The organism is Caulobacter sp. UC70_42 (assembly GCF_044056025.1).
Lineage (GTDB): Bacteria > Pseudomonadota > Alphaproteobacteria > Caulobacterales > Caulobacteraceae > Caulobacter.
The window spans coordinates 57,078-164,431 of the sequence record NZ_CP171994.1 but is presented as its reverse complement, the minus strand read 5'-3'; the positions used below and the strand labels follow the sequence as shown (position 1 = coordinate 164,431).

118 protein-coding genes and 11 pseudogenes (2 of these 129 cut by a window edge) are annotated in these 107,354 nt (G+C 68.7%); 65 read left to right on the top strand and 64 right to left on the bottom strand.

All coding sequences use genetic code 11. From position 1 onward, the window contains the following. The 4 genes from ACHMW8_RS01080 to ACHMW8_RS01065 form a co-directional block, all read left to right on the top strand. On the top strand, positions 1 to 377 hold the final stretch of the coding sequence (locus ACHMW8_RS01080; protein WP_062099725.1) for a cation diffusion facilitator family transporter. 514 nt of this gene lie to the left of the window's left edge; the window shows 377 of its 891 coding nt (coding positions 515-891); the start codon falls outside the window, past its left edge; it ends in the stop codon at positions 375 to 377. 73 nt (positions 378 to 450) lie between these two features. Next, positions 451 to 801: a DUF190 domain-containing protein gene (locus ACHMW8_RS01075; protein ID WP_062099724.1), complete on the top strand. Its 351-nt coding sequence runs from the start codon at positions 451 to 453 to the stop codon at positions 799 to 801. A 53-nt stretch (positions 802 to 854) separates the two neighbouring features. Continuing rightward, on the top strand, positions 855 to 1,031 hold the full coding sequence (locus ACHMW8_RS01070) for a hypothetical protein (RefSeq protein ID WP_156447825.1): 177 nt from the start codon (positions 855 to 857) through the stop codon (positions 1,029 to 1,031). Positions 1,032 to 1,104: 73 nt separating this feature from the next. Next, positions 1,105 to 2,154 (top strand): acyltransferase, encoded by a 1,050-nt coding sequence (locus ACHMW8_RS01065; protein ID WP_062099723.1) that lies wholly within the window; start codon positions 1,105 to 1,107, stop codon positions 2,152 to 2,154. A gap of 8 nt (positions 2,155 to 2,162) precedes the next feature. Here the strand turns inward: ACHMW8_RS01065 and ACHMW8_RS01060 are convergent, their stop codons facing one another. The 4 genes from ACHMW8_RS01060 to ACHMW8_RS01045 all read right to left on the bottom strand — a co-directional run bounded on the left by ACHMW8_RS01060 (position 2,163) and on the right by ACHMW8_RS01045 (position 4,187). After that, positions 2,163 to 2,600, bottom strand: coding sequence for a FimV family protein (locus ACHMW8_RS01060; RefSeq protein WP_062099722.1), 438 nt, complete (start codon positions 2,598 to 2,600; stop codon positions 2,163 to 2,165). A gap of 203 nt (positions 2,601 to 2,803) precedes the next feature. Continuing rightward, complete coding sequence (locus ACHMW8_RS01055) at positions 2,804 to 3,160, bottom strand: hypothetical protein (protein ID WP_395444504.1); 357 nt, start codon at positions 3,158 to 3,160, stop codon at positions 2,804 to 2,806. Between the two features lie 461 nt (positions 3,161 to 3,621). After that, the gene (locus ACHMW8_RS01050; protein WP_082749784.1) at positions 3,622 to 3,843 is read right to left on the bottom strand and encodes a GDCCVxC domain-containing (seleno)protein; all 222 of its coding nucleotides are present in this window, start codon (positions 3,841 to 3,843) and stop codon (positions 3,622 to 3,624) included. After that, a complete protein-coding gene (locus ACHMW8_RS01045) occupies positions 3,840 to 4,187 on the bottom strand; it encodes an MFS transporter permease (RefSeq protein ID WP_231737590.1) in 348 nt (115 codons plus the stop codon). Before ACHMW8_RS01045 ends, ACHMW8_RS01050 begins: the two co-directional genes overlap by 4 nt. Positions 4,188 to 4,336: 149 nt before the next feature. Between ACHMW8_RS01045 and ACHMW8_RS01040 the strand changes: the two genes are divergently transcribed. Further along, positions 4,337 to 4,789 (top strand): helix-turn-helix domain-containing protein, encoded by a 453-nt coding sequence (locus ACHMW8_RS01040; protein WP_062099719.1) that lies wholly within the window; start codon positions 4,337 to 4,339, stop codon positions 4,787 to 4,789. Between the two features lie 60 nt (positions 4,790 to 4,849). Here the strand turns inward: ACHMW8_RS01040 and ACHMW8_RS01035 are convergent, their stop codons facing one another. The 6 genes and pseudogenes from ACHMW8_RS01035 to ACHMW8_RS01010 form a co-directional block, all read right to left on the bottom strand. Continuing rightward, positions 4,850 to 5,236 (bottom strand): copper-binding protein, encoded by a 387-nt coding sequence (locus ACHMW8_RS01035; RefSeq protein WP_062099718.1) that lies wholly within the window; start codon positions 5,234 to 5,236, stop codon positions 4,850 to 4,852. A 12-nt stretch (positions 5,237 to 5,248) separates the two neighbouring features. Continuing rightward, positions 5,249 to 8,394 (bottom strand): annotated as a pseudogene (locus ACHMW8_RS01030) (efflux RND transporter permease subunit). After that, positions 8,391 to 9,905, bottom strand: coding sequence for an efflux RND transporter periplasmic adaptor subunit (locus tag ACHMW8_RS01025; protein ID WP_062099716.1), 1,515 nt, complete (start codon positions 9,903 to 9,905; stop codon positions 8,391 to 8,393). Before ACHMW8_RS01025 ends, ACHMW8_RS01030 begins: the two are co-directional and overlap by 4 nt. Further along, complete coding sequence (locus ACHMW8_RS01020; RefSeq protein WP_062099715.1) at positions 9,902 to 11,125, bottom strand: TolC family protein; 1,224 nt, start codon at positions 11,123 to 11,125, stop codon at positions 9,902 to 9,904. The genes ACHMW8_RS01025 and ACHMW8_RS01020 overlap by 4 nt, the downstream gene beginning before the upstream one ends. A gap of 124 nt (positions 11,126 to 11,249) precedes the next feature. After that, the gene (locus tag ACHMW8_RS01015) at positions 11,250 to 11,375 is read right to left on the bottom strand and encodes a hypothetical protein (RefSeq protein ID WP_255357039.1); all 126 of its coding nucleotides are present in this window, start codon (positions 11,373 to 11,375) and stop codon (positions 11,250 to 11,252) included. 115 nt (positions 11,376 to 11,490) lie between these two features. After that, the gene (locus tag ACHMW8_RS01010) at positions 11,491 to 11,853 is read right to left on the bottom strand and encodes a hypothetical protein (protein WP_062099714.1); all 363 of its coding nucleotides are present in this window, start codon (positions 11,851 to 11,853) and stop codon (positions 11,491 to 11,493) included. Between the two features lie 288 nt (positions 11,854 to 12,141). Between ACHMW8_RS01010 and ACHMW8_RS01005 the strand changes: the two genes are divergently transcribed. Then, entirely contained in the window at positions 12,142 to 12,621 is a 480-nt protein-coding gene (locus tag ACHMW8_RS01005; protein WP_062099713.1) for a DUF305 domain-containing protein, read from the top strand. Between the two features lie 35 nt (positions 12,622 to 12,656). Here the strand turns inward: ACHMW8_RS01005 and ACHMW8_RS01000 are convergent, their stop codons facing one another. Together ACHMW8_RS01000 and ACHMW8_RS00995 are read right to left on the bottom strand one after the other, a co-directional pair. Continuing rightward, complete coding sequence (locus ACHMW8_RS01000; RefSeq protein ID WP_062099712.1) at positions 12,657 to 13,295, bottom strand: isoprenylcysteine carboxylmethyltransferase family protein; 639 nt, start codon at positions 13,293 to 13,295, stop codon at positions 12,657 to 12,659. Further along, the gene (locus ACHMW8_RS00995; RefSeq protein ID WP_062099711.1) at positions 13,292 to 13,561 is read right to left on the bottom strand and encodes a DUF2933 domain-containing protein; all 270 of its coding nucleotides are present in this window, start codon (positions 13,559 to 13,561) and stop codon (positions 13,292 to 13,294) included. Before ACHMW8_RS00995 ends, ACHMW8_RS01000 begins: the two co-directional genes overlap by 4 nt. An 81-nt stretch (positions 13,562 to 13,642) precedes the next feature. Between ACHMW8_RS00995 and ACHMW8_RS00990 the strand changes: the two genes are divergently transcribed. The 4 genes from ACHMW8_RS00990 (at position 13,643) to ACHMW8_RS00975 (ending at position 18,421) form a co-directional block, all read left to right on the top strand. Further along, entirely contained in the window at positions 13,643 to 15,226 is a 1,584-nt protein-coding gene (locus ACHMW8_RS00990) for an MBL fold metallo-hydrolase RNA specificity domain-containing protein (protein ID WP_395444503.1), read from the top strand. Continuing rightward, on the top strand, positions 15,223 to 16,761 hold the full coding sequence (locus ACHMW8_RS00985) for a thymidine phosphorylase family protein (RefSeq protein WP_062099727.1): 1,539 nt from the start codon (positions 15,223 to 15,225) through the stop codon (positions 16,759 to 16,761). The genes ACHMW8_RS00990 and ACHMW8_RS00985 overlap by 4 nt, the downstream gene beginning before the upstream one ends. Next, positions 16,758 to 17,642, top strand: coding sequence for a ribose-phosphate pyrophosphokinase (locus ACHMW8_RS00980; RefSeq protein WP_062099709.1), 885 nt, complete (start codon positions 16,758 to 16,760; stop codon positions 17,640 to 17,642). The genes ACHMW8_RS00985 and ACHMW8_RS00980 overlap by 4 nt, the downstream gene beginning before the upstream one ends. A gap of 152 nt (positions 17,643 to 17,794) precedes the next feature. Next, the gene (locus ACHMW8_RS00975) at positions 17,795 to 18,421 is read left to right on the top strand and encodes a response regulator transcription factor (protein ID WP_062099708.1); all 627 of its coding nucleotides are present in this window, start codon (positions 17,795 to 17,797) and stop codon (positions 18,419 to 18,421) included. A 31-nt stretch (positions 18,422 to 18,452) separates the two neighbouring features. On the opposite strand, the pseudogene ACHMW8_RS00970 reads toward ACHMW8_RS00975, so the two are convergent. Then, positions 18,453 to 20,220: pseudogene (locus tag ACHMW8_RS00970) on the bottom strand (oleate hydratase). Between the two features lie 60 nt (positions 20,221 to 20,280). Beyond that, positions 20,281 to 22,571 (bottom strand): annotated as a pseudogene (locus tag ACHMW8_RS00965) (heavy metal translocating P-type ATPase). Positions 22,572 to 23,005: 434 nt separating this feature from the next. On the opposite strand from ACHMW8_RS00965, the gene ACHMW8_RS00960 reads away from it, so the two are divergent. The 4 genes from ACHMW8_RS00960 (at position 23,006) to ACHMW8_RS00945 (ending at position 25,685) form a co-directional block, all read left to right on the top strand. Next, the gene (locus tag ACHMW8_RS00960; RefSeq protein ID WP_395444502.1) at positions 23,006 to 24,331 is read left to right on the top strand and encodes a PAS domain S-box protein; all 1,326 of its coding nucleotides are present in this window, start codon (positions 23,006 to 23,008) and stop codon (positions 24,329 to 24,331) included. Between the two features lie 10 nt (positions 24,332 to 24,341). Continuing rightward, positions 24,342 to 24,542, top strand: coding sequence for an ATP-binding protein (locus ACHMW8_RS00955; RefSeq protein ID WP_395445859.1), 201 nt, complete (start codon positions 24,342 to 24,344; stop codon positions 24,540 to 24,542). After that, on the top strand, positions 24,532 to 25,155 hold the full coding sequence (locus tag ACHMW8_RS00950; RefSeq protein WP_066681842.1) for a response regulator transcription factor: 624 nt from the start codon (positions 24,532 to 24,534) through the stop codon (positions 25,153 to 25,155). Before ACHMW8_RS00955 ends, ACHMW8_RS00950 begins: the two co-directional genes overlap by 11 nt. A gap of 80 nt (positions 25,156 to 25,235) precedes the next feature. Next, the gene (locus ACHMW8_RS00945; RefSeq protein ID WP_062099703.1) at positions 25,236 to 25,685 is read left to right on the top strand and encodes a response regulator; all 450 of its coding nucleotides are present in this window, start codon (positions 25,236 to 25,238) and stop codon (positions 25,683 to 25,685) included. Here the strand turns inward: ACHMW8_RS00945 and ACHMW8_RS00940 are convergent. The 9 genes and pseudogenes from ACHMW8_RS00940 to ACHMW8_RS00900 form a co-directional block, all read right to left on the bottom strand. Then, complete coding sequence (locus tag ACHMW8_RS00940) at positions 25,679 to 26,116, bottom strand: DUF411 domain-containing protein (protein ID WP_062099702.1); 438 nt, start codon at positions 26,114 to 26,116, stop codon at positions 25,679 to 25,681. The genes ACHMW8_RS00945 and ACHMW8_RS00940 overlap by 7 nt on opposite strands. Continuing rightward, positions 26,113 to 27,339, bottom strand: a complete 1,227-nt coding sequence (locus ACHMW8_RS00935) for an MFS transporter (protein WP_395444501.1) — start codon at positions 27,337 to 27,339, stop codon at positions 26,113 to 26,115. Before ACHMW8_RS00935 ends, ACHMW8_RS00940 begins: the two co-directional genes overlap by 4 nt. 95 nt (positions 27,340 to 27,434) lie before the next feature. After that, positions 27,435 to 28,220 (bottom strand): copper resistance protein B, encoded by a 786-nt coding sequence (locus ACHMW8_RS00930; protein WP_156449520.1) that lies wholly within the window; start codon positions 28,218 to 28,220, stop codon positions 27,435 to 27,437. Positions 28,221 to 28,399: 179 nt separating this feature from the next. Further along, positions 28,400 to 30,087, bottom strand: a pseudogene (locus ACHMW8_RS00925) (copper resistance system multicopper oxidase). A 28-nt stretch (positions 30,088 to 30,115) separates the two neighbouring features. Then, positions 30,116 to 31,141 carry an alcohol dehydrogenase AdhP gene (adhP, locus tag ACHMW8_RS00920; RefSeq protein WP_062100020.1) on the bottom strand — a complete coding sequence of 342 codons (1,026 nt, stop codon included), beginning with the start codon at positions 31,139 to 31,141 and terminating at the stop codon, positions 30,116 to 30,118. A gap of 22 nt (positions 31,142 to 31,163) precedes the next feature. Then, positions 31,164 to 32,684, bottom strand: coding sequence for an aldehyde dehydrogenase family protein (locus ACHMW8_RS00915; RefSeq protein WP_062100021.1), 1,521 nt, complete (start codon positions 32,682 to 32,684; stop codon positions 31,164 to 31,166). A gap of 154 nt (positions 32,685 to 32,838) precedes the next feature. Beyond that, positions 32,839 to 33,198 (bottom strand): hypothetical protein, encoded by a 360-nt coding sequence (locus tag ACHMW8_RS00910; protein WP_062100022.1) that lies wholly within the window; start codon positions 33,196 to 33,198, stop codon positions 32,839 to 32,841. Between the two features lie 118 nt (positions 33,199 to 33,316). After that, complete coding sequence (locus ACHMW8_RS00905) at positions 33,317 to 33,763, bottom strand: four-helix bundle copper-binding protein (RefSeq protein ID WP_062100023.1); 447 nt, start codon at positions 33,761 to 33,763, stop codon at positions 33,317 to 33,319. A gap of 30 nt (positions 33,764 to 33,793) precedes the next feature. Further along, positions 33,794 to 34,195 carry a DUF1622 domain-containing protein gene (locus ACHMW8_RS00900; protein ID WP_062100024.1) on the bottom strand — a complete coding sequence of 134 codons (402 nt, stop codon included), beginning with the start codon at positions 34,193 to 34,195 and terminating at the stop codon, positions 33,794 to 33,796. 134 nt (positions 34,196 to 34,329) lie between these two features. On the opposite strand from ACHMW8_RS00900, the gene ACHMW8_RS00895 reads away from it, so the two are divergent. After that, the gene (locus ACHMW8_RS00895; RefSeq protein ID WP_395444500.1) at positions 34,330 to 34,920 is read left to right on the top strand and encodes a hypothetical protein; all 591 of its coding nucleotides are present in this window, start codon (positions 34,330 to 34,332) and stop codon (positions 34,918 to 34,920) included. Here the strand turns inward: ACHMW8_RS00895 and ACHMW8_RS00890 are convergent. The 6 genes from ACHMW8_RS00890 to ACHMW8_RS00865 form a co-directional block, all read right to left on the bottom strand. After that, entirely contained in the window at positions 34,896 to 35,618 is a 723-nt protein-coding gene (locus ACHMW8_RS00890) for a hypothetical protein (protein ID WP_062100026.1), read from the bottom strand. The genes ACHMW8_RS00895 and ACHMW8_RS00890 overlap by 25 nt on opposite strands. After that, on the bottom strand, positions 35,618 to 36,292 hold the full coding sequence (locus ACHMW8_RS00885) for a flavin reductase family protein (RefSeq protein ID WP_395444499.1): 675 nt from the start codon (positions 36,290 to 36,292) through the stop codon (positions 35,618 to 35,620). The genes ACHMW8_RS00890 and ACHMW8_RS00885 overlap by 1 nt, the downstream gene beginning before the upstream one ends. Then, a complete protein-coding gene (locus ACHMW8_RS00880) occupies positions 36,187 to 37,383 on the bottom strand; it encodes an FAD-binding oxidoreductase (protein ID WP_395444498.1) in 1,197 nt (398 codons plus the stop codon). The genes ACHMW8_RS00885 and ACHMW8_RS00880 overlap by 106 nt, the downstream gene beginning before the upstream one ends. A gap of 149 nt (positions 37,384 to 37,532) precedes the next feature. After that, entirely contained in the window at positions 37,533 to 37,913 is a 381-nt protein-coding gene (locus ACHMW8_RS00875; protein ID WP_066730188.1) for a hypothetical protein, read from the bottom strand. Positions 37,914 to 38,045: 132 nt separating this feature from the next. Next, the gene (locus ACHMW8_RS00870) at positions 38,046 to 38,495 is read right to left on the bottom strand and encodes a heavy metal-responsive transcriptional regulator (protein ID WP_062098120.1); all 450 of its coding nucleotides are present in this window, start codon (positions 38,493 to 38,495) and stop codon (positions 38,046 to 38,048) included. A gap of 116 nt (positions 38,496 to 38,611) precedes the next feature. Further along, on the bottom strand, positions 38,612 to 38,965 hold the full coding sequence (locus tag ACHMW8_RS00865; RefSeq protein WP_062098118.1) for a hypothetical protein: 354 nt from the start codon (positions 38,963 to 38,965) through the stop codon (positions 38,612 to 38,614). A gap of 454 nt (positions 38,966 to 39,419) precedes the next feature. On the opposite strand from ACHMW8_RS00865, the gene ACHMW8_RS00860 reads away from it, so the two are divergent. The 8 genes and pseudogenes from ACHMW8_RS00860 (at position 39,420) to ACHMW8_RS00825 (ending at position 45,209) form a co-directional block, all read left to right on the top strand. Beyond that, the gene (locus ACHMW8_RS00860; RefSeq protein ID WP_062098116.1) at positions 39,420 to 39,707 is read left to right on the top strand and encodes a hypothetical protein; all 288 of its coding nucleotides are present in this window, start codon (positions 39,420 to 39,422) and stop codon (positions 39,705 to 39,707) included. 1 nt (position 39,708) lies between these two features. Beyond that, entirely contained in the window at positions 39,709 to 40,149 is a 441-nt protein-coding gene (locus ACHMW8_RS00855) for a periplasmic heavy metal sensor (protein ID WP_062098114.1), read from the top strand. Then, positions 40,146 to 40,439: an RNA polymerase sigma factor gene (locus tag ACHMW8_RS00850; RefSeq protein ID WP_349290484.1), complete on the top strand. Its 294-nt coding sequence runs from the start codon at positions 40,146 to 40,148 to the stop codon at positions 40,437 to 40,439. Before ACHMW8_RS00855 ends, ACHMW8_RS00850 begins: the two co-directional genes overlap by 4 nt. Then, positions 40,400 to 40,717: a sigma-70 family RNA polymerase sigma factor gene (locus ACHMW8_RS00845; RefSeq protein ID WP_349290483.1), complete on the top strand. Its 318-nt coding sequence runs from the start codon at positions 40,400 to 40,402 to the stop codon at positions 40,715 to 40,717. The genes ACHMW8_RS00850 and ACHMW8_RS00845 overlap by 40 nt, the downstream gene beginning before the upstream one ends. A gap of 113 nt (positions 40,718 to 40,830) precedes the next feature. Continuing rightward, positions 40,831 to 42,673: pseudogene (locus ACHMW8_RS00840) on the top strand (copper resistance system multicopper oxidase). Continuing rightward, positions 42,670 to 43,710 carry a copper resistance protein B gene (locus ACHMW8_RS00835; RefSeq protein WP_062098110.1) on the top strand — a complete coding sequence of 347 codons (1,041 nt, stop codon included), beginning with the start codon at positions 42,670 to 42,672 and terminating at the stop codon, positions 43,708 to 43,710. Before ACHMW8_RS00840 ends, ACHMW8_RS00835 begins: the two are co-directional and overlap by 4 nt. 23 nt (positions 43,711 to 43,733) lie before the next feature. Then, positions 43,734 to 44,054: a copper-binding protein gene (locus ACHMW8_RS00830; RefSeq protein ID WP_099538410.1), complete on the top strand. Its 321-nt coding sequence runs from the start codon at positions 43,734 to 43,736 to the stop codon at positions 44,052 to 44,054. Between the two features lie 144 nt (positions 44,055 to 44,198). Then, positions 44,199 to 45,209 (top strand): acyltransferase, encoded by a 1,011-nt coding sequence (locus ACHMW8_RS00825; protein ID WP_197425290.1) that lies wholly within the window; start codon positions 44,199 to 44,201, stop codon positions 45,207 to 45,209. A 9-nt stretch (positions 45,210 to 45,218) separates the two neighbouring features. On the opposite strand, the gene copD is transcribed toward ACHMW8_RS00825, so the two are convergent. From copD to ACHMW8_RS00810, 3 genes are all read right to left on the bottom strand, one after another. Further along, positions 45,219 to 46,145, bottom strand: coding sequence for a copper homeostasis membrane protein CopD (gene copD, locus ACHMW8_RS00820; protein ID WP_062098101.1), 927 nt, complete (start codon positions 46,143 to 46,145; stop codon positions 45,219 to 45,221). Positions 46,146 to 46,148: 3 nt separating this feature from the next. Next, positions 46,149 to 46,511 (bottom strand): copper homeostasis periplasmic binding protein CopC, encoded by a 363-nt coding sequence (copC, locus tag ACHMW8_RS00815; protein ID WP_062098099.1) that lies wholly within the window; start codon positions 46,509 to 46,511, stop codon positions 46,149 to 46,151. 63 nt (positions 46,512 to 46,574) lie between these two features. Beyond that, complete coding sequence (locus ACHMW8_RS00810; RefSeq protein WP_062098096.1) at positions 46,575 to 46,844, bottom strand: DUF2933 domain-containing protein; 270 nt, start codon at positions 46,842 to 46,844, stop codon at positions 46,575 to 46,577. A gap of 122 nt (positions 46,845 to 46,966) precedes the next feature. On the opposite strand from ACHMW8_RS00810, the gene ACHMW8_RS00805 reads away from it, so the two are divergent. From ACHMW8_RS00805 to ACHMW8_RS00795, 3 genes are all read left to right on the top strand, one after another. After that, on the top strand, positions 46,967 to 47,248 hold the full coding sequence (locus ACHMW8_RS00805; RefSeq protein ID WP_062098094.1) for a hypothetical protein: 282 nt from the start codon (positions 46,967 to 46,969) through the stop codon (positions 47,246 to 47,248). A 45-nt stretch (positions 47,249 to 47,293) separates the two neighbouring features. Continuing rightward, positions 47,294 to 47,764 carry an SRPBCC family protein gene (locus ACHMW8_RS00800; protein WP_231732076.1) on the top strand — a complete coding sequence of 157 codons (471 nt, stop codon included), beginning with the start codon at positions 47,294 to 47,296 and terminating at the stop codon, positions 47,762 to 47,764. 285 nt (positions 47,765 to 48,049) lie between these two features. Then, a complete protein-coding gene (locus ACHMW8_RS00795; RefSeq protein ID WP_062098090.1) occupies positions 48,050 to 48,271 on the top strand; it encodes a hypothetical protein in 222 nt (73 codons plus the stop codon). Here ACHMW8_RS00795 and ACHMW8_RS00790 read toward each other — a convergent pair. From ACHMW8_RS00790 to ACHMW8_RS00780, 3 genes are all read right to left on the bottom strand, one after another. Continuing rightward, the gene (locus ACHMW8_RS00790; protein ID WP_066685881.1) at positions 48,268 to 49,554 is read right to left on the bottom strand and encodes a hypothetical protein; all 1,287 of its coding nucleotides are present in this window, start codon (positions 49,552 to 49,554) and stop codon (positions 48,268 to 48,270) included. The genes ACHMW8_RS00795 and ACHMW8_RS00790 overlap by 4 nt on opposite strands. Then, a complete protein-coding gene (locus ACHMW8_RS00785) occupies positions 49,544 to 49,831 on the bottom strand; it encodes a hypothetical protein (protein ID WP_137803584.1) in 288 nt (95 codons plus the stop codon). The genes ACHMW8_RS00790 and ACHMW8_RS00785 overlap by 11 nt, the downstream gene beginning before the upstream one ends. 394 nt (positions 49,832 to 50,225) lie before the next feature. Beyond that, entirely contained in the window at positions 50,226 to 50,477 is a 252-nt protein-coding gene (locus tag ACHMW8_RS00780; protein WP_066685884.1) for an AlpA family transcriptional regulator, read from the bottom strand. 235 nt (positions 50,478 to 50,712) lie between these two features. Between ACHMW8_RS00780 and ACHMW8_RS00775 the strand changes: the two genes are divergently transcribed. Continuing rightward, on the top strand, positions 50,713 to 51,024 hold the full coding sequence (locus ACHMW8_RS00775; RefSeq protein ID WP_231732078.1) for an AlpA family transcriptional regulator: 312 nt from the start codon (positions 50,713 to 50,715) through the stop codon (positions 51,022 to 51,024). Between the two features lie 8 nt (positions 51,025 to 51,032). On the opposite strand, the gene ACHMW8_RS00770 is transcribed toward ACHMW8_RS00775, so the two are convergent. After that, positions 51,033 to 51,311, bottom strand: a complete 279-nt coding sequence (locus ACHMW8_RS00770) for a DNA -binding domain-containing protein (protein WP_066685885.1) — start codon at positions 51,309 to 51,311, stop codon at positions 51,033 to 51,035. Positions 51,312 to 51,385: 74 nt separating this feature from the next. Between ACHMW8_RS00770 and ACHMW8_RS00765 the strand changes: the two are divergent. Together ACHMW8_RS00765 and ACHMW8_RS00760 are read left to right on the top strand one after the other, a co-directional pair. Beyond that, positions 51,386 to 52,393, top strand: a pseudogene (locus ACHMW8_RS00765) (DUF2285 domain-containing protein). Between the two features lie 137 nt (positions 52,394 to 52,530). Further along, a complete protein-coding gene (locus ACHMW8_RS00760) occupies positions 52,531 to 52,920 on the top strand; it encodes a transcriptional regulator domain-containing protein (protein WP_365874468.1) in 390 nt (129 codons plus the stop codon). Here the strand turns inward: ACHMW8_RS00760 and ACHMW8_RS00755 are convergent. Continuing rightward, positions 52,814 to 53,293, bottom strand: coding sequence for an XRE family transcriptional regulator (locus ACHMW8_RS00755; protein WP_395444497.1), 480 nt, complete (start codon positions 53,291 to 53,293; stop codon positions 52,814 to 52,816). The genes ACHMW8_RS00760 and ACHMW8_RS00755 overlap by 107 nt on opposite strands. A 348-nt stretch (positions 53,294 to 53,641) precedes the next feature. Between ACHMW8_RS00755 and ACHMW8_RS00750 the strand changes: the two are divergent. From ACHMW8_RS00750 to ACHMW8_RS00730, 5 genes and pseudogenes are all read left to right on the top strand, one after another. Continuing rightward, positions 53,642 to 54,302, top strand: a pseudogene (locus ACHMW8_RS00750) (GntR family transcriptional regulator). Positions 54,303 to 54,369: 67 nt separating this feature from the next. Continuing rightward, the gene (locus ACHMW8_RS00745; RefSeq protein WP_082769428.1) at positions 54,370 to 54,489 is read left to right on the top strand and encodes a hypothetical protein; all 120 of its coding nucleotides are present in this window, start codon (positions 54,370 to 54,372) and stop codon (positions 54,487 to 54,489) included. Between the two features lie 115 nt (positions 54,490 to 54,604). After that, positions 54,605 to 54,724, top strand: coding sequence for a hypothetical protein (locus ACHMW8_RS00740; RefSeq protein ID WP_137803582.1), 120 nt, complete (start codon positions 54,605 to 54,607; stop codon positions 54,722 to 54,724). A gap of 62 nt (positions 54,725 to 54,786) precedes the next feature. After that, complete coding sequence (locus ACHMW8_RS00735) at positions 54,787 to 55,440, top strand: lasso peptide biosynthesis B2 protein (RefSeq protein WP_171012842.1); 654 nt, start codon at positions 54,787 to 54,789, stop codon at positions 55,438 to 55,440. After that, the gene (locus ACHMW8_RS00730; RefSeq protein WP_066685995.1) at positions 55,437 to 57,194 is read left to right on the top strand and encodes a lasso peptide isopeptide bond-forming cyclase; all 1,758 of its coding nucleotides are present in this window, start codon (positions 55,437 to 55,439) and stop codon (positions 57,192 to 57,194) included. Before ACHMW8_RS00735 ends, ACHMW8_RS00730 begins: the two co-directional genes overlap by 4 nt. Here the strand turns inward: ACHMW8_RS00730 and ACHMW8_RS00725 are convergent. The 4 genes and pseudogenes from ACHMW8_RS00725 to ACHMW8_RS00710 all read right to left on the bottom strand — a co-directional run bounded on the left by ACHMW8_RS00725 (position 57,181) and on the right by ACHMW8_RS00710 (position 64,532). After that, complete coding sequence (locus ACHMW8_RS00725; RefSeq protein WP_099538413.1) at positions 57,181 to 59,670, bottom strand: prolyl oligopeptidase family serine peptidase; 2,490 nt, start codon at positions 59,668 to 59,670, stop codon at positions 57,181 to 57,183. The genes ACHMW8_RS00730 and ACHMW8_RS00725 overlap by 14 nt on opposite strands. A gap of 48 nt (positions 59,671 to 59,718) precedes the next feature. Further along, positions 59,719 to 62,808, bottom strand: a pseudogene (locus tag ACHMW8_RS00720) (TonB-dependent receptor). Between the two features lie 122 nt (positions 62,809 to 62,930). Further along, positions 62,931 to 63,992 carry a FecR family protein gene (locus ACHMW8_RS00715; protein ID WP_066686001.1) on the bottom strand — a complete coding sequence of 354 codons (1,062 nt, stop codon included), beginning with the start codon at positions 63,990 to 63,992 and terminating at the stop codon, positions 62,931 to 62,933. 12 nt (positions 63,993 to 64,004) lie between these two features. After that, positions 64,005 to 64,532: an RNA polymerase sigma factor gene (locus ACHMW8_RS00710; protein WP_082769633.1), complete on the bottom strand. Its 528-nt coding sequence runs from the start codon at positions 64,530 to 64,532 to the stop codon at positions 64,005 to 64,007. 131 nt (positions 64,533 to 64,663) lie between these two features. Between ACHMW8_RS00710 and ACHMW8_RS00705 the strand changes: the two genes are divergently transcribed. The 6 genes from ACHMW8_RS00705 (at position 64,664) to ACHMW8_RS00680 (ending at position 69,054) form a co-directional block, all read left to right on the top strand. Further along, a complete protein-coding gene (locus ACHMW8_RS00705; protein ID WP_082769634.1) occupies positions 64,664 to 64,873 on the top strand; it encodes a helix-turn-helix domain-containing protein in 210 nt (69 codons plus the stop codon). Between the two features lie 77 nt (positions 64,874 to 64,950). Continuing rightward, entirely contained in the window at positions 64,951 to 65,181 is a 231-nt protein-coding gene (locus ACHMW8_RS00700; RefSeq protein WP_066686015.1) for a helix-turn-helix domain-containing protein, read from the top strand. Positions 65,182 to 65,479: 298 nt separating this feature from the next. Continuing rightward, on the top strand, positions 65,480 to 66,046 hold the full coding sequence (locus tag ACHMW8_RS00695; protein WP_066686005.1) for a hypothetical protein: 567 nt from the start codon (positions 65,480 to 65,482) through the stop codon (positions 66,044 to 66,046). Then, positions 66,043 to 67,419 (top strand): 7-cyano-7-deazaguanine synthase, encoded by a 1,377-nt coding sequence (locus ACHMW8_RS00690; RefSeq protein WP_066686007.1) that lies wholly within the window; start codon positions 66,043 to 66,045, stop codon positions 67,417 to 67,419. Before ACHMW8_RS00695 ends, ACHMW8_RS00690 begins: the two co-directional genes overlap by 4 nt. Further along, entirely contained in the window at positions 67,416 to 68,585 is a 1,170-nt protein-coding gene (locus ACHMW8_RS00685; protein WP_066686011.1) for an XRE family transcriptional regulator, read from the top strand. The genes ACHMW8_RS00690 and ACHMW8_RS00685 overlap by 4 nt, the downstream gene beginning before the upstream one ends. Positions 68,586 to 68,592: 7 nt before the next feature. Beyond that, positions 68,593 to 69,054 carry a hypothetical protein gene (locus ACHMW8_RS00680; protein WP_395444496.1) on the top strand — a complete coding sequence of 154 codons (462 nt, stop codon included), beginning with the start codon at positions 68,593 to 68,595 and terminating at the stop codon, positions 69,052 to 69,054. 177 nt (positions 69,055 to 69,231) lie between these two features. On the opposite strand, the gene ACHMW8_RS00675 is transcribed toward ACHMW8_RS00680, so the two are convergent. The 11 genes from ACHMW8_RS00675 to ACHMW8_RS00625 form a co-directional block, all read right to left on the bottom strand. Beyond that, a complete protein-coding gene (locus ACHMW8_RS00675) occupies positions 69,232 to 69,813 on the bottom strand; it encodes an alpha-ketoglutarate-dependent dioxygenase AlkB (RefSeq protein WP_171012841.1) in 582 nt (193 codons plus the stop codon). A 5-nt stretch (positions 69,814 to 69,818) separates the two neighbouring features. Continuing rightward, positions 69,819 to 70,205 (bottom strand): hypothetical protein, encoded by a 387-nt coding sequence (locus tag ACHMW8_RS00670; protein WP_099538416.1) that lies wholly within the window; start codon positions 70,203 to 70,205, stop codon positions 69,819 to 69,821. Further along, positions 70,198 to 70,491, bottom strand: a complete 294-nt coding sequence (locus ACHMW8_RS00665; RefSeq protein WP_099538417.1) for a hypothetical protein — start codon at positions 70,489 to 70,491, stop codon at positions 70,198 to 70,200. Before ACHMW8_RS00665 ends, ACHMW8_RS00670 begins: the two co-directional genes overlap by 8 nt. Before the next feature lie 3 nt (positions 70,492 to 70,494). Beyond that, positions 70,495 to 70,815 (bottom strand): hypothetical protein, encoded by a 321-nt coding sequence (locus ACHMW8_RS00660; RefSeq protein ID WP_099538418.1) that lies wholly within the window; start codon positions 70,813 to 70,815, stop codon positions 70,495 to 70,497. A 99-nt stretch (positions 70,816 to 70,914) separates the two neighbouring features. Next, entirely contained in the window at positions 70,915 to 71,310 is a 396-nt protein-coding gene (locus tag ACHMW8_RS00655; RefSeq protein ID WP_099538419.1) for a thermonuclease family protein, read from the bottom strand. 8 nt (positions 71,311 to 71,318) lie between these two features. Continuing rightward, positions 71,319 to 71,951: a hypothetical protein gene (locus ACHMW8_RS00650; RefSeq protein ID WP_395444495.1), complete on the bottom strand. Its 633-nt coding sequence runs from the start codon at positions 71,949 to 71,951 to the stop codon at positions 71,319 to 71,321. Then, positions 71,858 to 72,172 carry an HNH endonuclease gene (locus ACHMW8_RS00645; RefSeq protein ID WP_395445858.1) on the bottom strand — a complete coding sequence of 105 codons (315 nt, stop codon included), beginning with the start codon at positions 72,170 to 72,172 and terminating at the stop codon, positions 71,858 to 71,860. Before ACHMW8_RS00645 ends, ACHMW8_RS00650 begins: the two co-directional genes overlap by 94 nt. Before the next feature lie 55 nt (positions 72,173 to 72,227). Beyond that, a complete protein-coding gene (locus tag ACHMW8_RS00640; RefSeq protein ID WP_395444494.1) occupies positions 72,228 to 72,398 on the bottom strand; it encodes a hypothetical protein in 171 nt (56 codons plus the stop codon). Positions 72,399 to 72,426: 28 nt separating this feature from the next. Further along, positions 72,427 to 72,606, bottom strand: a complete 180-nt coding sequence (locus ACHMW8_RS00635; protein WP_395444493.1) for a hypothetical protein — start codon at positions 72,604 to 72,606, stop codon at positions 72,427 to 72,429. 125 nt (positions 72,607 to 72,731) lie between these two features. Then, on the bottom strand, positions 72,732 to 73,106 hold the full coding sequence (locus tag ACHMW8_RS00630; protein ID WP_201723079.1) for a hypothetical protein: 375 nt from the start codon (positions 73,104 to 73,106) through the stop codon (positions 72,732 to 72,734). A 74-nt stretch (positions 73,107 to 73,180) separates the two neighbouring features. Further along, a complete protein-coding gene (locus ACHMW8_RS00625) occupies positions 73,181 to 73,990 on the bottom strand; it encodes a hypothetical protein (protein ID WP_099538422.1) in 810 nt (269 codons plus the stop codon). Positions 73,991 to 74,088: 98 nt separating this feature from the next. On the opposite strand from ACHMW8_RS00625, the gene ACHMW8_RS00620 reads away from it, so the two are divergent. From ACHMW8_RS00620 to ACHMW8_RS00610, 3 genes are all read left to right on the top strand, one after another. Next, the gene (locus ACHMW8_RS00620; protein WP_137803669.1) at positions 74,089 to 74,325 is read left to right on the top strand and encodes a hypothetical protein; all 237 of its coding nucleotides are present in this window, start codon (positions 74,089 to 74,091) and stop codon (positions 74,323 to 74,325) included. 254 nt (positions 74,326 to 74,579) lie between these two features. Beyond that, positions 74,580 to 75,566, top strand: a complete 987-nt coding sequence (locus tag ACHMW8_RS00615) for an ArdC family protein (RefSeq protein WP_099538424.1) — start codon at positions 74,580 to 74,582, stop codon at positions 75,564 to 75,566. Positions 75,567 to 75,703: 137 nt separating this feature from the next. After that, positions 75,704 to 77,752 carry a ParB/RepB/Spo0J family partition protein gene (locus tag ACHMW8_RS00610; RefSeq protein WP_395444492.1) on the top strand — a complete coding sequence of 683 codons (2,049 nt, stop codon included), beginning with the start codon at positions 75,704 to 75,706 and terminating at the stop codon, positions 77,750 to 77,752. Here ACHMW8_RS00610 and ACHMW8_RS00605 read toward each other — a convergent pair. Continuing rightward, positions 77,749 to 77,988, bottom strand: a complete 240-nt coding sequence (locus ACHMW8_RS00605; RefSeq protein ID WP_099538426.1) for a hypothetical protein — start codon at positions 77,986 to 77,988, stop codon at positions 77,749 to 77,751. The two genes, ACHMW8_RS00610 and ACHMW8_RS00605, sit on opposite strands and share 4 nt — an antisense overlap. Positions 77,989 to 78,286: 298 nt before the next feature. On the opposite strand from ACHMW8_RS00605, the gene ACHMW8_RS00600 reads away from it, so the two are divergent. The 4 genes from ACHMW8_RS00600 to ACHMW8_RS00585 all read left to right on the top strand — a co-directional run bounded on the left by ACHMW8_RS00600 (position 78,287) and on the right by ACHMW8_RS00585 (position 80,147). Beyond that, positions 78,287 to 78,613, top strand: coding sequence for a DUF736 family protein (locus ACHMW8_RS00600; RefSeq protein WP_099538427.1), 327 nt, complete (start codon positions 78,287 to 78,289; stop codon positions 78,611 to 78,613). 181 nt (positions 78,614 to 78,794) lie between these two features. After that, positions 78,795 to 79,046, top strand: coding sequence for a helix-turn-helix domain-containing protein (locus ACHMW8_RS00595; RefSeq protein ID WP_201723080.1), 252 nt, complete (start codon positions 78,795 to 78,797; stop codon positions 79,044 to 79,046). Beyond that, positions 79,039 to 79,560: a S26 family signal peptidase gene (locus tag ACHMW8_RS00590; protein ID WP_099538428.1), complete on the top strand. Its 522-nt coding sequence runs from the start codon at positions 79,039 to 79,041 to the stop codon at positions 79,558 to 79,560. The genes ACHMW8_RS00595 and ACHMW8_RS00590 overlap by 8 nt, the downstream gene beginning before the upstream one ends. Then, complete coding sequence (locus tag ACHMW8_RS00585) at positions 79,548 to 80,147, top strand: lytic transglycosylase domain-containing protein (protein WP_099538429.1); 600 nt, start codon at positions 79,548 to 79,550, stop codon at positions 80,145 to 80,147. Before ACHMW8_RS00590 ends, ACHMW8_RS00585 begins: the two co-directional genes overlap by 13 nt. Before the next feature lie 63 nt (positions 80,148 to 80,210). Here ACHMW8_RS00585 and tnpC read toward each other — a convergent pair whose 3' ends face one another. The 3 genes from tnpC to tnpA all read right to left on the bottom strand — a co-directional run bounded on the left by tnpC (position 80,211) and on the right by tnpA (position 83,026). Then, positions 80,211 to 81,737, bottom strand: a complete 1,527-nt coding sequence (gene tnpC, locus ACHMW8_RS00580; protein WP_062095310.1) for an IS66 family transposase — start codon at positions 81,735 to 81,737, stop codon at positions 80,211 to 80,213. Positions 81,738 to 81,809: 72 nt separating this feature from the next. Continuing rightward, positions 81,810 to 82,163: an IS66 family insertion sequence element accessory protein TnpB gene (tnpB, locus tag ACHMW8_RS00575; RefSeq protein ID WP_062095312.1), complete on the bottom strand. Its 354-nt coding sequence runs from the start codon at positions 82,161 to 82,163 to the stop codon at positions 81,810 to 81,812. Beyond that, positions 82,160 to 83,026, bottom strand: coding sequence for an IS66 family insertion sequence element accessory protein TnpA (gene tnpA / locus ACHMW8_RS00570; RefSeq protein WP_062095314.1), 867 nt, complete (start codon positions 83,024 to 83,026; stop codon positions 82,160 to 82,162). The genes tnpB and tnpA overlap by 4 nt, the downstream gene beginning before the upstream one ends. 302 nt (positions 83,027 to 83,328) lie before the next feature. Between tnpA and rlxS the strand changes: the two genes are divergently transcribed. The 3 genes from rlxS (at position 83,329) to ACHMW8_RS00555 (ending at position 88,004) form a co-directional block, all read left to right on the top strand. Beyond that, the gene (gene rlxS / locus ACHMW8_RS00565) at positions 83,329 to 85,320 is read left to right on the top strand and encodes a relaxase/mobilization nuclease RlxS (protein ID WP_062093397.1); all 1,992 of its coding nucleotides are present in this window, start codon (positions 83,329 to 83,331) and stop codon (positions 85,318 to 85,320) included. 378 nt (positions 85,321 to 85,698) lie between these two features. After that, positions 85,699 to 86,643 (top strand): hypothetical protein, encoded by a 945-nt coding sequence (locus ACHMW8_RS00560; RefSeq protein WP_395444491.1) that lies wholly within the window; start codon positions 85,699 to 85,701, stop codon positions 86,641 to 86,643. Between the two features lie 230 nt (positions 86,644 to 86,873). Next, a complete protein-coding gene (locus ACHMW8_RS00555; RefSeq protein ID WP_291843199.1) occupies positions 86,874 to 88,004 on the top strand; it encodes a reverse transcriptase family protein in 1,131 nt (376 codons plus the stop codon). Between the two features lie 44 nt (positions 88,005 to 88,048). On the opposite strand, the gene ACHMW8_RS00550 is transcribed toward ACHMW8_RS00555, so the two are convergent. Both ACHMW8_RS00550 and ACHMW8_RS00545 read right to left on the bottom strand, forming a co-directional pair. Next, positions 88,049 to 89,080 (bottom strand): nucleotidyl transferase AbiEii/AbiGii toxin family protein, encoded by a 1,032-nt coding sequence (locus ACHMW8_RS00550; protein ID WP_062093394.1) that lies wholly within the window; start codon positions 89,078 to 89,080, stop codon positions 88,049 to 88,051. Continuing rightward, positions 89,073 to 89,444 carry a DUF6088 family protein gene (locus tag ACHMW8_RS00545; protein ID WP_395444490.1) on the bottom strand — a complete coding sequence of 124 codons (372 nt, stop codon included), beginning with the start codon at positions 89,442 to 89,444 and terminating at the stop codon, positions 89,073 to 89,075. Before ACHMW8_RS00545 ends, ACHMW8_RS00550 begins: the two co-directional genes overlap by 8 nt. Between ACHMW8_RS00545 and ACHMW8_RS00540 the strand changes: the two genes are divergently transcribed. From ACHMW8_RS00540 to ACHMW8_RS00475, 14 genes and pseudogenes are all read left to right on the top strand, one after another. Next, entirely contained in the window at positions 89,422 to 89,784 is a 363-nt protein-coding gene (locus ACHMW8_RS00540; RefSeq protein WP_395444489.1) for a hypothetical protein, read from the top strand. The two genes, ACHMW8_RS00545 and ACHMW8_RS00540, sit on opposite strands and share 23 nt — an antisense overlap. A gap of 96 nt (positions 89,785 to 89,880) precedes the next feature. Further along, positions 89,881 to 91,920: a conjugal transfer protein TraG gene (locus ACHMW8_RS00535; protein ID WP_062093392.1), complete on the top strand. Its 2,040-nt coding sequence runs from the start codon at positions 89,881 to 89,883 to the stop codon at positions 91,918 to 91,920. Between the two features lie 10 nt (positions 91,921 to 91,930). Next, entirely contained in the window at positions 91,931 to 92,329 is a 399-nt protein-coding gene (locus ACHMW8_RS00530; RefSeq protein WP_082749283.1) for a CopG family transcriptional regulator, read from the top strand. A gap of 38 nt (positions 92,330 to 92,367) precedes the next feature. Continuing rightward, positions 92,368 to 93,330 (top strand): P-type conjugative transfer ATPase TrbB, encoded by a 963-nt coding sequence (gene trbB / locus ACHMW8_RS00525; protein WP_062093398.1) that lies wholly within the window; start codon positions 92,368 to 92,370, stop codon positions 93,328 to 93,330. Then, positions 93,330 to 93,678, top strand: a pseudogene (locus tag ACHMW8_RS00520) (TrbC/VirB2 family protein). The gene trbB and the pseudogene ACHMW8_RS00520 overlap by 1 nt, the downstream one beginning before the upstream one ends. Next, positions 93,675 to 93,959 (top strand): VirB3 family type IV secretion system protein, encoded by a 285-nt coding sequence (locus ACHMW8_RS00515; protein ID WP_062093390.1) that lies wholly within the window; start codon positions 93,675 to 93,677, stop codon positions 93,957 to 93,959. Before ACHMW8_RS00520 ends, ACHMW8_RS00515 begins: the two are co-directional and overlap by 4 nt. After that, on the top strand, positions 93,953 to 96,394 hold the full coding sequence (trbE, locus tag ACHMW8_RS00510; RefSeq protein ID WP_137803607.1) for a conjugal transfer protein TrbE: 2,442 nt from the start codon (positions 93,953 to 93,955) through the stop codon (positions 96,392 to 96,394). The genes ACHMW8_RS00515 and trbE overlap by 7 nt, the downstream gene beginning before the upstream one ends. Positions 96,395 to 96,766: 372 nt before the next feature. After that, a complete protein-coding gene (locus ACHMW8_RS00505; protein WP_395444488.1) occupies positions 96,767 to 97,162 on the top strand; it encodes a hypothetical protein in 396 nt (131 codons plus the stop codon). Between the two features lie 58 nt (positions 97,163 to 97,220). After that, positions 97,221 to 98,558: a P-type conjugative transfer protein TrbL gene (gene trbL / locus ACHMW8_RS00500; protein WP_395445857.1), complete on the top strand. Its 1,338-nt coding sequence runs from the start codon at positions 97,221 to 97,223 to the stop codon at positions 98,556 to 98,558. 3 nt (positions 98,559 to 98,561) lie between these two features. Next, positions 98,562 to 99,335, top strand: coding sequence for a conjugal transfer protein TrbF (trbF, locus tag ACHMW8_RS00495; protein WP_062093989.1), 774 nt, complete (start codon positions 98,562 to 98,564; stop codon positions 99,333 to 99,335). Then, complete coding sequence (gene trbG, locus ACHMW8_RS00490; protein ID WP_062093988.1) at positions 99,332 to 100,315, top strand: P-type conjugative transfer protein TrbG; 984 nt, start codon at positions 99,332 to 99,334, stop codon at positions 100,313 to 100,315. The genes trbF and trbG overlap by 4 nt, the downstream gene beginning before the upstream one ends. Continuing rightward, on the top strand, positions 100,312 to 101,568 hold the full coding sequence (locus ACHMW8_RS00485) for a TrbI/VirB10 family protein (protein WP_062093987.1): 1,257 nt from the start codon (positions 100,312 to 100,314) through the stop codon (positions 101,566 to 101,568). The genes trbG and ACHMW8_RS00485 overlap by 4 nt, the downstream gene beginning before the upstream one ends. Positions 101,569 to 101,579: 11 nt before the next feature. Next, entirely contained in the window at positions 101,580 to 101,858 is a 279-nt protein-coding gene (locus ACHMW8_RS00480; protein WP_062093986.1) for a DUF2274 domain-containing protein, read from the top strand. Then, positions 101,855 to 102,235, top strand: coding sequence for a DUF736 family protein (locus ACHMW8_RS00475; RefSeq protein WP_062093985.1), 381 nt, complete (start codon positions 101,855 to 101,857; stop codon positions 102,233 to 102,235). The genes ACHMW8_RS00480 and ACHMW8_RS00475 overlap by 4 nt, the downstream gene beginning before the upstream one ends. Here ACHMW8_RS00475 and ACHMW8_RS00470 read toward each other — a convergent pair. The 6 genes and pseudogenes from ACHMW8_RS00470 to sfsA form a co-directional block, all read right to left on the bottom strand. Then, positions 102,218 to 103,459, bottom strand: coding sequence for a site-specific integrase (locus tag ACHMW8_RS00470; RefSeq protein WP_062093984.1), 1,242 nt, complete (start codon positions 103,457 to 103,459; stop codon positions 102,218 to 102,220). The genes ACHMW8_RS00475 and ACHMW8_RS00470 overlap by 18 nt on opposite strands. A gap of 146 nt (positions 103,460 to 103,605) precedes the next feature. Then, complete coding sequence (locus ACHMW8_RS00465; protein ID WP_395444487.1) at positions 103,606 to 104,250, bottom strand: RadC family protein; 645 nt, start codon at positions 104,248 to 104,250, stop codon at positions 103,606 to 103,608. 11 nt (positions 104,251 to 104,261) lie between these two features. Next, a complete protein-coding gene (locus tag ACHMW8_RS00460; protein ID WP_395444486.1) occupies positions 104,262 to 104,528 on the bottom strand; it encodes a hypothetical protein in 267 nt (88 codons plus the stop codon). A gap of 63 nt (positions 104,529 to 104,591) precedes the next feature. Continuing rightward, positions 104,592 to 105,420: pseudogene (map, locus tag ACHMW8_RS00455) on the bottom strand (type I methionyl aminopeptidase). Positions 105,421 to 105,534: 114 nt separating this feature from the next. Further along, positions 105,535 to 105,924, bottom strand: a complete 390-nt coding sequence (locus tag ACHMW8_RS00450) for a hypothetical protein (protein WP_125155755.1) — start codon at positions 105,922 to 105,924, stop codon at positions 105,535 to 105,537. Positions 105,925 to 105,981: 57 nt separating this feature from the next. Further along, entirely contained in the window at positions 105,982 to 106,701 is a 720-nt protein-coding gene (gene sfsA, locus ACHMW8_RS00445; protein WP_395444485.1) for a DNA/RNA nuclease SfsA, read from the bottom strand. 52 nt (positions 106,702 to 106,753) lie between these two features. Between sfsA and ACHMW8_RS00440 the strand changes: the two are divergent. Then, a pseudogene (locus ACHMW8_RS00440) lies at positions 106,754 to 107,354 on the top strand (competence/damage-inducible protein A) (it continues 180 nt past the right edge of the window).

The window sequence follows — 107,354 nt, the reverse complement described above, 5'->3', positions numbered from 1 at the left end:
TCAAGTTCACGGGATGGCGCTTCGTCGACCCGATCGTCGCCATCGGCATCGGCCTCTGGGTGCTGCCGCGCACCTGGATCCTGCTGAAGGACACCTCCCGCATCCTGCTGGAAGGCGCCCCTCCGGGCATGGCCTTGGCCGGCGTGCGCAAGGCCATCACCGAGATGCTCGGCGTCGCCAGCGTCCATGAGCTGCACCTGTGGACCACCGGCGCCGACCAGGCCGTCTGCACCGTCCATGTCGTGCTGGCCGACGGGGCAGTGGGTGAGGATGTCCGCAAGGCCATCGCTGCGCGGCTGGAGACCGACTTCGACCTGCATCACGTCACGATCCAGACCGAGGTCGTGGAGTGCGCGGAGGAAGATCGGCACGCCTAGGCGGCCGGCTGAATGAGCGTAAGGCGCGTCCGCGTTCCGGGGCGCGCCAGGATTTTAGAGAGTGAGGTGACCCGTGGCCCAAGACGACCTGCACATCCTGAGGATCTATCTCGACGCCGAGGCGACCTTGAACGGCGTGGCCTATGACGCGGTGCTGATCGAGCGCGCCCGCGCCATGGACATCGCTGGCGCGGCGGTGCTGCGCATCGAGGAGGCCTTCGGCGAGGCGGTGCTGCATGGCGCCAAGGCCCGCGACCTGGCGCCTGAACAGCACCTGATCGTCGAGATGGTCGATACCCGGTCCAAGCTCGACGCTTTGGCCGCGACGCTCGAAGTGGCGGCCGATGTCGGTCTGGCGACCCTGGGCAAGGTCCAGGTCGTCGCCTATAGCGGCCACCGTCATCACAGCGCGCCGCCCGCCTGAGGCCGCGATCAAGCTAGCCCCGACCCGCAAGGGTCTATGTTGAGGAGCCGAAGATGACCGATCCAAAATCCCCGCTCAAGCCAGATCCCCAGCCCGCGCCGCCATCCGATCGTTCGCCCCCCGAAGAGGGCGGCATGATCGACGAGGGCGGCGTCTATCGCGGCAATGTCGAAGGCGTCGAAAGTGAAACCGAGACCCGCCGCGACGGCGGGATGATCGGCGAAGGCTAGGGCGCGCGGCACCAGGAGCGCCACCCGCGTTCGGGGACGCTCGGGTGCCATCCCGTCGCCGTCGGGGGACGACATGTATCCAGCTGACCTCAAATCCTTGACGGGCTTGCGCATCGTCGCGGCCGGATGGGTGCTCGTTTATCACTTCCGAAACCGGCTCGGCCTCGACCTCGAGCAGGTCGGCATGATCGACAAGGGCTACCTTGGGGTGGACCTGTTCTTCATCCTGTCGGGCTTCATCCTGTCCCACGTCTATGTGCGCGCCTGGGCGGAAGGTCGCTTCCCCTACAGCTCGTTTCTCTGGGCGCGCCTGGCGCGGCTCTATCCGGTCCACCTTCTGACTCTCGGCGCGACCATCATGCTGTGGGGGCTGGGGCGCTGGGCCGGCGCCCGGTTCGAGGCCGCGGCCTTCGATCCGGCCGCCATCCCCCAACATCTACTACTGGTCCACGCCTGGTGGGCGACGCCGACCGTGCAGTGGAATTTTCCCTCCTGGTCGATCTCGGCCGAGTGGTTCGCCTACCTGACTTTCCCCGCCTTCGCCCTGGCGTCGTTGACCCTGCGCCGACGTCCGATCGTGGCGGTCGTCCTGGCGGCAACCCTGTTCTTTTCGCTCGACGCCATCGTTCAGGCCTACGGCGGATCGCTGACCAGGCTGACCGCGCACGGCGGCGTGCTGCGGATCATCCCGTCCTTCGCCATGGGCGTGGCGCTCCATAGGCTCGGTTCGACCCGCGCGCCGCCCACGCTGGTGGCGCACACGGGCATGGGCGTCGCCGTGGTCTGGATCGTCGTGGCCGCGACGCTGGGCCTGGCCGATCGCTGGACCTGGCTGGGTCTGGCGGCGCTCATCTACTGCACCGCCGAGACGGCGAAGGCCGGGCGGGGCGGCGTCCTGGCCGGCGCCGCTGATGGTCTATCTGGGCGAGGTCTCCTACGCCGTCTACATGACCCACCTACCGGTCGACATCGCCTATTTCGAGCTGCTCGATCGCTTCGTGCGGCCGGTCGGCGGCTGGGCGTGGGTGGCCTGGGGCGGTGTCCTGGTCTTCTGCATGTTCGTCTCCGTTGCGGTCTATCATGGCGTGGAGCGTCCCGCGCGCGGCTGGCTACGCCGCCATGATCCGTTCGTCAGGCGGCCCGAGCCCCATCAGCCGGCCTGACGAGCGCGCCGTCCTTCTCGGTCCCGTCAAACAGGACGACGAACTCGCTGACCGTGGAGCCGCGGGTGATCGACACGTGCGCCACGAACGTTAGGGGCTCGCGGACCTTGGCGGTCGACTCCAGCCGACCGTTCCGTCGGTCGAAAACGAACCTCAGTCCAAGGCCGTCGGCGCGCAGCGTGGCGACGACGACTTGGTCGGCTTGGAGGCTTCCCAGGAGCGGGGTTACGCGGAAGTTCCAGGCCGCCCGGCGGCGAATGATCTCCAGCCGAATGGCCCCATTGTCGAGATAGATGCAATGGGGGTCTCCGCCATCGCCGTCGTGGTAGAGCGCCAGCACCCCCTCGAACCGGTGCATCCAGACCAAGATCAGTACCGCGACTAGGGCGATGAAAACCAACAGCACGGCGGCGGTCAGGGCTCAGGGGTGGGCGGCGGCATAGAGCGTCAGATCGTGGATCGGGGTCACGAGGCGTTGCTTCCGGCTAGTGACGGGTAGGACAGGAGGGGGCCGGCGCGCACCGACGCGCAGAGCCGCGGCATGCGGCCGATAGATTTCTGAGACATGGAATTCCTCGAACACGGAGGGCGCGGCCGTGGCCGCGCGGTCTAGGCGATGGATTCGAGATCGGGTTTGGGCGGACGGTCTTGCGGGTTGCTGGTCAGGCCCGTGCTGCGGTCGTTCGTCAGGTGGAACCGGACGACCATGGCGAGCGAGACCGTGGGTTCGATCGCATGGGCGGTCGACCCGAAGAGGGAGGGGCCATCGGCATGGTGCTGATGGGCGCCCGAGGCGGGCGATTCTGAGGTCTGGAGATCGGTCGGCGTCGACGGCGCCGAGACGCGATCGTCTGTCCTACCGACGGGGCGCTCCGGGTCCTCAGCGATCGTGGAGGGCGCGGCCCCGAAGAGGTCGGCGTCAAGATGGGTCCGGTCGACCGGCATCAGCAGGGCGAGCACCGCCATTAGCAGGGCGGCCATGGCCACCACCACCTGACGAAGCTGCCCTAACACGCCAACCCCCACGGTCCCCCGCTAGCTGCAATGCCGACACTCTTGCGCTTTCGGCCGATATCTTCAACGCTGCAGGCCGGTTGCGAGTGTGTTCAGCTATCCGTTTCGGACAGCGGTCCGGGCTGCCCGCGGGCTGAGGCCGTCTTTGACCCACTGCTTCACATAGTGGCTCCCGATATGGGCATTGGTCGGACCTGATGTCGATCCCAGCTTTCGGCCAGGGCGGGATACGCGAGACGTCCGGCACGTTCAGGAACGAGCGATTTAGGCTCCATCCCGCCGCCTGAGGCTGCCGCACCGCCCCGGCCCGATGACCCTTGAAGGTGTCGAGGGCTAAGTACTCTAGGCGGCGGCCCACTGGAGGTCAATTTCATCTAAAGCCGGCTAGATCGAGGTGAGGCGGGCTGTAGTACTCACCCGCAACACGCGCTGCAATTTTTCTGAATCGGTGGGCACGGAACGTCGCCGTAGGAGCAGTAGACGCAGCAGTCGCCCGGCTTGGGCTTCAGCACCGCGCCACAGCCTCGGCAGTCGTAGAAATACTGACAGGCGTCGGTAGGCATGGTCTCGGTGGCCTTGTGGCCGCATTGCGGACAGGTCAGGGTCGACTGAGGTTTGATCTGGACATCGCTCATCGGCGCGCATTCCGGATCAGGCCCAGGGCCCAAGGTTCGATGATCGGCTGCCAGAGCATGGCAAGGACGACGAGAAGGGTGGCCGCGCCCAACAGACCCACCTCCAGCCGCGAGGGGGCAGCGCAGGCGTTGTCGATCCGACACCTCCGCGCCCGTCGCCAGGTCAGGGCCCAGCCCGCGCCGATGGCGCCCAGCGCCAGAAGGGTGAGCCAAGCGCGCTGACCCGCGATCCAGCCAAGACCGCCCAAGCCCAGGCCCGCCAGCGCCAGGGACATCGGCAAAATGCAGCAAGCCGCCCAGGCCAGCACCGCACTGGCCGCCGCTGTCAGCGCGGTCCAGCTCAAGGCCGCCTCCGTCATGCGCCGGGGCGTTCCGTCGCCCGGTGTCCCAAGCCCGCGTCTTGTCATCACGCCATCACCTGCTGTTGCGATCCGCGCCAAGATGCCATCTGTAGCGACTACAGAACTCAAGCCCTAATCGAAGACCGCGAACCATGGCTGGCCAGGCAATTCAGATCGGCGAACTTGCTCGTCGTACTGGCTGCAACATCGAGACGATCCGCTACTACGAGCGGATCGGCTTGATTTCCGCGCCCCTGCGCCGAGGACGCTACCGGACCTATGAGACCCGGGACGTCGAGCAGCTGAGCTTCGTGCGTAGAGCGCGGGAGCTGGGGTTCAAGTTGGATGAAGTCCGCGCCTTGCTGACCTTGGCGACCGATGAAGCCGCCGCCTGCGCCGAAGTTCGCGATCTGGCGGCGGCCCACCTTCATGACGTGCGTGCCCGGATCGCCGACCTTCGGCGGATGGAACGGGTCTTGGCGGACGCTGTGAAAGCGTGCGAGGCCGGGCAAGATCCAGGATGCCCGCTGATCCAGACGCTTGGCGCGAAGGCCGGCGGCGCGGGGCAAGACACGATCTCCGCCGCGCCATGGGCGAGACCCTGACCTTGGCGGGTGACAGGATCGGCGGACGCGAACATCGATCCGCGCCCGCCGGCCAAGCCGCTATCGCTTGCTGATCGCGGTCACCTCGCCCGCGCCGTCATGGAGCTTCAGGTCGAAGGCGACATGATCGCCGATCGCGACGCCGTCCAGCAGGGCCGGCGCAATCTTGAAGCCCATGGTCATGGCCGGCCAGCCGGCCTGGGGGATGGCTTCGTGGTCGAGGGTGATCGTGCCGGCGGCCTTGTCGATCGCCTTCACGACGCCGACGCCCTTGGCCATCTTGTCGGCCGGAGCCATGTCCATGCCGGCCATCGCGTTGCTCGCTGGAGCAGGAGTGGCGGCGGGAGCTGGAGCGGCGGGCGTCGCGGGCGCTTCGGCCTTGCGGCCGCAGGCGGCCAGGCTGGTCGTCGCTAGCAGGGCGGCCAGGGTCAGGGACAGGGTCTTCATCGGGTTAATCTCCTAGGCTGAAGTGGAAGCAGAAGCGGGGGGGCGGGCCTGGCGGCGGCGCAGCAGCAGGTAGCCGGCCGGGATCACGAACATCGACAGCAGCGGCGCGGTGAGCATGCCGCCGATCATCGGGGCGGCGATGCGGCTCATCACTTCGGAACCCGCGCCATGACCCCAGAGGATCGGCGCCAGACCCGCCAGGATCACGGCCACGGTCATGGCCTTGGGCCGCACCCGCAGCAGGGCGCCTTCTCGTACGGCGGCCTCGACCTGGTCGGGCGTGGGGTTGGGACCCAGGGCGTCCATGGCGTGCTTGAGATAGATCAGCATCACCACCCCGAACTCGGCCGAGACCCCGGCCAGGGCGATGAACCCGACGCCGGTGGCCACCGACTGATGGAAGCCTGCCAGGTACAGCGTCCAAATCCCGCCGGTCAGGGCGAACGGCAAGGTAGCCATAATCAGCCCCGCTTCGTCGAAGCGACGGAAGATCACGTAGAGCAGCACGAAGATGATCAGCAGGGTGGCCGGCACGACGATCTTCAGCCGGTCGGCGGCCCGCTGCAGATATCGAACTGCCCCGAGTAGGAGACGCTGACGCCGGGCGAGAGCCGCACCTTCTGGGTCACTGCTTGGCGCAGGTCGCCGACGACCGAAGCCAGGTCACGGCCTCGAACGTCGACATAGACCCAGGTCGTGGGTCGGCCGTTCTCGCTCTTGAGCATCGGCGGCCCGTCGGCGATCTGGACCTGCGCCACCGTGCCCAGGGTGATCTGGGCGCCGCCGGGCGTCAGCACCGGCAGGGCCCGCAGGCCTTCCAGGCTATCCCTCAGTTCACGCGGATAGCGGACACTGATCGGATAGCGCGCCAGGCCCTCGACCGTCTGGCCGATGGTCTCGCCGCCGATCGCGCCGGAGACGATCGATTGGACGTCATCGATGTTGAGCCCGAACCGCGCGGCGGCGGCCCGGTCGATGCGGACGTCGACATAACGCCCGCCGGTCAGCCGCTCGGCCAAGGCCGAACTGACCCCGGGAACGCTCTTGGCCACGCCCTCGACTTCGCGCGCGATGCGGTCGAGTTCCGCCAGGTTGGCCCCCGACACCTTGACCCCGATCGGGCTCTTGATGCCGGTGGCCAGCATGTCGATACGGTTGCGGATCGGCGGCACCCAGACATTGGTGAGGCCCGGGACGCGTACGCGCTGGTCGAGCTCGGCGACCAACTTGTCGGGCGTCATGCCCAGCCGCCACTGGTCGCGCGGCTTGAAGCGGATGGTGGTCTCGAACATCTCCAGCGGGGCCGGATCGGTGGCGCTCTCGGCGCGGCCGGCCTTGCCGAACACGCTGTCGACCTCCGGTACGGTCTTAATCATCCGGTCGGTCTGCTGGAGGAGCTGTCCGGCCTTGGCGGCCGACAGGCCCGGCAGGGCCGAGGGCATATAGAGCAGGTCGCCTTCGTCCATGTTGGGCATGAACTCCCCGCCCAGATGGGCCAGCGGCCAAGCGGTGGTGGCAAAGGCCAGAAGCGCGACCACAAGCGTCGTCCTGGGGCGATGCATCACCCGGTCCAGCAGCGGGCGATAAGCCGCCGTCAGCACGCGGTTGATCGGATTGGACGCCTCGTCGGGGATACGGCCCCGGATCAAATAGCCCATCAGCACCGGGATCAAGGTCACCGACAGGACGGCCGCCGCCGCCATGGCGTAGGTCTTGGTGAAGGCCAGGGGGCGGAAGAGCCGGCCTTCCTGCGCTTGTAGTGTGAAGACCGGGATGAACGACAGGGTGATGATCAACAGGCTGAAGAACAGCGCCGGACCGACCTCGGCGGCGGCCTCGGTGATCACCTTCCAGCGGGTCTCGCCAGCCAGGGTCTCACCCGGATGCTCGTGGGCCCATCGCTCCAGCTTCTTGTGGGCGTTCTCGATCATCACCACGGCCGCGTCGACCATGGCTCCTATGGCGATGGCGATGCCACCCAGCGACATGATGTTGGCGTCGACGCCCTGGCTCTTCATGACCAGAAAGGCGGCCAGGACGCCCAGCGGCAGCGAGATGATCGCCACCAGGGCCGAACGCAGGTGGCCCAGGAACAGGGCGCAGACCAGGGCGACGACCAGGAATTCCTCCAGGAGCTTGCCGGTCAGGTTATGGACGGCGCGGTCGATCAGGCCCGAGCGGTCGTAGGTGGTGACCACCTCGACGCCGGGCGGCAGGCTCTTCTTCAGCTCGGTCAGCTTGGCCTTCACCGCCGCGATCGTGGTGCGGGCGTTTTCGCCGGAGCGCAAGATCACCACCCCACCGGCCACCTCGCCTTGACCGTTGAGTTCGGCGATGCCGCGTCGCATCTCCGGGCCGACCTGGATCGTGGCCACGTCCCCGAGACGCACGGGGATCCCGCCGGCCGCCGTCCTGAACGGCACGGCCTGGAAGTCCTCAATCGTCTTCAGATAGCCGGTGGCGCGGACCATGTACTCGGCCTCGCCCAGCTCCAGCACCGAACCGCCGGTCTCGGCGTTGGCGCCCTTCAGCGCGGCGACGACCTGTTGGTGCGTGACCCCGAAGCTGGCCAGCTTCTGCGGATCGAGCACGACCTGATACTCGCGCACCATGCCGCCGATCGCCGAGACCTCGGCTACGCCCGGCAGGGCCTTCAGCTCATAGCGCAGGAACCAGTCCTGCAACGAGCGCAGCTGGCTGAGGTCGTGGCCGCCGGTCTTGTCGACCAAGGCGTACTCATAGACCCAGCCGACCCCTGTGGCGTCGGGACCTAGGGCTGGGCGGGCGCTTTCGGGCAGGCGCGACTGAACCTGGTTGAGATATTCCAAGACCCGCGATCGGGCCCAGTAGAGGTCGGTCTTGTCGTCGAAGATCACGTAGACGAAGCTGTCGCCGAAGAACGAATAGCCGCGCACGGTCTTGGCTCCGGGCACCGACAGCATGGTGGTGGCCAAGGGATAGGTGACTTGGTTTTCGACCAGTTGCGGGGCTTGGCCCGGATAGCTGGTGCGGATGATCACCTGGGTGTCGGAGAGGTCGGGCAAGGCGTCGATCGAGGTCGAGCGCACGGCCAGGCCGCCGGCCACGATCAGCGCCAGGGCGCCCAGCAGCACGAAGAAGCGGTTGGCGACCGACCAGCGGATCAGGGCGGCGATCATGCACCACCGCCGATCTTGGCGATGCGCCGGACGGTGGGATCGGCCGGCGGCGGATCGAAGGCGAAGCTGACCTGGTCGCCGACCTTCAAGCCCTTCAGCAGCATCGGGTCGGCGCGGAAAGTCATGGTCATGGCCGGCCAGCCGATCGCTGGCACGGGACCGTGGGACAGGGTGACGCCGTCCTTCGTCACCTGCTCGACGCGGCCGACAGCTTCGGCCAGCGCGGGCTTGGCCGGCGTCATAGGCTTGGCCATGCTCATGTCGCTCGGCGACGCTGGAGGTCCTGACGCCGGAAGTGGCTGGACCTGCAAGCCGGCCAGGCTGGCTTCGGAGTCGATTAGGAACTGACCCGAGGCGATGATCCGCTGCCCCGAAGACAGTCCCGCCAGGACCTCCGTCCGGCCTCCAGCCTCGCGCCCGGTCCGAACCTCGACGGCCTGGTAGCGGCCGCCGTCCGAGGCCCGCATCACGACGTTGCGCGCGCCGGTGCGGATCACCGCCTCGGATGGGACCAGCAAGGTGGTGCGGGTCGTCGCGTCGAAGGCGACGGTGGCGAACATGCCGGGCTTGAGGCGGCCGTCGCGGTTGGGCAGTTCGATCCGCGCCTGCAAGGTGCGGCTGTCGCCTTGAGCCTGCGGGAGCACGGCCTGGACCGTCCCGCGCAAGGTCTCGCCCGGATAGGCCGCCAGGGTGACGCCGACGCCCTGGCCAGGACGCAGCTGGCCGGCCTGCGCCTCAGGCACGGCGGCCGTGACCCAGACCTTCGAGAGGCCGTTGATCTCGGCCAGGGTCTGGCCCAAGGCCACGGTCATGCCCGCCCGCACGTCGAGCTTGGAGATCACCCCGCCCAAGGGCGCGGTGACGGTGATCGTCGTGCGTGGCCGACCGTCGCGGTCGAGACCGGCGACGACGCCGTCGGGCATACCCAAGAGGCGCAGGCGCTGGCGGGCGGCGGCGGTCAGGGCCGCGTCGCCGGTGCGCCGGACGGCGAGGTATTCGGCCTGGGCGCCGCCCCATTCGGGAACCAGCAGGTCGGCCAGCGGCGCACCGGCGGCGATCACGTCGCCGGGCGCGCGGCCGTAGACCCGCTGCACGAACCCGCCGCTGCGGGCCTGGACCACGGCGACGTCGCGTTGGTTAAAGTCGACGATCCCGGTGGCGGTCAAGCCGCTGGAAAGCGCGCCTTCCTCCACGGTCGCCAGCCGGAAGCCCAGGTTCTGTGCGGCCGACGGATCGATGCGCACGCCCGCCGCCGAACCGCCTGCCTCGGCTTCGCCGGCGTATTTGGGCACCAGCTGCATGTCCATGAACGGCGACTTGCCCGGCTTGTCGAAGTGCTGGGCCGGGACCATCGGGTCGTACCAGTAAAGGACCTTGCGGTCGTCGGCCGAGGGTTGCGACATCGCCGGCTTGGCGGTCAGGCGGGCCAGGCCGTAGCCACCGGCTCCAGCCAGGACGACCAGGGCGGCGGCGCCCGCGAGCAGCGCCTTCATCGAGGGGGACGGGGTCATTGGTCGTTTCCGTAGGTCAGGGTCAGGCGGGCGGCGTCGAGGGCAACGGCGGCCTCGCGATCGAGGGTGGTGAGCTGGGCGTCGGCCAGGCCAGAGAACGCGGTCAGCACATCGGGCAGACCGGCCGTGCCGGCGCCATAGGCGGCGGTCTCCAGCTGAGCCTTTTGCTTGGCCAGCGGCAGCAGCGTGTCGCGGGCCCGCAGCCATTGCTCGTGGTGCATGACGTGGTCGGCGAGATCGGCTTCGAGCTGAGCGGCCAGCGCCCGGTGCGTGTCCTCACGCTCGGCGTCTGCGCGGCCGGCGCTGGCGGCGCGCGCCGCGATCATCGGGTCCTGGCGGCTCTTGCCCCACAGCGGCAGGCTGATGCTGACCCCGGCCGAGACCATGTCGCCGAACATCGGGTCGCGGCGCTGATAGGCCACCTCCCAACTCCAGTCGGGGCGCTTGTCGGCCTTGGCCAGGGCGACATCGGCCTGGGCCTGAAGGGCGGCGGCGTCTTTCGCCAGCACGGCGGGATTGCGATCGATCGCCGCCCTGAGACTGGCAGGGGCAAGGTCGAGATCGGGCCCCTGGCCAACGGCCTGTGGATCGGCGTCGCCCGTCCAGCGGGCCAGCATGGCGCGGGCGCGCCCCAGTTCGGAGACAGCTTCGCTGCGGCGGTCTTCCAGGGCGGCGCGCATCTGGGCCGCCTCCAGCGCCTGGGCCGGCCTTGATCGTCCCGAGGCGACGCCGGACGGCGCGGCGTCCCACAGCGGGGCCAGCTGGGCGACCACCCCATCGAGCGCAGCGAGTTTGCGCTGGGCATAGAGCAGTTGGATCCAGGCGAGCGCCGTGGCGACACGGACCTGGCGGGCCTCGACCGCGCCCTCGGCGCCCGCCGCGACGATGTCGGCCTCGGCGCGGCCGATCCGCGCGTGGCGCTTTGCGGCGCTGGGCATGTCCTGGCTGAAGCCGACCCGGCCCATGGTCATCTCGTCGGTGCCGAACCGACCGGCCGGCGGACCCGAGACTGGGAAGTTGTCGAGGCCGACGGCGAGCTTGGGATCGGGCAGGGCGCCGGCCGCCTTGGCCGAGGCCTTGGCGGCCTCGACCTGCAGGGCCGCGGCGCGCAGCGCCGGCGCATTGGCCGCGGCCGCGTCGAGGCTCTGGGCGTAGGTCAGGGGCGCGGCGTGGGCGACGCTCGCCAAGCTCAGCCCGGCCAGAAGGGGGAGAATACGCATGGAGACGAAAATCCTGGAGGAAGCCGTGAGGGGCCAGCGCCCCGGCGAAGCGTTTGCAGCCGCTTCGCCGGGGCCGGACGGGACGGGCGAAGACAGGGGATCGGCCCCACCCGTCCCGGCCGAGCTAGCGAGCCAGGCAGGCCGGTTGGGCGGCCCGCAAATAGCCGCAGGCGCGTGGCGTGGCGGCCGAGACGGTCGTCGCGGAAGCTAGGCCGGAGACGAGCGCCAGCGCGGGAAGGCGGGGAGACATGAAGGTCATCCTTGAAGATCGAAAAGCCAGCCGGCGAAAGCGCGGGCGATCACGCGCGCCCGGCAGGACCGGGGCGTGAAACCAGCGATGGCGGGGATCGGCCCTCGGGCCGGTCCTAGGCGATCGTTCGGGGGGGCGGATCTTCGGGGATGAGGCGGTGGGTGCGGCCGCTGGTGTTGGACCAGCGGGTCTCGACGCGATAGCCGACGGCGATCGGGGTCTCCGAGCCCGGGCAGGGGGCCGCAACGGACAGGGCGCAACTGATCGCGCAGGCCTTGGCGCAATCCTTGGCCGACATGGTCTTGCCGTGATCGCAGCAGGGCTCGGCCTGGGCCACGTCGTCGCCGGCGGGGGCCATGGCGATCATGCTCATCGCGTCCATGCCGGCCATGTCGCAATCAGCCCGCGCGGCGTTGACCGCCAGCGGACTGAACGCGAGGGCCACGGCGGCCAGGAAAGCGAGCGCATGCCTTAGCATCGGGCGAGCTTAGCGCGGTCACACGGCCTCGTCATGTCCGGACAATCCCCGAATGCGATTTGCCGCGACGCGCGCGGACTGGCGACGGCTTGGAGGCGGGGCCTGAAAGCCGCCATCTGGTCCAATACGCAGCGGCCTGGACCATCCCTCGACCTTTGGCGCGGTCGCGGTGAATATTTTCAGAGGCGGAACGGGGGCGCCGTTCGCCGGTTGTGGGAGCATCGCAACCCGCTGGAAAACCTCGCCCCGGCGCGTGGTTGCGCCGGGCTCCAGGAGCGGAAAACAGTCATGGCCGAGCACCACGCGCCCAAAGACCATCAACACCACAGGCCCTACCTGCGCCTGGCCGCCATGACCGTGCTGTCGTTCCTGGCCATGTATGTCCTGATGTACGCCATGGTCGACAGGGCCGCGAACATCCATCCAAGCTTCAACCAGGCCTACATGGCCGGCCTGATGACCGCGCCGATGGTCATGCTCGAACTCGTGCTCATGGGCATGATGTATCCGCGCAAGGGCCTCAACCGCGGCTTGGTCGCGTCCAGCCTCGTCATCGGGGTCTTGTGCTTTGCGGCCATTCGCCAGCAGTGGCTGGTCGGCGACCGCGAGTTCCTGCGCTCGATGATCCCGCATCACGCTGGCGCGATCCTGATGTGCGGACGCGCGCCGGTGAAGGATCCTGAGATCCGCAGCCTTTGCGCCACGATCATCAAGGGCCAGCAGCAGGAGATCGACCAGATGAGCGCCATGCTCGCGCCCCTTCGCTGAGCATCGCCCGGTCGCCCCCGCGGCGATGGCGGGGGTCAACGCAACGGCCAGCGGGGGATGAAGGCGGGAACCCGCGCCCTGTAGTCGCGATAGGCGTCGCCGAACTGCGCCAGCGCCGCCTGCTCCTCGTGACGGGCCAGGCGGACGTACATCACCACCAGCACGGGGAACATCGCCAGCGTCAACAGCGTGGGCCACTGCAGCAGGAAGCCTAGCATCACCAGGATGAAGCCGGCGTACTGGGGATGGCGCACCCTGGCGTAGACCCCCGTGGTGGCCAGCTCCCGGTGGCGCTGACGGGCGTGCAGCGCCACCCAGCCGACCGAGATCAGCCAGAACCCGGTCCCGATCAGCACGAAGCTGGCGATATGGAACGGTCCGAAGTGGGGATTGACCCGCCAGCCGAACATCATCTCCAGCAGGTGGCCGGCGTCGTGGCTCCACCAGTCGACACTGGGAAAACGCGACTGCAGCCATCCCGAGAGCAGGAAGATGGTCAGGGGGAAGCCGTACATCTCGGCGAACAGGGCGACGATAAAGGCGCTGAACGCGCCGAAGCTGCGCCAGTCGCGGCCGGTCGCGGGCTTGAAGAAGCTGAACGCGAACAGGATGAAGACGGCGGCGTTGACCAAAGCCAGTCCCCAGAGGCCGTAGCCGTAACCGGGATGGGTCATCGCCGCTGCCTCTCGACCGGTTCGTTGGGATTGGCCGGCGCGTCCGCCGGGATGCGGCCGGGCGCGTCCTCTCGCCCGTGCTGATGGGCGCCATGGCCATGGTGCATGAACAGGTGCATCAGCGGACAGGCCAGTAGGAGCAGATAGGGCAAGACGCCGAGCACATGCGCGGCGTGCTCGGTGGTCAGGAAGAAGCCGGCGATCAGCAGGAACCCGACCAGGACGATCGTTCCGCGCCGACGCAGCTTTTGGTGTTGAACATCCATGGATCGCTCACTTCAGGCCTTGACGCCCTATCATAGGCCCGCGACCCGGGCGCCAAGTATAGGTAGAGGCCGCAGCGGCGGGTGGGGGCGGCGCCGCGGGTCCCCGGAGGCAGGCGGCGATGTCTGCGGCCTTTGCGTATTGGCCCGCGGCGACCGAGCCTGAAAGGCTGCGCGGCGAGCATCATCACCAGAGGCAAGCCGCCCATGCACAGGAACAGGAAGAAGCAACGGCTCCACGGCAATTTCGGAACGGCCGCCCTTGAACGCGAAGCGCGCATCGACCTTGCCGAGCGGCCGGCCGGCGGCCTTGCCGTGGCCTTCCTCGGCGCGTCGGGCACGGTGACGGGCTCGCGCTACCTGCTGGACGACGGCCAGACCCGGATCGTGGTCGATTCCGGTCTGTTCCAGGGGGCCAAGGACCTGCGCCGCCTCAACTGGGCGCCGCTTGCGCCCGAGGTGGCCGACGTCGAGCAGGTGCTGCTCACCCACGCCCATCTCGACCATTCGGGCGCCCTGCCACGCATGGCCCGCCTGGGATGGGATGGGACCGTCCTCAGCACGCCGGCCACGGCGGCCCTTTGCCAACTGCTGCTCGCCGACAGCGGGCGCATCCAGGAGAAGGACGCGGAGTTCGCCAACCGCCACGGCTTCTCGCGCCACGATCCGGCGCTGCCGCTCTACACGGAGGCCGACGCGCGCCTGGCCCTGCGGCTGTTCGAGACCATCGGGTTTGGCGAATGGCGCTCGCTCGCCGACGGGATCAGGACGCGCTACCATCGCGCCGGCCACATCCTCGGCGCGGCGTCGATCGAGATCGACTGGAAGGGCCGGTCGGTTCTCTTCTCGGGCGATATCGGGCGCTATGACGACGCGGTGATCAAGGACCCCGAACCGCCGGCGCGGGCCGACTACGTCATCGTCGAATCCACCTATGGCGACCGCCGCCATGACCGCGTGGATCCGTCGCGGGCGCTGGGAGACCATATCGAACGGTGCATCCGACGCGGGGGAACCGTGGTGATCCCCGCCTTCGCGGTCGGTCGCGTCCAATCGCTGCTCTATCATCTGTCCCGTCTGCGCGCGGACGGCCGGCTGCGTGATGCGCCGATCTATCTGGACAGCCCGATGGCGATCGACGCCAGCGGGCTGATGTGTGATTTCATGGACGAACACAGGCTGAGCCGCGCGGCATGCGAAGCCGCGTGCGGCGTCGCGCACTATGTGCGCGAAGTCGAGGAATCCAAGGCGCTGACCGCGGACGCCACCCCCAAGGTGATCATCTCGGCCAGCGGCATGGCGACCGGTGGCCGCGTCGTGCACCATCTCAAGCGGTTCGCCCCGGATGAGCGCAACCTCATCCTGTTCTCCGGCTTCCAGGCGGCCGGCACGCGCGGCGCTGCGCTCGTCTCGGGGGCCCGGACGATCAAGATCCACGGCGAACACGTCCCCGTCCACGCCGAGGTGGCGAACCTGACCATGCTGTCGGCCCACGCCGACAGCGACGAGCTGATGCGGTGGCTGGGCGCCATGCAGGCGGCGCCGCGGCATGTCTATGTCACCCATGGCGAGCCGGCCGGCGCGCAGGTCCTGGCCAAGCGCATCGGCGAGGAACACGGCTGGCCTTGCACCGTCCCGACCCTCGGCAGCTGGGGGCGGCTGGCGTGAGCGTCCCAAGGCACGAGCAGGCCGACGCGAGGCCGGCGTCGGCCACGCTGCGCGCGCGTCGCATGGGGCTCACCGCGGCTGGCGGCGACATGATCGCGGTGATGCGGCACGACTGCCCGGTCTGCCGGTCCGAGGGCCTGGGGTCGCGCGCCCAGGTCGTCCTGCGCGCCGGCGGCCGCGAGGCGGTGGTGTCCTTGTTGCACAGCTCGGGCGACACGCCAGACCCCGGCGAGATCGGCCTTTCCGAGACCGCATGGGCCCGGCTCGGGGTCAAGGCGGGCGACCGCGTGGAGGTCGCCCACGCTCCGCCGTTGGCCTCGCTGCGGGCGGTGCGCCGCCGGATCTATGGAGAGCGCCTGAGCCAGGCGGCCTTTTCGGCGATCGTCGCGGATATCGCCGAGCATCGCTATAGCGACGTCCACCTCTCGGCGTTCGTCACCGCCTGTTCGGCGGCGCCGCTCGATCAGGCCGAGACGATCGGACTGACCAAGGCCATGGTCGAGGTCGGCGAGCAGTTGAGCTGGCCTGGGCCGATCGTCGTCGACAAGCACAGCGTCGGCGGCTTGCCGGGCAACCGCACCACGCCGATCATCGTCTCGATCATGGCGGCCGAAGGCCTGGTCATGCCCAAGACCTCCTCGCGCGCGATCACCTCACCGGCCGGCACCGCCGACACCATGGAGGTTCTGGCGCCCGTCGACCTCGACATCGCCGCGATCCGCCGGGTGGTGGCGCGCGAGGGGGGCTGCATCGCCTGGGGCGGGGCGGTTCGGTTGAGCCCGGCCGACGACGTGATCATTGGCGTCGAGCGGGCGCTCGACATCGACGCGGTCGGCCAGCTGGTGGCCTCGGTGCTGTCCAAGAAGATCGCCGCCGGCGCGACCCACCTGGTGATCGACGTTCCTGTGGGACCGACCGCCAAGGTGCGGAGCCTGGAGGCCGCGCGGGATCTCGAGGCGGCGCTCACCTCGGTGGCCGCCGCCTTCGGCCTGCGCACGCGGGTGATGTATGGCCCTGGGGCTGAGCCGATCGGACGCGGCATCGGGCCGGCGCTGGAGGCGCTGGACATACTGGCCGTGCTTCAAGGCGAGCCCGGCGTCGAGGATCTCGCCCATAGGGCCTGTGAACTGGCCGGGGGATTGTTCGAGCTGGCGGGCGTGGCGGCCCCTGGCGCTGGCCTCGCGCGCGCGCGGCAAAGCCTCGAGAGCGGCCGCGCCTGGGCCAAGTTCAAGCGCATCTGCCAGGCCCAAGGCGGCATGCGCTCGCCGCCGGTCGCCCGCTTCCAGCGAGACCTGACCGCGCCCTCCAGCGGCCGGATCGCCAGCATCGACAACCGCAAACTCGCGACCGTCGCCAAGCTCGCGGGCGCGCCGATGGCCAAGGCGGCCGGGGTGGCGGTCCACGCCCGGCTCGGCCAGTCGATCGTCGCGGGGTCGCCCTTGTGCACCCTTCACGCCGAGAGCCCCGGCGAACTGGACTATGCGGCCGCCTTCGCCTTGAGCGACGGGGCGATCTTCGCGATCGCGGCGCCATGACGCCGCCGATCGTCTTCGCCTTGGACGGCGGCGAGCGCCTGGCCCAAGCCCTTGGCCCAGCGCTCGGCGCGGAGGCAGGGGTCCTGCTGCAGCGCCAGTTTCCAGATGGCGAGACCTACCTTCGGATCGACAGCGACGTCACCGAGCGCGATGTCATCCTGGTCTGCGGCCTCGAGCGTCCGGACGCGAAATTGCCGCCGCTGCTCTTCGCGGCGGACACGCTGCGCGAGCTTGGCGCGCGCGGGGTGGGCCTGATCGCGCCCTATCTGGCCTACATGCGCCAGGACACCCGTTTCCATCCGGGCGAGGCGGTCACGTCGCGTATTTTCGCGGCGGTGCTCTCGCGCCACCTCGACTGGCTGGTGACCGTCGATCCCCACCTGCACCGCCATCACGCCCTGGCGGAGATCTACCGAATCCCCAGCCAGCTCGTTCACGCCGCGCCGCTCATGGCGTCGTGGATCAGGCGGAACGTCGCCCGACCGGTGATCGTCGGGCCCGATCTGGAGAGCGAGCAGTGGGTGGCGCAGGTGGCGGCCGGCGCCGACGCGCCGTTCCTGGTCTGCCAAAAGCAGCGGTCCGGGGATCGTGAGGTCGACATCTCGATCCCCAACGCCGGCGCCTTCCTGGGCCGCCAAGCCGTGCTCGTCGACGACATCGCCTCGTCGGGCCGCACGCTCGCCGTCGCGGCCCGCCAGCTCAAGGCCCTGGGTTTTGCGCCGCCGGACTGCGTCGTGGTGCATGCGCTGTTCGCCGGCGACGCCGCCCAGGTCCTGGGCGAACACGTCGCGCGCATCGTCAGCACCAACACGGTCGCCCATGCGTCGAACGCCATCGACATGACGCCGGCGATCGCCCAGGCCGTGCGCGCCCTGCTGTGAACGGCGTTCGCCAATCCTCGGCCAGCCGCCGGGAGGCGAACGGCGAAGCCTCTTGACCCTGGACCCCGGTCCAACCCGCACAAGGCGTCCGCGAAGCGGCGCCGCATTCGCCACTGCAGCCTGGCGCCCGCTCAGTTCGCCTGAGGAGGCCCATGGGGGACAAGCGTGTCGTTCATATCGTCGACGACGAGGAGACGATCCAGCGGTCGGTCGGCTTCATGCTCCGCGCCACGGGCTTCAGCGTCGAGACCTATCCGTCGGGGACGGCGTTTGTGGCCGTCGCGACGCAGGCCAAGATCGGCTGCGTCATCCTGGACATGCAGATGCCGGGCCTGGGCGGGCTTGAGGTTCAGGTCGCCCTGGCCGATATCGGCGTCGACATGCCGGTCGTCGTGCTGACCGGCAATGGCGATGTCGCCCTGGCGGTCCGGGCGATGCGGGCCGGGGCCGTCGACTTCCTGGCCAAGCCTGTTGAAAAGGCCATGCTGCTCGAAGCGCTCCATCGCGGCTTCGCGCGCATCGACCGGGCCGATGGCCGGGCGGCCGAGGAAGCCGAGGCGCAGGGCCGCGTCGAGGCTCTGTCGCCGCGCGAGCGGGATGTCCTCGAAGGTCTCGCCCAGGGGCGCGCGAACAAGGCCATCGCCTATGATCTCGGGATCTCCTCGCGCACGGTCGAGGTCTGTCGCGCGAGCCTGGCACGCAAGCTCGGCGTCCAGACCTTGGCCCAGACCCTGCGGATCGCCTTCGCGGCGGGGATGGGACGGCCGCCGCGAGCCTAGACGCTCGCCGCGGCGGCCGCCCCGGCGATCGCTAGTCCGCGATCAGATGAAACCGCTCGACCAGCTTGGCGATCTCGGTGCCTTCCAGCGTCTTCAGCAGCAGCTTGCGCAGGATGGCGGGGCCGGGGATCTCGATGCCCTCGCCATCCCGCAGCGGCGCGACGGCGGCGAGCAGAGTGCGAATGTCATAGGTCGAGTTGAACACTTCGGGCACGCCGCGCTCGACATCGAGCAGCGTGTAGACCGCCTCCATCGGCGTGCGGACCGAATACTCCGTGGTGAAGATGCAGTCGCGCTGCTTGGACTCGGCGAACTGGCCGATGAAGGCGAAATTGACGGCCCCCGCCGGGACCACGTCCGGCCGGTCTCCGGCCTGGCGGGGCATGAAGAAGGCGGTGATATAGGGCATCATCACCGGCACGGTCCTGGCGCCGCTCGCCGCGAGATCGGCGATATCCTCGAACCGGGACGCCGAGGTGATAGAGCCATTCCTGGGTGATCTCCTCGCCAGTGCAGGCCTGCATCGGCTTTTTCACATAGTCGCCGGGCCGATCGACGAACAGGGCGTAGAACCAGGCCACGAGCTGGTCCTTCGGCTGCTTCTTGAAATGGGGCTGGCGGCTGACCGTCCAACTCAGCAGCCAGCTCGAATCCTTGGCCGTGACGATGCCGGCGGTGACCACCTTGCCGCTGAACGGATCGCGCTTGGCGATCTTGCGGATGTACTGCGGAATACGCGCGTCGAGCGTGGTGATGGTCGCCGACGCCCATTTGGTCTGCGCAATATGGGCCCCGAACACGTCGGGACGTCCGAAGGCCGGGTCCTTGGCCGCGATGCGCCGCCACAGGTCCCAGGCGGGCGCCGGGCCTTGATTCAGCTTGGCCGGGGTCTGATGGTCGCCGCTGTCGGAATTTTCGGTCAGCGACCCGATGGTGATGAACACCAGATCGTCGGGGCCAAGATCGACGCCGCCCTCGGCGCCCTTCTCGATCCAGCCGATCCGCGTCGCCTGCTTGCGTTCGGCGTCGATCGCGAAATCGATGTCGGTGACCTGAACGCCGTAGCGGAACCGGACGCCCTGATCCTGCAGCCACTTGACCAGCGGCAGGACCATCGACTCGTACTGATTGTACCGGTTGAACTTGAGCGACGAGAAGTCGGCGAGCTGGCCGATGTGGTGGATGAAGCGGTGGAGATAGAGTTTCATCTCCAGGGCCGAATGCCACTCCTCGAACGCGAACATCGTACGCCAGAACAGCCAGAAATTGCTCTTCAGGAAATCGGGGCCGAACACCTCGTTGATCCGCTTGTTCTCCATCTCTTCGCGGGTCGCCAGGAAGACGGAGAGGAGCTCTCGTTGGGCCTTGTCGTTCAGCGTCAGCAGCGCCTTGTCGGGCACATCCTGCCCGCGGCTCTGCGTGACCCGCTGCAGCGAGACGTTCGGATCGTCCTTGTTGAGCCGGTAGAATTCGTCGAGGACGCTGGCGTCTTCGATCTCGAGCGAGGGGATCGAGCGGTAGAGATCCCAGAGGCACTCGAAATGCGCCTCCATCTCGCGCCCGCCGCGGATGACGAACCCCTTTTCCGCCACGTCCAGGCCATCAAGGGCGCCGCCGGGAAGCTCCAACTCCTCGAGAAGCGTGATGCGCTCGCCCGCGACGCCGCCGTCCCTGATGAGGAAGGCCGCGCCCGCCAGGCCGGCGAGGCCCGCGCCGACGAACCAGGCCGTCGCCCTGTCGGCCCGCTCCGGCTTGCGGGGACGGACGAACGCTTCATAATTTCCGCGGCTGTAATGCATTGGCGGGCTCCTAGGGGCGGCGAGCGGTTTGGGCGGCGGCTTCGGGACGAGCGCGCATGCTCATATCTTCTGCCGATTGAGCCGCAGCGCGTTGGTGACCACGCTGACCGAGGACAGCGCCATCGCCGCGGCCGCGATGATCGGCGAGAGCAGGATGCCAAACAGCGGATAGAGCACGCCGGCCGCCACGGGCACGCCCGCGACGTTGTAGATGAAGGCGAAGACCAGGTTCTGGCGGATGTTGGACATGGTCGCCTGGCTCAGCCGCCGCGCCTTGACGATGCCGTTGAGGTCGCCCTTGAGGAGGGTGACGCCCGCGCTCTCGATCGCCACATCGGTCCCCGAGCCCATGGCGATGCCGACATCGGCCGCGGCGAGGGCCGGCGCGTCGTTGACGCCGTCTCCGGCCATGGCGACCACGCGCCCCTCGCGCTTGAGACGCGCGACGACGGCGCTCTTCTGGTCGGGCAGGACCTCGGCTTCCACTTCCTCGATGCCCAGACGCCGCGCGACCGCCTCGGCCGTGGTGCGGTTGTCGCCCGTCAGCATCACCACCCGGATGCCTTCGGCCTTGAGGGCGGCCAAGGCTTCGGGCGTGGTCGCCTTGACGGGGTCGGCGATGGCGAAGGCGCCGCCGACCCGGCCGTCGACGCCGATGAAGATCGCCGTGGCCCCGTCGCGGCGAAGAGCGTCGGCCTGCTCCGCCAGGGCCTCGGTCGCGACGCCCTCGTCGGCCAGGAACCGGGCGTTGCCGAGCACGATGCGGCGGCCCTCGACGGTTCCCAGCGCGCGCGCGCCCGGTCGGGGAATCGAAATCGCTGACCTCGGCGACCGCGACGCCGCGCGCCTTGGCCGCTTCGACGATGGCCAGCGCCAGCGGATGTTCGGACGCCCGTTCGACGGACGCGGCCAGCCGCAGCAGTTCGACCTCGTCAAACCCCGCCGCGGGCACGACCTGCGTGACCGCCGGGCGGCCCTCCGTCAGCGTGCCGGTCTTGTCGACGACCAGCGTGTCGACCTTCTCCATATGCTCGAGCGCTTCGGCGTTCTTGATCAGGACGCCGACGCCCGCGCCCCGGCCGACGCCGACCATGATCGACATCGGCGTGGCGAGCCCCAGCGCGCAGGGACAGGCGATGATCAGGACGGCGACGGCGGCCACGAGTCCGTAGGCGAAGCGCGGCTCGGGCCCCCAGACGCTCCAGGCGATGAAGGCCAGGACCGCCACGCCGATGACGACCGGGACGAACCAGCCGGAGACCTGGTCGGCCATGCGCTGGATCGGCGCGCGCGAACGCTGGGCCTCGGCGACCATCTGGACGATGCGGGCGAGCATGGTGTCGCGACCGACCTTGTCGGCGACGATGACCAGCGCGCCGGTCTGGTTGAGCGTGCCGCCGATCACCTTGTCGTCCTTGGCCTTCGTGACCGGCATGGACTCGCCGGTGACCATCGACTCGTCCAGCGAGGAACGGCCGTCCTCGACCACCCCGTCGACCGGGACCTTTTCGCCGGGCCGCACGCGCAGACGATCGCCGACCGTCACCAGATCGAGGCTGACCTCCGCCTCCGACCCGTCCGCCGCGATGCGGCGCGCGGTCTTGGGCGCCAGATTGAGCAGCGCCTTGATCGCGCCCGATGTGCGCTCGCGCGCCCGCAGTTCGAGCACCTGGCCCAGCAGCACCAGCACGGTGATCACCGCCGCGGCCTCGAAATAGACCGCCACCACGCCGTCGGTGTTCTGGAACGCGGGTGGGAAGACCTGGGGCGCGAGCGTGGCGACGACGCTATAGATCCAGGCCACGCCCGTCCCCATGGCGATCAGCGTGAACATGTTGAGGTTGCGGGTCTTCAGCGAGGCCCAGCCACGCTCGAAGAACGGCCAACCGGCCCGATAGGACCACCGGGGTAGCCAGGGCGAACTGGACCCATATCGAAACCGGCATCGGGATGATGTGATGCAACGCGGGGAATAGATGGCCGCCCATCTCGAGGATCAGCACCGGGATGCTGAGAGCCAGACCGACCCAGAAGCGGCGGGTCATGTCGATCAGCTCATGGCTGGGACCGGCGTCGGCGGTCACCGTCGCCGGTTCGAGCGCCATGCCGCAGATGGGACAGGCTCCGGGATGGTCCTGGCGGATCTCCGGATGCATGGGGCAGGTCCAGATGACGCCTTCGGGCGCGGCCGACGCGGCCGACGCGGCCGGCGCGCCGAGATAGCGGTCGGGATCGGCGATGAATTTGGCCCGGCAGCCCGCGCTGCAGAAGTGGTGCGGCTTGCCGGCGTGCTCGGCATGGTGCGCGGTCTTGGCCGGGTCCACGCTCATGCCGCAGACCGGGTCCTTCACTTGGTCGGCCGCCGGGCGCCATGCGCCGTGGGCTTGGTCTCGTTCATCCGCGCGTTCCTTTCGCCAGCAGTCCTTGTAGGGTCTGAGATCGTGCCGGGGTCAATACGTACTCTCCTCAGACCCGCGGCTGGAGAGGGCAACAGGCCGCGAGGCGTTCGACAAGCCGCGCGGGCGCCAAGCAACGGCGCGGCCGCACTTTGCGCTGAAATTCTGAGGGGACCGGCCGGCCCGCGCGTAAACGCGATAGGACCCCGCGGATACAAGCGAGACCGTGACCCATGGATGCACTATCGGACCCGCGCGCGTGGGGGCTGAAGGCTGGCGCGCGGCGTTGTCGGGCGGCCTGCCGGTCCGGCCCCGCGGGGTGTCGCCAAGCTCGCGCTCGCGCCGCATCGCCGCGCCTGCGCGCCGCGGATCTGGCCTGAGCCGGCGGCATGCGCGACCAGGATCAAGGCCCCGAGGCGGGCGTGGCCGCCGTCGAGCAGCTTGCGCGGCTGTTTCTGCGCCAGGCCGGCGGCTATGTACTGACGCTGCTTGCCGCCTCGGGACGGGTCCTGAGCTACAATATCGGCGGCGAACGGATCGAATGCTGGTCAGCCGATCACGTCGTCGGCCAGCAGCACGATGTCTTCTATCCGCCCGATGAGATCCACGCCGGGCGTCCCCGGGCGGATCTCGCCGCGGCCTTGCGCGACGGCGTGCTGGAGCGCGAGGCCTGGCGGGTCTGCGAAAACGGCGCTGAATACCTCGCCCGCCTGACCGTCACGCCGCTGTTCGACGCGGGCGCGCATCGCGGCTTCGCCTGCATCGCCCGCGACATCACCGACGAGGCCGCGGTGCGCGCCTCCATCGAAACGCGCGAGCAGCATTTGCAATCGATCCTGGCGACGGTGCCGGACGCGATGATCATCATCGACGAGGCCGGCGCCATCACCTCGTTCAGCGCGGCGGCCGAGCGCCTGTTCGGCTATCGCGAGGCCGAGCTGATCGGCCGCAATGTCGCGTGTCTGATGCCCGAGCCGGGCCATGGCCGGCACGACGCGTACATCAACCACTACCTGCAGACCGGCGAGCGCAGGATCATCGGCGTCGGCCGCGTCGTGGTGGGGCTGCGACGTGACGGGTCGACCTTCCCGATGGAGCTTTCGGTCGGCGAGGCGGGCGAGAACGGCCAGCGGCTGTTCACCGGCTTCATTCGCGATCTGACCGCCAAGGAGCAGGACGAACTGAAGCTGAAGGCGCTTCAGGCCGAGCTGGTTCATGTCTCCCGGCTGAGCGCCATGGGCACCATGGCCTCGACCCTGGCGCATGAACTCAACCAGCCTCTGGCGGCCGTCTCGCTCTATCTGGAGACGATCCGCGACATGCTGGAAGCCGAGCAGGGGGAACCCTTCGCCACCTTTCGCCGGGTCATGGACGAGGCCGCGCAGGAGACCCTGCGCGCTGGCCATATCGTGCGCCGCCTGCGCGACTTCGTGGCGCGCGGCGAGGTCGAGAAGAGCCTGCACGACCTGGCGCAGGTGATCGGCGACGCCGGCCAGCTGGCGCTCGTGGGCGCGCGCGAGCGGGGGGTGCGCAGCTTCTTCGATTTCGATCCGGCGGCCACGCCCGTCCTCGTCGATCGGGTGCAGATTCAACAGGTCCTGGTCAACCTTATGCGCAACGCCATCGAGGCGATGGCGGACACCCCGATCCGCGACCTGAGAATCGCCACGCGCCTGCGCGGCGACGGCCTGATCGAGGTCACCGTTCGAGGATAGCGGGCCGGGCATCGCCGAGGACATCGGCGAGCAGCTCTTCACGGCGTTCGTCTCGACCAAGGCCGACGGCATGGGTCTGGGGCTCTCGATCTGCCGGACCATCATCGAAGCGCACGGCGGGCGGATCTGGGTCGAGGCGCCTGAGCGTGGCGGCGCCCGGTTCCATTTCACCTTGATCCACGCGGGGGCGGAGGAGGATTATGGGGGATAGGCGGATCATACACCTCGTCGACGACGAAGAGGCGATCCGGCGCGCGGCCGGGTTTGCGTTGAAGGCGGTCGGCCTTGGCGTTGAGACCTACGCCTCGGGTGTCGAATTTCTGGCCCGGGCCCGGCCCACGACCCAGGGCTGCGTCATTCTCGACGTGCGCATGCCGGCGATGGACGGCCTGGAGGTGCAGACCGCCATGGCCGAGCGCGGCATCCAGATGCCGGTCATCGTGCTGACGGGTCATGGCGATGTGTCGGTCGCGGTGCAGGCGATGAAGGCCGGCGCCGTGGATTTCCTCGAAAAGCCCTTCGAGAAGGCCGCTCTTCTCCATGCGGTCGAGCGAGCATTCGCGCGTATCGACGACGCCGACGTCCGCGCGATCGAGGCGTCGGACGCGCAGGTTCGCATCGCCAGCCTCACCCCTCGTGAGCGCGAGGTGCTGGAGGGCTTGGCCCAAGGCCATCCCAACAAGACCATCGCCTATGACCTTGGATGCTCGTCACGCACCGTGGAGGTGCATCGCGCCAGCCTGATGACCAAGCTGGACGTGCGCAACCTGTCCGAGGCGCTTAGGATCGCCTTCGCCGCCGGGATGGGCCGCAAACCCAAGTGACTGCGACGTTTACGTAGCGACCCGGAGGCGGCGGACATGCGACGGTCACCAGGCTTTCAACCGGATGCCTTCATCGCGCGATGTTATCGGTCAGTTCCTCGCCGCGCGATCGCCGCTATACGGTCCTCGTCTCCGACGATGATCCTGGCGTGCGACGCGGCCTCCTCCTCATGCTTCGAGCCCGCGGCTACACGGTGAGCGGCTACACCACGGGGAGCGCCCTTCTGGCTGATCCGCGCGCTAGGGAAGCCGATTGCGTGATCCTCGACTACCGGATGCCCGACATCGACGGCCTGACGCTCCTGGATCATCTCCGGCGCCAGGGCTGGCGCGGCGGCGCCATCCTGATCTCCGGCTTCTACGACGAGGATCTCGAGCAACGCGCGCGCGCGGCCGGCTTCGATCAGGTGATCCCCAAGCCGGTGATCGGCCGGGCGGTGCTCGAAGCCTTGCGTCAGGCAGTCGGGGATGTCGCGCGACGCGCATTGACCCGACGCCAGCCCATGGCCCTGACCGTTGGAGGTCAGTAGCGGGCGAAAACCCGCGCGCCGGCCGGCCCGAAGGCCACGACATCGTAGTGTTGCCGCGCCCCGCTCGGCGCCGCCATGCCCTCCGAGCCGATCGGCATGCCGCCGACGGCGAGCCCCTTCACGCCAGCCGGCCGGGCGGCCAGGAGACGCTTCACCTCGGCGACCGGCACATGACCTTCGATAACGAAACCGTCGATGATCGCGGTGTGGCAGGAGGAAAGCGCCGGCGGCAGGCCGGATTGGCGCTGCAGGCGCACGCGGGCGACCTGATCCCTGACGATGACCTTTCTGTCCAGTTTCGCACGGACGGCCTGGGCCCAGGCCTCGCAGCAACCACATCCAGGGTCGCGATAGAGCAGGATGTCGCCAGCCGCCAGCGCGGCGCTGGGCAAGGCGAGCAACAGCAGAACGGCGGCGAGGCGGATTTTCATGGGCGGACTCCTTGGCGTGAAGCTGGGCGCGTGGCGGACGCGGCTCTCGGACGTGGCGGCGCTGTCACGCCCTTTCCCCGGCTGGATGGACCGGTGTCGCCGTCCGGCGCCATATCGCCGGCAGAAGCGCGAGCAGACCGAGCGACAGCCAGCCGATCGCTTCGACGACGGCCGCTTGCCGATGGGGTGACACGACGGCGAGCGACATGGGCGCCAGCGCCTGGCCGAGGCTCGCGGCTGTATGCTGCAGCCCAAGCATGACTCCAGAGGGCCGCATGGGGCCGCTGATCCAGAAGCTCGTGACCAGCCGAAGACTGGCTGAGCTCCAGCCGGCGACGGCGATGAGACCGGCCATTTCGACCACGGTCGTTCCAAACCGAAAGAGAAACAGCGACAGGGCTAGAAGCGCGAGCGTGAGGCAGGCCAGGCGTTCGAGGCGCGGTCACCAGCCAGGTGACGCGGGTGTGGAAAAGCTGAGCCGCCAACATCGCCAGCCCGCAGAGACTGAGCATCCCGGCGATCGCCTCGCGGCTCAGCGCGCCCTCGGAGCGGGTCACGAGCAGACTGACATGCATGGCGGCGAGTCCGCCGCCGCCGACGATGGTGACAAGCAGGAGGACAAGCGTGACGACGCGCGGCGGGGCTTGCAGGCGACGTCCCTCGGGACGGGCGGCACAGCGGGCCGGCAAGCGCACAATGCCGGTCGTCAGCGCCAGCGCCAGCACGGCGATGACGAGCGCGAGCACCAACAGCGGCGTGCGGGGAAAGAGCGACGCGGACGCTTCGGCGAGCAGGGGGCCGAACAGGTCGCCAAGAAACATGAAGGCCGTCAGCCAGGTGAAACGCCTCGCCTGCTCGTCCCGGCCACCGGGTGCGAAGTTCGTTGACAGCAGCGCCAGCGGGATGATGGCGGCCGCGGACAGCCCAGCCAGCAAGCGAAGTCCATACAGCATGGGGAGCGGGACCGCCCCGACCGGCGCGGTCGCCAGCGCGAGGACGACCAGGGCCGTGCGCAGAATGATCCGGTAGTCGATGCGGTCGGCGAGCCATCCCCAGAGCGGCGCGAAGACGAGCGCCGCCAGCGGGTGGGCCGCCGTCAAACTCGCGACATGGACATCGTGGATGCGCAGCGCCAAGTCGGCCTGGCCTCCGTCGACGAGGGTCGGGAGAAAGGCGAGGACGGCGGTCTGGCCCGCAGACGCCGCCGCGACCGCGAGAAGCAACAGGATCGACGCAGCCGTCTGGCTCCGGCCAGGGCTATCGTCCGCCGCAGAACACGTCAGGCCGTCTTCCGGTCGCCAAGGCGCCGCGCAGCGCCTCACCACCATGATCGCAAGCCGACAACCACCCGATGCTCGGCCGGGCGCTGGCGATCGGCACGTCGGAAGTCGGCGGTGTCGTCCAGCGCCCGCTCCCAGACGAAGCCGACATAGGGCGCGAATTTCCGCGAGACCTCGTAGCGCAGCCGAGCGCTCAGCTCGACGTTGCTGAAGCCGCCGCCGAGCTCACGGTCGGTCGAGCGCTTGGAATAGAGGTTGGTTTCGACCTGCGGGGTCAGGATGAGGCGATTGGTGAAGCGGACCTCGTAGGCGCCCTTGGCGCGAGCGCCGAGGCGGCCGTCGTCGCCGACGTAGCCGGTCAGCTGGACATCGAACCAGTAGGGCGCCAGGCCCTCGACGCCGGCGGCGAGCCAAGTGGTCGCCCCCTTGCCGAGATCCTGACGAACGCCCAGCAACGTGCCCCAGAACGGGCTCTTGCTGCGCCACCACAGCGCCTCGACGCTGCTCTCCGGATCGAGGCGATCCTTGGAGTTCTTGAGGCCCTGGCTGCGCAGCCAGAGCTTGCTGTCGTCCTGGCCCTGGGTGACGAGGACGGTCCAGCCGACGCCCTGCCCCTCGTTGCCGCTGGCGAACTCCAGTTCGTCAACGAGAACCTTGGGGATCGACAGCTTGTCGGCCATCTCGTAGCCCGGCAGCGTCGAATTGCGATAGCCGTCCGCATAGTCGTCGGAGTTGCGGGCGTCCGGCGGAGCCTTGCCGCCCTGCATCCGTCCCATGTCCATGGTCATGCCGCCGGCGGGCGTCCCCGCGCCGGACATATCCATGCCGGACATATCCATGCCCGCGTGATCCGCAGGCGCCGCGGGGGAGGCCGTTGGGGCCGGGCTCGGCGGCGGTGGCGCGGCGTGCTGATGGGGGGCGTCCTGGGCGATTGCGGGCGCGGCCACGGCCGAAACGCTCAGAGCCAAGGCGAGCAGAGACGCTCGCGAGAGGGCCAGACGGGTCATGCGACGACCACCTCCCGGAACATGCCGGCCGCCATGTGGTAGAGCAGATGACAGTGGAAGGCCCATCGCCCCATGGCGTCGGCGGTGACGCGAAAGCTGATCCGCTGGGCGGGCTGGACCACCACGGTATGCTTGCGGACCTGGAACGCGCCGTCCGGGCCTTCGACATCGCTCCACATGCCGTGGAGGTGCATCGGGTGGGCCATCATCGTGTCGTTGACGAGAACGATGCGCAGCCGCGCGTTCGGCTTGAAGTGGAGCGGACGGGAATCGTTCAGCTTGATCCCGTCCAGCGTCCAGATGAAGCGCTCCATGTTGCCGGTGAGGTGCAACTCGATCTCACGCTCCGGCTCGCGAGGATCCGGATCGCCGCCGGGCGTGCGAAGGTCGGCCAGGGTCAGCACCCGCCAGGACCGCTCGCGCAGGCCCGCGCCGGGATCGTCGAGATTGGTGCGCGGATAGTCGACGCGCATGTCGGTGTTGGCGCCGTACTCGGTGCGCGCGTGACGCGCCTTCGGGGGCGTGTCCGCCATGCCGTGGCCGGCGTGTTCGCCGCCCATGGCGGCCATGGCGCCCATCATGTCGACCGGATCGAGCCAGGTCCGCGCATCGAGCGCCGGCGTCGGCGCCGTCATGCCGGGCGCTGGGGCGATGACGCCGCGGGCGAAACCCGTCCGGTCGATCGATTGGGCGAAGATCGTTCGGGCGCCCTCGGGCATGACGAACTCGACATCGTAGGTTTCGCCCGGTCCGATCCGGAACTCCTCGACCGTCACCGGCTCCACCGGCTGGCCATCGGTCGAGACGACGGTCAGCGGGACCCCAGGAAGGCGCACGTCGAAGAAGGTCGCCGTCCCGCCCCCACGAACCGGAGGCGAACTCGCTCGCCGGGGGCGGCGATCGCCGTCCAATTCCCGGCCGGCGGCGTTCCGTTCATCAGGTAGGTGTAGGTGGCGGCGGAAACGTCGCTGTAGTCGGTCGGGTTCATCCGCGACCGGTTCCACATCCGCCGCCGCGCGAGGGCCTCGCCGAACCCCAGCTTGCCCACATCCTTGAGGAAGTCTCCGGCGGTCGGCTGCGCGAAATTGTAGTAGCTGCTCAGCTTCTTGAGGTTCGTGAAGATCTGCAGCGGCGGTTCGTCCGACCAGTCGCTCAGCAGGATGGCGTAGTCCCGATCGGGCCCAGGTCCGGTCGGCGCGCGCGGCTCGACGATGATCGCGCCATAAAGCCCGGTTTGCTCGGCCAAGGTGTGCGCGTGATACCAGTAGGTGCCCGCCTGACGCAGCTCGAAGCGATAGGTGAAGGTCTCGCCGGGCGCGATCCCGGGAAAGCTGATGCCTGGTACGCCGTCCATCTCGGCGGGCAGGATGACCCCGTGCCAGTGGATGCTGGACATCTCCTTGAGGCGGTTGCGGACGCGCAGGGTGACGGTGTCGCCCTCGCGCAATCGCAGCACGGGGGCGGGCACGGCGCCGTTCACCGCCGTGGCGATCCGACGCTTGCCGGTGAAGTTGACCGGCAGTTCGGCGATCTCGAGATCGAATTCGGTCCCGCGCAATTCGGCGGTCGCGGCGGCGGCGGGGCCCGCCAGCAGCGCCGGCGAAACTCCGGCCACCGCCCCGCTGACCGCCAGGCCCTGGACGAAGCGGCGCCGTGTGGCCGGCAAGGTAGGACTGTCGAACATGGTTTGCTCGCGGTTCGTCGCGGGGGGATTAGGCGAGGTCGAGGACGATGCGGCCCTCGATGTCGCCGTGGTGCATGCGCGCGAAGACGTCGTTGATCTTCTCGAGCGGTTCGGTGTGGACAGTCGCGTGAACCTTGCCCTCGCCGGCGAAGGCCAGCGCCTCCATCAGGTCGAGCCGGGTGCCGACGATCGAGCCGCGGACGGTGACGCCGTTGAGCACGGTGTCGAAGATCGACAGCGGAAAATCGCCGGGCGGCAGGCCATTGAGGGCCACCGTGCCGCCGCGCCGGACCATGCCGAGCGCCTGCTGGAAGGCCTTGGGCGAGACGGCGGTGACGAGGACGCCCTGCGCGCCGCCGATCGCCGCCTTGATCGCGGCGGCGGGATCCTGCTCTCGGGCGTTGACGGTCACGGCCGCGCCAAGGCGTGTCGCCAGATCGAGCTTGCGGTCGTCGATGTCGACCGCCGCCACGTTGAGCCCCATCGCCTTGGCGTACTGCACGGCCATGTGACCCAGGCCGCCGATGCCGGAGACCACGACCCACTCGCCCGGCTTGGCCTCGGTCGCCTTCAGTCCCTTGTAGACGGTAACGCCCGCGCACAGGATCGGCGCGATGTCGATAAAGCCGACATTGTCCGGCAGGTGGCCGACATAGTTGGGGTCGGCGAGGACGTATTCGGCGAAGCTGCCGTTGACCGAATAGCCGGTGTTCTGCTGGCTCTCGCACAGGGTCTCCCATCCCCCCAGGCAATGCACGCAATGGCCGCAGGCGGTGTAGAGCCACGGCACGCCGACCCGGTCGCCCTCCTTGACGTGGGTGACGCCCGACCCGACAGCGGCGACGTGACCGACGCCTTCATGGCCAGGAATGAAGGGCGGGTTCGGCTTCACCGGCCAATCGCCCTCGGCGGCGTGCAGGTCGGTGTGACAGACGCCGGTGGCGGCGATCTTCACCAGGATCTGTCCGGGACCGACCGTGGGGATCGGCGCTTCCTCGATCACCAGCGGCGCGCCGAATTGGCGGACGACAGCCGCCTTCATGGTCTTGGCCATGGCTGTGCTCCTTTGCGAGGGATCAGAAGAGACCAAGGCCGTGCTCGTCGTAGGAGACGAGCAGGTTCTTGGTCTGCTGGTAGTGATCGAGCATCGCCTTGTGGGTCTCGCGTCCGAACCCCGAGGCCTTGTAGCCGCCGAAGGCGGCGTGGGCCGGATACTGGTGATAGCAGTTGGTCCAGACCCGTCCGGCCTCGATGGCGCGGCCGAGGCGATAGGCGGTGTTGCCGCTGCGGCTCCAGACGCCGGCGCCCAGACCATAGGGGGTGTCGTTGGCGATCGCGATCGCCTCGTCGAGGGTCTTGAAGGTCGTCACCGACAACACTGGGCCGAAGATCTCCTCCTGGAAGATTCGCATGCTGTTGTCGCCGACGAAGACGGTCGGCTGCACGAAATAGCCCCCGTCGAGTTCGCCTCCGGGCAGCGCCCGCGCGCCGCCGATCAGGCATTGCGCGCCCTCGTTCTTGCCGATCTCGATATAGCCGAGGATCTTGCGCAGCTGGTCTTCGGACGCCTGGGCGCCCAGCTGGGTCGCGGGGTCGAGCGGATCGCCCTGACGGATCGCCGCCACGCGGGCCACGGCCCGCTCCATGAACCGGTCGAAGATCGATTCATGGATCAGGGCGCGCGAGGGACAGGTGCAGACCTCGCCCTTGTTGAAGGCGAAGAGCGTGAACCCTTCCAGCGCCTTGTCGAAGAAGGCGTCCTCCTCATCAAGGACGTCGGCCATGAAGATGTTGGGCGACTTGCCCCCGAGCTCCATCGTCTGCGGGATCAGGTGATCGGCCGCGGCGTGCATGATCGCCTTGCCCGTGACCGTCTCGCCGGTGAACGAGACCTTGGCGATCCGCGGGTTGGCGGCGATCGCCTGGCCGACGGTTCGGCCGGGCCCGGTCACGACGTTGAGCACGCCCGGCGGCAGGATGTCGGCGGTGAGTTCGGCGAGCATCATCAGCGTCAGGGGCGTCTGGGACGCTGGCTTGATGACCGTGCAGTTGCCGGCGGCCAGCGCGGGCGCGATCTTCCAGGCCGCCATCAGCAGGGGGAAGTTCCAGGGAATGATCTGGCCGACCACGCCAAGCGGCTCGCGGAAATGGTAGGCGATGGTGTCGGCGTCGATCGTCGAGATCGCGCCTTCCTCGGCCCGGATGCATCCAGCGAAATAGCGGAAGTGATCGACCGCGAGCGGCACGTCGGCGCCGCGCGTCTCGCGGATCGGCTTGCCGTTGTCGAGCGTCTCGGCGAGCGCCAGCAGGTCGAGGTTCTGCTCCAGGCGATCGGCGACCCGGCTCAGCAGCCGGGACCGCTCGGCCGGCGACAACCGCGCCCAGCCGGCCTTGGCGCGATGGGCGGCGTCGAGCGCCAGTTCCACGTCGGCCGGACCCGACAGGGCGAACTCGGCGATCCGGTCGCCATTGATCGGGCTGTGGTCGGCGAAGTACTCGCCCGTGGTCGGGGCCGACCAGGCGCCGCCGATGAAGTTGTCGTAGCGCGCCTTGAACAAGGGCGCGGCGCGCATCGTCTCGATGGCCTTGTGGAACATCGCTTGGCTCCCTGCTGGTGACGACGAGCCTAGTGGCGGGCGCGGCCGAGGATATCCGTAGATGTCACATCGCCTGGCGGCGCCCGGACGTGAAAGAACCTGCCGGGCGTGCTCGCCCGGCAGGTTCTTCGGCGCGTCGCGGCTTGAGCGGGCGTTACATGTCCTTCATGGGCATGGCGGGATCCTTGGCGTCCTTGGGAGCCATGGGTTTGCCTTTCGGGGCCATCGGCTTGTCCATGCAGCAGCCCTTCATGGGCTTCTTGGCGGCGGGATCCTTGGGCGGCGTGGCCGGCATGTTCGCCATCCCCTGTTGATGGTCCTTCATCATCTGGTCGTGCATCTGCTGGCCGCCATGGTCCATGCCCTGCATGTGGGCGTGGTCCGGCGGGGTCTGGGCGGAGGCGGCCGGCGCGGGCTGGGTCTGGGCCTTGGGCGCGGGGCCGTCGGCGAATGCGGCGGTCCCCATGGCCAGAAGGCCGACAGCGCCGGCCACGACTGCGATCTTGCGCATCATTTCTGATCTCCAACTTATGACGTTCGCGTCCGATGGCGTCGTCTGCATCTCTAACGGCGCGACGCTTGCAATGCCCGCAATTGGCGGCCGCGTGTATACGTAAGGTCCGAAGGCGCGGTCAGCGCGACATCTGTCGGCAGCCCGCGGCGCACACCCTGCACGTCTCGGCGCACTGGGCCATCGGGGCGTCGGCGCGGGGTTTCGAACAGGCCGCCGCGCACAGGTCGCAGGCTTCGGCGCAGGCGCGGCAGAGCACCGGGTGCAGGGCCGAGCCGCGGAGCATGGAGTTGGCGGTCGCCTGGCACAGCTCGGCGCAGTCGGTGAGCATGGCGATCAGGTCGGGGGCGGCGAGCGCGCCGCCTTGACCGAGGGCGTATGCGGCGGTCTCAAGGCACCGGCGATGGGAAGCCAGGCAGTGATCGATGCAGTCGCTCATCGACATCGCCATGCCGGGCATGGCGTCCATGCCCTTCATGTCGTGGGCCTGGGCGGCCGCCGCGGCGGGCTGGGCGGCGCCGGCCGCCAACAGGGCGGCTCCCGTGAGCAGGTCTCGTCGTTGCAGCATGTCAATCTCCCGGCGGGTGGGCGGGTCTGGTCAGACCCGCGGTGAGGAAGGTTCGCGGCCCGTGGCCCTGGCCATGCGCGTGTCCTCCCAGGGCCAGTGGCCGTTGATCTCGACGCCGAGCGAGATGCTAAGGAAGGTGCGCACGAAGACCAGACCGGCCAGGACGATGAGATCGTCCAAGGTCGGGTTGATGACGAGCGACTTGACGATGTCGCCGGCGACCAGGAATTCGAGGCCAAGAAGGATGCTTCGGCCGAGGGCGGACCGGAACGCGCCATAGGCCTTGGCCCGGTCGCCCGATCGGGCCCGCAGGGCGAACAGGATCGTCGCCAGCGCCGCGCCGCTGAGGATGGTCAGCGTGCCCGCCAGCTCGAGGATGATCACCGCGAGCCTGAAGAAGGCGCTGAGCCAGCCGGACTCAATGGTGATCATACCAGCCTCGGCGGCGGATGTTGTTGAAGCTGTCGGTGGTGTGACAGGCGTAGCATTGTTCGACGCGCGCCTTGGAGCCGGCGGCGCGCTGGGAGACCATGCTGAAGTGCTCCATGAAATGACTGGGCGGCGCGGTGTGGCACTCCGAGCATTGCGTCGAGCTGACCGACGGATGCCGGAAGTTGGGAACCTTCCAACTGCTGGTCGCGTGGCAGCTGGCGCAGTCCTGGCCGAAAGAGTCCCAGATGCGGATCGCGGACGGAATGGCAGCTTGCGCAATTGAGCGCGGCTTCGGGCGGCAAGGCGTGCGGATTGGGTGGCGAAACAGCCGGCCCTCGCCACACCGCCGGATCGAGCAACGCCTGATGGTCCATCTTCACGATGGCGCGCGCGCCTTCGTGCTCGACGTGGCAAGCCGTGCACTCCTTGGCCTGGGCATGGAACTGGGTCGACTGTTTGTTTCCGAAATCGGTGCTCGCGTGGCAGGCGACGCAGGTCTTGCTCTCCACGCCCTTGAGAGGCGTGTGGCAACTGGCGCACTGCGCGCCGAAGGCTTGGTGGGCCGGCGACAGGGGGCCTGGCGCGACAAGCTGAGCCACCGGTCCGGCGCCGGGCGGCGCGCTTGTCTGCATCATCGCCGCGACGCCCAGCAGCGCCAGGCCGGCGGCGACAAAGATCCAGTAGAGGAGGCGGTCCCGCATCATAGCCAGCGCAGCCCGAAATAGATGGCCGCGGCGATGTGCAAAAGCAGCACCAGGTAGACCAGCGCCCCCAGGACAGCGTGCAGCCACCGCCAACGCGACAACAGCCGGTTGGTCGCACCCTCCGCGCGGATGGCGAACTCGGTGTCGGCCAAGGCCGCGGCCAGGGCCTCGGCCCCATCGGGCGGCGGCGCCGGCGGTTCGCCGGCGACGAAGAACAGCCGCTTCCAGCGGGAAAGCGCAACGGCCGCCGCCGTCGGCGCCGGGGGCGCCGGCAGGTGGAGATACGCCGCTTGCAGGGACGCCAGCTCGGAGCGGCGGCCGCGCAGGGCCCGCGCCGTCTGCGCCAGCAGGTAGCGGCCGACGAAGCCGCTGAGGACCGTCAGCAGCACAAGGCCGGTCAGCGTTAGGCCGACGGGGCTGCCGAACTTGTGGGCGGCATGAACCAACCCCAGGATCGGAGCCAGCACGCCCGCATACACATGCAGGGCCAGCAGCGTCGGCTTGCTGACGAACCGGCCTGTCCACCGTTCCGCCGCCTTGACGTGCTTGACCACCACATAGGGCAGGGTCAGCAGCATGAGGACGGCGGCGACGACGCCGATGACGCCGCCGACCAGGCTGCCGGGAAAGCGCGGCGCGACGTGCAGGACGTAGCCCAGCGGAAAGAGCAGCAGGAAGGCCACAAGCAGGCCGACGGCCATGTCGCCGCGCTCGCGCATCAGGCCTCCACCACGAGCGGCTGGCCCGTGCTCTTGGCCTGGCAGGCCAGGATGTAGCCCTTGGCCTTGTCGGCGGGATCCAGGCCGGTCTCCACCGCCATGGTGACCTCGCCCGAAATCAGCCGGGTGACGCAGACGCCGCATTCACCCGAGCGGCAGGCATAGGGGATTTCCACCCCCGCGCCCTCCGCGGCTTCCAGGACGGTCTGGCCGGCGGGGAGCGGGGCCGACACGCCCGCCACGGAAAAGGTGATGGTGGCCGCGGCGACCGCCGGCGTGGGGGGCGCGACGACGCTCGGGGATGACGGCGCGGGGGGCGGCGCCTTGACCTCGAGCTCGGCCGCGTCGGCGGGCAGCGACGCGGGCCCGAAGGCTTCGGTGTGAAGTTGAGCGTCCGGGACGCCCAGAGCGGCCAGCTCCCGGCGCATCGCGGCCATCATGCCCGGCGGCCCGCACATGTGAATGCGGCGGCGGGCGATGTCTGGGACCGCGTCGAGCAGCATCTGGCGGGTGAGCGGGCCTTGCGGCCCCAGCCAGACCGTGCCGGCCGAGCGTCGCATGGCCGCCATCACGTGCAGATTGGAGAACCGCCGCTCGAGCCGCTCGAGCTCCTCGCGGAAGACGAATTCGTCGGTCGAACGGGCGCGTACAGGAAGAAGATCTCGCCCGACCAAGCCGTGTCGGTCAGGTAGCGCAGGACCGACATCATGGGGGTGATGCCGACCCCGCCGGCGATCAGCACGATGCTGTCGGCGTCGGTTCCGGTGAAGGTGAACGCGCCGAAGGGGCCCGTCGTCTTCAGCAGGTCGCCGACGGCGACCTTGTCGTGCAGAAAGCACGACACGACGCCCTGCTCCTCGCGCTTGACCGTTAGCTCGACATAGGCGCGCTGCGTCGGCGAGGAGGCGATGGTGTAGGATCGCCGCGAGGGCTTGCCATCCACCGGCTCCACCTCGACCTGGAGAAACTGGCCGGGCAGAAAATCGAAGGGCAGCCGATCGGCGGCCGGGTCGGCCAGCCGGAAGGTCTGAATCGTCGGCGTCTCCCGCACGATCTGGACCACCCGCAACGGGCCAGACCAGCTCCTGGGCTTGCGCAGCGACGCCCCGGCGGGCGGCGCGGCGTTGCTCGGCGTGAGCGTTTCAGCGCCCGGCTCAACGGCCGCCGCCTGGCGTGGCGAGGCCGTCGCGGTCGCCGGGGCGGGCGCGGGGGCCGTCGACCCGCCGGCGTCGACGATCTTGCGGACCCGCCGCAGGCGCGCGACCTGCAGGCCCAGCAGCATCGCGCTGACCGTCGCCAGGACGAACATCAGCATGAAATGGGGCGGCGAGACGCCGAGCCACCGGATCGGCGCCGCGTGCGGCGGCGCGCCCAGGCTCATCTGATCCCGAAACCAGCTGATTGCCGCCGGCTGCGGGGACGCGCCGCGGTCGAGGGCGGCGAGCGCGGCCGATCCGCTCGCGAAGAGGTCGCTTGCTTCACGCAGGCGCCGCGCCGCGCTCGCCCGGGCGGCCGGATCTTCGGACCGCGCGGCGGCGGAGGCCTCGGCGGCCATGGCCAGTCCGCGCTCCACGCGCGCTTGGGCCTCGCCCATCAACCGGTTGCGCCCCTCGGCGCTGAGCGACGGGGCGGCGAGCAGTTGTGAGACGAAGGGCGTGCGCCGGGCGCCATGCTCGCCTTCGCCCTCCATCATCTCGTCCATCATTCCGCTCATGCCGGCTGCCGCGGGGCTCGGCGCGGCGCCCATGACGCCGGCGTCCGCCATCGCGCCGCCTTGCGCGCCCGGATGGTGGGCCGCGTGCTCGTCGCCTTCCTGGGCGATGGCCGCCGTCGAAAGCAGAAGGCAGGCGGCGGCCAGACCCAAGCTCCATCCCTGTCGGCTGGTCGTCCCGCGCATCGGGCTTGCCCTCGTCTTCACATGTCCTTCATCGGAGCCGATGGGCTCATCGGCGCGGCGTCGGGTTGGGGCGTCGTCCCCGTGGCCGCGCCGCCCTGGCGCATGGCGTGGTGATCCATCTCCTGACGATGATGGCGTTCCATCGTCGCCGCGTCGTGATCGGCGTCATGTTGCCCGGCGGCGTTGTTCGAAGGCGCCGTCGAGCCGCCGACGCCGGGATCCGGATCGGCGGCGCTGGGGACCGGGGCCGCGGCGGGCGACGGGGCCGGGGCCTGGACCGAGGCCGCGGGCGGCGGGGGCTCAGCGCCCTTGTCGCCGCAGGCGGTGAGGGCGAGCGCCGCGGCGCCGATCACAAGCGCCTGGATGGGCGCGCGAAGTGTGTGGCGGATGTCGATCATGGCAAGTTCCTCCCTGGAGATCATGGGCTCGACACCGATGGCCTTCGCCGCGGACGGGCGCGCCAGGGGCGAGCGGTGGAGCCGGCGAGGTCGCCGGCCAAGGATTGACGTGTCGCCGCGCGCCCGGGCGGGTCAGAGCGCCTCCCGCGGTGCGTCGCCGCGGGCGTCCGACCGCCGGACCCGTCTTTCGGCGAGGAAGGCCAGGATCGGACAGTCCGAGGCCGCCACGTCCATCGGGCAATCGTCGGCCAGCGCGCTGAGCACGTCACGGATATCCGACAGCCGCTGAATGCGGCGTTCGGCGTCGCGGATCTTCTCGCGGGTGATCTCCAGCACCGCCGACGCCTTGGCGGTGTCGGAGGCTTGAAGCGCGAGCAGGTCGGCGGTTTCGGCGAGCGTGAAGCCGAGCTCCTGCGCGGCCCGGATGAAATGGAGCCGCAGGAGGTCGGCGTCCTCATAGACACGGTAGCCGGCGCCGGTCCTGCCCGGATCGCGCAGCAGGCCGGTGCGCTCGTAGTACCGGATCGTATCGCGCCGCACGCCGGCGGCTGCGGCGAACGCGCCGATCTTGAAGGTCGTCATGATACTCGTCGCCTCGCTCGTTGGACGAAAGCCCAAGGTCAGCGGAGGGGCGCGCGCGCCGGTCGCTCCGGCGAGACGGCGTGGGCCATCCCGCCGCTGGCGAACCGATCGCCCGCTCAGTTCTTGCGCAGCTCGACGATGTCGTGCTTGGCCGGCGTACCGTCGGCGACCGTGACATGGGCGAAGTGGTCGTCGAAGACGTGGTCGATCTTCACGTGCCCGACGAGGTCGCGCCGATAGGACGGCGGGGCCTTGTTGGGCCCCGGCAGCTGCTTGACGCGGTAGACTTCCAGGGTCTGGCCGACCTCGGCGCCGTCCGCCTTGCCGATGCAGATCACGGTGCCGTTGCTGTCGTTCGCGACGATCGAGCCCTTCATGAAGAAGGTGTGGCCGCTCCCTTGCGCCAGAACCGGCGTTGCAACGAGCATCGCGATGCCGGCCAAGCCGGCGATGACGGACGTCTTGATCATCTTTGACTCCTTAGATGAATAGGTTTGAAGATGAGTAGATGCGCCGCCGTTTGATCTTCGACGGGAAGAAGTTGTTCTTCGAGTCCAGGACTAGGGTCCTACGTCCCGGGTCGGAATACGTAGATTCCGAAGCGCAGGTTTTGGCCCTCGTCTCGCGCGACGGGGCGCCAGGCCGCGGCGGCGATCGCGCCGCTCCGAACCTCGGCCGTCCTGGGCGCGGGCGCGTCCCCCCGGGGGGCGATCGCCATGCGGGGCCGGGGCGTGCGTGGCTTTCACCCGCACCCGAGCGTCGCCAGCGGCCCAACACCTGTGGATCCGTGCGGACGTTTTCAGCATATGGTTTTTCTCCGCGTCGTGCGCCGGACGCACGGCCGGCCCGGGGGCGCGTCGCGCCTGAGGTGAGGGGTTGGACCGCGGGCCGCGTATGTAGGCGTGCAGAGTCAGGGGATCGACGATGAGCGACCAGCTCGACGAACTTTTCGAGGCGTTGCGGGGCCAGCCGCACGCCCAGCTGCCCGGCCTGGAAGGCCAGGTGTGGGCCAGGATCGACAGCTGGCGCGACGGCCGGCGCGCGGCGAACGCGCTCGTGCCGCTGCGCGCGGCCTCGGTGGTGGCGGCCCTGGGCCTGGGCATGGTCGGCGGCAGTCTCGCGGCCAACGCCGCCGCGCGCGCCCCCTCCGAGATCTCGGCGTTTTCGGTCGACGCGCACCTGGCGCCGTCGACCCTGCTCGGCGGGCGCTGACATGCGCCGGATCTCGCGCGGGGCGGCCCTGACCGTCGTCCTGGCGCTGCTGGCCGGGATCGCCGGCGGCTGGCTCGGCTCGGGCCGGTTCTTGCCGATGCATCACGCCCAGTCGCTGCACGAGATGGTTCACCACGAGCTGAAGCTCAGCCCGGATCAGGATCGCCGGCTCGAGGCGCTCGAACAGGATTTCGCCGTGCGTCGCCGCGCCCGGGAGGCCGAGCTGCGCGCGGCCAACGCCCAACTGGCCGCCGCCATCCAGGCGCGCCACGAATACGGGCCCGAGGTCGAGGCCGCGGTCGAGCGTTTCCATGTCGCCATGGGGGCGCTGCAGCTGGAGACGGTCCAGCACGTCCTGGCGATGCGTAAGGTGCTGACCCCCGAGCAGGCGGCCAAATTCGACCGCCGCGTCAGCGAGGCGCTCACGAACGAGACGCCGTGACCGCCGGCCTTGGCGAGGACGAGGACGGCGCGCTGGCCAGGCGCGCGGCGCGCGGCGACGAGCGCGCCTTCAGCACGCTGATGCGGCGTCACAAGGGCGCCTTGCACGCCTTCGCCCGGCGCCATGTCGGCGACTCCGAAGCCGCCCACGAGGTGGTGCAGGAAAGCTTCGTGGCCGCCTGGAAGGCGCTGGATCGCTATGATCCGACCCGGCCGTTCGGCGCCTGGATGCGGGCCATCGTCCTGAACAAGTGCCGCGACCGGGGCGTCGCCTGCTGGTTCGGCGGCTGATCCTGGGCGAGCGGTCGATCGACGCGCCAGGCGCGCCCGATCCCGCCGACCCCGCGCCGGGCCCCGAGGCGGCGAGTCTGCGCGCCGAACAACTGTCGCGCCTGGAGGCGGCGATCGCGCGCCTGCCCGACCAGCTCAAGGAGCCGCTGATCCTCACCTATCTGGAAGGCTATTCACAACAGGACGCCGCGGCGGTCCTGGGCGTCAGCGTCAAGACCATCGAGATGCGCGCCTATCGCGCCCGCAAGCGGCTGGCCGACTGGCTGGTCGATCCCTGACTTTTTTCGCCCGCCGGCGAGGGGGGCGACGGTTTGGCGCGTAGCCACCTATAGATCGCGTCGCGGCCGTCCCTCACGGCCTGCCGCCGGCGCGTCATCGTCAAAGGGCTGTCATACTTCGATCCAGCGCGGCTTTCGATCGCCGTCGTTTTCTCCAATCGCTCGCCGTCCTCGGCGGCGGCGCCGCCCTGGCGAGCCTGCTGCCGTCCTGGGCGCGCGCGGCGGGCGATCCCGGCCGCGCGCCGGCCGCCCTTTCGGGCGAGGACATCAAGCTGACCATCGGCCACACGCCGATCACGGTCGACGGCAAGGCCGGCCACGCCGTGACGATCAACGGCACGGTTCCTGGCCCGCTGATCCGGCTGAAGGAAGGCCAGCATGTCCGCCTGTCGGTGACCAACACGCTCGACGAGGACACCTCGATCCACTGGCACGGCCTGCTCGTGCCCTTCCAGATGGACGGCGTGCCCGGCGTCAGCTTCCCGGGCGTCAAGCCCGGCGAGACCTTCACCTACGAATTCCAGGTCCGCCAGGCGGGCACCTATTGGTACCACAGCCATTCGGGCCTGCAGGAGCAGATGGGCCACTATGGGCCCATTATCATCGATCCGGTCGGTCCTGATCCGGTGGCCTTCGACCGCGAGCACGTCGTGGTGCTGTCGGACTTCAGCCGCCTGCACCCGCACCAGATCTTCAAGAAGCTCAAGCAGCAGAGCGGCGCATTCAACTACCAGCGCCAGACCCTCGCTGGGCTTCTGGCCGGCAAGGACCAGACCCTGGCCGAGCGCCTGGACTGGGCCAAGATGCTGATGGACCCGACCGACATCTCCGACGTCACCGGCGCGGCCTACACCTTCCTGGTCAATGGCCATGGCCCCGCGGACAACTGGACGGCGCTGTTCGCGCCCGGCGAGCGCGTGCGCCTGCGGTTCATCAACGCCGCGGCCCAGTCGGTCTTCAACGTCCGCATCCCGGGGCTGCGCATGACCGTGGTCGCCGCCGACGGCCAGCACGTGCGGCCCGTCGAGGTCGACGAGTTCCAGATCGGCAACGCCGAGACCTATGACGTGATCGTCCAGCCCGCCGAAGACAAGGCCTTCACGATCGTGTCGGAGTCGGTCGACCGCTCTGGGTTGGGCCGCGCCACCCTGGCGCCGCGGCTGGGCATGAGCGCCGAGGTCCCGCCGCCGCGCGAGCGGCCGCTGACCACCATGCGCGACATGGGCATGGATATGGAGGGAATGGACATGGGGGGCATGGACCATGGCTCCACGGACATGTCCGGCATGGATCACGCGGCCATGGGCGCCAAGGCCGCGACCCCCGCGCCCGGCATGGCGGCCGCCGCGCCAGCGCGGAAGCGACGTTATGGGCAAGATGGACAAGGGCGGCATGGACATGTCCATGCGCAATCCGGACAACGCGCCTCAGGTCAGGCTCGGTCCGGGCGTGCAGTCGATCGCGCCGATGCCGATGGATCGCACCGGCGAGCCTGGCCAGGGCCTCGAAAGCGTCGGCCACCGGGTCTTGGTCTATCGCGACCTGGTGGCCCTCGAGCCGAATCCCGACCCGCGCGCCCCGGAGCGATCCCTCGAGATTCACCTGACCGGCAACATGGAGCGGTTCATGTGGGGGTTTGACGGGCGCAAGTTCAGCGATAGGCCGCCGCCCTACGCCTTCCGCCACGGCGAGCGGGTCCGGGTCACCCTGGTCAACGACACCATGATGGCCCACCCCATCCACCTGCACGGCCACTTCTTCGAACTGGCCTTCGGACCGGCGGGCCACATGCCGCGCAAGCACACCGTCATCGTCCTGCCCGGCGGCCGCGTCAGCTTCGACTTCACCGCCGAGACCGGCGACTGGGCCTTCCACTGCCACATGCTCTATCACATGCACGCGGGGATGTTTCAGGTCTTCAGCGTGCGCGACACCCCCGCGGAGGGCGCGCGATGAAGGCCTCGCTGATCGCCCTCTTGCCGGTCCTGTGGGCCGCGCCGGCCCTGGCCCAGCACGCCGGCCACGCCGGCGCGCCAGCCGCGCCCAGTTCCAAGCCTGCGCCGGCGGCCCCGCCTCCAGCCGCCGACCCCCATGCCGGACACGACATGGGCGCCATGCCGGCCATGGCCATGCCTCAGACGCAGGTCGCGCCGGCGACCGACCCCCACGCCGGCCACGACATGGGCGCCATGCCCGGCCTGGCTGTCTCCGGTCAATCGGAACGCCCGGCCGAAGCGATGGGACCGCCGCCCTTGCCCGATCACGAAACAGCTCCGCCGGCGCCGCCCACCGACCATCTGGCCGACAGGGTCTTCGATCCGGCCGCCATGGACCGGGCTCGCGCCGTGCTCCGGCAGGAGCATGGCGGCGCCCAGGTCTCGCAGGTGATGGCCAACCTCCTGGAATACCGCGCCCAGGCCGGGGGCAACGGCTATCACTGGGACGGCGAGGCTTGGTTCGGCGGCGACCTCAATCGCCTGGTGATCAAATCCGAGGGCGAGGGCGGCCGTCACGGCGTTCAGGCCAGCGAGGTGCAGGCGCTCTATTCCAGGCCCGTGGCGCTCTATACCGACTTGCAGGTGGGCTTGCGCCAGGATGTCGAGCCCAAGTCGCGCACCTATGCCGCCGTCGGGTTCGAAACCCTGTTGCCCTACTGGATCGAGGCGGGCGGAGCGGTGTTCGTTTCCAGCAAGGGCGATGTCCTCGCGCGCGCCGAAGGGGCGATCGACTGGCGCCTCACCCAGCGCCTGATCCTGCAGCCGCGCACCGAACTCAACTTCGCCGCCCAAGACATCCCCGAAGCGGCGATCGGTTCGGGGCTCTCGAGCGGCGAGCTCGGATTGCGCCTTCGCTATGAGGTTCGGCGCCAATTCGCGCCATATGTCGGCGTCGCCCTATCCAAGCGGTTCGGGCGCGCCGCGGACTTCGCCCGGCTGCGCGGCGACGAGGTCACCGAGACCAGTTTCGTGCTCGGCCTGAGGGCCTGGTTTTGACCATCGATCCTAGCGAGGCTTCCATGAAGATGCTGTCCATCGCTCTTGCGAACGCCCTGACCCTGCTGGCCCAGCCGGCGGCCGCCCAGATGAGCGCTATGGACCCTGCGGCGCATGCGGTTGAGGCGAGCGCGCCGGTCGAGGCGGTCGGCGTCGTGCGCGCCATCGACGCCAAGGCCGCCAAGATCACTCTGGCCCATGAAGCGATCCCGGCGCTGAAGTGGCCGCCGATGACCATGGCCTTCAAGGTCGCTGATCCGACCCTCCTGAAGGGCCTGAGCGTCGGGACCAAGGTGCGCTTCAAGCTGCGGGGCCAGACCATCGTCGGCCTGACCGCGCTCTAGCGCCCATCGGGCCGGCGCTCGCCGGCTCCAACCATTGCCTCGGGGGAGGGGCCATGTATCCGTCGGACATCCGTCCGCTCACGTCGTTGCGCATCTGCGCGGCGCTGTGGGTGCTCGTCTATCATTTCCGCAACCACCTGGACCTTGGTCTCGAGCGCTTTGGCCTGGCCGCCAAGGGCTACCTCGGCGTCGACCTCTTCTTCATCCTGTCGGGTTTCATCCTCAGCCACGTCTATACGCGGGCCTGGGCCGAGCGACGGTTCAACTACGGCTCCTTCCTTTGGGCGCGCCTGGCGCGTCTATCCCGTCCATCTGGTCACCCTGGCCGCGACGATCGCCATCTGGCTCGCGGCCTTGAAGCTGGGCGTCCGCTTCGATCCCCAGGCGTTCGACCCGCGCATGCTCCCCCAGCACCTGTTGCTAGTGCATGCCTGGGGCACGACGCCCACCGTGCAATGGAACTTCCCCTCCTGGTCGATCTCGGCTGAGTGGTTCGCCTACCTCGGCTTTCCGGTCGCGGCCATCGCCTCGGTGTCGCTGAGGCGTTGGCCACGCCTCTTCGTCCTCGCCGTGCTCGCCCTGTTCGTCGCCATGTTCCTGACGGCCCAGGGGCGCGGGGTGCTGTTCACCGACATGAGCGCCCAGATCGGCGCCTTGCGGATCATCCCGGCCTTCCTGATGGGCGCGGCCCTGCATCGCTTGGGATCGAGCCTGAGCCTGCCGGCCGGCATGGCCGGATTCGGCGCGCTCGCCGCGACGGTCTGGGTGGCGATCGCCGCCAACCTGCGACTGAGCGATCTCTATATCTGGCCGGGTCTGGCTATGCTGATCTTCTGCCTGGCCGAGACGTCCAAGGCCGCGAAGCCAGGCGCGATGTCGGCGCCGGCGCTCGTCTATCTCGGCGAGGTCTCCTACAGCCTCTACATGGTCCACCTTCCGGCCGACATCGTCTATTTCCACGCTCTGGAAAGGCTGGCGCCAGACCTGTCCGGCGCCGGGATCGCCTTGGCCTGGGCAGGAGCGTTCGTGGCCTGTCAGCTGGCCGCGATGGTCGCCTACCATCTTGTCGAACGGCCTGCGCGTAACTGGTTGCGGGCGCGCGATCCCTTCGCGCGGCGCCCCACGCCCGAGCCGGCGCACGAACCGGTGCTCTGAACGTTGCGGCTATTGCGCGCTGATCGGCGCGAGACGCCCTAGCCAGGCGACCACGGCGACGAGCGCCATCGCCGCGCTCAGTTCCAGCACGAGACTGCGGCGCAGCGCCTTGACCGCCGTGCTGGGCGGCGCCGGCTCGACCAGGGCTTCGCGCAGGGCCGGGGTCAGGCGAAACCGGTTGGCGGCGGCCAGCACGACCATGGCGCCGAAGAGAACGAGCTTGAGAAGCAGAAGAAGCCCGTAGGGCGTGCGGACCAGGGCCGCAACGCCCATGGGCCCGACGAGGAACCAGCTGTTGATCAGGCCGCTGGCGACCAGCACGGCGACGACGCCCGAGCCGATGCCCGAGAAACCCGCCAGGGCGGCATGGAAGGTCGGCGCCTGTCGCGCGTCACGCCGACTGACCCCGGCCAGCCCCAGAAAGAACACCAGGGCGCCGACCCACACGGCGGCCGCCGCCAGGTGGGCGATGTCGGCCGCCAGGTGCAGGCCCCCGCCCGGACCCTCGGTGGCCGCGCCATGGCCCATCCAGGCCATGCTCGCCGCTGCGACGGCGCCGAGCGCTGACGCGGCGATCCAGGCGGCCCGGCCGGGCCGCGCGAGCATAAGCACAGCCAGCGCCACGACCGCGGCCATGGCCCGCGCGAGCGAGGCCGCGCCCATCGCCATCTCGCTGACCACCGAGGCCAAGGTCGAGGGATCCAGCGCCGCGGTAAGCGACCCGGCGACCACGGCGGTTTGCAGCACGAGACCCAGAAGGCTGGCCAGGACCAGCAGGGCGGCGCAGCCCGCCAGGAGCCGGCGCGGCCAACCTAGCGCCGCGGCGCTGGACGGGCCGGCGGCCGGCAGAGCGTAGAGCGCGAAGAGCGCGCCGCCCGCCAGGGCGAAGCTCGTCACATATTGCACCCAGCGAACAAGGACGACCGCGGTCTCCACCGTCTATTTCACCGTGAAGGTCAAGGTCCCGTCCATGCGGTGGCCGTCGTCGGCCGCAGCCGCGTGCCAGGTGAGCTTGTAGGCGCCCGCCATCAGCCGGCCCTTGGGCGCGCCGGTGATGGTCTTGCGATCGGCCGAGACGCTGGTCTTGACCGGCGCCTTCATGCCGTCGGCCATGGCCAGCTCGAAGCTCGAGAAGGCCGGGGCGAGCTTTTCATTGAAGGTCAGGCGGATGGTCTTGGGCGCGGCGACCGTGGCGTTTGCCGCCGGATCGGAGGCCACCAGCTTGGCGTGGGCGCTGGCCTGGCCGCCGGCCAGGATCGAGGCCGACAGAACGGCGGTGGCGAGGAAAGCGCGATAGGTCATGGGGCGGGTCCTGTTGAAGGGCGACTTTGTCCTACGTGTCTACGCGGGACGCGGCCCGATCCCTCAAAACGCCTCAAGCCGTTCATCGCCCAATGCCACGCGGCCCTCAGGCGTCGGCTTTGGGGGCGGCGCCTGGGCAGGTCCGTCGCGGCCGTGGCGATGACCGCCATGACCGTGATGGAACAGGTGCATCAGGGGACAGGCCAGCAGGAGCAGATAGGGCGCCAGGCCCAGGGCGTGAGCCCAGTGTTCGCGCAGGACGAAGAAGGACAGAACAAGGCCGGACGACAGCGCGGCCAAGGCGAGGGCGCGGTTTGTAAGGTTCAACGGCATCGGCCGTGCTCCACCGATTTTCCGTCCAGACTAGGCAAGGCGGGGATTTGGGCATTGATCCGGATCAAGGCGATGGTCGGGGCGGCGCGCATCATGGAACACACTTGCAACGGAGGAACGCCATGCGCGCGCTCGCTATCGCCTCGATACTCGTCCTGACCGTCTCGGGAACGGCTTTTGCCCAGCAGCAACAGACCGCGACCCGTCCAGCTGCCGCCGACGCGCCGACGCACGAAATGTGCAAGTCGGTCATGGGCAAGGCCATGGACCGCACGGCGCCGCATGATCATGGGCGCGACAAGACCGGCGCTCCGACCTGGCCAAACGGCAAGGCCCTGACCAAGGCCGAAATGGAGCAGATGCATAAGACCTGCGCCGCGAAGATGGCGGGCGAGAAGAAGTAGGACGCAGAAGGCTTGGGTCGTATGGGCAGCCAATTAAGCCAGACGGTGGACCTGACCGCCACGCCCGACGAGGTGTTTGACCACCTCGACGATCAGACCCGTCTGGCCGCCCATATGACCAAGTCGTCCATGATGATGGCCGGCGGCCGGATGTCGTACGACTTCGACGAAGGGCGCGGCCAGGTCGTGGGCTCCCATATTCGAATGGACGGCTCGGCTTTGGGATTGCGCTTGTTTGTCGACGAGGTGGTCACGGCCCGGGACCGACCCCATTCAAAACAGTGGGAAACGGCGGGCGCTTCACAGCTCGTCATTCTATCGGGCTATCGCATGGGGTTCGACATAACGCCCACAGCCTTGGGCTCTCGCCTCACGGTTTGGATCGACTACGATCTTCCAACCGGGCCGCGCCGATGGCTCGGCTTGCTATTGGGGAGGTTCTACGGGCGTTGGTGCCTTGGCGGCACGACGGCTGACGCTGTGAAATACTTTAAAGGCAAGCGTGGCGGAAAGTGATTGCGCTAGCCAGGTTCGTATTTTGCATGAAAGCCAACAAATATCTTATAAAGTCCGTCAGATTGTTATTCAATACTGAGCATTATTGATGTTGCGATATTTTTCTGAGAATTAGCTATTGGTATCCCGTATAGAGAATAATAGTTGGATTTTGCGATTTCATGAATTGCTAAGATCGGCCTTTCTCTGGCGGTCGACGAGGTCGTGACCAAACGCGATCCGCACCGTCCCAAGGCCTGGCGAACCACCGGCGCCACCCGCCTGCTCATCCTTTAAGCCGACAAGATGGGCCTTGATCGCTCGCCCACGCCCAACGGTTCGAAGCTGCGAGTCTGGATCCGCTACGCGCTTCCCAAGGGCCAAGCCGGCCGCCTGCTTGGGCTCCTGACGGCCCCCGCCTATGCGCGCTGGTGCGTGGGCCGGATGGCGCGCGACGCCGCCGAGCACTTTTCGGCGCCAGCCGACCGCCCGGCGAGTGTCGCGGCGGCGCGTCCCAAGATGCGCTAGTCCAAGGCATCGAGGACGAAGACCGGCGCGAAGCCCCCGCCGGGGGTCCGAAAATTGGTCGTCTGGCCCTGATAGACGCGGGCGGCGAGCAGCAGCGGCGCGCCGCGATAGGTGTAGAGGCGCACGTCGAGCTTCAGGCTCTGAATCTCGCCGTCGATCCGGATCCGGCGCTCGCTGGGCGGGGCCAGCCCCTGGGCGATGTAGCCGCCCTGCTGGATCTGCGACCAGACGCGCTGGGTCAGCTTGTCGCCGCGATAGACCGCCTTGCCGCCATGACCGCCGGCGGGCTTGAAGAACAGCCCCTTGCGCCTGGTCCACAGCCCTTCGGCGTTCTGGGCGGTGACCAGGGTGGTCGGCGGAACGGCCGTAAGGCTGTTCTGTTGATCCGGCGATAGTCCCCAACGCGCGGCGGCTGACGGATCGGACAACAGGGCCAGGTTGCGCTTGTCGGCGAACAGGGCGTGGTTGCGCGGATTGGGCGTGACCACGACCGCCCCGGCCAGATAAGCCTCCCGCAGGGCCCTATGCTCGGCGGCCTCGAGCGAGAAATCGACCAGGCGATTATAAACGATGTCGATCGTCTCCCCTTCGTGCCGCAACCCGCCCTCGGCGAAGCGCAGTTGGGCCGGGTCGAGGATCCAGGCCTTCAAGCCTTGCCGTTCAAAGAAACGCTGGGCGATGAGAAACTCGGGGTAGAGGTACTGGTCCTGGGGGCCATCATCGACCAGGGCGATGGTCCGCGGCGGGCTTAGCCGCCCTTGCAGGCGCCATTCGGTGAGGAACATGCGCCAGACCGCGGGCTCGAATTGGGCGAGCAGGGGCGCGCCCAACGCCGCCTCGGCTTCACGGCAGCAGGCGGTCTGCGCCCGCGCGAGGAAGGCGTTGAGGAAGGCGCCGCCGGCGTTGGTGTTGACCTCGATGAGCCTGGGGCCATCTGGGCCCAGGTGAAAGTCGTAGCCCATGAAGACGCCGCGCGGACCCAAATCCGCACGGGCGATGTCGGGAGCCCACTCCAGAACCGTCGCCTGATAGGCCGGGCTCTGCGCGGCCGCCTCGATGGCGGCGACAACATCGGCCATGGCCGACAGGTCGCGGCTGGAGAGGAACACCGGGCCTTGGGAGAAAAGGTGGGGCCTGGCCGACAGCAGCGCGGCGAGAAGGTCCGCGTCGCGCGTTTGCGCCTCGATCGCCGCCCGCAGGCCGGCGCCATCCAATGTGATGCAAAAGCAATCCCTGTTCAGCACCGCGTCAAGATCGCCTCTGGCGCCGCTGTCATCGGGCATGACGGTCCTCCGCCCATGCAGGCCCTGGCGGGCCGCCCAGCGCCAGCACAAGACTAAGAAGCCACAGTCCGGCCGGCATGATCAGCAGCCAGCGAAAGTCCGATCCCAAGGCGAAATTCACCGCGGCCATCGTTCCGACCGACAGGGTGCCGGCCACGGCCAACAGGGCAAGCTCGCTGCGGCTGGCTTTCCGGTGGCCGAGCCGAACGCTCGCGCCGATCACGAGCACGCCGACGGCCGCCATCTGTCCGCCGAGCACCGTGAACACCAGGTGCAACCATGGTTCGAGGCGGGGCTGGGCGGCCCTGAGCGCGTCGTGTCCGACGCCGAAGAAGCGCAGGTCCTCCGCAAGGACCGGCGGCCTTTGAAATAGGTCCCGAGCCAGACCTGATAGGCCCCACACAGGCCGATCAAGGCGACCGCGCAGCCTCGCAGACCGCGGCGCGAAGTCGGATGATCAAGTGACGTCCCGCGGTTCTGCATCTCTGGACCGATCGGTGTCAGCTCCAGGAAGCCCAGAGCGCTGCATCTGAAACACCATCTTCAGCGCCGTCCGCCGCAAAGACAATGATCCACATCAACCGCGCGCGCGGACGCGCCGTCGTTGACCACGTCCGCCGCCGCCCGTCAGCCTCGTCGAACGGCCCGCCTCAAGGCCGGTGGTCCCGATGCTAGCGAAATGGGAGGGGTTCGCCATCGGATCGCAGGCGGCGGCGTCCCACGACCTTGGCGTCGTCGCAGCTGACGAGATTCCGCCGGTCCCAGGCGTCCAATTCCTCGATCGGATAGAGCACGGCCTTGCCGATTTTGACAAAGGGAGGGCCGATGCGTTGGGCGCGCCAATTTTCGAGGGTGCCGATCGAGACCTCGCCGCGATAGCGCTCGGCGACCTCCTCGGTGGTCAGGAACTTCTCGTCGGCCATGAGGTCGGCTCCCGGCGCCCGGCGCCGGCGCCCACCGGATCGGGGCCGTCCATTCACGTGGGCTCATGGGCCTTCACCTTGGCGCGGCGGGGCGTTCAAGCAACCCGGCCCGGGGCAAGACCGGGACCAGGCGATGTCGATAGCGCCCAGCGCGTACGAAAAGCGGAGTTGGCGATACGAGGGCGGGCGGAGTCAGATCGTGGCGGGCGGCCGGTAGGGTAACGGCCGTCGCCAGATGTCTTGCAAGACGAGCCGCTTCCGGTTCGCCAGTCACGAGTCCCACACGCACTATGAACTGCTCCCGCCACCCCGGCTGCTCTACACGAAGGAGGCGGCGCGCTTCGTCAGCCTCTCGCCAAGGACCATGGAAAAGCATCGCTCCTACCGAACGGGGCCAGCCTATTCGAAGCTCGGCGGCAGGGTCGTTTACCGCATCGCGGATCTGCAGACATGGGTCGCGCTCGGCGCCCGGACCTCAACCAGCGACGTCGGCGTGGGGGTCGTTTATCCGGCCAAGGCGCGCTTCCGAACAGAGGGCGGCGCCTAGCGCCTCCACTAGGCTTGGCCCGTCTTGGCCGTGAGGAGGTCCTTGTAGCCGGTCGTCGTCATCCACTCGGCCCGCTTCAAGTGCGTCTCCCAGCAGGCGCGGGCCGAGGCCTCATCCTGGGCGGCGTCGCGGTGCAGCACCAAGAGCGCGACTTCGCGCCAGTCAGCCTCGTCCCGGCGGGCGTCGAGCAGGCGCAGGTAGACGACCAGATGCTGTAGGTCGTAGTCCGTCAGGCTCTCGGACCAGGGCGCCAGGTCGGCGATCTCAGGATCGAGCACGGGCGCCATGCGCGTCCTCCGTCTGGTCTTCGTCTTCGTCTGGACGGTCCCGCCACAGCGTGTCGGGGCCGTCCAACCCGGCGATGAATGACCCGGCTTCCGCCCAGGCGCAACCGGCGCCGACGCCGGCCGCCCCTCGACAGCCCTTGGACCTTTGGCCAGACTTTTAGTCCTGCGCCATGATGAGCGGGTCGCCATGTCGGCGGATCGGACGCCATTGCCGCCCTGGAGGTCCCAAGAGGCCTATCGCCCCCCTGCTCGCGGCCGACCCGTCGGTGTGGGCCTGGGAATTTGGGCGACGACAGGCCGTGGCCGAGGCGCAGGATCTGGCCGGCGTCGTCCCGGGTCTCTGTTTCGTGGGCGAAGGCCCAGGCGCCGACCCGGTTCCTACGGTGCTTTGGCGCTGGCAAGCCGACAGTTCGGTGCCGGTGCTGAGCCTGACACCGGCGATGGTCGAGGATCCAGACGCCCTCGATCTGCGCGGGCTCGACTTGGCCGTCATCGTGGTGCGCACGCAGGATGGCCATCAACACGTGATGGTCAGCGACGGCGCGCGGCGTCTTCGCTTCGCCGTGGCCGACGGCGACGTCCTGGCCGGACCCGTGCGTTGCCGGTTCCATCTGCCCGCCTATAGCGTCGGCGTGGCGTCGATGGACGGCCTGCGTTCGCTGATCGCGTTGCGCGACACCGGACGACTGTCATCGGTTGGACGAGGTTCGCGCTCGAAGGCCACGCGCTGGGTTCAAATGCTTCGGGCGCACGACGCCCGGCGCGCGGGGGCCAGCCAGCGCGACATCGCCATGCTGCTGTTCGGGGAGGCCCGGGTTCACGAGGATTGGGGCGGCCGATCCGACTATATGCGCATGCGCGTCCAGCGCTTGCTGCGCGCCGCCGAGGATCTCGTCGCGGGCGGCTACCGCGCGCTCTGCGGCCTGCGGCCGGCCCGCACCGATCCGCCCAAGACCGTCGAGGTCTGGCGCTCCGCCGGCTGGAGAGGCGGGAGCGCGGTCATGCTGCTGCTGTCCGGATCTTTCCTGGGGACATCGTGTGCGCTGACGGGAGATCTGCACGGCCTGTGCCGGCTTTGGTAGACGTCGTGCAGGAAACCGGTAGGCGTGGACGGGAATTCGGCGCGGACCGCACGACGGCGCCAATTTTCCGGCGCGACCGCCGAGCCTCGCGGCGCCGGTGATTCCGGGGCGAGCGGATCAGGCGCTTCAATAAAGCCATGGCCAAGCCCCTCGTCGCCGCCGTCCCGCCCCCGCTCGTCCCGGAATCCGTGGAACCAGCCGGCGTCGCCCTGTGCCTGGCGCGTCTGGCCTGGGAGTTCCTGCGACGAAATCCTCGCTACCGCGCGGACTATGCGCGCCTGCGAGCTGGCGCGATGGAGACCCTGCCCGGGCACTGGGGCTTGCGGGCGCCGGTCGATCCGGACGCGGTCGACATCGCCGTCGATGCGATCTGGCGCGGCCCACCAATCCTCGACGTTCCCCGCCAGCGGCGGGCCAGGACTATTCGTCCGGTGGCAGCATCCTTGGCAGATTCTCCGCCAACCAGCGCTCGGTGTTCTCGTCCCGCTTGTCCAGATGATCCTCGAGACTGTCGAACGGGCGCTTGAACGCCTCGATCAGGATGGCCGGGCCGATGTGGGTCATCCGGTCTCCGACCTTGTCGCTGAACCGACGGAACGAGGCCAATTGAATGGAGACGATCTTATTGTCCATGCTGCGCAGGGCGTGGTCAGGCGAGCCGAGCATCAGCGTGTCCATGATGCCGGCCGGATCGCTGTCGGTGGCCTCGCCGAACCGCCAGATCTTGGCGATGTCCAGCGGACCCTGGCCAGCTTCGAAGCTGTGATAGCTGCGCAGCGGCATGCCCATGGCGTCGGCGACCGCGCGGGCGCTCATGTGGCGCAAGCCGCGGATCAGTTTCAGGGTCTTTGACAGGAGCTGGCGCTGACGCTCCAGGTCCTCGGATGCGCGTTTGACCAAAGCTGTACTCGACACTGGCTACAGACATGAGTCCTCACGCGAACCCATGGTCAAAGCACAACCCTACGTATTCCGGGCTGTTGGGCCACATTTAATGTCGCCTGGCCGACCACCAAGCGTGTTCATCCGTGTCCGTGCGAATTTTCCGGAAGGCCGTACCGGATTCCTGCACGGTTCATGCAGACTGGCGGTTCGGCGGCGAACCAGAGGGCGGCCCGACGTCGAAAAACGGCGTCAAACGCTGGAAGTCGCCGAGAAATGCGCTCGCCGACGTGTTCGCCCGCGTCGAAGGGTCGACCCGTCGCCGTCAGAGTTGAAACTGGCGAGGCGGCATCGCGGACCAAGACCTTGCCTCCATCGCGCGACTCCTTCGGCCTGGCGCTGGGCGCTTTGCGACGTCGTCTTCGCCTGGGCGTGGACGCGCCCGGCGCGGCCCTGCCCATCAACCTGATCGCGGCGGAGCTGCGCCTGTCCTCGACACCGGTGCGCGAGGCGCTATCGCGATTGGCGGGCGAAGATCTCGTCGAGAAACGGGGGACCGGCCTACACCCGGCCCCACCTCGACGGCCCGGCCTTGGCCGAACTCTACCACCTGCGCCTGCTCTATCTGGCCGCGGCCCTGGCGCCGGACGCCGAGCGGCGCGCCAAGCATCGTCAATGGCCGCCCCGCGCGCCCTTTCGCTTCGCCGCCGATCTCGCCGAGCCCGCCCATGACCCCGCCGCGATCCTCGAGGCGCTGTTCCTCGAAATTGTGCTGGGGGCAGACGACCTGATGCTCGCCCAGGCCTATCAGCGCACCGCCGAACGGCTGGCGCCATTCCAGCCGATCGAGGCCCAACTGTTCGCCGATCTGTCGGCCGAGGCCCTGGGCGTCGTGTCGGCTTTCGAGACCGGTAACGGGGCGGCGCTGAGGAGTGCGGTGCGCTCACACCACCGTCGGCGGATGGGCGCCGCCCACGCCATCGCCCGCCTGGCTGGGGGCGGAAAATATCGACCGGATATCGTTTGAATATCAAACAGGCGGGGCGCTGGCTTGAGAGGCCGCGATCGGCGGCGTTTCGAAAAAGGAGCCTGCCATGACCTCCATTACCCCCCGTCTCATCCTGCTGCGCCTGGGCGCCGCCAAGGCCCTGACCCTGTCCATCGAGGAGGGCACGATCAAGGAAGCCGGCAGCAGCCAGTACTACTTCGTCTGACCCGGCCGCGGCGACGCGCCCGGTCGCGCCGCCCATCGCCTCGTCGGCGTTCCTGCCGGCGAGATCCGTAACGCCGCCGCGTCTTTGATGCGGCCCCACAGCGAAAGTCAAAACCATGTCCAACTCCACCACGACCCTTCGGGTGATCCGCCTCGGCGGCGCGCTCGATCTGACCCGCTCGGTCGACGACGAGGGCCTGCGCGAGCCGATGCAACCCCAGCTCGCTTGGTTCTGAGCGATCGGTCCTGCCGCGCGGCCGCCGCGCCGCGCGACAGGGCAATCGGCTGGGAGGCCGCGATGGCGCTGTGGTTGGCCCGCGATGTTCATGCTGCGGCGATCGACGAGGACATCGTCTTTCTCGATGTCGCCGCCGACGCCTACCTCTGCCTCGTCCAGGCCAGCTTGCTGGTGGCGTTGGACGACGGCGGCGCGGTGAGCCCGCGCGACGAGACGTCCGCCCAGACCTTGATCGAGGCGGGCCTGGTGACGCACACGCCCAGGCTGGCGGTCCGGGCGATCCCGCCCAAACCCACCCTCGATCTGCGCGGCGCCGCCCGCCGTCCACGCCCGCGCGAAATCGCCGCCGGCCTGCTCGCCAGCGGCGCGGCGGCGCGCGATTTCCGTCGCCTCGACTTCGCGCGGATCCTGGAGCGCGCGCGGCGCGGCCGCCAGCCCGGCGCGACGTCGCACGACGCCGCCCACCATGAAGCCGTGCTGGACGCCGCCGCCGTCTTCGCGGTCCTGCGGCCCTGGTCGCCGGTCGGCGGCGCCTGCCTCAAGCGCAGTTATCAGCTCCTGGGCTATCTGCGGCGCCTCGGGCTCGACGCCGACTGGGTGATTGGCGTGCGGACCTGGCCGTTCATGGCTCACTGCTGGCTGCAGTCCGGGCCGGTGGCGCTGGACGACGATGTCGAACGCCTCATCGCCTACACCCCGATCCTGGCGGTCTGATGGGCGAGTATCTCGCCATGGTCTGGCCCCGAGGCGTGCCGAGCCAGGCGGCCGAGGCCAAGCGCGCCGCGATCGAGGCCGAGGGGGACTGGACCCTGGCCCATCGCGCCCACGAGATCGCCGTCTACGTCCGCGGCGCCCGCCCGCCGGTCGTCCGGGCCGTGCCAAACCAGGGCGGGGCCGTGATCGGCGACCTCTTCGACACCGCCGCGACCCGCGAGGGCCGCGCGCAGGATTTCCCGCTTCACCTGATGGTCGGCGTGGCGCCTGCCGACGCCGCGCGGCTCCTGATCCGCCATGCCTGGGGGCGCTACGTGGCGATCCTCAAGGCGGGCGATGCGCCGCCCACGCTGTTGCGCGATCCGACCGGGGCGCTGGACTGCCTGACCTGGGTTCGCGACGAGGTGACGTTCATCGCCTCGATCCCGCCCGCTCAGGGCCCGTGCGCGCCCGAGGGGCTGGCGGTCGACTGGACCAAGGTCGGCGACCTCCTGGCCCGCGGCAATCTCTGGAGCGAGATCTGCCCCTTGGCGGGCGTGGTCGCCATCGGCCCCGGCACGATGCGGGCGGGCTGGGACGCGAGCCAGGCGACCCGGCTGTGGCGACCGGCCGATCACGCGCGGCCATCTCGAACCTGGCTCGATCCCAAGGGCCTGGCCGATCTGGTCGACGCCTGCGTGGCGGCCCTGGCCAAGGATCGTTCCTCCATCCTGCTGGAAATCTCCGGCGGCCTGGATTCGGCGATCGTCGCCGCCAGCCTCACCCGCTGCGGCGCGCCGGTGGTCGCGGCGATCAACGCCTACTGGCCGCAGCGCGAAGGCGACGAGCGGGCCTGGGCCCAGCGCATCGCCGATCGCTTCGGCTTTCCGTTGGTGACCAGTTTGCGGGGCCTGATGGCGGTGGACGGGGCCGTGCTGGATCAGACCGCCGGCGCCGGTCGGCCGGGCCTCAACGCCCAGGACCCCGACCTCGATCGTGACCTGGCCGAGCAGTTGCGCAAGGTCGGGGCGCAGGCGTTGTTCACGGGACAGGGCGGGGACGGCGTCTTCTACCAGATGGGACATCCGGCCCTGGCGGCCGACATCCTCCAGGGACGCCCCACGCCGGCTGGTCGCGCGGCGTCCCTGGCCATGCTGGCCCGGCGCACCCGCACCACGGTGTGGTCATTGATGGCGCGCGCGATGCAGCCCTTGGCGCGCTTGTCCCCGGGGATCCCGCCGCCGAGCTTCCTGGCCGACGGCGTGGCCTTGCCGCCGCCGCATCCCTGGGTGGCTGACCATCGCGGCGTCAGTCCGGCCAAGCGCATCCAGATCCGCGGCCTGACCAACATCCAAACCGCCTACGGCGACAGTCTGCGAGGCCGGGCCGCCGACCTGATCCATCCCCTGATGGCCCAGCCGATCATCGAGGCGTGCCTTTCCATCCCCGCGCCGATCCTGGCGCTCGGCGCGGTCGACCGGCCGTTCGCCCGAGCGGCCTTCGCCGATCGCCTGCCGCCCGAGAGCCTGAAGCGCCGCTCCAAGGGCGACGTCACGGTGTTCTTCTCCAAGAGCCTGGCCGCCAGCCTGCCTGCCCTGCGGCCGTTCCTGCTCGACGGGCGGCTGGCGGCCAAGGGCCTGATCGACAGCGACCGGCTCGAACCCCTGCTGCATCGCGAGCCGATGATCTGGCGCGATTGCGTGGGCGAGGTGATGCTGGCCGCGACGGTCGAAGCCTGGGTCCGGGCGTGGGAACGGAAGATCACGACGGTCTAGCCGGTGCGCCGCCGGCGTTCGGACTGGTCGCGCCGTCGCCGATCCGTTCGTTCAGGAAGTCGAGCACGCGGCGATACTCGTCGGCGATGTTGCCGGGCGTCAGCACGACGTGGCCTTCGCCATGATAGGTCAGCAGCATCGCATCCTTGTCCTGCCGGAAGAGCGCCCCGAACATGGTCAGGGCCTGGGCCGGATCGCCGTCGAGGTCGCCCATGATCAACATGACCGGCGCGGTGATCTTGTCGGCGAAGAGGACGGGGCTATTGCGCAGGTAGCGTTGCGGATCGCGCCAGGGCGGCGCGCCCATCCGTCCCTGGCCCAGCTCGGCCCAGCCGGCGTCGCCCATCAGGCTCACCCCGGCCTCGGGCAGCACCGTCGCCGACAAGCTCTTGCGGGTGTAGTGGCCGATCAGGTCGGCGGAGAAGGCGCTGGCGACCACGGCCTTGAAGCGCGGGCTCTGGGTCGCGGCGGTCAGCACGGTGTAGCCCCCGTAGCTGTGGCCCATCAGGGCCAGGCGGCCGGCGTCGATCGCCGGTTCCTGGGCCGCCGCCGCATCGACGACGTTCAGGATTTGGTCGGCCAGGCCCTGGGCCGGCTCACGATCCGGATCGATCGGCAGGCTGGGCAGCAGAACCGCGTAACCGGCGCCCGCCAGGATCTGGGCGTTGAGGAACACCTGCCGGGCCGGGGCGCTCTGGCTGGCCGGCGGGCCGGGATAGTCGCGGCCCAGATACGGGATCGTCACCAGCGGCGCCTTGCGGCCGGTCGGCAGATCGGGCGGCAGATAGAGCCAGCTGGTCAGGGCCTGGCCGCGCGGACCCTGGTGCCTGATCGCCAGCGGCCGCGCGAAATCCACCTGCGCCAACTGGACGTTCAAGGTGGCCACGGTCTGGGGCGAACGATCGCGGCGGCGCAGGACCACGCGTTCGACGCCATGCGCGTCACGGCCGAGGCTCGCCACCGCGCCGGCCTGTCCGGCCGCGGCCAGCACGCTCTCGCCTGGCGCGGTGGTCAGACCCAGGCGCCGCAGGCGATGGTCGCGCACTTGGCCGAGGTCCTGGCCGTCCGGGGCCGGCAAAGCCAAGGCCAGGGCCTCGACGGCGGGGCGGTTGTTGAACGCCAGGCGCTCGCCCCCCGTCGCGCCGGGACCAGGAATGCTGGCGCCGCTTCCCAGCAGCTTGGCCCGGCCCTGACCGTCGATCCGCCAGAGCTTGCCGGCCTGGGAGACGATGATGGCGTTCGAGGACGTCGCTTCCAGCGTGCGCGGACCCGGCGGCAGGCCCAGGGTCAGGGGACGGGGGCCCTCCGCCGTCCAGCGCAGCCAGTCGGTCTGTCCCGCCGACGCGCCCGGCGCCCGCGCCAGGATCAGCGGATCCTCGCCCATCCAGTCGGCGCGCGGCACGCGAGAGCCGTAGCGCGTGGTCGCGGCGCTGGTCTGGGCGGCCGGATTCTCCAGGGGCTGCGCGCGCTGGGCCGCGGCGTTCAGGCGCCAGTAGCGCGCCGCCGTCCAGTCGCTCGCGTCGGGCTTGGCGAAGACGAGCAGTTGCAGGCCGCTCGGCGACCAGGCCAGGAGATCGGTGGCGACCTCGCAGGTCGGGCACGGCGACCAGGTCGCGCCGCTGGTCAGATCGACCACCACGACCCGCCGGCGCCGGTAAGGATCGGTGGTGTAGGCCGGGCGCGAGGGATCCGGATGCAGGGTCTCGGCCTCGACGAGCATGGCCGCCCGTCGCCCGCCCGGCGCTACCTCCAGGTCGATGAACGCCCCTTGCGCCAGAACGCGGCCCTGGCCGGTGGTCGCGTCGACCGCCACCAACCGTCCCGGCGCGGCCGAGGGCGTGCGCTCAAGATAGCGGCCGGCCCCGAGCAGGGTCACGCCGGGGCGGCCGTTTTGCGTTTCCCGCCATTTGTCGATCAGGCGGTCTTGCGTCTGGGCGCCGGTGAGCGCGCCCATCGCCGGGGCGTCCGGGTCCTTGGCCAGGACGACGAGCCGGTCCTCGCCCGCCCACTGCATGGAGCGACCCCAGACGTCGGAAGTCGGGAAAAGCCCCGTCCACATGACCGCCCCCGTCGCCAGGGTGACGATCCCGACTTCGAGGCTGGCGCCGCGCGCCCGGATCACCGCCATCCGCGCCCCCGACGGCGCGAAGGGCCCCGGCGTATAACCATAGGCGCCGAGGCGATCGCCCGCGCCTCCGTCGGCCTCGCCCAGCAACGGGCGGGGCGGACCATCGGTCCGCAGGTCGACCACCGACAACCGCGTGATGGTCATCGGCGTGTCGAACTCCAGCGCCCACGAGGTCGCCGACCGGTACGGGGCGGTGGTCGGGACGACCAGCCAGCGCTGGGAGGGGTCGATGCTCACCGTTCCCAGCCGCTGCTGGTTCAGCAACTGGTCGACGGTGAACGGCGTGGCCTGCGCCGCGCCGGTCCCGAAAAGGGCGCAGGCGAGCAGGCGCGGCGCGAGGCGGCGCATGGGAAAACTCCGGATGACGGGGTTGGGATCAGGGGCGCGGGCGCGCCGCTACCAGGTCTTGGTCAGCTGCAGGGTCACCGTGCGGCCGAGGGGATCGGCGTTGGCCGGGTCGTAGCCGACGCCAAGGTTGGAGTCGTAGAACGGCGGATCGTCGTCCAGCAGGTTCTGGACGTTCAAGGCCAGCGAGAGGCCTCGCATCGGCCCGGTCTTGAAGCCGTAGGTCAGGTTGAGATCGGCGGTGGTCCACGGCTTGATCCGGCCGCCGGTCTCGGTGCGCAGATCACCGACATGGCTGAGCGCCGCCGTGGTGGTCAGGGCGCCGTGGGTCCAGCTGGCGGCGGCCCGCAGGCGCAGGTCCGCGGGCTGGCCGGCGACCCCCGCTTGCTGCACGGCGCGGGCCTGCGGCGTGATCTTGCGCTGGTAGTCGACGAGCCAGGTGACGTCGGCGGTGAGCGCCAGCGGATCCTTGCCGAGCTGGGCGGCGTAGCGCGCCGAGATGTCGAAGCCGCGCACCCGCAGCTGGCCGGTGTTGACCCAGCGCCCATCGATGATCGCCGCGTAGGACTGGGCCGGGAAGATGCCTTGCGCCAGGGAGCGCGGATCGTCGATCAGGGCCTGGATGCGGGCGAGATCGGCGGGGTTGCTGCCCGGCGAGACCAGGCTGACGAACGGGGCGAATTCCGGCGCGGTCAGCACCGTGGAGAGATTGTCCAAGCCGGGCTGGCCGATGCGGTCGGTGAAGCGGGTGTCGAAGCCCGTGACCGACGCCTTGAACCGGGGCCAGCGCGCCGGCGCCAGTTCAAGGGTCAGGGTCTTGGACGTCGCGGTCTCGGGGCGCAGGTCCAGATTGCCGCCGTAGAGGATCATCACGATGGTGTCCTGGCCGTTCCGGGTCAGGGTGGTCGGCGCATAGATCTGCGGCTCGTTCAGCTCGATCAGGGCCGGGGCCCGGAAGGAGGTTCCGTAGCTGGCCTTGACCGTCAGGCCCGCGGCCGGCGACCAGATCACCCCGACCTTCGGGTCGGTGCTGGCGATCTCGCCATAGTCCTCGCGCCGCACGGCCGCCGACAGCTCCAGCCGTTGCAGCCCGGGCCGCACGAAGCCGCCGCCGAAGATCGGCACACGCACTTCGGCGAACGCAGCATCGATCGTGCGGTGGACGTCGCGCCGCGCCACCTCGGTCGGGACAAAGCCCGAGGTCAGGCTGACGCCGCCGGTCTTCAGGGCCTCGCGACGGATCTGGCCGCCGACCGCCAGGCCGACCGCCCCGGCCGGCAGGGTGAAGAGTTCGCCGTCGAGCTTGAGATTGACTGACGCCGTCTCGCCGCGCGTCTTGCGCGTCAGATAGCCGCCGCTGATGAAGTCGAGGACCGTCCTGGGGTTGGAGCCCTGGCCGATGAACGGGTTGAAGAAGCCGTTGGCCGCCGTGCTGAACGGGGTGGCGGCGTTGTTGGCGGTGGTCCCCAGGGCCTCGGACAGGTAGCTGGTGTTGACGAGATTGTCGGTGCGCGAGCGGCCCTGCTCCAGGCCATAGGCGCCGTAGGCGTCCAGCCGCCAGGTCCCCGGCAGACGTTCCTGGCCGCCGAAGCTGAGGCCCAGGGTGTCGGCCACGCCGTTGACCCGCTGGCCGCCCAGTTCATTGAGGAACGAATAGGCGATGCGCTCGGAGGTCTGGCCGGTCGGCGACACGAAATAGGGGTTGTTGCGGTTGACCGTCAGGGTGGGGCTGGAGGCGACGCTGCGGTTGGTGAACCGGCGGCGCGTGGCCCGCGCGTCGGCCGACAGCGACACGCCGGCCGTCAAATCCTGAGCCAAGGCGACATAGAGGCTGTTCGAGGCGTTGGCGCGGCAGCACGTCATAGGCGCCCAGCTGGTTTTCCAGATTGACCGTGCCGGCCTGGAAGCTGGCCGGCGTCAGCCCCGTGCCGTTCTGACCGGCGGGGATCGCATAGGCCGGGACCAGCACCCCGGCGGCGTTGGCGCGCAGGATGGTGCCCGGCATGCCGTAATAGCGGCGATGGTCCGTGCCGCCGAGGGCGCGCAGGTCGGCCTGGCCGGTATAGTCCCGGTCGCGCCCCTTGAGCCGGTCACGGGCGCTGTGCTCGTAGCTGACCACCAGATTGCCGCTGTCCCAGTCGTGGCCGACCGTCTGGCCAAACGACCACTGGCTGGCTCCGCCCTGGGTCGTTCCGCCGACCAGGGCCCGGGTCTCGGCGCCTTCGAAGCGCTTGCGCAGCACGATGTTGACGACGCCGCCGACCGCGTCCGAGCCGTAGAGAGCCGAGGCCCCGTCGAGCAGCACTTCGATGCGCTCGACCGCCGCCATCGGGATCGACGAGACGTCGGCGAAGTCGCCGCGCAGGCCTGTTCCGGCCAGGCGGCGGCCATTGACCAGCACCAGGGTGGCGTCGGTGCCCAGGCCCCGCAGGTTCACCCCGGTGGCCTTGTTGGAATTGGTCCCGGTCGGGTCGGCGCCGGTCGAGCTGGCGTCCTCGTTGCCCAGGCCCCCGAACGCCTGGGGCAAGGCCGAAAGCGCGTCGGCCACGCTGGTGCGGCCGGCCCGGTCCAGGCTCTCGCGATCCAGGATGATCACCGGCGAGGCGCTGTCCTTGGCGCCCGGATATGGCTCCCGACCACGATCTCCGACAGCAGGGTCGGGTCCTCCGGCGCGGCCTGGACCAGCGGCGGGACGGGCGGCGCGTCGGCGTCGGTGTCCTGCGCGCGCGCCGGTCCGGCCGTCGAGATCAGCTGGGCGCGGGCCCGCAACACGAACACCTTGCCGGTCATCCGCTGGACCTCGAGATCGACCCCGACCAGCAGCCGGTCCAGGGCCTGCGCGGCCGTCATCCGTCCGCTGACCGCCGGCCCGCTGCGGCCGGCCACCATCTCGCTGGTGAACAGGATCTGGGTTCCCGTCTGGCGGCCCAGCGCGAACAGCGCCGCGCCCAGCGGTCCCTTGGCCAGGCGCACCTCGACCACGGGATCGGCGGCCTGACTGGCCTTGCTCGACCGGGCGGGCGCGTTGGCCTGGACATCCTCCATTCCCGAGGCGTTTGGGGCCGCCAGGGCTTGTCCGACCCACCCGGTGGCCAGCGTCAGGCAACTGAGCCCCAACAGGCTTTGACGATAAGCGCGCATCGTTCACATCCCCCCGCCGCGCGCACGGGGCCGCCACGATGGCGGTCTCTCGCCGGGGCGCGGCGGGGGTAAGACTCCTGGGAGGGCGTCACACCCTACCGGGATGCGAAAGATTTATGACGTCAAGCGGGGCCGGAGCGTTCGGCGGTCAGTTCGACGCCGCCGTCCGGGCGCGGGACGCTCTTGAGGTCCAGCAAGGCGGCCATCCCCCGGGCGAAGGTCTCGGTGTCGCCGGCGTCGAACTCGCCATTGACCCGCTGGTCCGCCGGCGCCCCGGGACCCAGCACCACCTGGCGACGGCTGTAGCGATTGACCTCCGCCACCGCCTCGGCCAGGGGCACGTCCTTGAAGGTCAGGCGGCCGCTGGTCCAGCCGGTGGCCGCCGCCACGTCGACGGCGACCGGTTTGACCGGCGCGGCGCGGACGACATCGACCCGCTGTCCCGCCGACAGGATCACCGGCGCGGGCCGCGCCGTGTTTTGCGCGCCGGCCTGGCTGACCTGGACGCGGCCCTCGGCCAGGGTCACCCGCACCGCACCGTCGGCCCGATAGACCTCGAACCGCGTGCCGATGGCCCGCACCGCCGTGTCGCCGGCCGTGACGACGAAGGGACGCCCCGCGTCATGGGCGACGACGAACATCGCCTGGCCCTTGTCGAGGATCAGGCTGCGCTGGGCCTTGGACAGCCGCACGCGCACCTGGCTGTTGGTGTTGAGTTCGACCGTCGAGCCATCGGCCAGGCTGATGGCCCGCCGCTCGCCGATCTCGGTCCGATAGGTCTGCTGGCCGGCCTGGCCAAGCAGCACCGCTCCGATCACCGCGGCCGCGGCCAGGGCCGCGCCGACGCCGAGGGTCCGGACGCCGCGGCCTTGGCCGAGGCCTCGCAGCCGCGCGCCGATCCCGCGCGGCCGGCGCGCGGCCGTCTCGGCGATGGCCTGGAGTCTCGGATCGTCGGCCAGGGCCCGCACGCCCGTCGTCAGGGCTTCGATGCGGGTGTAGGCGGCGTCATTGAGGCTGTCTTCGCGCCAGGCGAAGAAGGTCGTCAGGTCGGCGTTGCTGACCCGTTGGGCGCTGAGCTTGGCGTACCAGGCGGCCGCCTCGTCGCGCGCGCGCTTGTCGTCGGCGCTGCGGGGCTCCCCGCCGCCCGGCTGGGCGCTTCTGGCCTGGGTCTTGTCATCGATCATGACGTGATCCGCCTAGCTCCGGATCATGTCGGCGCATCGGGCGATAGCCTGGGTCATTCGCTTTTCCACCGCCTTGACCGAGATGCCGCGCAGCTGCGCGATTTCCCGATAGGTGAGGCCCCTGACATGGTTCAGGGCGAAAACATCGCGCAACTTGGGCGGTAAGGCGAGCAACATCTGTTCGAAAAGGATCGCCTGCTCCTGGCTGGCGTCGATCGTCTGGTCGGCCAGGGTCTTGTGGTCGGGATCGGTGGGGACCTCGCGCGCGCTCCGGCGGAAGCGGCTGGCCGCCAGGTTCAGGGCGATGCGGGCCAGCAGCGACTTGGGACTGCGGACGGGCCGGGGCGGCCGGTAGTCGTGGACCCGCAGCCAGGTGTCCTGGGCGATGTCGTCGGCGTCTTGCGGATAGCGGCGCGCCAGGAGCGCCGTCAGCCAGTCGCGATGGCGCAGATAGGCGTCGGCGAGCGGCGGCGTCCCGCCTTCCGAGGGCTGGGTGTCAGGGGCGGTGATTTGACCATCGAGCGGAGACATAAACCGCATTCCAAGCCGAATGATGCGGGCGGAATCCGGATCGAGCCGTGCCCGCGTGAGCGTCGCGAACGCACGACGATATTCCTCCACTTTACTCATAGTCTATTCACAGTCCAGCGCCGAGCGTGCGCCTTCCGACCATGGATTTTCTGGCCGTGGTGGGAGCGAACGTTCGCACCCTGCGGGAGGCGAGAGGCCTTCCGCAGGACGAACTCGCACACTTGGCCGGTATCCACCCCACCTATCTCTCAGGCGTCGAGACGGGAAAAAGAAATCTTAGCATGAAGGTGCTTGAGCGCTTGGCGTCAGCCCTTCGGGTTCCTGAAACCGATCTTGTAATTCGGCGCTGACGGACGCCCGGTCGCGAAGGGCCGAGACGCTTTTGTGGTCACTTTACTTATAGTCTATTCCGCATCGCGGCGGGATGATGCGCCGTCGGAGCATGGATCTCCGAGTGGTCGTAGGGGCGAATATTCGCGCCTTGCGGGAGGCGCGTGGCGTCCCGCAGGACGAACTCGCCCATGTCGCCGAGATCCATCAGACCTATTTGTCCGGCATAGAGAACGGGAAGCGCAACATCAGCCTGCGTGTCCTTGAGCGGTTGGCGGCCGCCTTGGCTGTGACCGAAGCAGAGCTTGTTCGCCGGAAGGACCGGTAGCGAGAAGTAGGGCGTCTCGCGCGCAATGCGCGCGATCGCGCTCTACGGCACCAGACGCGGCATGCCGCGCTGGCCGCCGCCGAGCCCGCTTCGCGGTCTCGGCCCGTTCGGGTGACGATCGCTGACGCGGAGGTCCGAGCTGTTGGAGGTAATTACAGCCGGTCTGGCTCGTCTTCGATCGTTAGGCGCAGCAGGCCATCAGCCGGTTGATGGGTCTGACAATGTCAGGCGTCGAACGCGGTTCATTTGACATTGTCGGAAGAATCGAGCATTCATCCTGACATTGGAGGATGCCTGCATGAGCGACGGCCCTTACAAGACTTTGAAAATGAGCGCGAAATGGCGAGCGCTAGCGAAGGTTGCCGGCAACGCCGCACATAGTGCAGCAGAGGTGGCTGAGGCCATGCCGGCCGCGTTGGCGGCCGATTGGCGGGAGATCGGGCAACCATTCCTACGTCAAATGCGCGCCGCTCTCGGGGACGACGATCGCGGCGTACTTATTTCCGAGATCGCAAAGCACGAGGTGGCCCGCTTGCGGGTCCAGGCGACAAATCCGATGGAAGCCCTACTCGCGGACAATGCGATGGACGTCTTGCGCGACGGCTACCGGGGTGCAGCTGCGTTCGAGGAGGCGGCTGCCGCGACTATCGCGGAGCGCGCTGATCGCGGCTTGCGGCAAGTCGAGGAACACTACCGTCGCGAAGCCTCCCAGGGTAAGGCGGCGGACATCCGCGGGCGCCTAACCGAGTCGGTTCAGGCGACGGACCTGAAGGGCCTCGCGACTGCCCTGGCCGCGGGAGTTTCCGCCCGTGACTTGACCGTCCCAACTGACAGGTCCGGTCTTGATGAAGGAGTAAGCTTTTGACCGCCCTCGCCATCCGCCTGGTCGACGAGACCATGTTCGTCGACGTCGTCGACGAGGGAGTCCGGGTGCGTGACGAGGCCGAACTCGCCGCGCTAGGCGACGCTATCCGCCTGTCGACTGAGGGGCTGGAAACCTACTTTTTTTCCAAGTGGCGTCCCGAGCTCTTTGATCTTCTCGTCGTCGCAGCGGCGGCGGAATACTGTGACGCCGCCAAGGCGCGCTCGACTGTATCATGGTCCCGGACCTTCGATGTCCGCGTTGCTGTGCACGATGTACAGCTGTGGTCGTCAACAGCAGTCAAATCGGCATTGGAAGGCGCGCTGACCTTCCTCACTGGCGATACCTGGACCTTTAGTTTCGTGGCGCGCCGGCAGAGCGCTCAGGGCATCCGCCAGGCGAGCCTCGAACTGCCGGCTGAGGCTAAGGCCATCATGCCATACAGCGACGGTCTAGATTCTCGGGCTGTCCACGCGATCACCGCTCAGGCTGTCGGCCGCGCCGATCTGGTTCGTGTACGTCTGGGCTCGGTGGGGGTCGACGACCCCCAGCGTGAGCGCCGCCGTGCGGCGTTTACCCTCGTGCCCTACAAGGTCCAGGTTCCGCAGCGTAAGGAATCGTCAGCTCGGTCTCGTGGCTTCAAGTTCGCCGTGGTGACCGGTGTGGCGGCGCAGATCGCCGGTGTGGACCGGATCATCGTTACCGAGAGTGGGCAGGGCTCCTTCGGTCCGATGATGGCCGTTAGCGGCCAGATCTATCCCGACTACCGTGTCCACCCGCTATTCACCACCAGGGTCGAGCGCCTGTTCGAAGCACTGGTTGGCTCGACCGCCCACTATGAATATCCGCGGCTATGGTCCACTAAGGGCGAGACCCTGGCGGAAGCGGCGGCGCTGCCCCACCCACCGTCCTGGTCAGATACTCGCTCCTGCTGGCAACAGTCGCGCCACGCGTCCATCGATGGACGTCGTCGTCAGTGCGGCATCTGCGCGGCGTGTATGCTTCGGCGCATGAGCATGTTCGCCGCCGGATTGGCAGAGCCGGCCGGTGCCTACATCTGGGAAAACCTGTCGGCCTCGACCTTTGAGGCGGGTGCTGTGGAGGGCTTCATCGGGATCACCGACTCCATGCGGGAGCACGCTATTGCAGGCATCCTACACATGGATCACATGGCGGACCTCGCTATCGCGCCGAGCGCGGTGCGCGCCGTACGTCGCGTTGCTCGCGAGACAGCCGAGGTCCTGAACCAGGATCCAGTCGAGATCGAAGGGCGCTTGCGCTCACTCCTTACCCGTCACGCCGCCGAATGGCGCCGGTTCTTGGACTCTCTGGCGCCGGAGTCCTTCGTGCGGGACCTGTCGGTCGTCCCGGCATGACCGAAGCACTTTCCCCAATAGAGGTCGGCGAACGCTTACGGATCGCTCGGGAGGCGGCGAAGGTCACCCAGGCTGCCGCTGCGGCCGCGCTGGAAGTGGCGCGCACCACCGTGGTCGCGATCGAGCAGGGCCAACGTCGCGCCAAGCTGGATGAGCTACAACGCCTGGCCTCGCTCTATGGGATTTCAGTGAACGCCCTGCTGAGGCGGGAGGCTGTCCAAGTCGACCTCAAACCGCGCTTTCGCCGAATGGGGGAGCAGGATGACGGCGTAGAGGGTGCGGTCGCACTCCTAACCACCTTGGTGCAGGCTGAACTGGAACTTGAAGATCTTTTGGGCGTGCGCCGGCCGCGAAACGATCCGCCGGAGCGACCGTTGATGCCGGGTGATGTGGTCCTGCAAGCCGAGCATGACGCAGCAGAGCTGCGTCAGTGGCTGGGGATCGGCCAAGCGCCGGTCTACGACATCGTCTCCTTGCTGGAACTTCAGCTTGGCGTCAGGGTTTTCGTCCGACGCCTTCCCGCCAAAGTGTCGGGCCTCTATGCCTATGACGAGGCGGCCGGGCCTTGCGTTCTCCTAAACGGGGCCCATCCACGCGAACGCCGAGCGCAGACCGGGGCTCACGAACTGGGTCACCTCGTCTCTACTCGACGAGCACCCGATGCTCTCTATGACGGATCGCCCGAAACGAGTCGCGAGGAGCGATACGCGAACGCATTCGCCCGAGCCTTCCTGACTCCCGCCCGCGCAGTCATGGCGATGTTCCGGGACGTTACCGCCGGAAGTTCTCAGTTGACCCGACGCCACGTGATTGTCTTGGCCCACGCGTTCGGCGTAGCTCGCGAAGCCATGGTCCGTCGCTTGGAAGAACTAAGCTTAACCAAAGTCGGGACTTGGGACTGGTTCGAGCACAACGGCGGGATCACCAACGATCAGGCGCGCCAGGTTCTCGGCGAAGCCTGGGGTGCCGACGCGCGCCAGGCCGATGCTGCCCGGCCGGTGTCGTTGCGTCTGGGCATGTTGGCGCGTGAGGCCTGGAGACAGAACCTCCTCAGCGAAGGTCAGCTAGCCGGTTTGCTGCAGCTCGATCGCGTCGAGATCCGCGAGCTGATCGACGCCTTCGAGGACGAGGAGGTCGATGACGCGCCCTCTCGTCCGCTGATCTGAGGCCCGCATGGCCGTCGCGGATGCAAGCGTGTGGATCAATCTCGCTGCCACCGGCTGCGCGGACAAGATTCTTAAACTCTATGGCGGGCCCCTGGAGATCACCCAAACAGCGCTTGCTGAGTTGGAGCGGGGGCGGGCCAAGGGGAGGCAAGCCGCAGACGAAGTTGCGACCCTTCTGCACCTTGGACTGATGCATGTCGTCGACCTCGATCCTCAGGATGCAGATCTGTTCCTGAGCCTGGTGGCCGGCGATGCTGCCCAAACCCTCGACGACGGCGAGGCGGCGACACTCGTCCATGCCCACCGGGTTAGCACCACAGCCTTCATCGATGAGCGCAAAGCGACCTCGCTAGCGGCTGTTCGCTTTCCGGGTCTTTTAGTCGCTTCGACGGTAGATCTCCTTTTGAGCCCGCCGTGCGCGGCGGGCTCGGCGAAGCGGTTCTTGGCGATGCCCTGTATGGCGCTTTGATAGACGCTAAGATGCGGGTCGCGGCGCATCATGCGCCGGAAGTGGTTGCATGTGTGGGTCGTGAGCGCGCGGAATCCTGCTCTAGCCTCCCGGCAAGTGTGAGGCGGGCGCTCAAAGCGGCTGCCACCTGATGTAGCTGACCTACGAGCATGCGGTCGGTGGGTGGCGGATGGCGTTCTAAGTTCGAACTGTGCGGAAGGTCACCGAGTAGCGCAGGACGTCGACCTCCGGGATGCTGTGCTGCCAGTCGCTGCGCGCCGGGCCGCTCATCAGGTAGGCCGAGCGCGGCGCGGCGATGATCGAGGCGCGGTCCCATATGTCGGCGACCTTGCGGCGCAGGCGGAACGTGCAGGGCGACAGTAGCGAGACCCCGGCGATGGCCACGGCCGGCGGCCGGTCGCGATGCCAGCCGATGCCGGCTCCGGGCGCGTATTCGGTGACCAGGGCGTGGCGGAAGCTTTCGACGGACAGGCCGGTGAACGCCGCGACCTTGGTGAGCAGCGGCGTGAGGAAATCCGGAACGCCTTCGCCGGTCTCGACCATGGCGCCGTCGTCGCCGCGTCGCCAACCGAACGCGGCGATGCGCCGGTTGCCCAGGTAGCCCAGATGCTCATAGGGCTTGAAGTCGAGGCCCGCGAACTGGCGGACCAGGGCGCGCTCCTCCTCGGGAGTGATCAGGTCTGGCTGGTAGCGGAAGCCGTCGGGCATCGGTCGGCGCGGGGCCAGCGGCAGGTCGAAGAGACTGGGTTGCAGGTCCATGGCGTTCATCCACCAGCTTGCCGGCCAGGCGGAGCCCAGCCGTAACCGTAGTCGGTGGGGTTCAGGCCGACGTCGAGCAGGAGGGACACGGTCGCCCACCGGCGAGCCTCCGCGTCGCCCGGATCGATCACCCCGGACATCGTCATGATCGGCATGCGGCCGGGGCATCGCGGACAGGGCAGACGGGCCTGGATCTCGGCCATGGTGCAGTTGAGATAACGCCGCGCCCGACCCAGCATCGTGTCCCGGCGCCAGGTCTTGCCCGCGCCACAGTACTGACAGCGAAAGCCGATCTCCCAGCCACGCTCCAGCGCGTCGATCAACCGCGCGCCGGCGAAGGCCGGATCGAGCCGCGCGGCCTTGCGGCGATCGGCATCGCTCGGCTCAGGCATGGGGCGGCGGGTCAAGACGCCGGATGGCGCGCCAGTACGACCAGGGCTTGGCCCTGACGCGCTCCATCTCGAACCAGCCTTCCTCGCCTTCGAATTCCGGCACGTGCTCAGGCGAGACGAAGCCGACCCGCGAATTGCCGCGGCCCGTACCGTCGGGATGCAGGAAGTGCAGGGTCCTGGAGGTCTTGTCCGTGGTGTCGACCCGCACGCGGGTCAGCTTCATCACGCGGCGGTCGCTGCGCGACACCGCCGGCGCGACGTACTGAGAAGGGGGCCGGATCGACATGGCTCAGTCGTAGAGCGAGGCGGCGAAACGGGTCTTCAGGCCCGAGCAGCCGGCCGGTCCAGGCCAGACCTCGAAGCGGCCCTGGCGTCGACCGCAGGGACAGCGCAGCCGATCGGTGAAATTGACGATTGAGAAGTCGCCCAGCCGGCGCTCGAGCCAGGCTGTCGCGTCAAACTCGGCCATCTCGCCGCAGCCGCAGATCGTCCGCAGATGACGGTCGGGCGCGACGCACTCGGCCAGGGTCTCGATGTCGGCCTCGAAGGGAACGTGAACTGAGGCGCAGGCGTGCGGCGTCGCACGCGAAATCGCGGGTTGGGATGGCATAGGGAGCTCCGATGTTCCTTATATGTTCCCCTTGAGGCCGAGAGAGTCAATCGGACTCATCGCGCGCTGGCGTCGCACCTGTGGGTCGCGTGTGGATGACTACGGGCGGTGCCAGGCGCCGCGGTTGGCGCGCCGCGCCTCATCTTCCGCCGCCGCATAGGCGCCCTTGCTGTAGCGCCGGTATTCGGTCGCCAGTCCCGACCGGATCAGGGCCGCGTTAATGTCAGGGGTGGCGTCCGACCAACACCGGCCGACGAACCGGCCATAGCGATCGCGCTCGACAAAGCGACAGCCGACGCGACCGCGCGTCAGGCGGATCAGCTCATCCCGCGCTTCATAGGCCAGCGGCTCGGCCGGAGTTTTGCCGCGCCTAACTTCCGGCGCGTCGACGCCGAACAGGCGCACGCGCTCGGAACCACAGCGCAGGGTGTCGCCGTCGTGAACGTCGGGGGCGTTGCAGGCGATGATGGCGGTGAGCGCGGCGGCGATGATCATGCCCGCTTCTAGTCGCGTTCGGCGCCGTCACGGAAGTCGGCCTCGTCGTCGTTCGTCCATCCCCGCCGCTGGGGGTATTTCCCGTCGGGATAGAGCGGGCTGCGTCCGGCGTTGTCCTTCATCCAGGTCCGGTAACCCTCGACCGAGGGCGTCACCAGATTGATCGTGTGTTCGACGCCGAACAGGCAGATCACCGCGTAGCCCTCGCCGCTGGGCGTCAGCAAGAAGTCGGTCTCGTAGATCGTCTGCTGCGGGTCGCCCGAGGCTGGCAGGGTCGTGGCCTCCTCGTCATAGATGCGTCGACTCAGGACGGGCCAGGTCGGGCCCTGGCCGAAACGCGCATAGGCGCGGATCGGGTCGAACTGCGGGTGGTCGATGCCGAATTCCTCCCAGCCTGGAACATGGCAGACCCGCAGGGCGATCAGCTCCAGGGCGATCTTGGCGATCAACCTGGAAAACAACCGCTGATCCAGGCGTGGGGGCTCTTCATGGATAAAGAGCCCACCGAGGCCATTGCTCAGGGCGGCCGAGACCATGGGCGCAGCGCTCATCTCGGTGACGGCCAGCACCACCTCGCCGGCGTTGATGCGAAAGGCGGCCAGGTCCGCGTCGATGTCCTCGAAGCGGCCGAGCACCGGCATGAGGCGCCCCGCTTGGTGGGCACGCCCTGCCTGGCGCGCAGCTGCCGCAGCGAGCCGGTCTTGAGCAAGGGGCCTTCGACCTTCACGGCGAAGTAGTTGTTGCAGCCGTCGCAGACGACGCCGGCCGGCAGCACGAAGCTGCGATTGCCCAAGGCCTCGGGAATGGCGTGCTCGACGCTGCGCGATCGCGAGGAGTCGGCCTTGCAGAACAGGCAGCGCATGGACACTTGATCTCCGATCCCATCTTAGCGGCGGGTGTCCCACCGAGGCGGCGGCTCAGCCGCTCCGGCGGATCTTGTTCAGGACGAAGGTGGCTAGGATCACGACGCCGAACCAGACCCATACGGCGTCGGGCGGGAATTTCATCGCCATCAGCACGAAGGCGCCGCCGAACATCAGCACGATGGCCAGGAGGCCAAAGCCCAGGCCGAACGCTAAGTCGCCCACGACCGAGCGGCCGACCGGTTCGATCGAGTCAGGACCTGCGCCGCGCGGGACGGACCTCGACGTCGGCGGGGTCCAGTCCCAGCTTGGCGGCCTTGCGACGCTGGTAGCGCAGGGAGCCGCGCGAACGTGGGCCCTGGCCGGCGTCGGCCAGCGCAGCCTGCACGAAGAGCCAGGCTATGACGGCCAGGATCATCACCACGATGGCCATCGTCCAGGACTCCTATCGCGTCGTCACGATCATCAACGCCACGCGGGGCAGCCGGCCGGAGCCATCTCGCCGACGAAACCCTGACGCCCGGGTGATGGCTTTCATGGCCAAGGCCGGACGCCTGCTTATTTGCGTTTCGGCGCGCTCGGCTTGGCTGCTGGCGGTTTCGGCGCCGGCTTGGCCGCGGCCGGCTTTGCCGCCGGCTTCGGCGCGGGCTTGGCCGGGGCCGGCGGTTTGGCGGGCTTGGCTTTTGGGGCGGCCTGGGCCAGCGCCGAGGCCGCCGCCGTCTTCTCGGCGGCCGTCGACTTCGGATTCGACAGGACCTTGCTGGCCTTCTTGGCGGCGGCGGGGCTCGTGGTTTCGTTGGCGGCCGACGATTTGGGGCCGGCGCGCTGGGTCAGGGCCGCGCCGGCCGCGCTTTTTTCCGCGGACGTCGACTTCGGATCCGAAAGCACCTTGGCCGCGTCGCTGGCGGCTTTCTTGCCGGTCTTCTTAGTCATGGAGCGCCCTTTTCCGGGAGGTTAACCACGACTAGCGCGCAAGTCGAGATGCGCGGCCGTGGGGCGCCTTCAGGCTATCGTGGCGGTTGGCGCTCGGCTTTGTAATCGAAGTGGCTGGAGATGCTGCGCACCAGCGGGGTCTTGTGGAACGCCCATTTGGGATGATCGTCGAGCACCTGGACGAAGATGTCGCCCAGCAGGCCGCCGTCGAACGCCTCGAACGCGCAGGCCAGGCTGATGTCGAGCACCTCGGCGAACTGCGCGTTGGCCTTGTTGAGATCGCCCACGCCCTCGAAGCCGACATACTGGCCGCGCTCGAACCGTCGAAGGTCGACCCCGACGCCGCCGGTCGAGGCGTGGACCCGCGTCGACAGTTTCTTGTAGAGATTGGTGACCTTGTGGACCAGGCCGGCCGCCTCTTCGGCGGCGATCAGCCGAGGCCGCAGGCCGTCCACGATGTCACGGAAGCGCGCGGCGCCGAGGTCGTCGAGGAAGTCGAGCTTTCGTTCGACCTCGCCTTCGGGCTCGACGCTGTCGCACCACCAGGCCTTGATGCTGGCTTCCAGCAGGAAGCGCATTTCGCGGTGGGCCGGGTTCAGCAGGCCTTCGCGAATGTGGGCCATGGTGGCCACGGCCGATTCAATCAGCAGATCGGCGATTCGGATGCTGAGCCTGGCCGCTTCGAAGGTCGGTGATCGGGTCGACATCAGGCTGATGGCGTTGAGCGCCAGCCCATAGTCGCCGACCAGGGTTTCGGTCCTGCGGCAGGCGTTCAGGAACGGCTGCGACTGGCGCAGCGCCGCGTGGGCGTCCATCGCGGCCTGCCGCGTTTGCACGATCTCGGCCAGATGTTGGGCGAGCGGATCGTCGGAGGGCTCAGTCATGAGGGCTTCTTCTCCTCGGCGGCAGGTGATCAAGAGGGCGAGGGCCTATTGTTCGGCAGTTGATGACCATACAGGCAGCGAATATTCTGGGTCATGCGATGGACACCTACACCTTCGTTTGCTTGGCCGATAACCAGGTCGCCACGGCGGTCGACGTTCAGGCGCTCTCACCCGATGCCTATGTCGCTCACGCGTGGGGTTTGCTTCGCGAGCATGCCAGCGCCGTATCGGTGGAAGTCTGGCGGGACGACGCGGTGCTGGCGGTGATCGAACGCGACGGGGCTCGCATGCTCTCGAGCACGATCTCGTCGGACGAGCACGCGCCAGAAGCCTGAACAGTGTCCGATACGGCCATCGCGCTGCGCGCGATGACTTTCCTGGTTTTCCTTTCCCCTGAAACGGGGGTGGGCGGCGCGCCCTTCTAGGCCCGCCTTGGTCGGCGGCAAGCCGGCCAGGGCCGGCTCCTCCACTGCGTTTCGGCCCTTCGGGTGCCGCCGTCCGGCGACGGGCCTCTTCGGCCGCTCTTCGCCGCCCACCCCCCTTTCCGGCGAAAGGATGCGGGGTTTTCGGGCGGGGAAGGAGCCCGCTCATGCGCCCGACCGGTCAAGGCCGCAAGTCCGCCGCCAAGGCCTCGCCCTCCCGGCGGGAGCCGTCCCGACAAGCTGAAGCCAGCCTCTATGACGAGGTCACCCACCGGATCATCGACCAGCTGGAGGCCGGGCGCCTGCCCTGGGTCCAGCCGTGGGGAACGGCCGGGCGCGCGGCCCTGTCCCTGCCGCGCAACGGGATCACCGGGCGGCGCTATTCGGGCGTCAACATCCTCCTGCTGTGGGGCGCGGTCATCGAGCACGGCTATCCGTCCCAGGGCTGGCTGACCTTCAAGCAGGCCCTGGCCGCCGGGGGCTGTGTGCGGCGCGGTGAACGCGGCACGAGCGTGGTCTATGCCGACCGCTTCACGCCCAAGGCCGAGCAGGAACGCGCCGCGCGTGACGGCGACGAGCCCGGCAAGGTCGCTTTCCTCAAGCGGTTCACCGTCTTCAATCTCGCCCAATGCGAAGGCTTGTCGGGCGTCGATCCCGAACCCGCGCCGCTGCCCGAGCGCCAAGCCGTCCCCCACGCCGAGGCGCTGATCGCCGCCACCGGCGCGGACTTCCGCGTCGGCGGGCCGCGCGCCTTCTATGATCCTCTGTTCGACTACGTGCAGGTCCCGCCGCAACCGGCCTTCACCGACCAGATCAACTACTACCGCACCGCCTTCCACGAGCTGTCGCACTGGACCGGCCACGGCTCGCGGCTGGACCGCGACCAGTCGGGACACCGGGGCGGCAAGGCCTATGCGCGCGAGGAGCTGGTCGCCGAAATGGGCGCGGCCTTCGTCTGCGCCACCCTCGGCATCGTCCCCACCGTCCGCCATGCCGACTACATCGGCGCGTGGCTTGAAGTCCTGCGCGAGGACAACCGCGCCATCTTCCGCGCCGCCTCCCAGGCCTCCAAGGCCGCCGACTTCCTGCTGGCCTTCCAGACCGCGCCGTCGCCCGAGCCTAGCGCGGCGGCGCAATGCGCCATGGCCGCCTGATCCCGCCTTCCGCGCGCCGGGATCAAGCCCGGCGCCGGTCGACCGCGCCAATCCCGGCGCATCCCCGGCCCCGCCCGCAGCCTGGACAGCAACACGGACGGGGCCGGTTCCACCCCTGAGAAACAGGAGCAACCGTCATGAAACTCGCTTTCGCCGACCCCCGCAACATGACCGTCTCGCCGCTCAACATGAACTACGGGCGGCCTGATCCGGACATCGCCGACATCGCCCCGTCGATCCGTCAGCGCGGGGTTCTCCTGACCATGCTGGTGCAGGAAAAGACCCAGGACGGGGCCGTCGTCCCCGGTCACTTCGAGATCGTCGCCGGGCGGCGGCGGTGGTTCGCGGCCATGGCCGCCATCGCCCAGGGCGTCGAGATCGATCCGGTGCCCATCGGCATCCTGGCGCCCGGCGACGACGCCGCCGCCATCGAGGCCTCGCTGATCGAAAACCTCGCGCGCCTCCCGGCCGACGAGGTCACCTGCTGGGAGACCTTCGCCAAGCTGATCCGCAAGGGCCGCGCGCCCGAACAGATCGCCGCCACCTTCCACATGACCGACGCGGTGGTCCGGCGCACCCTGGCGCTGGGCAACCTCTTGCCGCGCATCCGGGGCCTCTATCGCCGCGAGGCCATCGACGTGGCCACCGTCCGCTCCCTGACCCTGGCCACCAAGAGCCAGCAGAAGGAGTGGCTGGCCATGCTGGACGATCCCGAGCGCCGCGCCCCGACCGGCGCCCAGCTCAAGACCTGGCTGTTCGGCGGCGCCTCGATCCCGGCCAAGAACGCCCTGTTCCGCCTCGACGACTACCCCGGCCAGATCATCGCCGACCTGTTCGGCGACGACAGCTATTTCACCGATCCCAACCTCTTCTGGACCTGCCAGAACCAGGCCCTGGCGGCCAAGCGCGAGGCCCTGTTGGCCGACGGCTGGAACGCGGTGGAGGTGCTGGAGACCGGTCGTTCGTTCGAGTCCTGGAAGCACGAACGGGTCTCCAAGGCCAAGGGCGGCAAGGTCTTCCTGGCCATCAGTTCGCGCGGCGAGGTGACGACGCATGAAGGCTGGCTGAGCGCCAAGGAGGCCCGGCGCGCCGAAGCCGCCGCCGCGAAGGCCGCGCGCGGCGAGGGCGATGGCGACGGTCCGAAGACCGACCGCGCCGAAGTCACCAGCGCCCAGCAGACCTATATCGACCTGCACCGCCATGCCGCCGTGCGCGCGGTCCTGGCCGACCATGCGGGCGTGGCCTTGCGGCTGCTGGTGGCCCACGCCGTGGCCGGGTCGGCGCTGTGGCGCGTCGAGGCCGATCCTCGGCGGGCGGGCCATGAGGCGGTGTCGGCCAGCGTTGAGGCCAGCCCGGCCGAGGCGCGGTTTCGAGCCAAGCAGGCGGGCGCCGCCGCCCTACTCGGCGTCGAAGCCGATGGCGATCTGGTCGGACGGAAAGGCGACGGCGGCGCGGCGGGCGTCTTCGCCAAGCTCCTGTCCTTGCCCGACGCCGACGTCCTGGCGGTCGCCGCCGTGGTCATGGGCGAAGCGCTGGCCGCCGGGAGCGCCGAGGTCGAGGCGGCGGGCCTGCACATGAAGGTCGACATGGCCGCGTTCTGGAGCCCGGACGCGGCCTTCTTCGAGCTGATCCGCGACCGCGAGGCGGTCAACGCCATGCTCAAGGAGGTCGGCGGCAAGAAGGTCGCCGACGGCAATCTGGCCGAGAAGGTCAAGACCCAGAAGGCCATCCTGCGCGACTTCCTCGAACGGGACGAACGACCGTCCCAAGGTCGCGCGCTGGACGCCGCGCTGGCTGACCTTCCCGGCTGGCGCCTACACCAAGCGGCGCTTCGCCACCGCCGAGCGGAGCAAGGCGGTCGCGCCCCTGCTGCGTCGGGTCAAGGTCCCCGGCGCGGGCGAGGTCCCGGCCCCGGCCGTGGTCCTGGTCAGCGATCCCAACCCGGCCATCCTCGCGGCCGAATGAGCCGGCGGGGCGGGCGGCGGCTCGCCCCGATCCCTCCAGACCTTGAGCCCCGCGTCCGGCGACGCGGGGTTTTTCCTATGACGTTGGGCGGGCGATGGCCCCCGCGCTTGGCGGCGCGAAGGCGGGGCCGGTCAGGCCTCGAAGGTTCCAGATCAGGGCGAAGACGTCGTCGCCGTCCTGGCCGGCGGCGTGGCCGAAGCCCGACCTTGGAGGCGGGCTAGCCGATGTCGGGATGGGCCAGGGTCAGACCGACATAACCCTGGCCCTTGACCCGGCCGCCGCCGCGCCAGCCGGCGCCGATCTCGATCCCGCAAGCCCGTCCCGTGCGCGGCGATAGACGGGCGAGGACTTGTCGCGGCCGGGCGATCTCGATGGCGGCCAGGCCGTGAGGGTGACAGCGCCGGCCCTTGAAGGCGCCGGCTTCCCGCGCGGGCGGCGTGGCCGAGCGGGCGATCATGGCGGGGGGCCTTGCAGCAAACCGCCGGACACGAACCCACGACGATGGCTTGGACCCTATGGGCGTCCCGTCCCGCCTCGAACCGTCGCGCCGAACTTTTTTCCCCGCCGCGCCCAAGACAAGAGGGCGCGGCTCCTCGCGCCCGCTTCGCTGCAAAAAAGCCCGTCGCTCGGGTCCTGCGCTGCGCTGCGGCCCTCCGGACCTCAAGGGTCCTGCGGGTCAAGGCGGGCCGGGCCGCCCATGACGGGCGCCTGTCGCCGGGGATCGGCCCCGGCGGATCGCTGAAAGGACCCCCGCCATGACCGCCACCCTCGGCCACGTCACCCGCTCGGAAACCGGCGCTTTCAAGGGCCAGCTCCGCACGCTCAACATCCGCGCCGACATCGAGATCGTGCCCGTCCGCGACAAGCCCTCGCCCGCCTATCCCGACTACCGGGTCGTGGCGTCCGGGATCGAGATCGGCGCCGGCTGGAACAACGTCGGTCAGGTCAAGGGCCAGGAATATGTCGGCCTGACCCTGGCCCATCCCGACATCGGCCCGCGCACCTACAAGGTCAAACTCGGTCGCGCGGCCGGCCAGGACGACGACGACGTCTTCGCCCTGATCTGGAACCCCGAGGACTGACCGGCCCCGCCCTCGCGCCGCCAGGCGCGGGGGCCACCGCCCGCCCCAGGAGAGGGGGAACGAATTTCAAAGGCGCGTTTGCGTACGTCCCGCCCGCGCGCTGGGCGCGGTCTGCTCGCCCCAGCGCGGCCCAACCCCATCCCGCCACCGCCGCGCCCCAACAGGAAAAGGGAGCGCGGCGATGATGGACGAAGACGACGCGATCAACCGGGCCGCCCGCGCGCGCAAGGGCAGCCCGTTCCTCAACACCGCCCAGGCCGCGCACTATATCGGGCTGGCCGAACGCACGCTGGAGACCATGCGCGGCCAGGGCCAAGGCCCGGCCTTCCGGCGCCACGGGCGGTTCATCCGCTACCACATCGACGACCTGGACGCCTGGTCGCGGCGCAACGGTTCGCGCCGCGACGCCGAGCGCGAGGACCGCCATGTTTAGCCGCTGGCTCACCCCGCGCGGCCAGGTCCTGGCCGGTCTTTCCGCCGGCGCGCTGGTCGCCCTGGCCGCGCCGCTGGTCTTCGATCCCGCCCCGCGCCTGGTCTGGAACGCCAGCGCCAGCGCGCCCGTCGGTCTCTGGCGGATCAGGCCGGGCGCGCCGGTCCGCGTCGGCGATCACGTGCTGGCCGAGCCGCCGCCCGCCGCGCGGCGCCTGGCCGCCCAGCGCCGCTATCTCCCCGCCAATGTGCCGATGATCAAGGCCGTGGCCGCCGTCTCGGGCGACGAGGTCTGCGCGGTCGGGACCTCGATCACGGTCAACGGCCGGCCCTTCGCCATGCGCCGCGCGGCCGACCGCCGGGGGCGTAAGCTGCCGTGGTGGTCGGGGTGCCAGCGGCTGTCGGGCGGTGCGGTCTTGCTGCTCAATCCCGCGCCGGACTCGTTCGACGGGCGCTATTTCGGGCCGGTGGGCAAGGGCGCGGTCATCGGCCGGGCGACCCCGCTATGGCTGCCCTGATCGTCCTGGCGGCGGTCGTCGCGGCAAGCCCGGCGACGCCCGAACGTATCGAACAATGGCGTCCCTGGATCGCCGAAGCGGCCCAGCGTTTCGACATTCCACAGGCCTGGATCGTGGCGGTGATACGCGCCGAAAGCGGCGGGCGAACCCACCTCGACGGCGTGCCGATCACCTCGCGGGCCGGGGCGATGGGGCTCATGCAGCTGATGCCCGGGACCTATCGGGAGCTGGCCAGGGTCCACGGTCTGGGGCCTGATCCTTACGATCCGCGCGACAACATCCTGGCGGGCGCGGCCTATCTTTCGGCCATGCGCGCGCGGTTCGGCTACCCCGGTCTGCTGGCCGCCTACAACGCCGGACCGGCCCGCTACGCCGCCCACCTGGAGACCGGCGCGCCGCTTCCGGCCGAGACCCGCCGCTACATCGAAACCCTCGCCCAGATCCCCGGCGAGACGGCCTTGCCGCCCGCCGTGCTGTCGGGGACGCGATTGTTCTTCCTGCTGCAAGCGGCTGGACCGGACGCCACGCCCGCGCCGTCGGCCGGGCTGTTTGTCCCCCGGTCGGCGCGGGGCCGGGAGACGCCGTGATGGCGGTCGGGTTGCAGGGACGGGAGGGGGAAGGAAGGTAAGCGTCCGGCCGCTGCACGTCGGTCAGGTGTTGACGTGATTTCCGCTCTTCCAGGCCCAGGGCAGCAGCTCGTCGAGGCGGTTGACGGGGTGGCCGTCGACCATGCGCTCGAGCACATCGCGCAGGTAGGCGAAGGGCTCGACGCCGTTCATCTTGGCGGTCTCGATCAGCGATCCGACCACGGCCCAGCGGTCGCCGCCGCCGTCCGAGCCGGCGAACAGGTGGTTCTTGCGGCCCAGGGCGATAGGCCGGATCGCGCGCTCGACGGGGTTGTTGTCGAGGTCGATGCGGCCATCGGTGAGGAACAGGCTGAGGGCGTCCCAGCGGCCCAGGGCGTAGCGAATGGCCTCGGCCAGGGCGCCGCGCGGCGGCACGCGGGTGAGCTGACGTTCGAACCAGGCGTGCAGGGCATCGACCAACGGACGGGAAGACTCCTGACGCGCCGCCCGTCGCAGCGCCGCCGACTGGCCGCGCACCTGGGCTTCGATGGCGTAGAGCTCGCCGATCCGGCGCAACGCCTCGACGGCCACGGGCGCCTTGGTGGACTCGGCGATCTCATAGAACTTGCGCCGAGTGTGCGCCCAACAGGCCGCCAGCTTGACGTCCCCGGACGCCGTCAGCGGTTCGAAGCCGGCATAGCCATCGACCTGGAGAACGCCCTTGAACCGGCCCAGATGGGCGGCCGGGCGCTCGCCCTTTCGGTCCGGCGCATAGACATAGACCGTGCCCGGCGGCTCGGGTCCGCCCCAGGGTCGATCATCACGGGTGTAGGCCCAGAGGCGCCCGGTTTTGGTCCGGCCCCGGCCAGGATCCAGCACCGGGATCGGCGTATCGTCGGCGAACAGATGGCCGCTGGCGAACAGGTTTTCGGCCAGCCTGTCGTGCAGGGCTTGCAGCCACCAACAGGCTCCGCCGACCCAGCCGGCCAGTGTCGAGCGTTCCAGATCCACGCCATGCCGAGCAAAGATCTTGGACTGCCGATAGAGCGGGGTGTGGTCGCAGTATTTGCTGACCAGCACCTGGGCCAGCAACGCTGGCGTGGCCAGGCCGCCGTCGATCGGTCGCTCCGGCGCCGGCGCCTGGACCACCGTGGCGCAGGCCCGGCAGGCATACTTGGGGCGCACGATCCGGATCACCCGCATCTGCGCGGGGACCCAGTCCAGCATCTCGCTGACGCTCTCGCCGATGCTGTGCAGCGCGCCACCGCAGGCGCAGACCGGGCTGGCGATATCGATCAACCGGTCTTCGCGCGGCAGGTGGTCGGGGAGCGATTTGCGCTTGGGCTGAGCCCTCGCGGGCGCCGGCAGGATGTCGGGCCGGCGCGCTTCGGCGGCGGCCAGATCGGTCTCGACATCCTCCAGGGCCAGCGCCAGTTGATCGGCGTCCAGGCGCTCGGACCGGCGGCCAAACTGGGCGCGCTGGAGCTGCTTGATGATGGCTTTGAGCCGCTCGATCTCGCCGTCCCGCTCACCGACGAAGCCAGCCATTTCGCGCACCAACTGATGCAGCAAGGCCGTGTCGGTAGGCAGGTTTTCGAGATCCAGCCGCATGCCCGATTCTACTATTTTCGGAGTCCGCGACCAAGCACTTTCCCCTTATTTGACAGGGGTTTTGGCGTGGTTTCAGCCGGCGATGGCGGGCCTCCAGGTGCGCTCTGGGAACCGCCAGTCGATGCCTTCGATCAGCATGGCCAGTTGTGCGGGCGTGAGCACGACGCAGCCGCCTGGCGTGGTGATATGGGGCCAGATGAAGCGCCCGCGTTGCAGTCGCTTGGTGAACAGGCACAGCCCCGTTCCGTCCCAGTAGAGCAGCTTGATGGTGTCGGCCTTTCGTCCCCGGAAGGCGAACAAGTGGCCCGAGAACGGGTCTTCCTTCAGCAGGTCTTGCACCAGCATCGACAGGCCGTCGAAGCCCTTGCGCATATCGGTTTGACCCAGCGCCAGATGCACCTTCACGCCGGAGGGGATGATCATCATCGCGCCGCCTCCCGCTGGGCCACGTACCGTCGGACCTCGTCCGGATCGCTCCCGGGCGGCGCGAAGACCCGGCGTCCGTCGCCAAGATCGACCGCCACCGCGCCTTCGGGAATGGGCAAGGGGATGCCCGCCGTGGGCGCCTGGCCCGCTGCCTTGAGGCCTTCGCCAACCAGGCGAACGCGAGCCAGCCGGGCGCGCTGGTCCTGGCCAAGGCCCATCTGGGCGCGCCACCGGAACACCATGCTGGTGACCACGCCGTGCTTCCTGGCCACCGCGCTGACCGTGGCGCCGGGCGCCTGTGTCTCGGCGACGATGGCGCGCCTTTGCTCGTCGTTGAACGTCCGGCGGCTACTCCGACCATCACCGTCGCGGACGGTCCTGGTCGCGCCCGTCAAGCCGGATTCCGGCGTCCGGGCCTTAGCACTAGTGCTTCGTCTGGGGCCCACATACGGGCGGGCGCTGGGATGAACGAGCTCTCGCCAATCGATCCCAAGGGGGTCTTCGTCCAGGCGTTGACGCCACTGACGCAGCGACGACGGTGTCAGTCGATGGGCGCTGGCGTACTCTGCGGCGCTCAGTCCGCTCCACAGTTGGGCCTCGACGTGCATGGCCCAGAACGCCTGCACGGCCCTGTTGCGGACCTCGCTGGCGGAGCGTCGCGGCGGAGGCTTTCGCTTGCTCGAAGGCTTGTGCTGCAAGGCGTCGGCGTCACCGATCTTCTTCAGCCAACTGCTGAAGACGCCGGGTTTGAGCTGGTGCTCGCCGCAGTACGCCGCGCGCGACAGACCGCTCAGCCGCCAGGCCTCGATGTGGACCGCCCAGTAGGTCCGCAGTCCTCGGTTTTGGTAGCGCTTCGACGCCACGGCCGACCTCCCTCGATCATCAGGAGCCCGACATGGTTCGTCTCATGGAAGGAGAACAAGAGTGCAACAACCGAACGCAAACGAAGGAAGCGCGGGTAAGGCAAGATAAAGCACCGGTGCCATCCCTGCGGTCCTGTCGCCTCAAGGCCTTGTCTGCACATCGTTTTCTTAGATTGCGGCATGGCGCCATGCAGACGGAGTTGGCGCCATGCAAGACCTAAGCGCCTGACGTGAAACGACAATTCATAGCGCCAATTTCGGTGATCGGCGCGATCGGTCATAGGACTGGCGGGAGAGTTGCCATGGTCCAGAACGACGATTTCGAGCCACGCCTGGGCAAGCCTCGGGCGCTGGGCTCCAGGCAGGGCAAGAGCTACCTGTCGCGGGTGCTGCGCTCGGCCATGCTGGCCAGCGGCGGGGTCTTCGGCAAGGCGCCGCGCAAGCTCAAGTTCACCGGCGCGCGGATCGGCAAGGGCGCGGGCGTCGCCCGGGTGCTGTCCTCACGCGACCGGTTCGCCGCCTACCGCGCCCGCCGGGTGATCGTGAAGTTCTCGATTCCGAAGCTTGCCGGCAAGGGCCTGGACGCGGCCCGCGCCCACATGCGCTATGTCCAGCGCGACGGCGTCACCCGCGAGGGCGCGCCCGGCCAGCTCTATGACGCCGCCTCCGACAAGGCCGACGGCCGCGCCTTCATCGACCGGGCCGAGGCCGGCGGCGACGCCCGGCAATTTCGGTTCATCGTCTCGCCCGAGGACGGTGCCGAGTACGAGGACCTCAAGCCCCTGACCCGCCGCCTGATGGCGCGGATGGAAGCCGACCTCGACACCAAGCTCGATTGGGTGGCCGTCGATCACCACAACACCGGCCACCCCCACACCCACATCATCGTGCGCGGTCGCGATGACCAGGGCCGCGAGCTGGTCATCGCCAAGGACTACCTGACCCAGGGCTTGCGCGAGCGCGCCGCCGAGCTGGTGTCGCTGGACCTGGGACCGCGCGCCGACCACGAGATCGAAGGGCGGTTGCGGCGCGAGGTCGATCAGGAGCGACTGACGAGCCTGGACCGCGGCCTGCTGCGCGACGTCGACGAAGCGGGCCTGTTCTCGCCGCGCCATGTCGATCCGCTGCTCTATTCCGTCCGGGCCGGGCGGCTGCAGACCCTCGCGCGCCTGGGCTTGGCGCAGGAGCGCGCGCCGACCCGCTGGCGCCTGGCCGACGGTCTGGAAGACACCCTGCGCCGCATGGGTGAGCGCGGCGACATCCAGAAGACGCTGTACCGTTCGCTGGAGGCGGGCGGCGTCGCGCGCGCCCCGGCCGATCAGGTCATCTACCAGCCAGGGGGGCCGGGTGCCCGACCATTGGTCGGCCGCCTGGTCGCGCGCGGCCTGTCGGACGAGTTGAAGGATCGCCATTATCTGGTCGTCGACGGCGTCGATGGTCGCGCCCACTATGTCGAGATCGGCCGGGGCCTGGCGGTCGAGCCGATCCCGGAGGGCGCGGTGGTGGCGATCGCGCCGCGTCCGGTCGAGCCCCGGGCCGTCGATCATACCGTGGCCAGGATCGCCGCCGTCAACGACGGGCGCTACAGCCTCGACCTGCACCTGGCCACCGATCCGACCGCCTCGGCCGCCTTCGCGCAGACCCATGTCCGAAGGCTCGAGGCCCTACGTCGGGGACGCGCCGGGGTCGAGCGCCAGGACGACGGGACCTGGATCATCGCCGCCGACCACGTCGAGCGGGCCGGCGCCTACGAGAAGAAGCAGGCCCAGGACGCGCCCGTCGTGGTCCGCACCCTGTCGGCCCAGCGGCTCGACCAGCAGGTCGGCGCGGTCGGCGCCACCTGGCTTGATCGCGAACTGATCGCCGAGGCGCCCGAACCGCTGCGCGACGCCGGGTTCGGGCGCGACGTGCGCCAGGCGTTGGCCCAGCGTCGCCAATGGTTGATCGAGCAGGGCCTGGCCCAGCAGGAGCAGGACCGGGTGATCTATCGCGCCGGCCTCCTGACGCGTCTGCAACGGCGCGACCTGATCGCGGCGGCCGAAGGCCTGGCCCGCGAGACCGGGCTGGCCTTCTCCGAGGCGCGGCCGGGGCAGCGGGTCGAGGGCGTCTATCGGCGCGCGGTCGACCTGGCCAGCGGACGCTTTGCGATGATCGAGCGCAGCCGCGACTTCACGCTCGTGCCGTGGCGTCCAGCGCTGGACGGCCAGGAGGGCCGCGCCGTGTCCGGCGTGCTGCGCGAGGCCGGCGTCAGCTGGACCATTGGACGCGGGCGGGGCGGCCCCGCAATCGACTAGGCGGTGGGTTGCGTCCCGCAACTCAACCGGGCACTTTCAGCAAAGCTCGATCTCGCGCGTCGAGGCGATGCGTGTGCTCCATCCAAAGTTTAGCGCCATGACCTTCCTGTCAGGCATATCCCGATCGGCCGAATGGCTCCTGCAATTCGACGAGTCCGACCGGGAAGCCGCAGCCTCTCTCATCGACGAGATCCTGCTGGTCAGTGGAGAGGCGTTTCAGCGCGGAATGCGGCGGCTGCTGGACGAGGTCGTCGCGTCTAGGCCATCGGCGGGATGGAAAGATCGCCCTCTATGCCGAGCGACCGGTCAAAAAGGTGTTCGGCAAGATTCCCCGCGTTCTTTCCTGACTCGCGTCACGGCAAGGCGACGGGCCCCGGCGTGCAGCCCGTTCGAGCCGATCCTCGCGATCAGGAGATCGGCAGCGAGGGCGTGGTCGCCCAGCTGATTACCGACTACTGCCGACAGAACCCCGAGGTGGCGCTGTCCCATCCCGGCCCGGATAAACTGAGGGCCGATCGCGTCGGCCATATCGTGATTGTCACCGACTTCATCGGATCGGGCAAACGCGTCCACGACATGTTGGAGGCGTTCCGGTACGTGGCGACCTTGCGCAGCTGGCGGTCGGGCGGGCGCCTGAAGTTCACGGTCGTGGCCTATTCGGCTTTGACCGAAGGCCTCTACATCCTCGAGAACCAGAAGTTGAAGCCTCAGGTCCGCCTGGCCGTCGGATGTCCGACCTTGTTTGGCGGGTTCGGCCGATCGGCTTCGGTCAAGATGGTCGATCTGTGCCGCCGCTATCCGCCCAGGCGAAACAACCCGTTCGGCTTCCGAGGCGGCGGGGCCCTGATCGCCTTCGCCCACGGCTGTCCGAACAACGCGCCCGCCATGCTCTGGAGCCGGGCCGACGGCTGGAGACCACTGTTTCATGGCCGCAGCACGGCCGCGACGGTGGAAGCCTTTCCTGTTAGCGAGACCCAGGCGTTGGACGAGCGGGCCCAACGTCTGCTCGGGGTGCGCAGCGCCCAGGAAGCCCTCTCGGCGCCGACCACGAAATTGTGGGTCTCGACGATGATGGTGCTAGCCGCCTGCGAGGACGGCGCCAGAGATGCCAAGGCGGTTTCGGGGCGCTCGAGTCTGGGCGTTGCCGAGACGGAGTCGATACTGCGCTTCGCGCAGGTCGCGCGATGGCTGACCGACAAGCTCACCATGACGCCGCTGGGGCGAAAGGAGCTTGCGCGCCTGCGTCGGCGAGGTCGGCGGCGACCGGTGCTTCCCAGCAAGGACAGTCCCTTCTACTATCCCAGTCAGCTGAGGGTTCCTTGAGGGCAATTAGGAATGCGCCGCGAAAGCGGCGATGGGCTTCTTCGCGGAAGCCTAGGGCGTCGGATTCTCGGCGCTCGTCTCGCGTAGCTCTCTTTTCATGCTGCGCAATACTGCAAGCCTTTCCTGGCGGTGTCTTGGGTGCGCCTTGCAGTATTACCCACCGGAGTGGGTCGAAGTAAGTGTCGTCCTGGAACCCTCAGCACTATCGTTTCGATGGCGAGCGCCAGGGCGTGCCCGGCGCGGTGATCGACTCCGCGCTCGCGATCATGGAGCGGATCCGGCGCGTCGATCCGCGGATGACGCCCGTCTTCACCCTGCGCCACCTCAGCGAAATGACGGGCACGCGCTACGGCCTGTTGCGCAGCGTCGTCGCGCGTCGGACGCACCCCTACAAGGTCTTCACCTTGAAGAAGGCGATCCCCGGACGCACACGCGTTCGCCTGATCTGCACGCCCAATCGGGAGCTTAAGACGACGCAGGACTGGATCGTCCGCAACATCCTCCAACACACCCGCGCCCATCCTGCGAGCTACGCCTACCACCCCGGTTCGCGACCTGAGTTCGCCGCGAGGATGCATTGCGGCTGTGATTTCCTCCTTAAGGTCGATATCGAAGACTTCTTCACCCGGGTGACAGAAGGTAAGATCTGCGAGGTCTTTGAAGGTCTTGGCTATCCGGACCTGATCGCCTTCGAGTTGGCCAGACTGACAACTGTCGTGGCGTCCGGCGGCAAGAGCCCCAGCGTTGACCCGGCCGTGCGCTGGCCAACTATCAAGGCCTATCAGCACGCTGCGGAAGGTTTCCTACCTCAAGGCGCACCGACCAGTCCGATGCTCTCCAATCTGGTCATGCGCCATCTGGACGATCGGTTCGCGGCGATGGCCGCTGCGGCGAACATGAAATACACGCGCTATGCCGACGACCTGGCGTTCTCGGCCCGAAAGCCGCACACGCGCGCCACGGTGGCGGCCTTCAAGCGCAAGGTTCTGCGCGAACTGTCGGAGGCCGGCTATAGGCCGAACCTGCGCAAGACGGCCATCCGCGGACCAGGCGCGCGCCGGATCGTCCTTGGCATGCTGGTCGACGGACCCGAGCCCCGGCTGTCGCGCGAATTCAAGGATGATCTGCGCCAGCATCTGCACTACCTGGCCAGCGAGGATTTTGGTCCATCGCGACATGCGGAACGGCAAAAGCTCTCCGTGTCGACCCTCTATCATAGGGTCCGCGGCCTGATCGGCTGGGCGATGCGGGTGGAGCCGAAGTTTGGGGCCAAGTGTCTGGCGCAGTTCGAGGCCGTGGCTTGGCCGCCGATCGACATTCGATCGCCGATCAACGCCATCGACTGGGACGAGTTGGCTTAGGCCAGGCGGTCGTGATCCACGAGAGCTTTCTGTCGATTGGCAGCCTACGGCGTGGCGCTGGATCTGGCCGCGTTGGCCTTGTCCTGCAGGCTCTGGCATCGCGCCATCAGCGCGTCGAAGGGCTCGGCGACGCCGTCCAGATAGCCGGCCTCGATCATGGCTTGGTAGTCGGCTTCGAGCACGGCGCGAGCCTCGCCCTCCGGGACCAACCGCAGGCCGCCTGCAACGGCCGCCCCGTAGTCGATGACTTCCCCGGCAGGATCGGCTTCGATGAAGAACTTGGACTTGTGGTCAGCCACGGCCTTGGCCAACTCCGGATCCGCGATGGCGACATCGGCGACGCCGGCCAGATCCAGCCGCGCTAGGTCGTAGCAGTGTCGGGCAAAGCCCGCCCCGCCCTTGAAGCGGCCTTGAACGCAGAAGACGTGAACCGCCGTGGCCTTCTCCCAGAAGGTTCGTTCGGCGGTCATCACGCAGGGCGTGGCCGCAGGAAACTCCAGCTCTTCGAAGGCCTTAGCCAGATAGCAGTCGACCGGACGCGGTGAGGCGGGCTGCCCGGTGGCGCGGGCGCCAAATTCCAGCTTCACTCGGGGGCGCACATAGCCGGGGTAGTCGGCCGCGGTCTCGTAAACCACGAGCAGGTCCTGACCGTCCTGTTCGACGTGAGCGGGAAGGCCGTCAGCCGCCAGGCGTTCGGCAAGGTATGGTGCGACCGTATCGCGGATGAAGCGTGGCAAGAGACGTTCGCGCACGCGTCGCGAAACGCTCTTGGCCTCTTCAGGCGTCAATTGGGCCGGGTCGCCAAAGCGTGGGTCGCCCGTCAGCTTGCCGATGTCGTAGGTCAGGTCGACGTCTTCGGAAAACCGGTCGATGATATCGTAGGCCTTGGATAGCGACGTGCCGCCCTTGAACACCAGGCCGTCGGCGAACGGCGCGGCGAAGAGCGCCTCGAGTGTCCAGACGACCCAGACATCCTTTTCGAGCAGATAGGACGCACGTTCGAGGCCACGCCCGGGCGCGGCCTCGAGCACCTCGCGACGATCATCCCGGGAGAGGTTCAGGAACCGGTCAGCCACGCGCCAGGCTCGAAACTTCCTGAGCCAGCCATGTGGGCAGACGACCTCGCAGGTTCAGGAGGGTCTGCACGGTCTCGGCCGGTAGTCGGCGCTTGAGAGCCTTGAGCGTTTCGGCGGCGCGTTCAGGGCCAGCCCAGGCGAGTGCACGGACGGCGTCGCCGGCCGGCTGGCCGGGCAACAGCAACTCCCAGTCCCGGGCGTGGCGAAGTTCGAGCTGTTGGCCCCCGATCTTCAGTCCCCGGCTTTTGCCCGAAGTGAGATAGATCGCCTTCATCGGTGTCTGGGTGGTCAGGCCCAGGGCGTTGGCGGCCGCCGCGCCATGGCTTGCGATGACCTCGCCGGTGGTGCTGGAAATCGCCTGCACCACCGTGGCGGCGGAGGGCGTGCGGGGGGCCGTATTTACCCTGCCGAGGACGAAGGTAGAGGCCCCGACCGATGCGGCTCAGCGCGCCCGAACGCGACAGACGCACGAGCGCCTGATCGACGGCGGCGCGCGATCCCAGATGCAGCAACTCCTTGGCGCGAAGCGTCGTCCCTTCGGGCGCGGCTTCGGCGTGGGCGAGGATATGATCTGCGAGCGCGGACATGACAGTCTCCTTGTCAGAAAGTATCACATATTTTCTGACAAGCGCAAGACTGGCGCGCCCCGCGAAGATCCGCCCAGACTGAACCCGCCGGACAAGACGGCGCCTAGCGCGTCCTAGCGCGGGCCTAACCGCCATAAGCGATTCCGGGGCGCCGCCTGAGCCTCTCCTGGCCCTGATCCCGCATGCCGCGGCGCAGGGCTCGGGACCCGGCGCATGACGCCCACCAAGCTCCTCATCGGCCAGATTCTCGCGGTCTTCGCGATCATGATGCTGGGCGTCTGGACCGCGACCCAGTGGGCAGCGGCGATGCTCGACTACCAGGTCCAATTGGGCGCGCCCTGGGCGACGCCGTTCGGCCAGCCGCTCTATCGCCCCTGGCAGCTCTTCGACTGGTGGTTCCACTACGAGGCCTATGCGCCGTCGGTCTTCAACAAGGCCGGCCTGCTGGCCGGCGCCAGCGGATTTCTCGGCTGCGCCTGCGCGATCGCCGGCTCGCTGTGGCGGGCGCGTCAGACCGGCCAGGTCACCACCTACGGATCTTCGCGCTGGGCCAGCCGCCGTGAAGTGACGGCCGCCGGATTGTTCCGGTCGAAAGGTGTGTTCCTCGGCCAGTTGGCTGGCCGCTACCTGCGCCATGCCGGCCCCGAGCATGTGATGGCCTTCGCCCCGACCCGATCGGGCAAGGGCGTGGGCCTGGTCGTCCCGACCCTGCTGTCGTGGACCGGCAGCGCCGTCGTCCACGACATCAAGGGTGAGAACTGGACCCTGACCGCCGGCTGGCGCTCGACGTTCTCGCACTGCCTGCTGTTCAACCCGACCGACGCGCGGTCGGCTCGCTACAATCCGCTGCTGGAGGTCCGCAAAGGACCCGACGAAGTCCGCGACGTTCAGAATATCGCCGACGTGCTCGTCGACCCGGAAGGCGCTTTGGAGCGCCGGTCGCATTGGGAAAAAACCAGCCACAGCCTGCTGGTCGGGGCCATCCTTCACGTCCTCTACGCCGAAGAGGAAAAGACCCTCGCTCGGGTCGCCACCTTCCTCTCCGATCCTCAGCGCTCGTTCGCCCACACCCTGCGGCGGATGATGGCCACCAACCATCTGGGCACGCCGGACGCGCCCAAGGTTCACCCCGTCGTCGCCAGCGCGGCGCGCGAGGTCCTCAATAAGTCCGAGAACGAGCGCAGCGGGGTCCTCTCCACGGCGATGTCGTTCCTGGGCCTCTATCGCGATCCGACCGTCGCCCTGACCACCAGCGCCTGCGACTGGCGGATCGCCGACCTCGTCGACGCCCCAGTCCCGGTGACCCTCTACCTGGTCATCCCGCCATCTGACATCTCCCGGACCAAACCGCTGGTGCGGCTGGTGCTCAACCAGATCGGCCGTCGCCTGACCGAGCGCCTCGAAGGCGACCCGGCCAAGAGCCGCAAGCACCAGCTCCTGATGATGCTCGACGAGTTCCCCGCTCTGGGGCGCCTGGACTTCTTCGAGACCGCCTTGGCGTTCATGGCCGGCTACGGCATCCGCGCCTACCTGATCGCCCAGAGCCTGAACCAGATCTCCAAGGCCTATGGCGAGAACAACGCCATTCTGGACAACTGCCACGTCCGGATTGCGTTCTCCTCGAACGACGAGCGCACCGCCAAGCGCATCTCGGACGCTCTGGGTACGGCGACAGAGCTGCGCGCCCAGCGCAACTATGCCGGCCACCGGCTCTCGCCCTGGCTCAGCCATGTCATGGTCAGCCGTCAGGAGACCGCTCGGCCGTTGCTGACGCCCGGCGAGGTCATGCAGCTGCCGCCGGACGACGCGCTGGTCCTGGTCTCGGGTCTGGCGCCGATCCGCGCCAAGAAGCTCCGCTACTACGAGGACGACAATTTCGCGCGCCGTGTCGCCGGGCCTCCGACGCTGGGTGATGGCGGCTATGTCGATCGTCCGCCGCCGCGTGGCGACGATTGGGGCGGACAGGTGCGTGGCCCTCACGCCGAACTGGCCGGCGTGGTCGACGCCGAGGCCCTGCTGGATGAGGAGGGCGGTCTCCAGCAGCAACGCCATCCTGGCCTCTCAGAGGACGCCACGGTCCGGCCGAGCGGCGAGGATGTCGAGCTTGGTCTGGGTTTGGGCGAGGACGACGGCGACGTCGCCGCCGACCGCGCGGCCATGGCCCGCGCCCAAGCCACCGCGCCGCTCGCCCGCGCCCACGCCATGAACGAAGGGGCCGGTCGTGGCGACGACGACCTGCTCCCGTCTTTCTGAGGGGGCGATCGTGAAGCCCCGCCATCACCTCTATCTCGACGACGCGCTGACCGCCGAACTCGATCGGCTGGGAAACAAGCCGGGGACCTCCAAGTCGGCCATCGTCGCCGACGCCCTGCGGGCTTATCTGGGCCGCCGTGCGGCCGGCGAGATCGACGACCTCTTCAAGGTCCGGCTCGACCGGATGAGCCGCCAGCTCGGCCGGATCGAGCGCGACCAGAAGATCCTGCTCGAAAGCCTGGCGCTGTTTGTCCGCTACCAGCTGACCGTCACCGCACCGCTGCCGGAATCCGACAAGGCCGCCCAGGCCGTCGGCCGCGAGCGTTTCGCCCGCTTCGTCGACCAGGTTGGCCGTCAGGTCGCCAGTGGCCGCGCGACCCTGGATCAGACCGGGGAAGCGGCGTCATGAGCGTGGCTGGCATGGAAACCTTGGACCGGCGCGCGGCGATGTTGCGCACGGCGATGGGACCCGACATCGCCGTCGCACTTGCCGATCCGGCGGTGGTCGAGGTGATGGTCAATCCCGACGGGGTTCTGCGCCTCGACCGCCTCGGCGAAGGGCGTGTCGATACGGGCGTCAGCCTGGCGGCGGCCGAAGTCGAGCGGATCATCAGGCTGGTTGCCAGCCATGTCCGCACCGAGGTCCACGCCGGCGCGCCGATCGTCAGCGCCGACCTGCCGCCACGCGGCGAGGCGCTGTCGGGCGAGCGGTTCGAAGGCGTGCTGCCGCCGATCTCGGCGAGCCCCTGCTTTTCGATCCGCAAGCCGGCCAGCCGCATCCACACACTGGACGACTACGTCGAGGCCGGGGTCATGGCGCCGGTGCAAGCAGAGATCCTGCGCCAGGCGATCGACGAGCATCTCAACATCCTGATCGCCGGCGCGACGTCGGCGGGCAAGACCACCCTGGCTAACGCGCTCCTGGCCGAGGTGGCCAGGTCAGACGAGCGGGTCATCCTGCTGCAGGACACCCCGGAGCTGCAATGCGCCGCGCCCGATTGCGTGGCCCTGCGCACCCGACCCGGCGTCGTCAGTCTAACCGACCTGGTGCGCTCGACGCTGCGCTTGCGGCCCGACCGCATCGTCGTTGGTGAGGTGCGCGGCGGCGAGGCCCTGGACCTGCTGAAGGCCTGGAACACCGGCCATCCCGGCGGCCTTTCCACCGTCCACGCCAACTCCGCCCGTTCGGCCCTCTACCGGCTCGAGCAGCTGGTCCAGGAGAGCGTGGTCACCGTGCCGCGACGACTGATCGCCGAGGCGGTCGATCTGGTCGTCTTCATCCGGGGCCGGGGAACCGGCCGCCGCGTCGAAACCCTCGCCCGGGTCACCGGTCTCGATTCTTCCGGCGACTACGTCGTCGTCGATCTCGACCCTCCACAGCTGAAAGCCCTCAGACAGGGAGAACCCTGATGTCGTACGTCGCCAAGGCGCGCGCGGTCGCCGACCCGCGCCCGCTCCACCTCACAGCCCTGACTTCGATCCTGATCCTGCTCTGGTCCGCCCAGGCCCAGGCCGCCGGTTCGGGCATGCCCTGGGAAGAGCCGCTGCAGCAGGTGCTGGAGTCGGTCGAAGGGCCCGTCGCCAAGATCGTCGCGGTCCTTGTGATCATCACCACCGGCCTGGCCTTGGCCTTCGGCGAGACCAGCGGTGGCTTTCGCAAGCTGATCCAGATCGTCTTCGGCCTGTCGATCGCCTTCGCCGCCTCCAGCTTCTTCCTGACCTTCTTTTTCGTTCGGCGGAGGCGCGTTGATCGCATGAGCGGGCCAGCCATCCCTTCCAGCGGTGATGTCGAGGGTTTCGAAGTCCCGCTCCACCGCTCGCTGACCGCGCCGATCCTCCTGGGCGGCGCGCCCCGGTCCATCGCCATCCTCAACGGCACGCTCGCCGCGGCGCTGGGCTTGGGCTTGCAGCAGTGGATCGCGGGTCTGGTGATCTGGCTCGTCGGCCACAGCCTTGCGGTGTTCGCCGCCAAGCGCGACCCCGCCTTCGCCGCCGTCGTCACACGCCATCTGCGTCAGAAGGGGTGGCTGGCATGCTGAACCTGCGCGAGTACAGGAGCCGCGCCGACCGGCTGGCCGACCATCTGCCCTGGGCGGCTTTGGTCGCGCCGGGCGTGGTCCTGAACAAGGACGGCGGCTTCCAGCGGACTTTGAGCTTCCGCGGTCCGGATCTGGAAAGCACCACGGACGCGGGCCTGGTCTCGGTCTGCGCCCGCGCCAACAACGTCCTGCGCCGGCTCGGATCGGGCTGGGCGCTGTTCTTCGACGCCGAGCGCGTCCCGGCCCTGGGCTATCCGGACGGGGCCTTCCCCGACGCGGCCTCCTGGCTGGTCGACGAAGAACGGAGGGCCGACTTCGATGGTCAGAAGGGCGAGCACTTCGAGAGCCTCTGCCACCTGACGCTCTACTTCCTGCCGCCGGTCGATCAAGTGAGCCGCGCCGAGCGGGCCTTGATCGCTCGTGATGGGCCCGCCCACGGCCGCGACTGGCGCCAGGAACTGGCGGCCTTCGTCGCCACCACAGACCGCATCCTCGACCTGCTGGCCGGCTTCATGCCGCAGGTCCGCGCGCTCGATGACGGCCAGACCCTGACCTACCTGCACGCGACGATCTCGGCGCGCCGCCACCCCGTCGCCGTCCCCGAGATCCCGATGTATCTCGATGGCCTGCTGGTCGACACGCCGCTCACCGGCGGCATCGAGCCGCGCCTGGGCGACCAGCATCTGCGCACCCTCACTGTGCTGGGTTTTCCCAATGCGACGCGCCCTGGGATCCTCGACGCCCTCAATCACCAGGCGTTCAGCTATCGCTGGACGACCCGGTTCATCTGCCTGGACAAGGCCGACGCCACCAAGGCGCTGGCCCGCATCCGCAGGCAGTGGTTCAACAAGCGCAAGTCGGTCGTGCAGATCCTGCGCGAGGTGATCAGCAACGAGCCGGTCCCCCTGACCGACAGCGACGCCGACAACAAGCTCGCGGACGCCGATCTGGCGCTCCAGACCTTGGGCGGCGATCACGTCAGCTTCGGCTATCTGACCACCACCATCACCGTCTCGGACAGCGATGCCTTGGCGGCCGACGAGAAGGTCCGGCTGGTCGAGCGCATCGTCAACGGCCTGGGGTTCACCTGCATCCGTGAGCAGGTCAACGCCGTCGAGGCCTGGCTTGGCTCATTGCCGGGTCAGGTCTACGCCAACGTTCGCCAGCCGCTGGTCCATAGCCTCAACTTGGCGCACCTGATGCCGCTATCCTCGGTCTGGGCGGGCCAGGAAGCCAACCGGCATCTCGCCGGACCGCCGACCTTCCACGCCCTGACCAGTGGCGCGACGCCTTTCCGCTTCTCGACCCATGTCGACGATGTCGGCCATATGCTCCTGGTCGGCCCCACCGGCGCGGGCAAGTCGGTGGCCTTGGCCTTCCTGGCCCTGCAGTTTCGCCGCTATCCCGGCGCCCAGGTCTATGTTTTCGACAAGCGGTTCTCGGCGCGAGCTGTCACCCTGGCGATGGGCGGCAGGCACTACGGTCTGGCCAGCGACAGCGGCCTGGCGTTCCAGCCCTTGCGTGACATCGACCGTCCCGGCGCGCGGGCCTGGGCCAGCGAATGGCTGGCGGACCTGTTGGCCAACGAGCGCGTCCCGGTCACCCCAGAAATCAAGGACGCGCTGTGGTCGGCGCTGGTCAGCCTTTCGGGCGCGCCGCCAGCCGAACGGACGCTGACCGGGCTTTCGATGCTGCTCCAGTCCAACCCGCTGAAGGCGGCGTTGGCGCCCTACACGCTGGATGGGCCGTTCGGCCGTCTGCTGGACGCGGCCGAGGACGGGTTGTCGGTCGGCGATGTGCTGTGTTTCGAGACCGAAGCGCTGGCCTCGACGCCGTCTGTCGTCGCGCCGGTCCTGACCTATCTCTTCCACCGGCTGGAAGCGCGGTTCGACGGGCGGCCGACCCTACTCGTGCTCGACGAGGCCTGGAAGTTTCTCGACAACCCGCTCTTCGCGGCGCGCATCCGCGAATGGCTGAAGGAACTGCGCAAGCGCAACGTCAGCGTGGTGTTCGCCACCCAGTCGCTATCGGACATCGCCGACAGCACGATCGCCCCGGCAATCATCGACGGCTGCGCCCAGCGCATCTTCCTGGCCAACGACCGCGCCGCCGAGCCGCTATCGCGCAAGGTCTACCAAGGGTTCGGCCTTAACGACCGCCAGATCGAGCTGATCGCCCGGGCCACGCCCAAGCGCCACTATTACCTGCAATCTCGGCTGGGCAACCGACTGTTCGAGCTTGGTCTGGGGCCCGTCGCCATGGCGCTGTGCGGGGCCTCCGATCCGGTGACCCAGGCCCTGATCGACAAGGTCTTGGCGGAACACGGCGAGGCCGGTTTCGCGGCCGCCTTCCTCACCGCCCGCGGTCTCGATTGGGCCGCTCCCCTGGCCGCGAATTTCGCATCCACCCCCATCGAGAAGGACGCCACGCCATGACCCCGCGTCTCAAATCCCTGCGCCTACGCACCTCCCACCACGCGCGTCTGGTTATCGCCAGCCTCGCCGCCGCCTCGCTAGTGCTGGCGCCGTTGCCGGGCCTCGTCACGCCCGCCGCCGCGCAGTTCACCGTGTTCGACCCGACGAACTACGCTCAGAACCTGCTGACGGCCGCCCGGTCGCTGCAGCAGGTCAACAACCAAATCAGCTCGCTGCAGAACGAGCTGACCATGTTGCAGAACATGGCCCGGAACCTGAAGTCGCTCGACTACACGGCCCTGGCGCCGATCAGGGACGCGCTGCAACAGCTCGACGCCCTAATGGCGCAGGCCAAGGGCATGGCCTTCACCCTGGCCTCGACCGAGGCGGTGCTTGCCGACTCCTTATCCGACGACCCTGGATCCCAACGCCACGACCAGCCAACTGCTCGACCGCGCCCGCGCTCAAGCCAGGGCGGCGATGGACGGCTACCGCCAGACCCTGAAGGTGCAGGCCAAGGTCGTCGAGAACGTCCAGGCCGACGCCAGCCTGATCGACCAGCTCGTCCAGCGCAGCCAGGGCGCGGCCGGCGCCCTGGAGGCCCAGCAAGCCGCCAACCAGCTCCAGGCCCTGGCCATCAAGCAGGACCAGCAAATCCAGAGCCTGATGGCCGCTCAGTATCGGGCGCAGGCGCTGGAAAGCGCGCGTCAGGCCCAGGTCCTGGAGGCCGGTAAGCTCGCCGCCCGCCGGTTCATCGGCGAGGCCTCCGCCTATACCCCTCGGCCCTGATCGCCCAGCGACCAGGCAGCGAAAGGCCACGCCCGTGGACCCCGCACCGGACCTCAACATCATCGACCGCTTCATGGCGGCCTTCAGCGCCTACATCGACAGCGGCTTTGGCCTGCTGGGTCCCGATGTCGGGTTCCTGACCACGACCCTGATCGCCATCGACGTCACGCTGGCGGGGCTATGGTGGGCGCTGGAAGGCGACGACAACGTCCTGGGCCGGCTGATCAAGAAGGTGCTCTATGTCGGCGCCTTCGCGTTCATCCTCGGCAACTTCAAGACGCTCAGCGAGATCATCTTCCGGTCGTTCGCGGGCCTTGGCCTGACCGCCGGAGGAGGCGGGGTCAGCGCCGAGGATTTACTGCGGCCGGGCAAGCTGGCCAGCATCGGCTTCACCGCCGCCCACCCCTTGATCGCCAAGGCCAGCGAACTGACCGGCTGGCCCGAAGTCGTCGCCAACGCGGTGACCATCGCGCTGCTCGCCCTGTCCTGGGTGCTGGTGGTCCTGGCGTTCTTCGTGATGGCCATTCAGCTTTTCGTCACGGTGCTGGAGTTCAAGCTGACCAGCCTGGCGGGCTTCGTGCTTGTCCCGTTCGCCTTCTGGAACAAGACCAGCTTCCTGGCCGAGCGCGTGCTGGGCAATGTCATTTCCAGCGGCGTGAAGGTGATGGTGTTGGCGGTGATCGTCGGCATCGGCGCGGGCTTCTTCGACGCCTTCGTCGCCACGCTCGGTCCGGATCCGGATCTCGGCGACGCCATGACCCTAGTGCTCGGCGCCCTGACGCTGGCCGGCCTTTCGATCTTCGGTCCCGGCATCGCTTCAGGCCTGGTGTCCGGCGCTCCACAACTGGGCGCCGGCGCGGCGGTGGGAACGGCGGCCGGCGCGGCCATGCTCGTGGGCGGCGGCGCGATGTTGGGCGCTCGGGCTCTGGGCGCGGCGGGAGCCGGCGGTCTCGCGGCGGTTCGCGCCGGGACCGCGATGGGTTCGGCGGCCAGCGCCGCCTACCAGCTGCGTCAGGCCACATCGGGCGCCAGCAGCGCGGCGGGCGTCGCGTCAGGCCTGAGCGGCGTGGCGCGCGCGGCCGCCGGCGCCGCGAGTCAGCCGTTCCGAGACATGGCTGGCCGCGCCGCCAGCTCGCTTTCCGACAGCGCGCAGCGCGGCCGCGCCGGCGCCTGGCGGGCCACGGGCGGCTCGAGTTCCGTGGCGGGTGCGCCGTCGCCGGCCGCCTCGGGCGCCGAGGCCACCGGCGGGCAGGGCACCGCGCCGCCGGCGTGGGCGCGCCAGCTGCAATCGGCCCAGTCCGCTCATGTCCGCCGCCACGCCGTGTTGCAGACCATCAAGGACGGCGATCGGCCCGGCGGCTCGGCCAACCCCGATCTCAGCAGTAAGGAGGATTAAGCCATGCGCTTTACTCGCACGCCTCAGCGCTACGGCCAGACGCCGGATCCCGTGACGCCCTACCAGAAGGCCGGCCAGCTCTGGGACGAGCGCATCGGCTCGGCCCGCGCCCAGGCGCACAGCTGGCGCCTGGCGTTCTTCGGCAGTCTCGCTCTGGCGTCGATCCTGGCCGGCGGCGCGATCTGGCAGTCGGCTCAAAGCCGTATCGAACCCTATGTGGTCGAAGTCGATCGCCTCGGCCAAGCAAGGGCCGTCGGTCCGGCTGAGCAAGACTATCGGCCGGACGACACCGTCTTGGCCGGCCAGCTGCGCCGGTTCATCACCGATGTCCGGTCCTTATCGACGGATCCGGTCATTGTGCGCCAGCGCTGGCTTGAGGCCTACGACCTGGCGTCTGGGCGCGGCGACGCCTTCTTGGACGCCCACGCGCGCGCCAATGACCCCTTCACCCAGATCGGATCGCGCAGCGTGTCGGTTCAGGTGATCAGCGTGGTCCGCGCCTCGCCCACGTCGTTCCAGGTGAAATGGGAAGAGAGGACATTCGAGCGCGGGAGCTTGGCCAAGTCGGAGCGCTGGACAGCGATCCTGACCCTGGTTCGGCAAAAGCCCAAGACCCGCGCCGAACTCGAGCGCAACCCCCTCGGCCTGTTCGTCGACGCCGTCGATTGGGCGCAGGAGGCCGAGACCCGTCCGGCCGCGGCGCCGGCGCCGACCGCTGCGCCTTCGATGCCTTCCCCGCCCATCGTTGGACCCGTTCAAGGAGACCTTCAGCCATGAATGTCCGGACCCCCATCCTGCTGGCCTGCGCCGCCACGCTCGCCGGCTGCGCCAATGGCAAGACCCCGCCGCCGACCATCGCCTTCGACGCCGCCGACTTCAAACCGGCCCAGGTCGCGGCCGAACCGCCGAAGCCTGTCGAGATCGTTGAGATCCCCAAGCCGCTGCCCCTTCCGGGTCAGCTGCTGCCGGCGCCCAGCACGCGGCCGGAGGCCCAGCCGCCGCGCGCGCGGGTCGAGGCCGCCAATCGCGCCGCGACGCGCGAGCCCAGCGCAGCCGGCTATATCAACGCCGTTCAGGTCTATCCCTGGACCGAGGGCGCGCTCTATCGCCTCTACACCGCTCCAGAACGCGTCAGCGATGTCGTCTTGGAACCTGGCGAGCAACTGACCGCCGTGTCGGCCGGCGACACGGTGCGCTGGGTGATCGGAGACACGACCAGCGGGGACGGGCAGTCCAAGCGGGTGCACGTGCTGATCAAGCCCTTCGCCTCGGGGCTTTCCACGAACATGGTCGTCACGACCGACCGTCGCGCCTATCACCTGGCGCTGGAAAGCACCGACGCCACGGCCATGGCGGCGATTTCCTGGATCTACCCCCAGGACCGACTCCTAGCCTTGCGACGCCTAAACGCGGAAGCCTCAGCAGCGGAACCTGTCGCGGACCACGTCGCGATCGACTCGCTGCACTTCCGGTATGCGATCAGCGGCGACAGCCCAGCATGGCGACCCCTGCGCGCCTGGGACGATGGCTCGAAGGTCTACATCGAGTTCCCCGATCGTCTCGACCAGGGCGAGGCCCCGCCGCTTTTCGTCGTGGGCCCGCTCGGCGACAGCCAACTGGTCAACTATCGCGTCCGAGGTAACCGCTACATCGTCGATCGGCTTTTCGCCGCCGCCGAACTGCGGATGGGCGAGGCGCCTCAGCAAGTCGTCCGGGTTACCCGGACAGACGGCCAGTCCCGGGGAGGCGCGCGATGACCCAGGATCCTGACTCGCCCGGCGGGTCGCCGGAAGCGATGTCGCCGTCTAAGGTGGCGACCGACACCCTGAGTTTGCGCGCGCGGCCGCCACGCGTGGTTCGCTTTCGGCGCGGGCTGATGATCGGAGCTGCGGCCATCGGCGCGATCGGTCTGTCGGGTCTGGCGTGGTTCGCTCTTAGCCCGCGCACCTTTCAGATGACCAAAGCGGCCGACGAGCCGCAGGCCGCGGATCGGGGGACGCCGGCAGAGGTCGTCCGCCAGCTTCCGAGCGACTATGCCCAATCTGGCGCGGCGCCTCGCCTGGGGCCGCCATTGCCCGGCGATCTGGGGCGGGCCGTGATCGACCAGCAGCGCCGTGACAGTTTTGTAGTTAGCAGCGATCGCGCGAACGCTTCATCGGCTCGGCCAACCGCCGCTCAGCAAGCCGTCGAAGCCGAGCGTCAGCGACGGGCTGGTCAAGCCCGTCAAGCTCGCGAGGCGGGCGTCATGGTGCAGGTCGCCAGTCGCACCGACGCGGCGATCGCGCCCGGCGATCTCGTCGGCCCCTCCGCCGTGCCGACGGTGCCGGTCCCGTCGGCGGCCGCGATCCGAGATCCCAACGGCCAAGACCAGAAGGCGGCGTTCATGGAGGCCACTCCGCGCGCCGGCGACGTCTACAATCCACACCAACTGGAGACGTCGCGCTCGCCCTATCAGCTGATGGCCGGCGGCGTCATAGCCGCCAGCCTGATCACGGGTCTCAATTCCGACCTACCAGGCTTGGTGATCGCGCAGGTCACAGAGAACGTGTTCGACAGCGCCACGGGCCGTTTCTTGCTGATCCCCCAGGGCGCGCGGTTGATCGGCAGCTACGACAGCGTGGTCGCTTTCGGCCAGAGGCGCGCCTTGCTCGTCTGGCAAAGGATCATTCTGCCCGACGGCGCCTCGATCCAGCTGGACAACCTGCCGGCCACGGATGCCGCGGGTTATGCCGGGCTCGCCGACCAAGTGGATTTCCACACCTGGCAGCTTCTCAAGGGCGTCGCGCTCTCGACCTTGCTCGGCGTCGGCACGGAACTGAACCTTGGTGACGGCGAGAGCGATCTGGTTCGCGCCATCCGGCAGTCGACCCAGCAAAGCGCCTCTCAAGCCGGCCAACAGATCGTCGGCAAACAGCTCGACGTTCAACCCACCCTGCGCATCCGGCCCGGCTGGCCGTTACGCGTCATCGTCCACAAGGACCTGATCCTGCGCCCCTGGCGGGCTTTGTAGAGGAGTTCATCATGGCCGATCTGAAGCTAGGCAAGTTGCCCAACCGCACTCCGGTCAAGCTCACGCTCAGCATCATGCCGGACGTCGAAGACGCTCTGGGGGACTACGCGACCATCTACAATACCCGCAACGGCGTCGAGGCCAGCCCGGCGGATCTCGGCGCTTCGATGATCGAGCACTTCCTGCTGAACGATCGAGAGTTCGTCGCCGCCCGAAAGACCTTGCTAGCCGAGCGCCAAGGGCTCGACCCAAGACCGGCCGGTGCAAAGGCGCCGGAGGCGAAGTCATGATCAAGCTGGTCATCGGCAACTTCAAACCATCGCGCGGCGGTGGCTGGGAAGGAGAAGTCCGGACGCTAGTCGCCAACGCCAAGGTGCGGTTCGTTCCGAATGACGATCGAGCCAGCCCCAACGCCCCCGCGTTTCGCGTCATGGTGGGAAGCTCCCGAGTCGGCGACGCCTGGGAAGCCCGCTGGGGCACCGATCGCGCGCGCAGCTTCTTCAGGGTGAGTCTGGACGACCCGTTCTTGCCCGCGCCCGTGTCGGCCGCGCTGTTCCCGGATGAGGACGGCGTCAGCGCACAGTTGGTATGGACGAGGCCGCCGAAGGGCGAAGACAAGGACCAGGCCCCGCGCACGACCGAGCCCCCGTCACACGACCAGTTTTGAACGCTTAGGGTTGATAATACCGCGGACGAAGTTGTCCCATTGCTTCATCGCGGCACGTTTCTCAGGCATGTAGCTCCACCGATCGTACGCTTTCGAACTCACATCCTGGAGCGTGTGGTTCTGAATGCGATCGCGGATTTCCTTTGATAAACCCGCTTTCCCGGCAAGCGTCTTCCAGGTCCGCCGTAGGTCCCGATTGGTCACTATGGGGATGACCTCGCGCTCCCGCTGGCGCCAGATGAAGCTGTAGAGCGTCTGGTGGCTGACAGGTCGGCTAGGGTCCATCGCCGAGGGAAAGAGCCAGCCGTAACTGTTCGGCTTAATCGCGTCCAAGAGTTCAGCCGCAACATTGGGTACGGGAATAGCGTGTGGCTTGCCATTCTTGGTCTTCGACCAATCGAGGATCCTTTCCTTGGCGTCCCATTGGTCGACGTGTAGGCGCGCGATCTCGTCGACGCGCTGACCTGTCAACATGATCAGGCGAACTGCACGCGTGTACGGCGGGTGCACCGGCGTGTCCGGGCATTCCAGCCAACGATAGAGGCGACGGAACTCCTCTTCGTCGAGCCATCGGTTGCTGGGAACATAAGGCTCAGTTGGAATGCTGGCGGCAGGATTATGCACTAGACCGAAGCGCCGCGGCGTTGTGCTTCGGTAGTCGTGTTCTGACTTGAGGCCCCAACTGAACGCCGACCGGATATATCCTCTGACGTGGTCGGCCATCGAACGGGCCCCACGATCATATATCGGACGGATGACATCGACGATCTCGACCGGCGTGATGTCGCGCGCGGGGCGATGGCGGCCCAGCGTGTCAGCAATCTTGTTCAATCCCTTTTCCGTCTCCTTCCAAGATGCCTTCCCCGATGACTTAAGGTGGCCCGTATAGGCCTCGAAGAGGTCAGCGACGGTGCCGGCGCGCGTGTCGCCCACCACTTTGATGCTGCGTCCTTTTTGGATGCTGTCGGCAAAGTCACGCTCGTAGACCTCCCTGGCTTCGCGCAGAGACATCGACGGATAAGTGCCGATCTTTCGCCGAGTACGCCTGCCATCGCGCCACTGTTGCGCCATCCAATCGGCGGTGACGCGAGTTGGCATCGGCCTAATCATGATGATCAACCGGCCGGTGCCACGCCCCTCTCCATCAGCCAGCGCGACCGCCTTCTGGGACTGTTCAACTTCCTTGAGCGCGCGACGGAGCGCGCCGTCTGTGAGGCTCGGCATGAGACTCTCCCGATGGCTGGTAAGTCGGGTGTCGTCGCCACTTACTGGGGTCGGTAATTGGTGGCGTAAGCGACTGGATCAACCCTTCTTAACGGCCTCAGCATGCCGAATTCTGACGGCTCTGAAAAGCAAAATATGTAGCAAAATCAACGTGGTTGTATGGGGGTGCGCGTGACCGAAAAATCGCGAGTGGGATGGTTGTGGAGGATGATGATGTTGCTGGACGACAGCTCCAGCGCCCGGCGCATGACCTCGCGGGGATAGACCGGGGCGTGGTCGACCGTGCCGCGGTTCATCACCTCGTCGGCGATCAGCTGGTTCTTCTTGTCCAGGAACAGCACCCGGAACTGCTCGCGCGACTCGTTGGCCAGGGCGACACGGACATAGCCGAGCAGGGCGCTCCACGAGCTGATCACCGGCCGCTTGACGATCTTGTCGCGGCCGGCCCGCAGGGTGGCCTCGTGCAGCAGCTTGAGATCCATGGCCGCCGTTTCGCCGACGCCCGGCACGGTGGCCAGCTCCTCGATCGTCGCGCCCAGTACGGCCCCCAGCGAGCCGAAGCGGGCCAACAGGCTTTTGGCCAGCGGTTTGACGTCGCCGCGCGGATAGGTGCGGAAGAGATACAGCTCCAGCAGCTCGTAGTCGGGCAGGGCGACGAGGCCGCCGGCCTTGGCGCGCTGGCGCAGCCGCTCGCGGTGGCCGGCGTGATGGGCGTGGGCGGGCTTGCGCGCCGGCTTCTCCGGCGCGACCGGCTCAGGATCCGAGATGCTGAGCGACACCGCCTGGACCATGCGCTCGCCGCTTAGCTGTCGAGAACCAAGGCGGGCTGACGACGCGCCCGCCGTTCTTCCGCGAGGCGACGCAGCCGGCGATCCTCCGTGAAGGGGATGATGATCGCCACGAACAGGGCGGGGACGGCGAGCGCCGCGTACCACAGGAAGTCCGACACCGAGATAACGCCGTCATGCAGCCGGAAGGCCCGCAGGACCAGCCAGGAACCAACCATGAAGGGCGTGTAGCCCCAGCACATGAAGCGCTGAAATCGTCTGCGTTTCTCCAGCTCGGTCATGGACTGAGCTTTGCGAACTTCGCAAAGATTGTCTATCGCAATAATGCGCCCATAGCGCGATCGTCAGCCCAGGATCGGCGGCTGGAACAGCCCGGCCGGCGAGGCGGTGAAGATCTCGTAGCCGTCTTCGGTCACGCCGATCGAGTGCTCGCACTGGGCCGACAGCGACTTGTCGCGGGTCACGGCGGTCCAGCCGTCGTTCAGCACCTTCACGGCCGGCTTGCCCAGATTCACCATCGGCTCGACGGTGAAGAACATGCCGGGCTTGAGCACCGCGCCCTGGCCCGGACGGCCGAAGTGCAGGATGTTCGGGGCGTCGTGGAACACGCGGCCCAGACCGTGGCCGCAGAAGTCGCGGACCACCGAGCAGCGCTGCGCCTCGACATAGGACTGGATGGCGTGGCCGATGTCGCCCAGCGTCGCGCCCGGCTTCACGGCCTCCAGGCCGCGCTTCATGCCCTCATAGGTGATCTCGACCAGGCGACGCGCGCGCGGGGCCCACTTCGCCGACGCCGTACATGCGCGAGGTGTCGCCGTGCCAGCCGTCGACAATGACGGTCACGTCGATATTGACGATATCGCCTTCCTTCAGGTTCCAGTCGCCCGGAATGCCGTGGCAGACCACGTGGTTGCGCGAGATGCAGACCGTCTTGGGATAGCCGCGATAGTACAGGCAGGCCGGAAGGGCGCCGTGATCCAGGATGAACTCGCGGGACAGCCGGTCCAGTTCGTCGGACGACACGCCCGGCTTCACATGCGGGATCAGCATGTCCAGGCACTCGGCCGCCAGCTTGCCGGCCTTGCGCATGCCCTCGAAGTCCGCGGCCGTGTGAATCTTGATCTGGCCCGTGCGGGTTTCGGCTTCGATCTCGAGGGTGTCGTCTAGGGTCATGCTCTACTCGGGCGTCGCCGCCGCGTTTCGGGCGGCGATCTGGTCGGCGGAAGGGGCGTATCTGCCCATCCTAGCACGGATTTCAACCCCAAGCCCGCCCTCAATGGCGCGCCTTCACTGAGGATTGATCCGCCGCACCGTGTCGGTCGCCGGACGGATCTCCTTGACGAAGGTCGCGTCCAGGGTCGTGGGCTTGTCGCGGCGCACGTGGCAGACGCCCTTGTAGCGCGTCACCCGGCCGGTTTCCTTCTCGGTCAGGTCCGCGGTGAACTTGACGTCCCATTCCCCCGGCTTGCCCGTCGAGACGGGGTCCATGTCGTTGGAAGTTACGCCGGAAATCGTCTTGAGGCCGAAGCGATCCTCCAGCTTTCCGGTGCAGGCCTTGAAGGCGAAGATCGCCCGCAGACCCGTCATCATGCCGCTCTCGGACTTGCCGGGCTCGCTGGGTCCGCACCCACAGAGGGCGAGCGCCAGGGCGGCCGCGGCCAGGACATTCGTCTTCATGCGATCCCCTCAGTTCGCGCGCCCGGAATGGGTATCGAAATGCGAGCGGATTGCAGCTTAAATCGCTGTTAGGTGAGCGTTGGTCCACAGGATCCGGCGGTCGATCCGCACCGCCTCCGTGCTCATGGCGCAGGCGTAGACCAGCACCTCCACGCCGGCCCTGGCCGCGGCGTCCAGGCCCGCCGCGAACTTAGGATCAAGGTCGGCGCAGGCCTGGAAGGTCTCGCAGTCCTCGCGCTGGACGACGAACAGCACCACGGCGCGGCAGTCGTCCGCGACCTGGGCGGCGAGGTCGGACAGGTGACGCGTCGAGCGCTCGGCCTTGCAGTCGGGAAACTCGGCCAAGCCCGGCGAACGGCTGAAGTGGCAGTTCTTGACCTCCAGCCAGCACGGTGGGCGGTCCGGGTGGGTAAGCAGGAAGTCGACGCGGCTGGCCTCGGCGTACTTCACCTCAGGGCGGACGGTCGCGTAGCCGGTCAGCTCGGGGATGGCGTCCGCCGCCAAGGCCTCGGCGACCAGCCTGTTCGGCAGCAGGGTGTTGATCCCGACCAGCGCATGGCCCTGTTCGACGCACTGCAGGGTGTAGGCCAGCTTGCGCTTGGGATCGTCCGACCTTGACACCCAGGCGCCCTGGCCCGGCTCTCTGACGCCCAGCATGGCGCCGGGGTTGGGGCAGTGGGCGGTGATCTCGCGGCCATCGTCCAGCACCAGATCCGCGAAGAAGCGCTTGTAGCGGCTGACCAGGCGGCCGTGAACGAGCGGTTGCGGGAGCAGCATGCGGGGCCTAAGTCGAAACGGTAGGAACGAAGCGACATAGGGGATCGACGGGATGACGGCTACCCAAGCGGGATCGGGGGAACGCGTGACGGCCGCCGTGATGATCATCGGCGACGAGATTCTCTCGGGCCGGACCCAGGACGTGAACCTGTCGGCCATCGCCAGGTACCTGGCCACCTACGGCGTCGACCTCTGCGAGGCCCGCGTTGTCCCGGACATCGAGGAAGAGATCATCGACGCGGTCAACGCCCTGCGGACGCGCTACGACTACGTCATCACCACGGGCGGCATCGGTCCGACCCACGACGACATAACCGCCGACTCGATCGCCAAGGCCTTCGGGGTGACGGCCCCCGAGCATCCGGAGATCATGGCCATGCTGCGCGAGCGCTGGGGCGAGCCCAACGCCGCCCGCCGTCGCATGGCGCACGTGCCCGAAGGCGGCAGCTTGGTGAAGAACCCGGTGCAGGGCCCGCCCCGGGTTCCAGAAGGACAATGTCTTCGTGCTGGCGGGCGTGCCGGCGATCATGCGCGGCATGCTGGAGGACGTGGGGCCGCGCCTGCGGACGGGCGCCGTCGTTCTGGCCAAGACCGTGCGGGTGACGGGCACGGGCGAGGGGACGATCGCCGCGCCGCTGGAAGCGGTGGCCAAG

Coding starts and splice junctions, on each gene's coding strand:
- ACHMW8_RS01070 (WP_156447825.1), top strand. CDS start 855: ATGACCGATCCAAAATCCCCGCTCAAGCCAGATCCCCAGCCCGCGCCG.
- ACHMW8_RS01065 (WP_062099723.1), top strand. CDS start 1,105: ATGTATCCAGCTGACCTCAAATCCTTGACGGGCTTGCGCATCGTCGCG.
- ACHMW8_RS01055 (WP_395444504.1), bottom strand. CDS start 3,160: ATGGCGGTGCTCGCCCTGCTGATGCCGGTCGACCGGACCCATCTTGAC.
- ACHMW8_RS01050 (WP_082749784.1), bottom strand. CDS start 3,843: ATGAGCGATGTCCAGATCAAACCTCAGTCGACCCTGACCTGTCCGCAA.
- ACHMW8_RS01040 (WP_062099719.1), top strand. CDS start 4,337: ATGGCTGGCCAGGCAATTCAGATCGGCGAACTTGCTCGTCGTACTGGC.
- ACHMW8_RS01035 (WP_062099718.1), bottom strand. CDS start 5,236: ATGAAGACCCTGTCCCTGACCCTGGCCGCCCTGCTAGCGACGACCAGC.
- ACHMW8_RS01025 (WP_062099716.1), bottom strand. CDS start 9,905: ATGACCCCGTCCCCCTCGATGAAGGCGCTGCTCGCGGGCGCCGCCGCC.
- ACHMW8_RS01020 (WP_062099715.1), bottom strand. CDS start 11,125: ATGCGTATTCTCCCCCTTCTGGCCGGGCTGAGCTTGGCGAGCGTCGCC.
- ACHMW8_RS01015 (WP_255357039.1), bottom strand. CDS start 11,375: ATGTCTCCCCGCCTTCCCGCGCTGGCGCTCGTCTCCGGCCTAGCTTCC.
- ACHMW8_RS01010 (WP_062099714.1), bottom strand. CDS start 11,853: ATGCTAAGGCATGCGCTCGCTTTCCTGGCCGCCGTGGCCCTCGCGTTC.
- ACHMW8_RS01005 (WP_062099713.1), top strand. CDS start 12,142: ATGGCCGAGCACCACGCGCCCAAAGACCATCAACACCACAGGCCCTAC.
- ACHMW8_RS01000 (WP_062099712.1), bottom strand. CDS start 13,295: ATGACCCATCCCGGTTACGGCTACGGCCTCTGGGGACTGGCTTTGGTC.
- ACHMW8_RS00995 (WP_062099711.1), bottom strand. CDS start 13,561: ATGGATGTTCAACACCAAAAGCTGCGTCGGCGCGGAACGATCGTCCTG.
- ACHMW8_RS00980 (WP_062099709.1), top strand. CDS start 16,758: ATGACGCCGCCGATCGTCTTCGCCTTGGACGGCGGCGAGCGCCTGGCC.
- ACHMW8_RS00975 (WP_062099708.1), top strand. CDS start 17,795: ATGGGGGACAAGCGTGTCGTTCATATCGTCGACGACGAGGAGACGATC.
- ACHMW8_RS00960 (WP_395444502.1), top strand. CDS start 23,006: ATGCGCGACCAGGATCAAGGCCCCGAGGCGGGCGTGGCCGCCGTCGAG.
- ACHMW8_RS00950 (WP_066681842.1), top strand. CDS start 24,532: ATGGGGGATAGGCGGATCATACACCTCGTCGACGACGAAGAGGCGATC.
- ACHMW8_RS00945 (WP_062099703.1), top strand. CDS start 25,236: ATGTTATCGGTCAGTTCCTCGCCGCGCGATCGCCGCTATACGGTCCTC.
- ACHMW8_RS00940 (WP_062099702.1), bottom strand. CDS start 26,116: ATGAAAATCCGCCTCGCCGCCGTTCTGCTGTTGCTCGCCTTGCCCAGC.
- ACHMW8_RS00930 (WP_156449520.1), bottom strand. CDS start 28,220: ATGGATATGTCCGGCGCGGGGACGCCCGCCGGCGGCATGACCATGGAC.
- adhP (WP_062100020.1), bottom strand. CDS start 31,141: ATGGCCAAGACCATGAAGGCGGCTGTCGTCCGCCAATTCGGCGCGCCG.
- ACHMW8_RS00915 (WP_062100021.1), bottom strand. CDS start 32,684: ATGTTCCACAAGGCCATCGAGACGATGCGCGCCGCGCCCTTGTTCAAG.
- ACHMW8_RS00910 (WP_062100022.1), bottom strand. CDS start 33,198: ATGATGCGCAAGATCGCAGTCGTGGCCGGCGCTGTCGGCCTTCTGGCC.
- ACHMW8_RS00905 (WP_062100023.1), bottom strand. CDS start 33,763: ATGCTGCAACGACGAGACCTGCTCACGGGAGCCGCCCTGTTGGCGGCC.
- ACHMW8_RS00900 (WP_062100024.1), bottom strand. CDS start 34,195: ATGATCACCATTGAGTCCGGCTGGCTCAGCGCCTTCTTCAGGCTCGCG.
- ACHMW8_RS00890 (WP_062100026.1), bottom strand. CDS start 35,618: ATGCGCGAGCGCGGCGACATGGCCGTCGGCCTGCTTGTGGCCTTCCTG.
- ACHMW8_RS00880 (WP_395444498.1), bottom strand. CDS start 37,383: ATGGCGGACGCCGGCGTCATGGGCGCCGCGCCGAGCCCCGCGGCAGCC.
- ACHMW8_RS00875 (WP_066730188.1), bottom strand. CDS start 37,913: ATGATCGACATCCGCCACACACTTCGCGCGCCCATCCAGGCGCTTGTG.
- ACHMW8_RS00870 (WP_062098120.1), bottom strand. CDS start 38,495: ATGACGACCTTCAAGATCGGCGCGTTCGCCGCAGCCGCCGGCGTGCGG.
- ACHMW8_RS00865 (WP_062098118.1), bottom strand. CDS start 38,965: ATGATCAAGACGTCCGTCATCGCCGGCTTGGCCGGCATCGCGATGCTC.
- ACHMW8_RS00860 (WP_062098116.1), top strand. CDS start 39,420: ATGAGCGACCAGCTCGACGAACTTTTCGAGGCGTTGCGGGGCCAGCCG.
- ACHMW8_RS00855 (WP_062098114.1), top strand. CDS start 39,709: ATGCGCCGGATCTCGCGCGGGGCGGCCCTGACCGTCGTCCTGGCGCTG.
- ACHMW8_RS00835 (WP_062098110.1), top strand. CDS start 42,670: ATGAAGGCCTCGCTGATCGCCCTCTTGCCGGTCCTGTGGGCCGCGCCG.
- ACHMW8_RS00830 (WP_099538410.1), top strand. CDS start 43,734: ATGAAGATGCTGTCCATCGCTCTTGCGAACGCCCTGACCCTGCTGGCC.
- copC (WP_062098099.1), bottom strand. CDS start 46,511: ATGACCTATCGCGCTTTCCTCGCCACCGCCGTTCTGTCGGCCTCGATC.
- ACHMW8_RS00810 (WP_062098096.1), bottom strand. CDS start 46,844: ATGCCGTTGAACCTTACAAACCGCGCCCTCGCCTTGGCCGCGCTGTCG.
- ACHMW8_RS00805 (WP_062098094.1), top strand. CDS start 46,967: ATGCGCGCGCTCGCTATCGCCTCGATACTCGTCCTGACCGTCTCGGGA.
- ACHMW8_RS00795 (WP_062098090.1), top strand. CDS start 48,050: ATGGGCCTTGATCGCTCGCCCACGCCCAACGGTTCGAAGCTGCGAGTC.
- ACHMW8_RS00790 (WP_066685881.1), bottom strand. CDS start 49,554: ATGCCCGATGACAGCGGCGCCAGAGGCGATCTTGACGCGGTGCTGAAC.
- ACHMW8_RS00780 (WP_066685884.1), bottom strand. CDS start 50,477: ATGGCCGACGAGAAGTTCCTGACCACCGAGGAGGTCGCCGAGCGCTAT.
- ACHMW8_RS00775 (WP_231732078.1), top strand. CDS start 50,713: ATGTCTTGCAAGACGAGCCGCTTCCGGTTCGCCAGTCACGAGTCCCAC.
- ACHMW8_RS00770 (WP_066685885.1), bottom strand. CDS start 51,311: ATGGCGCCCGTGCTCGATCCTGAGATCGCCGACCTGGCGCCCTGGTCC.
- ACHMW8_RS00760 (WP_365874468.1), top strand. CDS start 52,531: ATGGCCAAGCCCCTCGTCGCCGCCGTCCCGCCCCCGCTCGTCCCGGAA.
- ACHMW8_RS00745 (WP_082769428.1), top strand. CDS start 54,370: ATGACCTCCATTACCCCCCGTCTCATCCTGCTGCGCCTGGGCGCCGCC.
- ACHMW8_RS00740 (WP_137803582.1), top strand. CDS start 54,605: ATGTCCAACTCCACCACGACCCTTCGGGTGATCCGCCTCGGCGGCGCG.
- ACHMW8_RS00735 (WP_171012842.1), top strand. CDS start 54,787: ATGGCGCTGTGGTTGGCCCGCGATGTTCATGCTGCGGCGATCGACGAG.
- ACHMW8_RS00725 (WP_099538413.1), bottom strand. CDS start 59,670: ATGCGCCGCCTCGCGCCGCGCCTGCTCGCCTGCGCCCTTTTCGGGACC.
- ACHMW8_RS00715 (WP_066686001.1), bottom strand. CDS start 63,992: ATGATCGATGACAAGACCCAGGCCAGAAGCGCCCAGCCGGGCGGCGGG.
- ACHMW8_RS00710 (WP_082769633.1), bottom strand. CDS start 64,532: ATGCGGTTTATGTCTCCGCTCGATGGTCAAATCACCGCCCCTGACACC.
- ACHMW8_RS00705 (WP_082769634.1), top strand. CDS start 64,664: ATGGATTTTCTGGCCGTGGTGGGAGCGAACGTTCGCACCCTGCGGGAG.
- ACHMW8_RS00700 (WP_066686015.1), top strand. CDS start 64,951: ATGCGCCGTCGGAGCATGGATCTCCGAGTGGTCGTAGGGGCGAATATT.
- ACHMW8_RS00695 (WP_066686005.1), top strand. CDS start 65,480: ATGAGCGACGGCCCTTACAAGACTTTGAAAATGAGCGCGAAATGGCGA.
- ACHMW8_RS00685 (WP_066686011.1), top strand. CDS start 67,416: ATGACCGAAGCACTTTCCCCAATAGAGGTCGGCGAACGCTTACGGATC.
- ACHMW8_RS00680 (WP_395444496.1), top strand. CDS start 68,593: ATGGCCGTCGCGGATGCAAGCGTGTGGATCAATCTCGCTGCCACCGGC.
- ACHMW8_RS00675 (WP_171012841.1), bottom strand. CDS start 69,813: ATGGACCTGCAACCCAGTCTCTTCGACCTGCCGCTGGCCCCGCGCCGA.
- ACHMW8_RS00670 (WP_099538416.1), bottom strand. CDS start 70,205: ATGCCTGAGCCGAGCGATGCCGATCGCCGCAAGGCCGCGCGGCTCGAT.
- ACHMW8_RS00665 (WP_099538417.1), bottom strand. CDS start 70,491: ATGTCGATCCGGCCCCCTTCTCAGTACGTCGCGCCGGCGGTGTCGCGC.
- ACHMW8_RS00660 (WP_099538418.1), bottom strand. CDS start 70,815: ATGCCATCCCAACCCGCGATTTCGCGTGCGACGCCGCACGCCTGCGCC.
- ACHMW8_RS00655 (WP_099538419.1), bottom strand. CDS start 71,310: ATGATCATCGCCGCCGCGCTCACCGCCATCATCGCCTGCAACGCCCCC.
- ACHMW8_RS00650 (WP_395444495.1), bottom strand. CDS start 71,951: ATGCCGGTGCTCGGCCGCTTCGAGGACATCGACGCGGACCTGGCCGCC.
- ACHMW8_RS00645 (WP_395445858.1), bottom strand. CDS start 72,172: ATGCGCTGCCTGTTCTGCAAGGCCGACTCCTCGCGATCGCGCAGCGTC.
- ACHMW8_RS00635 (WP_395444493.1), bottom strand. CDS start 72,606: ATGGCCATCGTGGTGATGATCCTGGCCGTCATAGCCTGGCTCTTCGTG.
- ACHMW8_RS00630 (WP_201723079.1), bottom strand. CDS start 73,106: ATGACTAAGAAGACCGGCAAGAAAGCCGCCAGCGACGCGGCCAAGGTG.
- ACHMW8_RS00625 (WP_099538422.1), bottom strand. CDS start 73,990: ATGACTGAGCCCTCCGACGATCCGCTCGCCCAACATCTGGCCGAGATC.
- ACHMW8_RS00620 (WP_137803669.1), top strand. CDS start 74,089: ATGGACACCTACACCTTCGTTTGCTTGGCCGATAACCAGGTCGCCACG.
- ACHMW8_RS00615 (WP_099538424.1), top strand. CDS start 74,580: ATGCGCCCGACCGGTCAAGGCCGCAAGTCCGCCGCCAAGGCCTCGCCC.
- ACHMW8_RS00610 (WP_395444492.1), top strand. CDS start 75,704: ATGAAACTCGCTTTCGCCGACCCCCGCAACATGACCGTCTCGCCGCTC.
- ACHMW8_RS00605 (WP_099538426.1), bottom strand. CDS start 77,988: ATGATCGCCCGCTCGGCCACGCCGCCCGCGCGGGAAGCCGGCGCCTTC.
- ACHMW8_RS00600 (WP_099538427.1), top strand. CDS start 78,287: ATGACCGCCACCCTCGGCCACGTCACCCGCTCGGAAACCGGCGCTTTC.
- ACHMW8_RS00595 (WP_201723080.1), top strand. CDS start 78,795: ATGATGGACGAAGACGACGCGATCAACCGGGCCGCCCGCGCGCGCAAG.
- ACHMW8_RS00590 (WP_099538428.1), top strand. CDS start 79,039: ATGTTTAGCCGCTGGCTCACCCCGCGCGGCCAGGTCCTGGCCGGTCTT.
- ACHMW8_RS00585 (WP_099538429.1), top strand. CDS start 79,548: ATGGCTGCCCTGATCGTCCTGGCGGCGGTCGTCGCGGCAAGCCCGGCG.
- tnpC (WP_062095310.1), bottom strand. CDS start 81,737: ATGCGGCTGGATCTCGAAAACCTGCCTACCGACACGGCCTTGCTGCAT.
- tnpB (WP_062095312.1), bottom strand. CDS start 82,163: ATGATGATCATCCCCTCCGGCGTGAAGGTGCATCTGGCGCTGGGTCAA.
- rlxS (WP_062093397.1), top strand. CDS start 83,329: ATGGTCCAGAACGACGATTTCGAGCCACGCCTGGGCAAGCCTCGGGCG.
- ACHMW8_RS00535 (WP_062093392.1), top strand. CDS start 89,881: ATGACGCCCACCAAGCTCCTCATCGGCCAGATTCTCGCGGTCTTCGCG.
- trbB (WP_062093398.1), top strand. CDS start 92,368: ATGTTGCGCACGGCGATGGGACCCGACATCGCCGTCGCACTTGCCGAT.
- ACHMW8_RS00515 (WP_062093390.1), top strand. CDS start 93,675: ATGAGCGGGCCAGCCATCCCTTCCAGCGGTGATGTCGAGGGTTTCGAA.
- trbE (WP_137803607.1), top strand. CDS start 93,953: ATGCTGAACCTGCGCGAGTACAGGAGCCGCGCCGACCGGCTGGCCGAC.
- trbF (WP_062093989.1), top strand. CDS start 98,562: ATGCGCTTTACTCGCACGCCTCAGCGCTACGGCCAGACGCCGGATCCC.
- trbG (WP_062093988.1), top strand. CDS start 99,332: ATGAATGTCCGGACCCCCATCCTGCTGGCCTGCGCCGCCACGCTCGCC.
- ACHMW8_RS00485 (WP_062093987.1), top strand. CDS start 100,312: ATGACCCAGGATCCTGACTCGCCCGGCGGGTCGCCGGAAGCGATGTCG.
- ACHMW8_RS00480 (WP_062093986.1), top strand. CDS start 101,580: ATGGCCGATCTGAAGCTAGGCAAGTTGCCCAACCGCACTCCGGTCAAG.
- ACHMW8_RS00475 (WP_062093985.1), top strand. CDS start 101,855: ATGATCAAGCTGGTCATCGGCAACTTCAAACCATCGCGCGGCGGTGGC.
- ACHMW8_RS00470 (WP_062093984.1), bottom strand. CDS start 103,459: ATGCCGAGCCTCACAGACGGCGCGCTCCGTCGCGCGCTCAAGGAAGTT.
- ACHMW8_RS00465 (WP_395444487.1), bottom strand. CDS start 104,250: ATGGTCCAGGCGGTGTCGCTCAGCATCTCGGATCCTGAGCCGGTCGCG.
- ACHMW8_RS00460 (WP_395444486.1), bottom strand. CDS start 104,528: ATGACCGAGCTGGAGAAACGCAGACGATTTCAGCGCTTCATGTGCTGG.
- ACHMW8_RS00450 (WP_125155755.1), bottom strand. CDS start 105,924: ATGAAGACGAATGTCCTGGCCGCGGCCGCCCTGGCGCTCGCCCTCTGT.
- sfsA (WP_395444485.1), bottom strand. CDS start 106,701: ATGCTGCTCCCGCAACCGCTCGTTCACGGCCGCCTGGTCAGCCGCTAC.